Source organism: Algoriphagus pacificus (genome assembly GCF_017254845.1).
In the GTDB taxonomy this organism is placed as follows: domain Bacteria; phylum Bacteroidota; class Bacteroidia; order Cytophagales; family Cyclobacteriaceae; genus Algoriphagus; species Algoriphagus pacificus.
The window spans coordinates 1-115,343 of the sequence record NZ_JAFKCU010000009.1; the positions used below are offsets into that span (position 1 = coordinate 1).

96 protein-coding genes, 6 tRNA genes and 1 CRISPR repeat array (1 of these 103 running past the window's edge) are annotated in these 115,343 nt (G+C 38.9%); of the genes, 45 read left to right on the forward strand and 57 right to left on the reverse strand.

Annotated features, from left to right (window positions below; genetic code table 11):
- From J0A69_RS21710 to J0A69_RS21720, 3 genes are all read right to left on the reverse strand, one after another.
- A partial coding sequence (locus J0A69_RS21710; protein ID WP_206588739.1) for a carboxypeptidase-like regulatory domain-containing protein occupies positions 1 to 1,121 on the reverse strand: 1,121 nt, incomplete at its 3' end.
- On the reverse strand, positions 1,118 to 2,980 hold the full coding sequence (locus J0A69_RS21715) for a TlpA family protein disulfide reductase (protein WP_206588740.1): 1,863 nt from the start codon (positions 2,978 to 2,980) through the stop codon (positions 1,118 to 1,120). The genes J0A69_RS21710 and J0A69_RS21715, both read right to left, overlap by 4 nt.
- A 369-nt stretch (positions 2,981 to 3,349) precedes the next feature.
- A complete protein-coding gene (locus J0A69_RS21720) occupies positions 3,350 to 3,529 on the reverse strand; it encodes a hypothetical protein (protein ID WP_206588741.1) in 180 nt (59 codons plus the stop codon).
- A 358-nt stretch (positions 3,530 to 3,887) separates the two neighbouring features.
- Between J0A69_RS21720 and J0A69_RS21725 the strand changes: the two genes are divergently transcribed.
- Entirely contained in the window at positions 3,888 to 4,454 is a 567-nt protein-coding gene (locus J0A69_RS21725) for a hypothetical protein (RefSeq protein WP_206588742.1), read from the forward strand.
- 121 nt (positions 4,455 to 4,575) lie between these two features.
- On the opposite strand, the gene J0A69_RS21730 is transcribed toward J0A69_RS21725, so the two are convergent.
- From J0A69_RS21730 to J0A69_RS21755, 6 genes are all read right to left on the reverse strand, one after another.
- Positions 4,576 to 6,750, reverse strand: a complete 2,175-nt coding sequence (locus tag J0A69_RS21730) for a hypothetical protein (protein WP_206588743.1) — start codon at positions 6,748 to 6,750, stop codon at positions 4,576 to 4,578.
- 235 nt (positions 6,751 to 6,985) lie between these two features.
- Positions 6,986 to 9,964 carry a TrlF family AAA-like ATPase gene (locus J0A69_RS21735; RefSeq protein ID WP_206588744.1) on the reverse strand — a complete coding sequence of 993 codons (2,979 nt, stop codon included), beginning with the start codon at positions 9,962 to 9,964 and terminating at the stop codon, positions 6,986 to 6,988.
- Between the two features lie 550 nt (positions 9,965 to 10,514).
- A complete protein-coding gene (locus tag J0A69_RS21740) occupies positions 10,515 to 11,702 on the reverse strand; it encodes a DUF2971 domain-containing protein (protein ID WP_206588745.1) in 1,188 nt (395 codons plus the stop codon).
- Between the two features lie 77 nt (positions 11,703 to 11,779).
- Positions 11,780 to 12,550: a hypothetical protein gene (locus J0A69_RS21745; protein WP_206588746.1), complete on the reverse strand. Its 771-nt coding sequence runs from the start codon at positions 12,548 to 12,550 to the stop codon at positions 11,780 to 11,782.
- On the reverse strand, positions 12,544 to 13,566 hold the full coding sequence (locus J0A69_RS21750) for a hypothetical protein (protein WP_206588747.1): 1,023 nt from the start codon (positions 13,564 to 13,566) through the stop codon (positions 12,544 to 12,546). The genes J0A69_RS21745 and J0A69_RS21750 overlap by 7 nt, the downstream gene beginning before the upstream one ends.
- 70 nt (positions 13,567 to 13,636) lie before the next feature.
- Positions 13,637 to 14,401 carry a metallophosphoesterase gene (locus J0A69_RS21755; RefSeq protein WP_206588748.1) on the reverse strand — a complete coding sequence of 255 codons (765 nt, stop codon included), beginning with the start codon at positions 14,399 to 14,401 and terminating at the stop codon, positions 13,637 to 13,639.
- A 766-nt stretch (positions 14,402 to 15,167) separates the two neighbouring features.
- On the opposite strand from J0A69_RS21755, the gene J0A69_RS21760 reads away from it, so the two are divergent.
- Genes J0A69_RS21760 through cas4 form a run of 8 tightly spaced genes read left to right on the forward strand, consistent with a single transcriptional unit; the run spans position 15,168 to position 23,179 of the window.
- Entirely contained in the window at positions 15,168 to 16,733 is a 1,566-nt protein-coding gene (locus J0A69_RS21760) for a hypothetical protein (RefSeq protein ID WP_206588749.1), read from the forward strand.
- 2 nt (positions 16,734 to 16,735) lie between these two features.
- The gene (cas7i, locus tag J0A69_RS21765; RefSeq protein ID WP_206588750.1) at positions 16,736 to 17,653 is read left to right on the forward strand and encodes a type I-B CRISPR-associated protein Cas7/Cst2/DevR; all 918 of its coding nucleotides are present in this window, start codon (positions 16,736 to 16,738) and stop codon (positions 17,651 to 17,653) included.
- Positions 17,654 to 17,655: 2 nt separating this feature from the next.
- Entirely contained in the window at positions 17,656 to 18,366 is a 711-nt protein-coding gene (gene cas5, locus J0A69_RS21770; RefSeq protein WP_206588751.1) for a CRISPR-associated protein Cas5, read from the forward strand.
- A 2-nt stretch (positions 18,367 to 18,368) separates the two neighbouring features.
- Positions 18,369 to 20,609 carry a CRISPR-associated helicase Cas3' gene (cas3, locus tag J0A69_RS21775; RefSeq protein WP_206588752.1) on the forward strand — a complete coding sequence of 747 codons (2,241 nt, stop codon included), beginning with the start codon at positions 18,369 to 18,371 and terminating at the stop codon, positions 20,607 to 20,609.
- Between the two features lie 5 nt (positions 20,610 to 20,614).
- Positions 20,615 to 21,298, forward strand: coding sequence for a CRISPR-associated endonuclease Cas6 (locus J0A69_RS21780; protein WP_206588753.1), 684 nt, complete (start codon positions 20,615 to 20,617; stop codon positions 21,296 to 21,298).
- A 3-nt stretch (positions 21,299 to 21,301) separates the two neighbouring features.
- The gene (cas1, locus tag J0A69_RS21785) at positions 21,302 to 22,300 is read left to right on the forward strand and encodes a CRISPR-associated endonuclease Cas1 (protein ID WP_206588754.1); all 999 of its coding nucleotides are present in this window, start codon (positions 21,302 to 21,304) and stop codon (positions 22,298 to 22,300) included.
- Between the two features lie 13 nt (positions 22,301 to 22,313).
- Positions 22,314 to 22,604 carry a CRISPR-associated endonuclease Cas2 gene (gene cas2 / locus J0A69_RS21790; RefSeq protein ID WP_206588755.1) on the forward strand — a complete coding sequence of 97 codons (291 nt, stop codon included), beginning with the start codon at positions 22,314 to 22,316 and terminating at the stop codon, positions 22,602 to 22,604.
- On the forward strand, positions 22,604 to 23,179 hold the full coding sequence (cas4, locus tag J0A69_RS21795; RefSeq protein WP_206588756.1) for a CRISPR-associated protein Cas4: 576 nt from the start codon (positions 22,604 to 22,606) through the stop codon (positions 23,177 to 23,179). Before cas2 ends, cas4 begins: the two co-directional genes overlap by 1 nt.
- 189 nt (positions 23,180 to 23,368) lie before the next feature.
- Positions 23,369 to 25,887: direct repeats of the CRISPR family, unit length 37 nt; unit sequence CCTCGAATACCGAATCCACACCAAATAGGATTGAAAC.
- A 1,175-nt stretch (positions 25,888 to 27,062) separates the two neighbouring features.
- On the opposite strand, the gene J0A69_RS21800 is transcribed toward cas4, so the two are convergent.
- The 9 genes from J0A69_RS21800 to J0A69_RS21840 form a co-directional block, all read right to left on the reverse strand.
- Complete coding sequence (locus J0A69_RS21800; protein WP_206588757.1) at positions 27,063 to 27,470, reverse strand: hypothetical protein; 408 nt, start codon at positions 27,468 to 27,470, stop codon at positions 27,063 to 27,065.
- Positions 27,433 to 28,548, reverse strand: coding sequence for a hypothetical protein (locus tag J0A69_RS21805; RefSeq protein WP_206588758.1), 1,116 nt, complete (start codon positions 28,546 to 28,548; stop codon positions 27,433 to 27,435). The genes J0A69_RS21800 and J0A69_RS21805 overlap by 38 nt, the downstream gene beginning before the upstream one ends.
- Before the next feature lie 309 nt (positions 28,549 to 28,857).
- Positions 28,858 to 29,061 carry a hypothetical protein gene (locus J0A69_RS21810; protein ID WP_206588759.1) on the reverse strand — a complete coding sequence of 68 codons (204 nt, stop codon included), beginning with the start codon at positions 29,059 to 29,061 and terminating at the stop codon, positions 28,858 to 28,860.
- A gap of 867 nt (positions 29,062 to 29,928) precedes the next feature.
- The gene (locus J0A69_RS21815) at positions 29,929 to 31,191 is read right to left on the reverse strand and encodes a prolyl oligopeptidase family serine peptidase (protein ID WP_206588760.1); all 1,263 of its coding nucleotides are present in this window, start codon (positions 31,189 to 31,191) and stop codon (positions 29,929 to 29,931) included.
- A gap of 34 nt (positions 31,192 to 31,225) precedes the next feature.
- Positions 31,226 to 31,615, reverse strand: coding sequence for a response regulator (locus J0A69_RS21820; protein WP_206588761.1), 390 nt, complete (start codon positions 31,613 to 31,615; stop codon positions 31,226 to 31,228).
- 4 nt (positions 31,616 to 31,619) lie between these two features.
- Positions 31,620 to 32,636, reverse strand: coding sequence for a response regulator (locus J0A69_RS21825; protein WP_206588762.1), 1,017 nt, complete (start codon positions 32,634 to 32,636; stop codon positions 31,620 to 31,622).
- Positions 32,623 to 33,072: a response regulator gene (locus J0A69_RS21830; protein WP_206588763.1), complete on the reverse strand. Its 450-nt coding sequence runs from the start codon at positions 33,070 to 33,072 to the stop codon at positions 32,623 to 32,625. The genes J0A69_RS21825 and J0A69_RS21830 overlap by 14 nt, the downstream gene beginning before the upstream one ends.
- Positions 33,056 to 35,428 (reverse strand): PAS domain-containing protein, encoded by a 2,373-nt coding sequence (locus J0A69_RS21835; protein WP_206588764.1) that lies wholly within the window; start codon positions 35,426 to 35,428, stop codon positions 33,056 to 33,058. The genes J0A69_RS21830 and J0A69_RS21835 overlap by 17 nt, the downstream gene beginning before the upstream one ends.
- 5 nt (positions 35,429 to 35,433) lie before the next feature.
- Positions 35,434 to 39,207 (reverse strand): PAS domain-containing sensor histidine kinase, encoded by a 3,774-nt coding sequence (locus tag J0A69_RS21840; protein WP_206588765.1) that lies wholly within the window; start codon positions 39,205 to 39,207, stop codon positions 35,434 to 35,436.
- Positions 39,208 to 39,583: 376 nt separating this feature from the next.
- Between J0A69_RS21840 and J0A69_RS21845 the strand changes: the two genes are divergently transcribed.
- The 5 genes from J0A69_RS21845 (at position 39,584) to J0A69_RS21865 (ending at position 47,483) form a co-directional block, all read left to right on the forward strand.
- A complete protein-coding gene (locus tag J0A69_RS21845; RefSeq protein WP_236033082.1) occupies positions 39,584 to 40,864 on the forward strand; it encodes a GAF domain-containing sensor histidine kinase in 1,281 nt (426 codons plus the stop codon).
- 339 nt (positions 40,865 to 41,203) lie between these two features.
- Positions 41,204 to 41,617, forward strand: coding sequence for a hypothetical protein (locus J0A69_RS21850; RefSeq protein ID WP_206588766.1), 414 nt, complete (start codon positions 41,204 to 41,206; stop codon positions 41,615 to 41,617).
- A gap of 159 nt (positions 41,618 to 41,776) precedes the next feature.
- Positions 41,777 to 42,865 carry an efflux RND transporter periplasmic adaptor subunit gene (locus tag J0A69_RS21855; protein ID WP_206588767.1) on the forward strand — a complete coding sequence of 363 codons (1,089 nt, stop codon included), beginning with the start codon at positions 41,777 to 41,779 and terminating at the stop codon, positions 42,863 to 42,865.
- Between the two features lie 24 nt (positions 42,866 to 42,889).
- Positions 42,890 to 46,057 carry an efflux RND transporter permease subunit gene (locus tag J0A69_RS21860; protein WP_206588768.1) on the forward strand — a complete coding sequence of 1,056 codons (3,168 nt, stop codon included), beginning with the start codon at positions 42,890 to 42,892 and terminating at the stop codon, positions 46,055 to 46,057.
- On the forward strand, positions 46,050 to 47,483 hold the full coding sequence (locus J0A69_RS21865; RefSeq protein WP_206588769.1) for a TolC family protein: 1,434 nt from the start codon (positions 46,050 to 46,052) through the stop codon (positions 47,481 to 47,483). Before J0A69_RS21860 ends, J0A69_RS21865 begins: the two co-directional genes overlap by 8 nt.
- An 88-nt stretch (positions 47,484 to 47,571) precedes the next feature.
- Here J0A69_RS21865 and J0A69_RS21870 read toward each other — a convergent pair whose 3' ends face one another.
- Together J0A69_RS21870 and J0A69_RS21875 are read right to left on the reverse strand one after the other, a co-directional pair.
- A complete protein-coding gene (locus J0A69_RS21870; RefSeq protein ID WP_206588770.1) occupies positions 47,572 to 48,267 on the reverse strand; it encodes an ABC transporter ATP-binding protein in 696 nt (231 codons plus the stop codon).
- Positions 48,264 to 49,754, reverse strand: coding sequence for a DUF5687 family protein (locus J0A69_RS21875; RefSeq protein WP_206588771.1), 1,491 nt, complete (start codon positions 49,752 to 49,754; stop codon positions 48,264 to 48,266). Before J0A69_RS21875 ends, J0A69_RS21870 begins: the two co-directional genes overlap by 4 nt.
- A gap of 91 nt (positions 49,755 to 49,845) precedes the next feature.
- Between J0A69_RS21875 and J0A69_RS21880 the strand changes: the two genes are divergently transcribed.
- A complete protein-coding gene (locus J0A69_RS21880) occupies positions 49,846 to 50,577 on the forward strand; it encodes a nitroreductase family protein (RefSeq protein ID WP_206588772.1) in 732 nt (243 codons plus the stop codon).
- A gap of 46 nt (positions 50,578 to 50,623) precedes the next feature.
- Here the strand turns inward: J0A69_RS21880 and J0A69_RS21885 are convergent, their stop codons facing one another.
- The 8 genes from J0A69_RS21885 to lpdA all read right to left on the reverse strand — a co-directional run bounded on the left by J0A69_RS21885 (position 50,624) and on the right by lpdA (position 57,770).
- Entirely contained in the window at positions 50,624 to 50,983 is a 360-nt protein-coding gene (locus J0A69_RS21885) for a four helix bundle protein (protein WP_206588773.1), read from the reverse strand.
- A 69-nt stretch (positions 50,984 to 51,052) separates the two neighbouring features.
- A complete protein-coding gene (locus J0A69_RS21890) occupies positions 51,053 to 52,315 on the reverse strand; it encodes a replication-associated recombination protein A (RefSeq protein WP_206588774.1) in 1,263 nt (420 codons plus the stop codon).
- A gap of 90 nt (positions 52,316 to 52,405) precedes the next feature.
- The gene (locus J0A69_RS21895) at positions 52,406 to 53,419 is read right to left on the reverse strand and encodes a threonine aldolase family protein (protein WP_206588775.1); all 1,014 of its coding nucleotides are present in this window, start codon (positions 53,417 to 53,419) and stop codon (positions 52,406 to 52,408) included.
- The gene (locus J0A69_RS21900; RefSeq protein WP_206588776.1) at positions 53,416 to 54,378 is read right to left on the reverse strand and encodes a glycerophosphodiester phosphodiesterase family protein; all 963 of its coding nucleotides are present in this window, start codon (positions 54,376 to 54,378) and stop codon (positions 53,416 to 53,418) included. The genes J0A69_RS21895 and J0A69_RS21900 overlap by 4 nt, the downstream gene beginning before the upstream one ends.
- Positions 54,368 to 54,826: a DUF2721 domain-containing protein gene (locus J0A69_RS21905; protein ID WP_206588777.1), complete on the reverse strand. Its 459-nt coding sequence runs from the start codon at positions 54,824 to 54,826 to the stop codon at positions 54,368 to 54,370. Before J0A69_RS21905 ends, J0A69_RS21900 begins: the two co-directional genes overlap by 11 nt.
- Positions 54,827 to 54,925: 99 nt before the next feature.
- Positions 54,926 to 55,747, reverse strand: coding sequence for an anti-sigma factor (locus tag J0A69_RS21910; RefSeq protein ID WP_206588778.1), 822 nt, complete (start codon positions 55,745 to 55,747; stop codon positions 54,926 to 54,928).
- Positions 55,747 to 56,280, reverse strand: coding sequence for an RNA polymerase sigma factor (locus tag J0A69_RS21915; protein ID WP_206588779.1), 534 nt, complete (start codon positions 56,278 to 56,280; stop codon positions 55,747 to 55,749). The genes J0A69_RS21910 and J0A69_RS21915 overlap by 1 nt, the downstream gene beginning before the upstream one ends.
- A 92-nt stretch (positions 56,281 to 56,372) precedes the next feature.
- Positions 56,373 to 57,770: a dihydrolipoyl dehydrogenase gene (gene lpdA, locus J0A69_RS21920; protein WP_206588780.1), complete on the reverse strand. Its 1,398-nt coding sequence runs from the start codon at positions 57,768 to 57,770 to the stop codon at positions 56,373 to 56,375.
- 291 nt (positions 57,771 to 58,061) lie between these two features.
- Here lpdA and fabG point away from each other — a divergent pair, with 291 nt between their 5' ends.
- The 3 genes from fabG to J0A69_RS21935 all read left to right on the forward strand — a co-directional run bounded on the left by fabG (position 58,062) and on the right by J0A69_RS21935 (position 61,354).
- Positions 58,062 to 58,808 carry a 3-oxoacyl-[acyl-carrier-protein] reductase gene (gene fabG / locus J0A69_RS21925; RefSeq protein ID WP_206588781.1) on the forward strand — a complete coding sequence of 249 codons (747 nt, stop codon included), beginning with the start codon at positions 58,062 to 58,064 and terminating at the stop codon, positions 58,806 to 58,808.
- Positions 58,809 to 59,066: 258 nt separating this feature from the next.
- Positions 59,067 to 60,029: a CHRD domain-containing protein gene (locus tag J0A69_RS21930; RefSeq protein ID WP_206588782.1), complete on the forward strand. Its 963-nt coding sequence runs from the start codon at positions 59,067 to 59,069 to the stop codon at positions 60,027 to 60,029.
- Positions 60,030 to 60,181: 152 nt separating this feature from the next.
- Positions 60,182 to 61,354: a hypothetical protein gene (locus J0A69_RS21935; RefSeq protein WP_206588783.1), complete on the forward strand. Its 1,173-nt coding sequence runs from the start codon at positions 60,182 to 60,184 to the stop codon at positions 61,352 to 61,354.
- 15 nt (positions 61,355 to 61,369) lie between these two features.
- On the opposite strand, the gene J0A69_RS21940 is transcribed toward J0A69_RS21935, so the two are convergent.
- From J0A69_RS21940 to J0A69_RS21955, 4 genes are all read right to left on the reverse strand, one after another.
- The gene (locus J0A69_RS21940) at positions 61,370 to 62,521 is read right to left on the reverse strand and encodes a hypothetical protein (protein WP_206588784.1); all 1,152 of its coding nucleotides are present in this window, start codon (positions 62,519 to 62,521) and stop codon (positions 61,370 to 61,372) included.
- Positions 62,522 to 62,687: 166 nt separating this feature from the next.
- Complete coding sequence (gene pruA / locus J0A69_RS21945) at positions 62,688 to 64,322, reverse strand: L-glutamate gamma-semialdehyde dehydrogenase (protein WP_206588785.1); 1,635 nt, start codon at positions 64,320 to 64,322, stop codon at positions 62,688 to 62,690.
- 81 nt (positions 64,323 to 64,403) lie between these two features.
- On the reverse strand, positions 64,404 to 65,099 hold the full coding sequence (locus J0A69_RS21950) for a YjjG family noncanonical pyrimidine nucleotidase (protein ID WP_206588786.1): 696 nt from the start codon (positions 65,097 to 65,099) through the stop codon (positions 64,404 to 64,406).
- An 8-nt stretch (positions 65,100 to 65,107) separates the two neighbouring features.
- Positions 65,108 to 65,491, reverse strand: a complete 384-nt coding sequence (locus J0A69_RS21955) for an ArsR/SmtB family transcription factor (RefSeq protein WP_206588787.1) — start codon at positions 65,489 to 65,491, stop codon at positions 65,108 to 65,110.
- A 110-nt stretch (positions 65,492 to 65,601) separates the two neighbouring features.
- Between J0A69_RS21955 and J0A69_RS21960 the strand changes: the two genes are divergently transcribed.
- Both J0A69_RS21960 and J0A69_RS21965 read left to right on the forward strand, forming a co-directional pair.
- Positions 65,602 to 66,249 (forward strand): carboxypeptidase-like regulatory domain-containing protein, encoded by a 648-nt coding sequence (locus tag J0A69_RS21960; protein ID WP_206588788.1) that lies wholly within the window; start codon positions 65,602 to 65,604, stop codon positions 66,247 to 66,249.
- 87 nt (positions 66,250 to 66,336) lie between these two features.
- The gene (locus tag J0A69_RS21965; protein ID WP_206588789.1) at positions 66,337 to 66,711 is read left to right on the forward strand and encodes a GxxExxY protein; all 375 of its coding nucleotides are present in this window, start codon (positions 66,337 to 66,339) and stop codon (positions 66,709 to 66,711) included.
- 50 nt (positions 66,712 to 66,761) lie between these two features.
- Here the strand turns inward: J0A69_RS21965 and J0A69_RS21970 are convergent, their stop codons facing one another.
- Entirely contained in the window at positions 66,762 to 68,360 is a 1,599-nt protein-coding gene (locus tag J0A69_RS21970) for an aminopeptidase P family protein (protein ID WP_206588790.1), read from the reverse strand.
- 107 nt (positions 68,361 to 68,467) lie between these two features.
- Here J0A69_RS21970 and pafA point away from each other — a divergent pair, with 107 nt between their 5' ends.
- Positions 68,468 to 70,099: an alkaline phosphatase PafA gene (pafA, locus tag J0A69_RS21975; RefSeq protein ID WP_206588791.1), complete on the forward strand. Its 1,632-nt coding sequence runs from the start codon at positions 68,468 to 68,470 to the stop codon at positions 70,097 to 70,099.
- A 67-nt stretch (positions 70,100 to 70,166) separates the two neighbouring features.
- Here the strand turns inward: pafA and J0A69_RS21980 are convergent, their stop codons facing one another.
- Positions 70,167 to 71,330: a homogentisate 1,2-dioxygenase gene (locus J0A69_RS21980; RefSeq protein ID WP_206588792.1), complete on the reverse strand. Its 1,164-nt coding sequence runs from the start codon at positions 71,328 to 71,330 to the stop codon at positions 70,167 to 70,169.
- A 133-nt stretch (positions 71,331 to 71,463) separates the two neighbouring features.
- On the opposite strand from J0A69_RS21980, the gene J0A69_RS21985 reads away from it, so the two are divergent.
- Both J0A69_RS21985 and J0A69_RS21990 read left to right on the forward strand, forming a co-directional pair.
- On the forward strand, positions 71,464 to 72,252 hold the full coding sequence (locus J0A69_RS21985) for a glycoside hydrolase family 16 protein (RefSeq protein WP_206588793.1): 789 nt from the start codon (positions 71,464 to 71,466) through the stop codon (positions 72,250 to 72,252).
- Between the two features lie 40 nt (positions 72,253 to 72,292).
- Complete coding sequence (locus tag J0A69_RS21990; protein WP_206588794.1) at positions 72,293 to 72,931, forward strand: MCP four helix bundle domain-containing protein; 639 nt, start codon at positions 72,293 to 72,295, stop codon at positions 72,929 to 72,931.
- Here the strand turns inward: J0A69_RS21990 and J0A69_RS21995 are convergent, their stop codons facing one another.
- The 5 genes from J0A69_RS21995 to J0A69_RS22015 are packed head-to-tail and all read right to left on the reverse strand — an operon-like array spanning position 72,932 to position 78,288.
- On the reverse strand, positions 72,932 to 73,837 hold the full coding sequence (locus J0A69_RS21995) for a sugar phosphate isomerase/epimerase family protein (RefSeq protein ID WP_206588795.1): 906 nt from the start codon (positions 73,835 to 73,837) through the stop codon (positions 72,932 to 72,934).
- 57 nt (positions 73,838 to 73,894) lie between these two features.
- Positions 73,895 to 74,452: a gluconate 2-dehydrogenase subunit 3 family protein gene (locus J0A69_RS22000; RefSeq protein ID WP_206588796.1), complete on the reverse strand. Its 558-nt coding sequence runs from the start codon at positions 74,450 to 74,452 to the stop codon at positions 73,895 to 73,897.
- Positions 74,453 to 74,468: 16 nt separating this feature from the next.
- Positions 74,469 to 76,148: a GMC oxidoreductase gene (locus tag J0A69_RS22005; RefSeq protein ID WP_206588797.1), complete on the reverse strand. Its 1,680-nt coding sequence runs from the start codon at positions 76,146 to 76,148 to the stop codon at positions 74,469 to 74,471.
- A 28-nt stretch (positions 76,149 to 76,176) separates the two neighbouring features.
- Entirely contained in the window at positions 76,177 to 77,049 is an 873-nt protein-coding gene (locus J0A69_RS22010; protein ID WP_206588798.1) for a hydroxypyruvate isomerase family protein, read from the reverse strand.
- A 12-nt stretch (positions 77,050 to 77,061) separates the two neighbouring features.
- Positions 77,062 to 78,288, reverse strand: a complete 1,227-nt coding sequence (locus tag J0A69_RS22015; RefSeq protein ID WP_206588799.1) for a nucleoside permease — start codon at positions 78,286 to 78,288, stop codon at positions 77,062 to 77,064.
- Between the two features lie 255 nt (positions 78,289 to 78,543).
- Between J0A69_RS22015 and J0A69_RS22020 the strand changes: the two genes are divergently transcribed.
- The 4 genes from J0A69_RS22020 to J0A69_RS22035 all read left to right on the forward strand — a co-directional run bounded on the left by J0A69_RS22020 (position 78,544) and on the right by J0A69_RS22035 (position 82,074).
- Positions 78,544 to 79,713 carry a Gfo/Idh/MocA family protein gene (locus J0A69_RS22020; RefSeq protein ID WP_206588800.1) on the forward strand — a complete coding sequence of 390 codons (1,170 nt, stop codon included), beginning with the start codon at positions 78,544 to 78,546 and terminating at the stop codon, positions 79,711 to 79,713.
- A gap of 99 nt (positions 79,714 to 79,812) precedes the next feature.
- Positions 79,813 to 80,865, forward strand: a complete 1,053-nt coding sequence (locus J0A69_RS22025) for a sugar phosphate isomerase/epimerase family protein (protein WP_206588801.1) — start codon at positions 79,813 to 79,815, stop codon at positions 80,863 to 80,865.
- 23 nt (positions 80,866 to 80,888) lie between these two features.
- Positions 80,889 to 81,320, forward strand: coding sequence for a c-type cytochrome (locus J0A69_RS22030; RefSeq protein ID WP_206588802.1), 432 nt, complete (start codon positions 80,889 to 80,891; stop codon positions 81,318 to 81,320).
- A 4-nt stretch (positions 81,321 to 81,324) separates the two neighbouring features.
- The gene (locus J0A69_RS22035; protein ID WP_206588803.1) at positions 81,325 to 82,074 is read left to right on the forward strand and encodes a 3-keto-disaccharide hydrolase; all 750 of its coding nucleotides are present in this window, start codon (positions 81,325 to 81,327) and stop codon (positions 82,072 to 82,074) included.
- 34 nt (positions 82,075 to 82,108) lie between these two features.
- Here the strand turns inward: J0A69_RS22035 and J0A69_RS22040 are convergent, their stop codons facing one another.
- Complete coding sequence (locus tag J0A69_RS22040) at positions 82,109 to 82,750, reverse strand: SH3 domain-containing protein (RefSeq protein WP_317194895.1); 642 nt, start codon at positions 82,748 to 82,750, stop codon at positions 82,109 to 82,111.
- A gap of 262 nt (positions 82,751 to 83,012) precedes the next feature.
- Here J0A69_RS22040 and J0A69_RS22045 point away from each other — a divergent pair.
- From J0A69_RS22045 to J0A69_RS22070, 6 genes are all read left to right on the forward strand, one after another.
- Positions 83,013 to 83,085: transfer RNA gene (locus J0A69_RS22045), tRNA-Lys, on the forward strand.
- An 82-nt stretch (positions 83,086 to 83,167) separates the two neighbouring features.
- Positions 83,168 to 83,241 (forward strand) — tRNA-Pro (locus J0A69_RS22050).
- Positions 83,242 to 83,287: 46 nt separating this feature from the next.
- Positions 83,288 to 83,361 (forward strand) — tRNA-Arg (locus J0A69_RS22055).
- A 168-nt stretch (positions 83,362 to 83,529) separates the two neighbouring features.
- Positions 83,530 to 83,602 (forward strand) — tRNA-Lys (locus tag J0A69_RS22060).
- Between the two features lie 55 nt (positions 83,603 to 83,657).
- Positions 83,658 to 83,855 carry a GIY-YIG nuclease family protein gene (locus tag J0A69_RS22065; RefSeq protein ID WP_206588805.1) on the forward strand — a complete coding sequence of 66 codons (198 nt, stop codon included), beginning with the start codon at positions 83,658 to 83,660 and terminating at the stop codon, positions 83,853 to 83,855.
- A gap of 240 nt (positions 83,856 to 84,095) precedes the next feature.
- A complete protein-coding gene (locus J0A69_RS22070; protein ID WP_206588806.1) occupies positions 84,096 to 86,666 on the forward strand; it encodes a M1 family metallopeptidase in 2,571 nt (856 codons plus the stop codon).
- Here J0A69_RS22070 and J0A69_RS22075 read toward each other — a convergent pair.
- Together J0A69_RS22075 and gap are read right to left on the reverse strand one after the other, a co-directional pair.
- The gene (locus tag J0A69_RS22075; protein ID WP_206588807.1) at positions 86,663 to 87,283 is read right to left on the reverse strand and encodes an LON peptidase substrate-binding domain-containing protein; all 621 of its coding nucleotides are present in this window, start codon (positions 87,281 to 87,283) and stop codon (positions 86,663 to 86,665) included. The two genes, J0A69_RS22070 and J0A69_RS22075, sit on opposite strands and share 4 nt — an antisense overlap.
- A 101-nt stretch (positions 87,284 to 87,384) precedes the next feature.
- Entirely contained in the window at positions 87,385 to 88,389 is a 1,005-nt protein-coding gene (gene gap, locus J0A69_RS22080; protein ID WP_206588808.1) for a type I glyceraldehyde-3-phosphate dehydrogenase, read from the reverse strand.
- A 255-nt stretch (positions 88,390 to 88,644) separates the two neighbouring features.
- Here gap and J0A69_RS22085 point away from each other — a divergent pair, with 255 nt between their 5' ends.
- Positions 88,645 to 89,511: a S1 family peptidase gene (locus J0A69_RS22085; protein WP_206588809.1), complete on the forward strand. Its 867-nt coding sequence runs from the start codon at positions 88,645 to 88,647 to the stop codon at positions 89,509 to 89,511.
- Positions 89,512 to 89,565: 54 nt separating this feature from the next.
- Here J0A69_RS22085 and J0A69_RS22090 read toward each other — a convergent pair whose 3' ends face one another.
- The 5 genes from J0A69_RS22090 to J0A69_RS22110 all read right to left on the reverse strand — a co-directional run bounded on the left by J0A69_RS22090 (position 89,566) and on the right by J0A69_RS22110 (position 94,514).
- A complete protein-coding gene (locus J0A69_RS22090) occupies positions 89,566 to 91,794 on the reverse strand; it encodes an NADP-dependent isocitrate dehydrogenase (protein WP_206588810.1) in 2,229 nt (742 codons plus the stop codon).
- 200 nt (positions 91,795 to 91,994) lie between these two features.
- The gene (locus tag J0A69_RS22095) at positions 91,995 to 92,795 is read right to left on the reverse strand and encodes an amidohydrolase (RefSeq protein ID WP_206588811.1); all 801 of its coding nucleotides are present in this window, start codon (positions 92,793 to 92,795) and stop codon (positions 91,995 to 91,997) included.
- Entirely contained in the window at positions 92,792 to 93,346 is a 555-nt protein-coding gene (gene def / locus J0A69_RS22100; protein WP_206588812.1) for a peptide deformylase, read from the reverse strand. The genes J0A69_RS22095 and def overlap by 4 nt, the downstream gene beginning before the upstream one ends.
- The gene (ruvX, locus tag J0A69_RS22105) at positions 93,343 to 93,756 is read right to left on the reverse strand and encodes a Holliday junction resolvase RuvX (protein WP_206588813.1); all 414 of its coding nucleotides are present in this window, start codon (positions 93,754 to 93,756) and stop codon (positions 93,343 to 93,345) included. Before ruvX ends, def begins: the two co-directional genes overlap by 4 nt.
- Positions 93,756 to 94,514 carry a hemerythrin domain-containing protein gene (locus J0A69_RS22110; RefSeq protein ID WP_206588814.1) on the reverse strand — a complete coding sequence of 253 codons (759 nt, stop codon included), beginning with the start codon at positions 94,512 to 94,514 and terminating at the stop codon, positions 93,756 to 93,758. Before J0A69_RS22110 ends, ruvX begins: the two co-directional genes overlap by 1 nt.
- Positions 94,515 to 94,676: 162 nt before the next feature.
- Between J0A69_RS22110 and J0A69_RS22115 the strand changes: the two genes are divergently transcribed.
- On the forward strand, positions 94,677 to 96,332 hold the full coding sequence (locus J0A69_RS22115) for a S41 family peptidase (protein WP_206588815.1): 1,656 nt from the start codon (positions 94,677 to 94,679) through the stop codon (positions 96,330 to 96,332).
- Positions 96,333 to 96,474: 142 nt separating this feature from the next.
- Entirely contained in the window at positions 96,475 to 96,909 is a 435-nt protein-coding gene (locus J0A69_RS22120; protein WP_236033084.1) for a VOC family protein, read from the forward strand.
- A gap of 51 nt (positions 96,910 to 96,960) precedes the next feature.
- On the opposite strand, the gene J0A69_RS22125 is transcribed toward J0A69_RS22120, so the two are convergent.
- Positions 96,961 to 98,919: a M1 family metallopeptidase gene (locus J0A69_RS22125; protein WP_206588816.1), complete on the reverse strand. Its 1,959-nt coding sequence runs from the start codon at positions 98,917 to 98,919 to the stop codon at positions 96,961 to 96,963.
- Between the two features lie 159 nt (positions 98,920 to 99,078).
- On the opposite strand from J0A69_RS22125, the gene J0A69_RS22130 reads away from it, so the two are divergent.
- A complete protein-coding gene (locus J0A69_RS22130) occupies positions 99,079 to 100,905 on the forward strand; it encodes a TonB-dependent receptor plug domain-containing protein (protein WP_206588817.1) in 1,827 nt (608 codons plus the stop codon).
- A 506-nt stretch (positions 100,906 to 101,411) separates the two neighbouring features.
- Here J0A69_RS22130 and J0A69_RS22135 read toward each other — a convergent pair.
- From J0A69_RS22135 to J0A69_RS22150, 4 genes are all read right to left on the reverse strand, one after another.
- Positions 101,412 to 101,486, reverse strand: a tRNA-Val gene (locus J0A69_RS22135).
- Positions 101,487 to 101,531: 45 nt separating this feature from the next.
- Positions 101,532 to 101,606 (reverse strand) — tRNA-Val (locus J0A69_RS22140).
- Between the two features lie 156 nt (positions 101,607 to 101,762).
- The gene (amaB, locus tag J0A69_RS22145) at positions 101,763 to 103,307 is read right to left on the reverse strand and encodes an L-piperidine-6-carboxylate dehydrogenase (protein WP_206588818.1); all 1,545 of its coding nucleotides are present in this window, start codon (positions 103,305 to 103,307) and stop codon (positions 101,763 to 101,765) included.
- Between the two features lie 69 nt (positions 103,308 to 103,376).
- Positions 103,377 to 104,411, reverse strand: a complete 1,035-nt coding sequence (locus J0A69_RS22150; RefSeq protein ID WP_206588819.1) for a DUF4421 domain-containing protein — start codon at positions 104,409 to 104,411, stop codon at positions 103,377 to 103,379.
- A 305-nt stretch (positions 104,412 to 104,716) separates the two neighbouring features.
- On the opposite strand from J0A69_RS22150, the gene J0A69_RS22155 reads away from it, so the two are divergent.
- Complete coding sequence (locus J0A69_RS22155; protein WP_206588820.1) at positions 104,717 to 105,508, forward strand: glycosyltransferase family 2 protein; 792 nt, start codon at positions 104,717 to 104,719, stop codon at positions 105,506 to 105,508.
- Here J0A69_RS22155 and J0A69_RS22160 read toward each other — a convergent pair.
- Both J0A69_RS22160 and J0A69_RS22165 read right to left on the reverse strand, forming a co-directional pair.
- Positions 105,505 to 106,215, reverse strand: a complete 711-nt coding sequence (locus J0A69_RS22160) for a glycosyltransferase family 2 protein (RefSeq protein ID WP_206588821.1) — start codon at positions 106,213 to 106,215, stop codon at positions 105,505 to 105,507. The genes J0A69_RS22155 and J0A69_RS22160 overlap by 4 nt on opposite strands.
- A gap of 90 nt (positions 106,216 to 106,305) precedes the next feature.
- A complete protein-coding gene (locus tag J0A69_RS22165; protein WP_206588822.1) occupies positions 106,306 to 107,508 on the reverse strand; it encodes a pyridoxal phosphate-dependent aminotransferase in 1,203 nt (400 codons plus the stop codon).
- 135 nt (positions 107,509 to 107,643) lie between these two features.
- On the opposite strand from J0A69_RS22165, the gene J0A69_RS22170 reads away from it, so the two are divergent.
- Positions 107,644 to 108,489 (forward strand): toxin-antitoxin system YwqK family antitoxin, encoded by an 846-nt coding sequence (locus J0A69_RS22170; protein WP_206588823.1) that lies wholly within the window; start codon positions 107,644 to 107,646, stop codon positions 108,487 to 108,489.
- Positions 108,490 to 108,493: 4 nt separating this feature from the next.
- Here J0A69_RS22170 and J0A69_RS22175 read toward each other — a convergent pair whose 3' ends face one another.
- Positions 108,494 to 108,979, reverse strand: coding sequence for a YSC84-related protein (locus J0A69_RS22175; protein WP_394369899.1), 486 nt, complete (start codon positions 108,977 to 108,979; stop codon positions 108,494 to 108,496).
- 72 nt (positions 108,980 to 109,051) lie between these two features.
- Complete coding sequence (locus J0A69_RS22180; RefSeq protein ID WP_206588825.1) at positions 109,052 to 109,408, reverse strand: YraN family protein; 357 nt, start codon at positions 109,406 to 109,408, stop codon at positions 109,052 to 109,054.
- An 81-nt stretch (positions 109,409 to 109,489) separates the two neighbouring features.
- Between J0A69_RS22180 and lipB the strand changes: the two genes are divergently transcribed.
- From lipB to J0A69_RS22210, 6 genes are read left to right on the forward strand one after another with little or no spacing between them, the layout of a single operon-like run.
- On the forward strand, positions 109,490 to 110,200 hold the full coding sequence (gene lipB / locus J0A69_RS22185; RefSeq protein ID WP_206588826.1) for a lipoyl(octanoyl) transferase LipB: 711 nt from the start codon (positions 109,490 to 109,492) through the stop codon (positions 110,198 to 110,200).
- An 11-nt stretch (positions 110,201 to 110,211) separates the two neighbouring features.
- Complete coding sequence (locus J0A69_RS22190; RefSeq protein WP_206588827.1) at positions 110,212 to 110,613, forward strand: hypothetical protein; 402 nt, start codon at positions 110,212 to 110,214, stop codon at positions 110,611 to 110,613.
- Positions 110,614 to 110,623: 10 nt separating this feature from the next.
- Complete coding sequence (locus J0A69_RS22195; protein WP_206588828.1) at positions 110,624 to 111,373, forward strand: 3'-5' exonuclease; 750 nt, start codon at positions 110,624 to 110,626, stop codon at positions 111,371 to 111,373.
- A gap of 54 nt (positions 111,374 to 111,427) precedes the next feature.
- A complete protein-coding gene (rnr, locus tag J0A69_RS22200) occupies positions 111,428 to 113,635 on the forward strand; it encodes a ribonuclease R (protein ID WP_206588829.1) in 2,208 nt (735 codons plus the stop codon).
- Positions 113,598 to 114,584 (forward strand): polyprenyl synthetase family protein, encoded by a 987-nt coding sequence (locus J0A69_RS22205; protein ID WP_206588830.1) that lies wholly within the window; start codon positions 113,598 to 113,600, stop codon positions 114,582 to 114,584. Before rnr ends, J0A69_RS22205 begins: the two co-directional genes overlap by 38 nt.
- 1 nt (position 114,585) lies before the next feature.
- On the forward strand, positions 114,586 to 115,215 hold the full coding sequence (locus tag J0A69_RS22210) for a rhomboid family intramembrane serine protease (protein ID WP_206588831.1): 630 nt from the start codon (positions 114,586 to 114,588) through the stop codon (positions 115,213 to 115,215).
- A gap of 36 nt (positions 115,216 to 115,251) precedes the next feature.
- Here J0A69_RS22210 and J0A69_RS22215 read toward each other — a convergent pair whose 3' ends face one another.
- Positions 115,252 to 115,343, reverse strand: the 3' portion of a protein-coding gene (locus J0A69_RS22215; protein WP_206588832.1) for a VPS10 domain-containing protein. 2,962 nt of this gene lie beyond the right edge of the window; 92 of the gene's 3,054 nt are visible here — the last part of the coding sequence; the start codon falls outside the window, past its right edge — the gene reads right to left on this strand; its stop codon occupies positions 115,252 to 115,254.

The window sequence follows — 115,343 nt, forward strand, 5'->3', positions numbered from 1 at the left end:
GTCAGTCGGGAATTGTCTGATTCCACATCTTCCCCAAAATTCCTGTCCCATCCGGCACTGAACAGATAGGAATGCTTTTGGGAACCACCGGAAACATTCAGGGCATATTGCTGCTGGCTTGACGCCCTCTTGAAATACCGCTCCTGATCCCTTCTGACATCAGCATTCCGAATAGTCTGGATGGCTGCATCCAGTTCACTCTGTGACAACTGTCCCTGCTCATGGGCATAGAGCGCTTCTGCCAAGGGATTGACCACTGCATTTCTTCTATCCCGGAGCTGGGAATTATAAAAGCCTGCATCATACAGTTCCATTTGCTTGTCCACCAAAGAGTTGATGGACATGAGTGGATAATAAAAAAGGTCAGGCTTCTGTACCCTGGTCAGGTTACTGGTCAACTGTACCTGAACAGGCCTGTCAAAACTCCCTTTTTTGGTGGTGATCACAATCACCCCGTTCCCGGCACGGGCTCCCCAGATAGAAGCTGCTGCGGCATCTTTCAATACAGTCATACTTGCCACATCATTGGGGTTGATACTGGACAGCGGACCATCATAGGCCAGGTTATCCACCACGATCAAGGGCTCACTGTTGGAAATCAATGTCGCTGTCCCCCTGATGGAAATACTTTCCCCCAAAGCAGCCCCTCGGATATCCCGATTAAAGATCAATCCCGGGGTGACATCCTCCAATCGGTCAATCAGGTTGGTCGATACCCTTCTGTCCACCAGTTCCTGATCTATCGCCACAAAAGACCCTGTGGTCCTTTCCAGCGGAAGTTCCTGAAAACCTGTGGAAAATACCGTAACACCTTCCAGATCAAGATCCGTCTCCGTCATCACCACATCCAATAGTGTCTGTTCCGCCCCCAATTCGATTTCCTGGGATTGGTAACCGATAAAACTGAACACCAGCACCTGTTTACTTGAAGGCAACCCCAGACTATAAACTCCGGCTTCGTCAGAGACGGTTCCCAGTGTAGTTCCTTTCAGCATCACCGTCACACCGGGAAGGGGCATCCCATCCTCACCAGCGGTGATGGTACCCCTCACCGATTTTTGGGCATAGGCCTGGATTCCCAGACCCAGACCGATCCATAACATCAATAAAATTCTTTTCATAATTCCTGTTGGGTTTTTGGTTCGTTCCCTACCACCTGCTCCCGGTAGAGGTCAATAAATTTGTTTTTGAAAGCTTCGTAAGTGGTGAATCCCGTCCTCAGGTTGAATGAAACCACCCTCCCCTGTCCATCGAGCAGCATGGTCTTGGGGAAGGCATGGATTTCATAATAATCCCTCCAGCGCTTCTTGCTTTCTGGAGTGGTAATCAGGTTCGTCAGGGACAGGTCAGAGTACTTACTAATCCTGGACTTCCAGAACTCCCGATCATCATCCATGGAAATAGCAACCAGGCGATAGCCCAGATTCTGGGTATCCTGATACAGCGGAAAAAGTATGTCCTGAAAGAAATCCGCACTATGTGCACAGGAGGAAAAATAGAAATACAGCAAAGTTGGCTGGCCCTTAAAGAAATCCTCGGTATAAACCTGCCCCTCCATATCCTCCAATCTGACCGGAATAATAGTCTCTCCGGGAATAAAAGCATGACCCAAGTTTACAAGCCTATCCTTCCAGGGACTGCTCTCAGTTGCTGCCAGATATGAATCCAAGGTAGTCGCAGCATCCGGTATTGCCCCCATGTATTGGGACAAATAACCGCTCAGCAACCTGTCTTCCATTTCCCCGGAATAATCCTCTGCCACCTGGCTCAGGTAACTTCTCTTTCCAAAAATTGCCTTCAGCATGGATTTCTCCATCGCCAGATTCAGGTAAGGAGCAGAAACCAACTGGGACTGGGTATGAACCGAAGCATCCAAATCACTCTCCCAGTCCTCCAATTCAGAAAACAAGACTAAAATCCTGTCCAGATACTTTTCCCGCTCCTCAACAGAAAAACGGCTGAGAACCTCAGGGTAGTGGAATTTGCGAAAGGATGAAAGCCTTTTTCCATAAAAGCCACTGACTACCTCAGTCAAGAGCAGGTCATAGCGATCCTTATCCAACTTATCTTTATAGAATTCAAGCAATTCCAATTGGGGAGCAAGCAACTCCTTTCCCCGATCCAGCTCAGTAAAAAAGTAGTCCACGGCCTCCTTTCCTACCTCCACCAACTGAAAATGGCTTCCAAAAGCAGTTTTGTATTTCTCCATCAAGGCCTGATTTTCGGCTTTCTGGAACCGAGGCCTGGATCTACTGCTGAACATGACCATGGGGGCATCAAAGTCCATTCTCGCGACCAAGCGTTTTAGGGCATATTGCACCTCATAGAATACAGCATCAGGACCACCAAAAACAATAGACGAATGGAACAGATCCAAATCGATCTTGACGCTATCCCCCGGATATACCAGGTAATCCTCCAAAAGAGGTCTATCCCCCAAGGTCAAAGTGAAATAGCCTGCCCTGTCAGCCAAACTAAGTTCAAAACTAAACTTCCGAACCCTAGGGCTGGAAACACCATCGTAAAACTCCCCCTTCTCCAATTCAACCAAGGCCTCCTCCTTCATAAATGGAGCGTCCCTAGAAAAGAAATAAGGAGTCCAGCTAAACGCCAATGGACTAAGTGAATCAGGATTGATCAGCTCTCCATAAAAGAGCGCCACCCCAAAATTGTCTTCCCCAGCAGGAGAGCCAAAGCCCCCCTGCTTAAGAGAAATAGCATCATCAACTAAACTAAATTCCTCTTTAGATGGAAGTCCGGAGACCCGCCACGGCGGGCAGGCAGGAGATAGAAGACTAGGTCCACCATCAATATCCTGGGCAGTAAATGAGAAGAATGGTTCGGAGCGGGAATCCCCGCCCCGAGGGGGCATAGACCTATGAAGGGGATCTGCCCCGGGTGGATCAGCAACTTGTGCCGTGGATATGCTTATGGGAAGGCATAGGTATCCCAGTAAGCATGTGAATAGAATTTTTTTCATGCTTTTGAATTTTAAGCTGGAGGACGGAAGACAGAAGACAGAAGTGCGAACCGTCATTGTGAGGACGAAGGACGAAGCAATCTCGAAATAGGAAGTCTGAAAGCTAAAGTCAGAAGTCTGAAAGTACCCTCACAGACGCTTCCTTCCAGGCTCTTGACTCTAGCTTCTTGATACTTGATACTAGCTACTTGCTACTCAAAACAAGACATACCTCTCTCACCTTGCCCAATCGAGCAACCAGCAATAAATAAATACTAAGAAATTTGTCAGCACTACCGGCTACTGTGAGCTTGCTGACCTGAGTGTGTGGTAACCGATCTGCTCAGGGCTGTGCACCTCCCCTTTCACGGCCAAAAAAAGAACGAATCCTCAAATAGGATTCTTGGGCTTCAGAGGATACAGGCGATCTACCGCGGCGATGCCGAGTTCCTCTGGTAATGAATAATAGGAAATAGAACTAACTGACCCGCTTACCAGCTGAGCATACCCTTCCAGCCTGTGGATCCTACAGGCTACTGTCTGCAACAGAAAAGGAAGTAAATCATTCATGCTCGTTTTCATTAAAAATGAAAAATGGTAAAACGAGTCTTTATGACGATAAAAATGGAGCACCATAGCCTGGGCGCCAATCTACCGCACTGCAGGTTCCGACGCCTTTAGGAACGGAATTACGATAGGGCCCAAGAGCTATAGTGCATACGAAAGTACGCATAATAATCCCTTGAGCATTAACCTACCGTCTCGTCCTATTACAAATTGTCGGAATTGCAGTCGAGACTCATTTGATTAATGCCAAGTAGAAGGATAAGTCCTTCACTTTTTCTTAAGTGTCTAAATATAAGTAAAGAATGTAAGATCAAAAACATTCTGACCACTTTTTAGACTAAATAATTTAATCCATTTGGTCATGGATGAAGATATTAACAAAGTTCTTGACCAGATTTCCGCCCAAAGATTTAAAGAGTTCATAAAATTCTTAGAGCTAACTCCAATTGGAATGGCAGCATTTCTTAAAATTTCCACTGATCATATGTATTCTTTAAGAAAAGGGAGAAGGTCAATTAGTGATTCAATAGCCGAGTCTCTTGCCATTAAACTAGGAATTACTGAGGCCGATGTTTACAATTCAAATTTTAAGCTTCGAAAGACCGAAGAGGGTATTGAATACATGAAAGACTTTATAAATTCCAATAGTCATAATCCCAACTATTTTGTAAATCTAAAAAATGAGAAAAGCCTCACATTCAAAATTCGCACAATACTGGTTGAAAATGGATTCTTCAATTCTGAGAAACGAGTAAAACAAGTTGTTGAAGAACTTGCCAAACTTCATATAAAAGCCACTAGCGAGAAAGCAACAAAAAGCCTTCTTTACCTTGACGAAACCGGATATTTAACTTACCAAAAAAAGCCATTTATTAAAAAAGATGGTACTGAAAGCAAACTTTCCGTAAACCATTATTTGGAGCCATAAAAAAACAGTTGTGAACTTTCCTGGTTTTTGGAAAAGCCCCTGAGAGGCATAGGTAATATTATTCTCGAGGAAAGAGGGAAATATCAACAGGAATCAAGACTACCTATTGTCTGAAAATTGTTTAGTTCCTATTAACTATAGTATCATATTTCATTTTTATCAAATCCGGTCTTCCATAATGTGTATACATAAGAAATTCTGATTCAGTGTCAAAGATATTAATTGTTAAATTGGGAGAAATCTTGATTCCCCCATTAAGAAGAGATTTAAAAACTTTTCTTCTTATTGAAAAATCCCTGATATCGTCAATAACTCGTGCAATTTTTTCAATCTCTGATTCAGAATAATCGTGATTGATCCTGTTTCCAATTTTTATTATTAGATCATGAATAACGGAGGTCCTAATGGACTGAGAAATAAAATTCAGCCAATTGGTAAACATTTTCTTCTCTATTGATTCCTTTAAGGAATAAATAATTCTAAGATAGCAAGCTGTACCTCTATAAATACTTATTGGCAAAAATGTACCGGTGACTGTCAAAGCTCCTACCTCAAAAAAAGCATCATGAATTTTATTATTATATCCAAAATTTCGATTTGTGTTACAACATGACAAAAAAACAATAGGTGCACCCAATTTATGTTCAACAATGTCAGAATTGTAAACCTTTTCACTACCAACCAACAAATAACTTGTTTCTAAATCTTTATCAATTTCACCATGGCAGTCAAAAATTAAAATCTCAGGAGAATGCCTATCAATTGACATCTTTATTTCCTTAATATTATTACAAAAGGAATATTTGAACCCATAAGTTTTACTGTGGCTAATAACCAATTCATATGTTTTTGAAAATTCATGAGAACTCTGATGTTCTGCATCTCCACTCAGAATAACAAGGATATTTGATATAGTATTTTCAGAAACAAAATACTCTAACTTATTATGTGCAGAATAATTATTCAAAAAGCCTTGGTAGTTCGACTCTTGGATTCTACATACATCATGAGAATACCCAAGAGGTATACCATCAAGTGTCAAAAACTCGATAGGAAGATCTGAAATTGCCAAGATCTGCCCCTCCCTATTTTTTAAATATTTTGCAATCTCTTTTGAGATCGTATTCTCCGATAGCTTTCTTCCAAATTTTAGAATAGTATTAATTTTCTGTTTACTCGATTTCTTTCTTTTAAAATTCCCAGACGAAGGGTTGAAAAAACTAAGCTCTTTATATAAAGACTTGCCTTTTAGTGGAAATCTTATTGTAGGACTAAATGTAAAAGAAGAATGCAAATGGCAAATTGCATCAATTGCCAACATTTTTGGAGCTAAAAATCTTTTCAGTATTTCAGCTCCAATCATTTGCTCATTATTACCTATAGAATTGTCATAGTCTATAAGTATATGATTGTAATTTGAGTCCTGTTCTAGTGAATAAAATTGTTCAATATATTTTTGATCGCTCAATTGAGTTATTTTCTTTAAGTATTTTTTCAGTAGTGGATTGTAAAAAGGAAAAGCAGTTATTAAAATTGGAAGCGCATTAGAATCTTTAAAATGCAATTCATCTAATACAACCATTGACTTTAATAAAACCCCATCCCGTTCTGAATGTGTCTCTAGTGCCACCAACTTAGGTGGAGAGTTTTTCCAAAAATTTGATTTTACTTGTTGAAAAGTTAATTGATTATTGATTGCAGGGTTAAAATCAAAAAATAAATTATCATTAGACGTCTCATCTAAATTCATTTCTAAATCTTTTCCGTTAGTCAGCATTGATTTAAATCCATCGAAATCTCTTTTAAAAAGTCTTACTAAATCAAAAGTATCTTTAAAACCATTTCCCGCCAAGTAACTTGGTACTATGCCAACCCCTCTACCATTAAAAAAACTGAAATAAAAATACTTATGCCTAACGTTCATTATAAAAGAAAAAACATCTTTTAACCTCTTTGATTCCGCATCGATAAAATAAACTGTTGGACGGTCCTTAAGATTTAATAAATTGATATAGCTATTATTTTTTCCTAGAGCTTGATTCAAACTATTCTCATCGAGAAAAAGAATGTTTAGTGCCGCATTTAGCTCACTCACTGAATTAGATAAATTAAAAAAAAGAGCTGGGTTTTCTAATTGAAAAAAATCTCTCGGGTATTTTGCAAGATGTCTTAAAATATTATAAGTTCTCGGAACTCCCAACAAATGTTCGGCAGTATTTTTCTCACTAGAATGAATTATTATATATTGGATTGTAGACTTATTGTATTTCTTCAGTTTAACATGCTTATTCATCATCCAAATCCTAGATCTAGTTTATAATATTGTTTATTTTAATATTTAATTAAATTAACACTAAAAGAACAAGCCGCACAGGGTTTGTCAAGCCATCAATGTTCCCGAAAAGGATATGAAATTCCTCCCTCGTATCCTATGCAATCTTAAATTGACCCCGCTGGACTAATCAAGCAATTAAAAAGACCCTTACTTGGTTGTATCCAAATTATCAACGGGACTAGGGGAAGTTTGCCTACTACCTATCCAGGCGAACACGAAGTCGTCGGGCGCGTTCACGAAATGCGGCTTCACCTCCTTCAAGGATGTCACAAACTGCTTTACGAATCGCAGCGTTTTCCAATCCGCCTGCTACATAGCTTATTGGAGGAAGACCTCCCGATGGATGTGGGCCAGCTTCGGCAACTATGATCTGATCTGCATCAGTATTGATCACTAAGTTGGCATTGTGTGTCACCATAATCACTTGTCGTCTTTTCTTCGCTGAAATAAACAATGAAACCAGTTCATCAAAAACTGATTTCGGATCTAAATTCTCCTCTGGTTGGTCAATGATAAGCGGTCTGTCATCTGAATCATCGAGAGCGAGATAGAGCAACAGCAACACAACGCCCCGGGTACCTGGCGAAAGCTTGCGTATGTCGACACCGTCGTAGGAAATCTCGTACCGGATCGTGATGTGATCCGTTCTAAACAACCAATGCGCAAACTGCTTGGTCCAATCACGATACTCAGTCTGTTGAGTCGGATTGAAAGGAGCATGCGAAAGAAGATCTTTCAAGTACTTGGCTGTGAAAGCTGTCATCGCTGCCTGTACTTCAGCCGCCGTGCCTATTTCCCAAACAGATTTGAGTGCTTCCGTCGCGGCAGAAATAAGTGAACCACGGCCATAAAATGGTCCGGCTTTGCGTCTATCGAGTAGCTCTTCTTCGGCAAACGAGCCCCAACTTTGCACATCCGCTATCCTTCGGACAGAAAAACTTAGTTTTTTTAGCGTACCAGAAGACGCAGTGAGGCGTGCCATTAATGGTGCGTATAGATCAGCCAGTGCATTCTGTTCGTTGTTTATCGCCTCAAAAATTCGAGCATACGAGCTATCCCGCTCTGACTGAAGTTCCCTCCGTCGTCCCGCGGCACCAATTGCGTCTTTGAGTCTAACTTCGAAAGTCTGAAGCGCCGAATTTTCCTGCGCTATACGGCTAGTTAGTGCTGTGTACTGATCACGGAGGATCTTATCTGCACTGATCAGCGCTTCAAGGCGGGTCATTTCTGCGACGATAAGCGTAAGCGGTAATGTCGAAAGATCAATATTATCTGGTATCAAGGAGATGTTTGGATCGCCAACTGGTACCGCTACGCCATTAATTTTGAGGATTTCATTATCGGCCCAATCAATATAAGAAGAAAGGCTTTTATCCACATCTCCCTTATAAATCAGAAGGAATTCTTCCCACTGCTTTTGGTTAAGGCCGCTATTTGTATGTCGTGTCTGAGCTTGGCGTAGCATTTCTGGCGCCCCAGTGGCGCGCATACTCCGAACTTCGTCCTGAAGGGCGATGAACGATCTGCGTTGATTTCCTAAGGACTGAATCTTGTTGCGAAGCCTCTGCGCAGCCTCGCTAAGTTGGGTATGTCGTACGACCTGTGTTTCGGCACCTTTGATGAGAAGTTTCTTACGATCAGCTGAATAATCAGTAATCAACTTTTTCTTTTGTTCTACCAGTTTTGTCAAGGTGGCGACAAGGCTTTCTTTCTCAAACTCGGTCGCAATCCTATCTGATATGTCAGTAATTGACTCGGCCTCGCGTTCCTGAGCTTGCTTGAACCGCGAAGTCCGCTGATCCCTCAGCTCAGAGAAATCGAGGGCCCATTCACAATCGTCCTTCGAATGTGATTCAAAAATAACTCGCTCAATTTCATTAACCAGCCCATCGGAGATACCTTTTGCTGAGCAAAGCTCTTCGACAAATTGTTGTGAAAGATACCGAGCGCGAGGAAAGGACATAGGTCCATTCGCATCTCTACCGTCCAGCAAACGAGTAACTGTCACACCCCCTCCCCAAGTAAGTGTAGTGGTCGCGCCCACGATATGACTGCTTGCACGTGCTAAGAAGGAAGCGCTAATATTCTCGTTAACTCCACCCCAACCTGTAGGGGCTATTGCGTCACATCCGGCGGAAATCATATCGGCCAGAGCAGTCTTTCCAGAGCCTCGTGCACCAATTATGGCTACAAGTCCAGGATTGAGAGGTATTTCAGGAGTAGTGACCCAATCCGCATTATCGATCTTGACATGCGAAATAACCTGAGAAGGCATTGCAGTTGTCGGGGGCTTCTCCCCTACATAGGCTCTGCTTCCTGGGTCGATGCATGCCTGTCTCAATGAATCAAATTCCAACGCTCCTTTGATCCACGAAAAGCGATTGTCAACAGGCTTACCCACGGACTTCAACTCGTGAGAATCACTCCCATGGAGGCACGGCTTGCAACCGTCGTAGCGTGACCTTAGCTCATCAATGCTGACACTTTTCTGACCGATCCAAAATTCACGTTGAGCAATGCTACTTGAAAAAATGATGTGAGCAAACTTCTCAATTTCCTGACGGACGGTCACGTCAGCAGCCTGACGAACGCCGGATGTACCATCTCCAGTACCGCCAGCAACGGCGATCAAAATATTCTTTTTCGCCCATTCACTTTCCCCTATAACCTTTCTAAGTTGATCGAAGTTTACCTTGAACTGAGTAGCCCCAAGCCTGAGCGCAGCTCCATCATCTATTATGGAAGAGTCTGCCCGCTTGCCAAGCTTAATCAGTTCCTCGGGGGTGCAGTCAAATCGATCATTAAAAGCGTTGAATTGTAACCTCTTCAAAATTCGATTTACCTCAGAAAGGTGTTTTGGATCTTCAGGACTAACCAAAAGATGTAAATTTACAAAACCCGTTTTCGCAGCTACATCAAGTCGCAGCTCGATATTCGGAAAGATCAGCGAAACACCAGGCAATCGTCCTGCTGCTTTGTGCTTGAGAAATTCCTCGTAGGTGCCGGTGACATAATAGTCGGTGACAGCGATTACTTCGATTTTCGGCACCGATTCTTCTATGGTCGTGAGATAGGAATTCCAAGGATCTGCAGAACCAAACTGATTATTTAGGATTGTGCCAGGTGCATGGATGTGCGGCTCCCATCTATGCCATTCAGAACCTCGACTGATCATGTGTTTATAAACTTTTTTGGATTACATTTAAAACAAAGCGACTACTATAATTTTTCCATAATCAAAGTTATCCCTATCTAGGACAGTTCAAATATTTGTTTGAACATATTCGTTTGTGAAATCCCCTCCCTCGCCGTAGTCACATCGTTCCTGGAACTGGGTGAAGTTCGCCTGACCTACAAGCTGGTCCAAGGCTAAAATCTTCCGCTGGAAGATTTCTTCAAGCCCTGTCCTACCGAACATTTTTGACAATTTTTAATTGGTTTTACTACCTCCTCCCACCCTCCTCCTTAAAGAGGAGGCGCTTGGCTCTGCTCCAGATGGGGTTAAGGATAAGAAGTGAGTTGGTCGGGTGTTTTCAATAACTAAAAGACATCTGCAAGAAAAGGAAAAAAAATATACGAGAACATACCTTGTACAGGGTATTTTGGAGAAACCGGATAAAATCACAGGTGATTTCAAGATTTTAACGTGAAAATAGTTGGGAATATCCGAGAATTAGAGACTGAGGGGAGGCTTTTTTACTTATTCATTCAGATCGATTTAGCTATCAAAAAAAGAATTCAAGCATTCTTTTTTTTCCAAGTTCAGAGTTAGTTATGTTAGATATGTTTTGATAGATAATATTGTTTTCTTCGTTATTCACAGAATCAACATTGGCATTCCTGGCCTGTAGTTTGAAGCTACTGTCACTTTTTGTAGTTGCAATGACCTCAATATTCATCTTATCCGAAATATTAACTATGCTTTTCTTTATTCCATGATCAATTCTACATCCTAGATATATTTTCTTTATTTTTAAAAAAGGAATTGTTCTATTGATTTGAAAATATGATTCGTTTAAATCAAGAATTATTCTCCATTCTTTTTCATAGCTCCAGAATGCTGACTTAGTTGTGTAAGTTCTGAGAATAGCTTTGCGTATCTTCTTACTGATTTTCACGTCTTGTTGGAAATGATTTAATCTTAAAAGCTCGGCTGCAGGTATGGTAGGATTTTTTGCAGTGTAAGTTATAGGGTAAATAGCACATTTCATTTCATTTTCATATTTTAATACGCTAAAGTCCAAATTATATTCAATACAAAAGCCTCTATGGTGGTCTGCATAATGTGACCACATTGTGGTGTTTTTCAATAGTTCATCTTCACTTTTAAATGAAGAAAAACTAGATACACCAATTTCTATTGAGCTTAAATATTCTAGTGCAGATTTGTACTTGCGAACTGCATCAGCCTGAATGCTATTTAATACCCTAGCTAGCTTACGTTGTTTAGACTGTTTTATGGAAAAAAAAATTGATTCAAAACTCAATGATCGACTAGAAGTAGCCAAAACCAAAGATTGATATTCGTCTAATGATATTCTGTCTTCACCCCCCTCCACATCTACTAAATCATCTTCCTTAAGTCTTTTTAATACATATGTTTCTTTAAATAACTCATAGTTACTATTCAATGTGCAGTCAAATGGATCGTTAAAACTCTTTGGGTCAGACAAATAAATTGTAGAGTTGTATAGGTTGGATAAATTGAATGAACTTGGCGAACAGAACTTAAATAGAGATTTTGGCAGATGCTCTTCTTTATAATTATGAAGTTTACCTAATGTTTCAACTATACCTATTTCATCCAAACTATCATAATATTCATTGATAAAATGTCTTGACCAATTTCCCGAATAATTTATACTTCTATAGTCTGTGTTTTTATATTTGGATGGTTTGTCGAATAATCCCATAATTAAATTCTTTTGATAGAAACTTTAATGTTCTTCTCTCATTCTTATTCTTGTTTTTTTCTCGCATTTGCTAACCTTCAATCACTTATTCTGAATGATTTTTTGAATTGCTCAAATACATCTTTCGGGACAATATTGCTTAACCCCATTTCCTTAAAAATGGCTTTGTCCGGTAATTCGACAGCTATCAATTCAGCAAACTCATTCACGTGAGCCTGAATTGTTTCTGGTAACTCAAATAGGGATTCAGATGTAAGCATTACTGTTAAACGAAATACATCTGCTTTATGCTTTCTCAACTGCTTGGCATCTTCTTTACTACCGTTTTCAATCCTTTCCTTGATTTCCAAAAATGCCTTTGCTTTCAAACAAATTAATGCTTCAATACTGGCATGATGCAAGCCATCTTCCAGCTGACTATGATCAATCATGTAATTGTAATAGTCATCATTTAAAAGAATGGCAGATAGACTCGAAAGGTCATCACCAACAGGAATTGGGGTAAGGTGTGCGTCACCCTCTAAAACAATCATATCGGGAGTTCTTGAAAACAGTTCTATCTGGTGTGGAAAATCTTTATTCTCTGGATTTAAAAATCGGTAATACTCTCTTTCGTCATTACTTTTTTCCCTTTGCTTATACTTACCATCATTAATAAACTGCCAAAACTGCTTAACAAATTCTGAGTTTAGGGCTTCTACCACCAAAATGATGTCTATATCCTTGGTTGCTCTGGGAACAAAGCCCGCTTCGTCAATTATAATATCACAAGCCGTACCGCCAATTATCACATAATTTTTGGTGTACTGCTCAAAGTACTTTTTAAATATATCTAATCCTCTTACCATATATATTTCTCTAAAATTTGATCTAGTGCTATTTCAATTCGTTCATCTCTGCTGTCCTTCACACTCAGGTATAAAGAAAGCGGATCTACCACAGCTCTGTCATTTGGTAATTCGTCAACCAAAGTCAATGGGTTATATTTCCATACCTCTAAAGCATACCTACCTTCATAATCATTCGGATTCAACAATACATTGCTCTTTTGCAAACCATAAAAAACGGTTTTTTCAATAGCGAAATATTCCTGCCTGATTGGGTTCAAATCGGTATATTCAGGCATAGCAGATGCATTGCTTTGCAACAAAAAAAGGTCTTTGGGCATTTCATCTACAAATACTGTTTTAAGGACAGGATTTACAAGTAGGTTTTGCTCATGAGCTGTATACCATAGCTCATTTCTATCGCCTGTAAAACGAATAAACTTTTCCTTTTCACCCTCGACTTCTACCAAATCGTGATATTTTAAATTTTCAATGGCATTGGTAATTGCCATTGGTGTATAGCCTAGTTTCTGTGCAATTTCTTTAAAGGGATGCTCTTCCAGTTTCCATTTTTGGAATCTATGGATGATATGGTAAATCAGTAAAAATTGCGCAGATGGAAGTAATGTATCATTTTTTTGCCGTGTCTTTGGATTTACAAAGCTTTCCCGCAAGTCAATCAGCAAATCAGGCATGTAAAGTTGCTTTCCAGGTACTACAAAGTTGATACCTTTTTCAATCAAGCGTTTCCGGTTGTATGCTTGAATTTTTTCCAAAACTATCACCACTTTTTGGTTAAGCAGTTGTTTTATTTGTTGAACCTGTTTCTCAGTTTGCTGAATGCTTAGTTCATCATTGTTTTTCAGTTCAGCCAAAATGATTTCTTTATTGAACAAGTCTGTGCGGTACAGCTTGTAAGTCTCGTTGATATACATAGGAAGCCTATCCAAATAGCTCTTGTCTAAGGAATATGCCGTTGGCTGTATTCCCAGCGTTTCCTGTATGTATCGAAGTGTTGATTTCATTCCACCTTCCATAATAAAGCAAATTATGCCTGATAAATCTTATTGATATATTGTGCAAATTAAGCTTTATTATTTTAAATTTTCATATTTCAATAACTTTACCCATTTCAAAAAGCTGATGCTCGTTTCGTTGTACATAACCCATCTGATTGGTTATGAGCCTGGTATTGCCAATCATGAACTCAGGGGTATTGGTATGATGATGTCCATACACCCAACAGGCAATTTCGGACGTTTCTATAAGGTCATGGAGTTCCACCGCAAAAGCTTCATTGAGTACATCGCCTTTATAGTGCTCAGGATAGTTGAAAAAAGTAGGGCAGTGATGGGTAAAAACGGCTTTTTGTCCTTTCTGATTTGTGCTTAGCTCATTTTGAATAAATGCCAAGCTCTCTGCATGCAACTGGTTGTATTGCTCAGCCGAAAAGCGAAAACCTTTGTTTTTAATTAGATAAAAATCATTTAGGCTACGTTCAATCTGCCATTGGTAGGCAGGACTGATGTGACTCCAAAGGGTAGAAAAAATCAAGTTTACATTTTCATAAATAATAGAAGTATTGTTCACCAAAAATACATTGCTGCGAATAGCTTCATGCAGCACGCCGCTTTTTTCAGCTATATCATAATGGTAGTATTCATGATTACCGGGCAACCAATAAGTGGTTTTAAAATTATCTGACACATAGCTGAAAAAATCCGTGTATTTATCAATTACGGCAAAAGGAACAATGTCCCCTGCCAAAACCAATACATCACCCACCGGTGGCAAAGGATGTTGCTTTAAGAATTCGTTATTAAAAGGAAATTCTAAATGAAGGTCGGAGAAGTATTGGAGTTTAATTGGCATTAATTTTTTTATTAGCCCCTCTCGGTGTAGTCACATAGTCCTTGGTACTGGGTGGACAGGCTCTCACAATACTGAGGGACTGACTCTTTAGGAGAAGGTGATCGATCCTTCTGGGAATTGATATCAATGATTAAAGAAATAAGTTGGTTGTTACTCTTTCAAAAAAGAGGTTACACCTTTTAAAAGTATCAGAGAACCCTCTCATTTTATCAAAAATTTCAGGCAATTTTTAAATCTAACTTTCTTCATTTCGCAGTTTGCGATTTGCAAACAAAGAACAAATTCTCAAAATGCAAAGTACAGCTTTATAAAAAAACAAACGGTAGTTACCCCCGAACTACTGGGCCATAGTCTTACTTTTTAGTACGAAACTTGAAAGACCTCCAAAGATAGATTGCCAACTACTGACAAACAGCAAAAATACCCTATATAGGGTATTTTTTTTTGATTCGAAATGTTTAGGTTGACTGGTGAATTAAAACAAGGGACTATAATGCTGGGAACATTAAGCAAAATCGGTGAACAACTATTGGAAGGGAAGGGGATTTGGGCAGAACCGTATCATTTTACCATTTGACCTCTCAAATCAACCAATATGAATCAAATTACATTCAATCGAACTGGGCACACGCTTCTAAATAATGGAATATTAGGAATTTATCATTATCTCCTAAAAGCGAAGGAAGAGCAGAGGTTTTCCTACCATTTTGGGTTTGAACTAAAAGAGCATCAGTTAGATATCGAATCCGGGAATATTTCTGAGCTCTTGGAAGATATTTATTATTGGATGGGAAAGGAGATATATGATACCTATACAATCAAGCAACAAGAGGATGCAGAAAAATTAAAAGATTGTAATGTTTATTATGATAGGGAAAAAGAGTCTTTTATTCCTTTTCCTAGAATGAACACCTATGGTTTGACGCATTTATTAACAAATAATGCACAGGGGGTTACTCCATCAGAAGAGGGATGGACTAATTCAATGAAGTTGGAGAAAAGCAATCCGGAAGAACTCAAAATGTTTAACTCCTTCTTTGAGACTTCAGGTTTGAAAAAATTAAGTAAACTATACTATGAGCCATATACCAAATTAACAAGAATACCAAAGTTAAAAAGCGGATACTTAGATCCTGGAAATAAGCAATGTTATCTAACGGGTGAATCACATAAAGAACTTGTGGACATCACAAACATCTCACCATTTTTCTCTGGACTAATTAATTTTAATTCACACTTATCTGCTGGGGATAAGAAGATAAGTTGGAAAGCTCGCTACATGAGTATGTTCTCTCCTGTTTTTGCCTTTTACCATTATTCCAACAAATTGAGGGAGACAATTTATATATATCTGGTCTCATCAAACAACTTAAAAAACCAGTTTGAACTGAGTAAGAAGATAGGTGCCTTTCAAACAATTCTGGAAACGAAACATCAAGAGTATATATCAAATATTAAATTCACAGAGCAGATCGGGAAAGACACTTACTCAGAACAATATGAGGTTGGATTGGCATTAACTTTTTCATTATACAAAAAAGTGATCTTTCAATATGGCAGTGTTGCTGAAAATCAAACTCCTGATGAAGACCTTTTTGAAAATATTATAAGCTTTCTGCCTCCATTGTCCCTAGAGACATTTAAGGCAGATGCTTTCGCCTCTACTATGAGGCCAAATTCCTATGAAAATCTAAATCGATTTACTCCATTAATGAAGTTATTCTATAGTTTGGAGAAAAATGGAATTCAGTTTAACCGCATATTTCCATGCCTTAAGCTCATAAAACCAAATGAGAAAAATGCACAGAATAAATTCAGGCTTGAACGAATTACTCGGGATCGGATTGCGAGAGAAATTTTAGAGTGCAAAAGTGTCTTGACACATATGGAAGACTTACTTTTCCGGTGCTTTAATTATTTATGCTCTGGGGAATATGTGGGCTTTAAAGATTATAAACAGCTATTTCTTTTTACTGAATTATATGAATCAAAAATCAATACTATGGACGAAAAAATTCAAGCTGCAGCAATAAGCCTTGGAAAGCAGATAGGCATAAAAATGCGTTATCTGGACACCTTTCAAAGCGAGGTTTCAAATGCAAAAAAAGGGCGTGGTGATTTAATCACGTTGAGAAAGGCTAGAACCCAAAAACAATTTCTGGATGAATTGATCAGAATCGATTTTAAATATGGCTTATCTATTAATGAAGAACTTGCCAATCAAATAAATGAGCAAAACTATTACACTGTCAAACAATTCCTGATAATAGGCGCACTAAACATTCTTAATCCAGCAATTCATCCAAATAATAAATCCGAAAAAACCAAATAAAAATGGAATTAAAACCTAATAGCATAACAATTACTTACTTAAGTAAAGTGTCATTTGCCTCTCTAAATGGAGCAGATAAGGAAGTTGATAATATCAACCCGATCAAAAAAGTAACCTTAGCCAATGAGGAACAACTCCCCTATGTATCATCGCAGGCCATTAGAAGAGCATTGCGTGATCAGCTTAGCTCCTTAGGATGGACAATTTCCAACATTCAAGAAGCTAGTGCTAAAAAAGGAGCACCTAAAACTATGATGAATCCTGTTGAATTTATTGATGATGACCTATTCGGTTATATGGATGCTTCTCCTGGTAAAGATGGTGAAAAGGGTAAATCAAACATACGCATATCCCCAATTCGAGTTGAAAGTTTATTAGGCATGAGTGCATATAAAGGAGATTTGGATTATGCCACCAACTTTATGGGGAAAGGTCATAAAACTTCCTCTGGAGAAGACATTCAGCCAAATATATTCGAAACTGAAATCCACTCTGGATTTTATAAAGGAACCATATTGGTAGAATTGGATCGGGTCGGTGCTGGCCAAGGTTTTGAGGAAGATGGTGAACTGAAAGGAGAAGAAAAAGCAAAACGAGTTTTGGGATTATTGGATGCTTTTCAAAATCTATGGTCAAGTGGTAGGCAAAGTCGATTTTTGGCAGACATATCCCCTAAATTCATAGCAGCAGCTTATATGAAAGCAAAAAATCCGATTTTTCTAGAATCTGTTCAGGTGGAGGAAGGAAATAAAGTGAATATTAAGCAATTGAATCAAGTAGCTAAAGATTATGGCCGGTTTGTTGAAGATTATACTTTAGCAGGCCAATCAGCTATTTTCTCTAATGGTGAAGAGATGAGTTCGCTTAGCGAAGGCTTTTCTAAAATCAGGGATTGGGTATCGAATCATTATAATTCTTGATCATGCAATGCATAATTGTAGAATTAGCATGTCAAAGTTGTTCATTTCGAATTCCGGAATTTCAAAATTTCCATAGAAGCTATGAATTACCACCTCCAACTACGATAATTGGGTTTGCGGGGGCAGCTCTTGGTTTGGGTCCCAAAGAAAGTCAGGAATTCTTCGATGCTGATTTCGAATTTGGTGTTAATGGCAGCTACAAAGGGAAGTCAAACGATTTGTGGAAATATCAAAAGCTTAAAGGGAAAGAATATATTTCTGATATCCTCACTCGTGAAGTTCTTTATGAAGGACATTTCAATATCGTCTTTGCTTCCGAAAGCACCGATAAAATCGAACGCTTACAATATGCACTTGAAAATCCAATCTATGCTTTAACCTTAGGCAATTCAGATGGACTTTGCAAAGTCATTAATGTATCCTTCACCTCGGACCTTTTTAATTGCGATGAGTTAAAAAATTGCTTAGTAGAAGGGAATTTGATGGAGGAAGTCTTAAATAACCCAACAGAACTGGAGTTTTCCTTACGGGATGGTGTAGATCCTATGAGTTATGAAATACCAGTCGCTTTCGAATATGACTCCAATTTCGGAATCAGAAGGGTAGTTAAGCGAAAAGAGTTTTCCTTTGTTGGTGCTGGAGCACATGTAAAAGGCCTGATAAGGAAGGGTGTAAAGTACAAGGATTGCCAAATACCATTATTTAAACTTTAACCATGCTCGATCAAATTCTTGCCAAGTATCAAAAAAATCTACTGACCGGGGAGATTAAAACTGAGACATTGGTAGAACATACCGAATGTGTTTTGGAATCACTCGTTGTGTTAAAGAAGAGAACTCTCGGGTTGTCTAATGATTTTTGGAGGGCAGCATACATTACTTGCTTATTTCATGACTCAGGCAAAATATCTGATAATTTTCAAAGTGCATTAAGCGGGCAAAAAGATGAGAATATTAGACATGAGTTACTCTCAGGAGTGTTCTGCCTTTACTTTGATCGTTCTTTTTTGAATGACAACAGCTTTTTCGCTCTGGCTATTTTCTCACACCATAAACCTCTTAACAATAGCCTTTTTGACGAACATCTTTTTAGATCCTTGCAACTGAAAGGGGAATATTTAAAAGAGTGGTTTTCCTTTGCAAGTCAAAAACTTGATGAGGCAAATATTTCATATCAAAATTTAAATGAAAATGTAATCAACAAGCTTCTATCATATTCCACAGAATCATATAAGGCCAAAGTTTTCCTGCCATTTTTCGACAATCTTAAAAGTACTTGGAAACAAAAAGATCGCTTTGAATACATTCATGCCAAAGCTGTTTTGAATATATCAGATTGGTCCGCTTCGGGTCATTTTGAATTATCCAAACCTTTGGTATATAGTGAAGAAACATTGCTGGGATCATTGTATAAAAAGTTAATAAATGAGGGTAAGTCCACGGAAAATCTCTCCTTTAGAAAATTTCAGACTGATAGTAATATCAACTCCAATGTGCTTGCAATTGCTCCTACAGGAAGTGGAAAAACAGAAGCAAGTTTAATTTGGGCATCCCAAAAAAATGAGTATGAAAAAACTATTTATTGTTTGCCGACCAGAGTAACCTCCAACGCTATTTATGAGAGACTGATAGAGTATTTTGAAAATGATAATTGCTCAGTAGTTCATTCTTCCGCCTTATTATACAAAAAAGAAGTCGACCCTGATTATGAATCAAGGAGGTACCTAAGGGACAAGACTTTCTTCAGCAATATAACAGTGTGTACTATTGATCAATTACTGACTCAGGGTTTTAATCTTGGATTTTGGGAGGTGAAGACATTTCACTGTAAAAATGCTAGAATCATAATTGATGAAATACACCTATATTCACCTTACACACTTGCTTTAATCTTAGAGACTATAAAGTATTTGAGAGAATATTTTGGCACTCGATTTTTTATAATGTCTGCAACAATGCCTGTTAAACTACAGGATCTTCTATCAGACGCTTTGGGTGGAAAGGAAAATTTCAAGTTTATCCAAGATTCCGAATTACTTGAAAAAAGCAGAAATACTTTTGAGACTACAGACTTGACTATCCAAGAAAACCTGCCTGAAATTAAAAAGGCAATTTATAATAGGGACAAGGTTTTAATCGTAGTCAATACCGTAGACCAAGCAATTGCTTTATACCAAGAGTTAAAGCATTCGGCAGAGGAAATTGGTAAAAGATGCATTTGCTTTCATTCTCGTTTCATTCAAAAGGACCGACAAAAAATAGAAACTGACATCCTAAATATGGAAAAAGAAGGCAAACCAATTTTATTGATTGCCACGCAAGTAGTTGAAGTTTCATTGGATATTGATTTTGATGTTCTTTATACAGAAAATGCTCCTATTGATGCGATTATTCAAAGGGCGGGCAGAATAAACCGAAAACGTAACCCGGACAAAGAATCAAAGGTTATTGTCCATTCACATTCGGAAGCCTCTCAAAAATTCATTTATACCGAAGCTGATATTTTGGATAAAACTTTTCAGGTATTGAGCCAGTATAATGGTCGACAGATTACTGAGAATGAATTTTTAGAACTGGTAGATCAAGTTTATCAGAATGTTGATGTAACTCAAAAACTTAGCTTCAAAGAAGGCGAAAAAGCTTTTTATCAAGTACAATCCACATATCATTTTTTGGGAGATTGTCCACCCGATAGCGAGAGCGCTATGACTAGAGACGGTCTAGACACAGTAAGCGTTATTCCAAGTCGATTTTATGAAGAGTTAAACATCTTAAAGTCGGATAAGTATAAAAAAGTTAAGTATGAATTGTCAATCAGTAGAAATAGATTTTCATCAGTAAAAAAGACTTTTGATAATGAAGGATTTAAGTATGTAGAGTATGATTATATAGAAGATATTGGATTGATTTATCCTCCACATTCAAAAGCCTCTTCCAACAAAGCCATTTCTTTTTAAATAATATGACTGTTACAGCCCAAAACACAATCCCCATTACCCGCATCCAGTTCCCAGAGATCAAATTGATGACCCGGGATGCCCATAAGCTTCGTGGGTATTTTGGCAATCTGTTTAAGGAGCACTCCCCTATTCTGCATAATCACTATGAGGATGGAAGCCTACGCTACAGGTATCCTTCCGTCCAATATAAAGTCCTGAATGGAGTACCCACACTTATTGGAATAGGTGAAGGAGGCAGTCTGTTACCCCAACTGTTCCTCAAGATCAGGGAAATCACCCTAGACGGGAACACCTACCCTGTTTCAAGCAAGAACATCCAGCACAACCAGCAAGAAATAGGATTCTCAGAGGAGCTGCAATCTTATAGCTTTGAGACACTCTGGATGGCACTAAACCAGGAAAATCACAGAAACTACCTCAAGCTTACTTGTTTAACTGAGAAAAAGAAAATGCTGAACACCATTATAGTAGGCCATGTTTTGAGTTTATTTTCCAATATGGACATTATCTTGGATGCGGATCAGCGCCTCATGGCGATGACCCAGCTTCATGAAAAAACCACTAAGTTTAAAGATAATACCATGATCGCATTTGCTGGTGATTTTGTGATCAATGCCCACATTCCAGAGGGACTGGGACTGGGCAAGTCAGTATCCAGAGGTTTCGGAACTGTAAAAAAGATCTAAGCGATGCAAATCTTTATCAACACCTATGGTACCTATTTACATGTCAAAGATGATATGTTTGAGATCAAAGTAAAGGAGGATAAAGAAAAACCCGCCAAGATCAATCATATCGCTGCGCATAAGATCACCTCCTTCGTAGTTTCTAAAGGAGCAGCTATTACCACCGATGCCATTGCGCTGGCACTACGGCATAATATTGATATCGTAGTGGTAGAGAAGGATGGTCATCCTATGGGAAGATTCTGGCACAGTAAACTGGGAAGCACCACCAAGATCAGGAAGAGACAGTTGGAAGCTTCTTTGAATGAAGAGGGGCTTCTGCATATTAAATCCTGGCTGGCAAAAAAACTTGAAAACCAGACTGACTTTCTAAATGATCTGAAGAAGCACCGTCCCAATTTTTATGAAAAACTGGAGCACCGAATAATTTCAATTTTGGAACTGAGGACCAAAATAGTAGAGGTAGAAGGTTCAACTATTCAGGAAGTGGCAGAGAGTATTCGTGGGTTGGAGGGATCAGCTGGTAGACATTATTTTGAAGCACTGGCTCTTTGCATGCCTGATGCTTTTGCATTTAAGGGACGGAGTTTCCGACCGGCCAAAGATGCCTTCAATGCCATGCTCAACTATGCCTATGGCATTCTTTACAGCAGAGTGGAGCGAGGACTGATGTTGGCAGGATTGGATCCTTATGTGGGTTTTATGCACCGTGATGATTACAACATGAAAAGCCTGGTTTTTGATTTTATAGAACCTTATAGGATCCATGCAGAGCGTTTTGTTTTCAGGCAGTTTTCGGGCAAAAAAATCAATAAGGCATTCTTTGATGAGTTCAAGGGCTCTGTTTCATTGAATGCTGAAGGAAAGGCCTTCTTTGTGGCTCCCTACCTGGAATACCTGGACAGTGAGAAAATCAGATATGCCGGTCGTAACCAGACCCGGATGAATGCGCTACAGATGGACGCCCACAAATTTGCAAATACATTGATAGAGAAATCGTGAAATTCAAAAGCCAATGATAGTTTGGGTACTATATGATATCAAAAATGACAAAGCCAGGACGAAAGTATCAAAGGCTTGTAAGCATACAGGACTCTATAGGGTGCAATACTCCTGCTTTTTGGGGACACTGAATAAGAACGAAAAAGACAGCCTTCAACTCGAAATTGAATCACTAATTGATGAAGAGATTGACAAAGTGTATATTTTCAATATGAGCAAGGATGAGCTGAAAAGCTGTGCCTTGCTAGGCCAGGCTTTTGATGAGAAACTTATCAGTGACGAAGTAAGATCATTGTTTTTCTGATGTACAGCTTTTATCCCTCCCAGATTATTGAGTACCTATATTGTGCAAGGTTTACATATTTTGAGTATGTGCTCCGAATACCGCAATTTGAAGACAAGTTTCATAAAGTACAGAGAGGAAGAGATATTCATCAGGAAAAATTGGAGAGAAACAAGAGTTACTTAAGAAAGAAAATCGGGGCTGTGGATAAGTGGCAGGATCAGTACTTGACGATGGAAGGCTTACGTGGAAAGGTGGACGAGGTTCTTTTGCTGGCAGATGGAAGCTATGCACCATTGGATTATAAGTTTGCTGAATGGAAAGAAAAGTTGTATGATACTTATCGTCAACAACTAATCTGTTACGCTGTACTGATCGAGCAAAATTATAAGAGAACAGTGAATAAAGGATATTTGATATATACCCGATCATCCAATAAACTGGTAGAGGTTCCCATTGATCAGCAGTCTAAAAGGGAGATTTTGAAAAGTATGGATTTTATGGCAGAGATAATTTCTAAAAATCAGTTCCCAAAGGGGACGAAGTTTAAGCAGCGTTGCTTAAATTGTACTTATAAAAACATCTGTATCCAGTGATCCGGAAGTGGATTTATTTGAGACCAGCAGAAAACAGTGATTAAAACACAGTAAAACAGCGTGTTATATTTACGGAAAGTTTGTAAAAATGTATAAAAATGAGTTCTTTGACATATTGAAAAATAGAAAAAAGGGAAAAATAATTAATACATATAACATTGGTAAAGAGAGGGTTGAGAAGTCAATCGCCCTCGAATACCGAATCCACACCAAATAGGATTGAAACTCTCCAAGCGAAAGGTTTTTCATCCGAAGAAAACACCTCGAATACCGAATCCACACCAAATAGGATTGAAACTCATCGGACTGGATGAGGGATTCCTCGACGTGGATAAGCCTCGAATACCGAATCCACACCAAATAGGATTGAAACTACGGATGGAAGTATCAATTCCTTAAGGGTGGAAAGGCCTCGAATACCGAATCCACACCAAATAGGATTGAAACATTATAGAGGTAATTGCACTAGGTTTTTTACCTCACCTCGAATACCGAATCCACACCAAATAGGATTGAAACTGGTGACAAGGGAGGCAAGCGAAGGGATGAACGATCCCTCGAATACCGAATCCACACCAAATAGGATTGAAACTGATACAGCGCAGCCTTATTGCCTGAGATCTGGTACCTCGAATACCGAATCCACACCAAATAGGATTGAAACGAGCTGTTTAGGGTTTCAAAAAATCAAATAATATGGCCTCGAATACCGAATCCACACCAAATAGGATTGAAACTAACCTAATGAGAATGCTCCTCCTTGATTTTTGGTGCCCCTCGAATACCGAATCCACACCAAATAGGATTGAAACATAATAGCACCAGATCCTGCTGATGGTTCTAGAACTCCTCGAATACCGAATCCACACCAAATAGGATTGAAACACGATACCAGTCGTGAAGGATATCAGGAATTAGCAAACCTCGAATACCGAATCCACACCAAATAGGATTGAAACCCCTGAGTATTACCTCCTGTCAGCTCGGCAAAACACCTCGAATACCGAATCCACACCAAATAGGATTGAAACACATTAAGGATTCTATCGGCGCGTCTGGGAATACCACCTCGAATACCGAATCCACACCAAATAGGATTGAAACATTATAGAGGTAATTGCACTAGGTTTTTTACCTCACCTCGAATACCGAATCCACACCAAATAGGATTGAAACTGGTGACAAGGGAGGCAAGCGAAGGGATGAACGATCCCTCGAATACCGAATCCACACCAAATAGGATTGAAACTGATACAGCGCAGCCTTATTGCCTGAGATCTGGTACCTCGAATACCGAATCCACACCAAATAGGATTGAAACGAGCTGTTTAGGGTTTCAAAAAATCAAATAATATGGCCTCGAATACCGAATCCACACCAAATAGGATTGAAACACACCCCTCTCGCAAGAGCAAACCTAAAACACGCATCCTCGAATACCGAATCCACACCAAATAGGATTGAAACTTCGAATACAAGAGGGTTACATTTTGTAGACCTTTGCCTCGAATACCGAATCCACACCAAATAGGATTGAAACGACTTATACGCACCTTTCCCTATTTACGTATCTTACCTCGAATACCGAATCCACACCAAATAGGATTGAAACTGAAACATTTATAGGGGATGCTGAAACAAATCTAAGCCTCGAATACCGAATCCACACCAAATAGGATTGAAACTTGACCCAGTTGGATATGGTGTTCTCGGGAGTTTCCCTCGAATACCGAATCCACACCAAATAGGATTGAAACAAGCCACCCTCAAAGTAGGCCACCAAGTACTGCATCCTCGAATACCGAATCCACACCAAATAGGATTGAAACTAGTGCCTATTACCTGACTAATAGCTTCATCAATAGCCTCGAATACCGAATCCACACCAAATAGGATTGAAACAAGGCCAATGTATTTGCAACACCTTGTGCCACCTGACCTCGAATACCGAATCCACACCAAATAGGATTGAAACGAATATTGATGTTGATTTGCTGGAAAATCGTTGTCTTTCCTCGAATACCGAATCCATACCAAATAGGATTGAAACACATTCAATTTCTTCCATGGCTTTTTCAAACCATTCCCTCGAATACCGAATCCACACCAAATAGGATTGAAACGAGAAGTAGTAGAAAACATTAGCGAAGAAACAGAACCTCGAATACCGAATCCACACCAAATAGGATTGAAACATCGCAGGATTGTAATGGGTAAGATTCCAGAGTCAACCTCGAATACCGAATCCACACCAAATAGGATTGAAACTAGGTGCTACTGGGTTGGAAGCTGATATCGCCAACCTCGAATACCGAATCCACACCAAATAGGATTGAAACCCAAACGCGCGGCAGGTCTTGCTCCAGCTGCTAAAACCTCGAATACCGAATCCACACCAAATAGGATTGAAACTAGGTGCTACTGGGTTGGAAGCTGATATCGCCAATGCCTCGAATACCGAATCCACACCAAATAGGATTGAAACATAGCTTTCGCCCTTATCTTTTTTGGGTTTAATGCAAATCCTCGAATACCGAATCCACACCAAATAGGATTGAAACATTTTAGGGCTGTCGATATCATTTTCATGGTAGATACCTCGAATACCGAATCCACACCAAATAGGATTGAAACGGTTCCCGATCGATGTCTCCAAAGTGGGTCCGGATGACCTCGAATACCGAATCCACACCAAATAGGATTGAAACAAAAAGTCCCTTGCTTCCTTGGCTCCGGCAATATAATGTCTTACTAATCTAAAAACACGAATTGAAATAAACCCTTTAAAATGAATTAACTCTTTAGTGTTTACCTTTTCTTTGGACATAAAAGAAATTTCCAAATCTGAGTATATATTGAGAGATAAGGTTAAATAGAATACTTAATCAGATAACCAATTCACTTTCTATTTTATCCCAACATTTTTAGGTACCCAAATATATATAAGCTAAATCAAGAGAAGTTAATAGAGTGAATTGAATCCACTTTTGACTCCAACGCTAGTTGTTAATTTTTCAAAGTTCAGAGGACTATAAAATTCGACTTCGGAGAAATTTTATCCCAACCACAACTCCGGAAGTGGTGGGAAAGAACGGATTGGCGTCAGACAATCCTACATCTTGCTCATTGCAAACACGCAATGCAATACCTGCCATCAGAAGCGTGTTTTGTTGTTTAAAAGGAGTATTATTTGCGATTTGAGAAACCTCAGTTTTCAAGGCCCCAGCCCCATTCATCTGCTGCCATTATAAAATCCTAAATTGCAGAACCTATTTCATTTCTCCAATCTATTGCTTGGTAGTAGAATTAAAACACCTCTTCCTCTGCTATGTGAACATGTAGAAAATCAAAGTAGGTATTCACCTTCTGGATTACAGGAAGAAAAATTCTGAAAAATTCAGACCTTGGACCAAAAGCATAATAGCTGTTTTCGTTTAGAAGTAGCTTAAAGGTGTTGACCATTAAACTCGAAAGAATACATTAAACCCAGAAGTGAAAATTAAATTCTTATAAAAAACTACAAAAGAGATAAACACTAAATATAAATTAATATAAAATGAGGCTCTTTTTCGAATATCAAATGAATTAGACATCTCATTTTTTTATAAAAAAAGAGAAATTTTAGAATTAGTGTTCTAATATTAAATATAACCAAAAAAAATAATTAAAAACTTTATGTTTTCTGATCTTAAATTTTTTAAAGAGAATAAAAAATAATTCTAATCCAAACTTAACGGATTAATCCTAGGAAACACAAAGCTCAGAATAATCTGAAAGCTAAAATAAGTATAAATCAGAAAAACATTATGTCAAAAAAACCAAAGATACTATGTCACTTACAATAGAAGAAAATAACGTCTACATCCCTAAATAAAACAATCTATTAGGATTTTCCTTCAAAGGAAACAAATTCTCCCGAATTAATATCATAAATAATAGGAGTACTAAAATTTTGCAAAAACTTAATTCTATCATTTACATAAATTACTCTTTCTTTATCTTTAATATTAAATCCCAACCTTATATTTAATGCTTTTTCAGATTGAACCTTTTCTAATACAAACAAATATTCAGAATTATCGACATTCTCTTGCAAAAATTTTTCTGCATCTGAAATACACCCTACACATCCAAGAGAAGGGATAAAGAATATATATTTATAATCAGTCGGGCAATATTTGCAACTTTCTAATACATCTGTTATCTCAGATGAATCAATAGATTTTTGCGAACAATTTAAACAAAAAAAGAAACTAGTTATTAATATTGAATATTTCGAAAACAATTTCATCCTCATTATCTTGAATTTTATTTATATAAATATTATCTTCATGAGAAAACATAAGCCCCTCATTTAACTTTTCACTTAATTTAAATTGCCCCAAATGTTGGCCAGAAATTAAATCTGAAATAATAATTGATTTTGGTTTTAAATCATCAAATTTAATAGGAGTACTCTTTTCTAAATTTGGCATTGGAGAATAAAAAATTCTAAAAATTATGTTTTTAGAATTATTAACCAATAAATAACCATAATTATAATTATTATAATAATAATACTGCCTTGTATTCACATTTTCAAGATCTCTATTGGTAGAATTCTTAATCTCAAAATCGTATTGCGGAGAAATCTTCAAAGAATCAATTTTCTCACCTTCCAAATTAAAAGTATATAACCAATTATAAGCAGAAAAACCATGAAAAATCATACCGCTATTTATATCAAAAGTTGTATAATAAAGACCTAATTCAGGAGAAAATGAATCCTCATAAACCTCAGGATAATTTAAATATTGATATTCAGGTTGATTAGAACTGTTTTCAAGATCAAACACAAAAATTAGAGGCTCCTCCTCAACACCTTTAGAATCAAAAATAGCCAATTGTGTTGAAATTATTAATTTACCCTTTAAATAAATAACATTCTCATTTCCAATAGGAAGAGATGTCCCAACAGCTTCCGCTAAATCAAAACTTCTTAATATTTCTAATTTTTCGTTAACTAACCATGCCCTTTTTTTTGAAATTGAAGACACGAAAATTGAATCGTTATTATGAACATAAAAGTCTGATAAAATTCCAAAAAAATTCTCATCAAATACTTTCTTTTGGACAATCTGAGTTGAATTAAAGTTATAAAATTGAATCTCATTTTTAGGAGAATTCAAAGTGACAAAAAGAGTATCAATACCATATAATAATTGAATATCCTGAGGTAAGGGAGTTGTTACTGAATCAATTTTAAAACTTTTCTCTCCAACCTTTATTAATTCAAATCCTGAATTTTGGATTTCTTCTCTTTCACCACAACTAATAAATATTATTGTAAAAAATACAACGAGAAATAAATTAAGTAATATTTTAACCATTGAAATATAAAAACAAGAAATTTTAATTTATTTTAACGCAATAAGGATTTTTTCAAATCCTTATTGCGTTGTGAAATACTTCTAAAAAAGTATTACCCTAGACTATCGTCATCACTATCTAAAACACAATCGGTTGGCCCAGTATATCCAGGAGGAGGAGAGGAGCATAGTCTAGGGGCCCCTTGCACATACATACATAATCCTCCCGTCCCTGATGAACAACTAGCTTTTACGTCTTGAAAAAGGAATATAAAATTTAGTAATCCCAACCCAATAAGTAATACTTTTATTTTTTTCATTAGACCTTTATTATTCGCCTATTTCTTCTGATGAATTTTTGCAATCAGCCTTATTATTAATAGAATTTCCACATGATTTTGGTGAACCATTAACATAGATGCACAAACCAGATTTTCCATCAGGACAAACTTCAGCTTGTAAATTAATGGAAGTAGCCAACGATACGCCTGATAAAAATACTAGCGCAAGAAATAAACTTTTTAACTTTTTCATAGAATTAAGTTTTTTGGTTAATTAAAATATTATTTACAATCCTTAAAACTAATAATCTTTTTGTACTAAGAATATATGTCCAAATAAAAAAAAATGTTAAGATTTGTTAAAAATTGTTAAGTATCATTTTTTATTTTTTTATGAAAAATCACGGAATGCTAAACACCTCTTTATAAGTATCCCGGAATTTTTTTAGTTCATGGATAACTTTCTGTTTTGAAATGAAGTTTCAAAAATTAATCTAATTAACAATTTGAAAAAATTTAAAATGAAGACGGAAAGTTCATATTAACGAACCTTGGAAGGGTGATTTCCCTAGAATTTACATTTGAAATTGCAAAAAATGAATTGTTTATATCCCCACTTGAAAGGACTCAATTAGAGTTTAAAATTGCTAAAATCTGGTTTTTTACAAGAACACGTCAATAATATAGCAGCCCTACTAATAACAAATCATTTATACCTCTTAAAAATAACTTTGCAATATTCGCTAAGCTAGATAAAAACCAAATAGTTAATAAGCTGTATTACAGCAGCTTATTAACAAGTGTTTAAATCCTAAAATACTTGCTTATTAATGGTTTGAAAAATTCACTTTGAAATCTACTATTTGAAGATATCAAAAGTTCTAAAACTTATTTTTGAGAAGGACACTTAGTACAACATATTAAATAAGACCAGTTTAGATTTAAAACAACCTCGTCAAAAGCTCCAAATCCTCCTCAAATGAGTTCGATTTCTGTATCGCCAGCTCCACAAATCCTCTGATAAAACTATCAGAGGATTTTTTTTGGAGAATTTTTGAGAAGGAATTCAAGGAATGAAATCATATGCAAACCTATTCTCAAAACTTGTTTTTCTTGGGCTTTACTTTTTCTGTAAAGACAACCACTGCATGATCGTCACAGGAACACCATTTACTTTTACAGGCTTTCCATCAAAATCATTCTGGCTCAAATTAGCATGAGAATAGATCCATGACCAGTGTCCAGGATAGTAATAATCTTCTCCACCCAACAAACCTGTGATATCTACCACATGATCATAAAAGGTCAAATGAACATCTTTTGCTCCAGCCTTGATCAATTTATCATAAACTGGTAAAACTGTCTGATCAGCAACTGTAGTCGAGTCATCCTTGGAATGCACAAACCAGATCGGTACATTTTTGATGCTTTTGGCTTGTTCATCAGATAGATAAGCAGCACGATATGCCAACGCACTGATATAGCCTCCTGCAAAATAATCAGGGTATTCTAAGATCAATTTTAAACTCATATAGCCTCCATTACTGCAGCCTCCGACATATATTCTGTCCATATCTACATTAGGATGCTTTGCAACGAAGTCATCAAATAACCCTTTCAGGGCTTTAAAATAAATATCATCTACTTGACCACTTGTGGAGCCTTCTCCACTATCCATCCAGCGTGTAGGAGTCTGTGGCGCTAAGACATAGGCTCCTCCAAAATAATCCTGAATTTCTGGCGAGGCATAATTTGCAGCTCTATTCCCTAAAAGTGGGATTGTCGTATCTGTTCCGCCTTCTCCTCCCCCATGCAACCAGATGATCAAAGGGACTTTTTCTTGGTCTGTATCAGGGGTAAAAGAAGCATAGGTAAGTGTCACATTATCCTGAGAGAATTTACCATCCAGATCGTATTCGTCAATCAATGGCATAATTCTTTCATCTTCCTTATTCCAAACTTCTAAAGTCTCTTTATTGGTAATATTCAATTTATAATCCACCCAGACATTGCCATATGATCTCATATATTGAAAAGGAGAGCCTAAAGGAATGTTTGGTGCAACAGAAAGATTAAGGGTTACATATTGACCATTTTCAATTCTATTGCCTTTGGCATCCGATTTATAGGTGGACAGCACGGTTCTTTCTCCACTTGAGGGATTAATTGGCGTTTCTGACAAATCAGAACTTCGGGTTGCATAAACCTGATAAGCCGAAGGGTTGGTACTTAAGTCAGCATTACTTTTAGAAAGCACGACTTTGTTTACAGCTGGTCCCCAGTCGAATCCCTCGACAATTAAATTATAGGAGTTTTGTGCCAAAGCCGGCAATGAAGCAAGTAGGATAAAAAAACTTAGGAGTAATAGGGTTTTATTTTTCATGGGTTATTGTTTGTTTACGGTACTTGAATAGGTTTTAATTTCGATTACCTATTATCATTTGATCAATAATTCTAATTTTTTCTAAGGTGATTGGCTTTTCGTAATAGCCTGAAACACATTTGAATCGGGATGATTGTGCAGAGTTTCCTGATTCAACAGAAGAAGTTATCAAAACAACTTTTGATTCAAACCTCCCATCTTCATCCAGCTTTTCCAGAATCTCCCAACCAGAAATATCCTGTAGAAACAAGTCCACCATCAGAAATGGTGGCTTCGGGAAATTACTTTCAAGGATATACATGAGTGCTTCCTCTCCTTTCAAAAAAGTCCCAATCTTTAATTCTGGGTTTACTTTTTCAAACATCTTTTGAAGAATCACCAAAAGAATCCCATCATCATCAACTATAATTAAGTCCTGGTCCATAGGATTAAGAGTTCTTGGATATTCCTTCAGATTTTTGGCTGATGTCTCTAATGATTCCATCTAGTTCTCTTGCTGAGATTTTTATGTACTCTACTAATTCTTTTAATTCTTCGTTCAACTCTTCCTCTTGACTTTCTATTAAATTCACAAGTCCCATCATCCTTGCCAGTGGGGCTCTGACAACATGAGATTGGATCCATGCTATTTCTCTGAAAGTCTCATTTTGCTCTTCGATTTTTCGGACGTACCGTAGTTTCTCAGTAATATCATTGATCAATACCAGACCAGCATCTTTGTTGTTAATTTTTACTTTGGCTGGACTTATTTCTACATCCAGGATTTCTCCGTTTTTCTTCAAATGCTTGGTTACCCGTTGGTAATTATTACTATTCATTACCCAAAAATCCTTTACTGAATCCAATAAAACTCTTTCTTCACTTTTAGGTCGAATATCCAATAAATCCATCTCTAAAAATTCCTCGCGAGAATAGCCATATTTGCTACTGGCAGCCTCATTCACATCAATGATTTTTAAAGACTTTTGATCATAGACAATAATCGGAGATGGGTTTAATTGGAAGAGATCTGAGTATTTTCTTTTGGACTCTTTCAATTCAGCGATAAAGTTGAGTCGCTGGATGTTGTAGATAAGACTTTTGTATAGGACTGCAGGTGACAGATCATCTTTTACCAAATAATCCGAGGCTCCTAAAGCGAGCGATCGGCTTCCAAATTCCAAATCTGAGAAACCGGTCAAGACCACGATAGGTACGCCAATAGCTATTTTTGTGATGTCTACTACCAGCTCTTCCCCTGATTTGTCAGGGAGGGAAAGATCCAGAAATACCAAGTCAATTGCCTGTTCCTTTTCTGCTAATATTTTGCTTGCTGTTTGGTAATTTTCAGCATGAATGATATCAAGATTCAACAAATACTCTGAGAGGTATTCCTCCAGCAATACATAATCCCCCAGATTATCTTCAACTACTAAAATATGGTAGGGATTCTCATCCTTCTTCATAATGCATTTGTTTAGGCAATTTTACTGTTGCTAACCAAAAAGTCTTGAAACTTTCCACCATTTGCAAAAAACTATTTACTTCCAGTGGTTTAACAATATAGCAATTGGCATGTAAATCATAGGCTTTTTCGATATCTGAATCATATGAAGAGGTCGATAATACTATCACTGGAATTCTTTTTAAGGAAGGATTTTTTTTGATTTTAGCGAGAACTTCATGTCCGTTCTGTTTTGGTAGATTGATATCCAACAGGATCAAGTCCGGTAAGTTGATCTTATTATTTTGAGCACGCTCAGTCAATAACTTTATTGCTTCAGAACCATCTTTAGCAATTTCCATCACACATTCAATTCTCGCTTCCTGAAGTGCTTCCTTGATCAGCAACACATCCCCATCATTATCTTCAATCAACAAAATCTTAGCTTGCTGTCCCATATTTTTTCAATGTAAAATGAAATTTACTTCCTATACCCAGTTCGGATTCTACCCAGATATCTCCACCATGTTGTCGAATTATTTTTTTAGAGACTGAAAGCCCAAGCCCAGTACCTCCAAATTCTTTTTTTGAATGTAACCTACCGAATAATGCAAAGATCTGATCAAAGTATTCTTTTTCTATCCCAATCCCATTATCCTCTACAGTTATTTTGACAAGATCTTTTATGTTTTCTGCGCTAATCTTTACCAAAGGAGTATTTCCCTGTTTCTGGTATTTGATTGCATTTGAAATAAGATTTATAAAGACAGTTTTGATAGGAGTTTTAATTCCTAAAACACTTGGAAGCTTCTGGGTTTCGATCTTTACTTTCCCTTCTTCCAATTCATTTTGTTTGATAGCTAAAACTTCTTGGATGATCTCATTGAGGTCAAGTTTTTTTAAGTCTTTTGGATCAAAACCTATTGTGGCATATTCCATCATGTCCCCTGTCAAGCGACTTAATCTTTTAGCCCCATCCACTGCAAATCTGATGTATTGAATCCCCTTTTCATCCAGTACGGAATGGTATTTCATTTCCAAAAGCTCCAAAAAAGAACTGATCATCCGAAGAGGTTCTTTCATGTCATGAGACGCTACAGAAGCAAAGGATCTCAACTCCTCATTGGCAGATTGCAATTTTTGATTTGCAGTCTTGATTTCCTCCTCTCTTTTTTTCTTTAGGGTGATATCCACGTGTGTTCCAAACATCATCAAAGGTTTACCGTCTGCTGTCCATGAAAGCACTTTACCTCGATCCAAAACCCAGACCCAATGTCCGTCTTTATGTAGCATTCGACATTCGGCTTCGTATCTATCAGCTTTGCCTAAAAAATGGAGTTCCAATTGTTTTCCAGACTCAATGAAATCTTCAGGGTGAGCAAATTTCTGCCAAGTCTGAATGCTTATCGGCTCTAATTCTTTCAATGAATATCCGATTATTTCTGCCCAAGTTTCATTGAATATAGTTTCGCCAGTTTGCACATTCCATTCCCAAGTTCCTGCATTAGTCCCTTCAATCACATTGGAAAAACGCTGCTTCTGGCTGACAATCTCATCTTCTATCTTTTTCCTTTCAGAAATATCCTGTGTGGAACCTATCAATCGAATCGCTTTGCCCTCATTATTTCTAATGACCAGGCCTCTATCCAAAATATAAATTGTTTGACCGTTAGACTTCCGCACTCTGAATTCCTGTGACCATTTGTTTTTTTTGCCAGAAAGGGTTTTTTGAAGGTTCTTTTCCACCTTTTCTAAGTCATCTGGATGGATAAGTGATTTCCAAAATTCATTATGAGAGGATTCATTGGTCTGTTTATACCCAAGAAGTTTTTCAAAGTTTTCACTTCGGATTGTTGTATTGGTGACCAAATCCCAGTCCCAGATGATTTGAGAATTTGCTTTGGTAGCCAATTGAAAACGTTGATTACTAAGTTGTAATTCTTCCGTAGTTTCGGTGATTTTCTTCTTAAGTGTGTAGGGTTGTTGAGCGAATTTATAAAGCAAAAAACTGAATAAGAAAGATGTAAATAGTCTTCCAATAGAAAGGAAAATAATCGAGTCAAAAGCTTTGCTTTGATTTAGTTGTAGCTTAATGATCCAATTTCCTTCCTCAATTAAAAATCTTTCAACTGGACCGTTGGCATCAGAAAAATCACTATTTAGAAGAGAGATTTCGTCGTTTGAATTGGGGTAAATTTTTAGGAAATCAATTGTAAACTCAGGGTTTAAATTATTAAAGTCTTCAAAAATTTCCCTCTTGAATTTTTCCCAATAAATTAATGCTGCTGCAAAACCGATGAATTCTCCTTCTTCATAAATCGGTAATCTGGCCACGATAGCTTCTCCTCCTTGACGCAAGGCGAAAGGACCTGCAAAAAACAGCCTTTTTGACTCGATCGCTAAAATTGCCTCTTGATTACGTGTGGAGTCAGCAAGGATATCATATCCAATAACTATCTCATTTCCAGCCAAAGGATAATTAGCAATAATTACCCCGCTGTCCAAAAACTGAATCTGATCAATGATCGGGATATTGTCGATAATACTTTTCCCGATTTCCTCAAAATTGTCCTCTACCTTATCGGTACTGACTAAATAAGCTAAAATATTAACTGCTGAATTGGCTGTGTTTAACACATCCTGGACCTTATCCTCAACTATTTCACCAACTTGGATCACCCGGTTATCTTCCTCCAATCGAACGATTTGGTATTCTTTGATGGATAAAAAAATACCAAAGCCCAAAAACAACAAGAATGCTATAATCCCGGTAACTGCAGGTGATTTGAAAAACAAATCTCTGATCCAAATCATAAATATTATGGCTTTTTAATGGTGAACAGAAATGTTGAACCTTCTCCAACTTCGGATTCTACCCAAATTTTTCCTTCATGTAAATCAACGATCTTTTTACTGATTGCCAAACCGATACCAGTACCGGAAAACTGATCAGGAGAATGTAATCGCTGGAATATCACAAAAATCTTTTCCAAGTATTCTTCTTCCAGGCCGATTCCATTATCCTTGATTGCAAATTCCCAGTATTCATCGTTTTCCTGGCAAGTAATCCAGATTTCTGGAGTCTGACCACTTGGCTGATATTTGATAGCATTCGATAGAATATTTTGGAATAGCTGAATCAAAGTGCTTTTATGACCGAATACTTCCGGGAGCTTCCCCGTGTGGATAATTGGAGTGTGCTTTCTACGGAGATTCCAATCAATAAAAAGCTTAGCTTTTTCAACCAGCTCATGGGAGTTTATCCAAGTTTTAGATTCCTGAAAATTATCCAACTTTGAAAATTCCAGAAGATCCAAAATGATCTCTTTCATCCTTTTGGCTCCATCCACAGCAAAATGAATGTACTTCCTACCTTTCTCATCTAAGACTTGATTATATCGTCTTTCTATCAAGCCTAAAAAGCTACTGATCATTCGCAGAGGCTCTTGCAAATCATGAGAGGCTACGTAAGCAAACTGCTCCAATTCTCTATTTGAATGTTCTAATTGCCTATTTGAATTTTCTAAATCTTTATTCAGTGCTTCCAATGAACTTTCGTATTCTTTACGCTTATTTATGTCCTGTATTGCACCTATCATTCGTAATGCCTTTCCATTCTTATCCCGAATAATATTCCCAGAATCCAAAACATAGATATAGTTTTTGGCAGCATCTTTTACTCTATATTCAAAGCTGTAATTTGAAACCTGATTTTTACCGAATAAGAGTTCATTAATCGCTTTCTTTAATCTAAAAAAATCATCAGGGTAAATTCGTTTCGCCCATTCTTTTAAAAAAACTTTATCAGTTTTAAGATTCAGACCAAAAAGCTTAGAAAATCCTTCACCCCAAAACTGCTCTCCTTTTTCCAGATCCCAATCATAGATTGCATCACTGGTTGCTTCAGAAATCAATCGAAAGCGCTCATTCATCAGTTCAAGCTCTTGCTCCTTCAGTTTTCTCTCCGTCACATCCCTTTCTATTGCAATCCAATGGGTATACCAACCAGACGGATCTGCCACAGGTTCTAAGGACATATTTACCCAAAATGGAGTCCCATCTTTTTTATAATTGATTACTTCTGCTCGGGTGCTTTTCCATTCCTTTAAATCTCCTCCGAGTTTTCTGAGCGCATTTAGATCTGTTTCTTTACCCTGAAGGATTTTTGGAGACTTTCCGATTACTTCATCGTAATCATACCCGCTCATTTTTACAAAGGCCTTATTGCAGTAAATAATTTCATAGCCAGAATCTCCAGGATCTGCTTTTGTAATCAGGATAGAATCATTTGTATTTGTTACTACTGATTCTAATAGTTTAAGATGGTTTTCTTTCTCTTTTTCTTTGGTAGTGTCTTGAAGTGCCCCTACCATTCTTACAGGAACACCTTTTTTGTCACGGATGATGATCGTCTTTTCTATTACAAATGCATAGGATCCATCCTGTTTTTTGAATCGGTATTCACCCGTCCAAAATTTTTCTTTCTTGTCTTTTTTAACCTCTTGAAGACTTTCCATCACAAAGGAATTATCTTCAGGATGGATATGCTGCCTCCAGTTTTCCCCATTTATTTCATTCTGGTCCAAAGAATAACCAAATAAACGTTGAAATCCACTCCCTAAATAGGTCGAGTCCTTGGTAATATCCCAATCCCAAATTGCATCTGAAACAGCCTCTGAAACCAGTTTGAATCTATCATTGCTGATTCTCAAAGCCTGTTCGGTTCGATACCTTTCTGTATCATCGCTTACAGTAGATATCATTAAGTTTAAATCAGGCGCAGGAATATTCTTAGCATTGACTATTTTCTCATTTTGCTCCTTTGTTGTGACCAAAATACTATTCCAGCTCATCCGTTCTGGTTCACCACTTTTTATATCCTGCAAAATTTGATTTTTGATCCAGGATCTATATTCAGGGTTGGGATATACTTTATCAAAAAATGATTCCAGGTTTATAAGATCTTCCTTTGGCCATCCATAAATCTCCTCAAAGGCCTTGTTTATGTAGGTAACTTCCCCGTCAGAAATCTTATTTACTGCCACTCCCAAAGGAATATTTTCAAGGACCGACTCAATAAAGGTATTTCTCTCCTTTAGTTTTAATTCATATTCCTTCTCTTTGGTGATCTCCTGCGCAGTACCTTTAAAAGTAAATTCCCCATCTTTTTCACCCAGCTCATGGATATATTTTAGGTTTCCTTTTTGAGTCTTGATTCTATAAATAACATCAAGATTTTTTTCCCCAATTAAGGCTCGATTTCTATGGTATAAAAAATCCTTTCTATCTTCTGGATGAATGGAATCAAAGAAAAAATCAAAGTTCATGTTTTGATTCCTCTCCTCAATATCCCAGATTTTATACATTTCATCAGACCAAAAGACCTGATTGGTCTCCAGATTACTCTCCCAATATCCAATTTTTGATAATTGCTGACCTTTTAGAAGTTTCTGATTGAGATCAATAATCCGCTCTTTGTCTTTTTTATTTTCTGTAATATCTCTTGAAAAACAAGCTAGTCCACTGATTTCTCCTTTCGTCCGGATAGGGGTGATTTTGGTTTCAAAATACTTTGTGGGAAACTGTTTAGTGGATTCGACTTGTGTCTCGAAAACCACAATCGTACCTGAAAGGGCTTTTTTATAGTGATTCTGCCAGAAATCCAAGGTTTTGGGATCATACAATCTGTCCGAAAGCAAAAAATCTCCCGGCTTAATAGTCCATCCAACTGAATTCTTTATTAAATCAATAAAAGCCTTATTGGCAGTCACTATTTTAAATTCTGAATCAAGACTCCAGATCAAATCACTGGTTGAATTGAGGACAGATTGAACATTACTTTGATCAATTTTACTCTTGTTTTTTGCCTCAACCAACTCAGAAATGTCGCGGGCAATTCCCAGTATTTTGCCGGAATCCTTCTTTAAAGTACCCGTCCAATTCAGGTAAACAAGGTTACCTTTTGAATCCAGGCATCGATTTTTGAAGTTTTTAATTTTTTTACCGGATCTGATTTCTGTAAGAATCGACTGGGTTTTAGCTAAATCTAAAGGATACAGTAAATCTATAAGCCTCTTCCCTATCAATTCATCTTTTGAAAATCCCAAAGTATCTATAACACTTTTTGAGACTTTTGTGATTTTCCCTTCTAAATCAAAAACAAAGATTAAATCAAGACTGCATTCCAATAGGTTATTGAAATCCAGGTCTGTATTATCTTGGTTCTGTTCCTTTTTGAATGATGTTATATCGTTTCCAGTAATTATCCAACTACTTAGAACCTGATTAGCCAAGCCATCGATTCTTCCATTCAGAAGAACATTTCTTACTTCACCAGATGTTCTGATTATCCTAACCTCAAGCTGGAAAGGAACTAAACTTCCAATAGCCTCATTAAAATCCTTCCTATCCTCTGGGTGAATAAATTTTGAAATAAAATCAAAGCCAGAGTCAGTTTCAGTAAAATCAAAATCACAAATAACACCGAAGTTCTTAGACCAATAATTTTCTTTGGTGGCAAGATCTATTGTCCAGAAACCAAGTCCGCTCACAGCTTCTATCTTCTCAATGGATTCTAAATATGGTTCACTCATTGCAATTTGATTTCAAGATTTTCAAATACTTTATTCTAAAAAATCAGTAGCTATTAAGTATAATTTACATTATTAAAATTAAATTTTCATATATCCAAATATTACAATTCAAAAGCTAAAATATACAAATATAATGAAATAAGGGTTCTTCTCTTTCGTTTCGAAATATTCAACTTTCCTTGTTAAAATAATGTATTTCATACAATTGAGAATTTACAATATGTTTGTTTAAAAATTTTAAATTTCGTTGCAAAATGCTAATAACGAAGTGATTAAGTTCAATTTTATATTTTTTTTAACCTCAATATAAACATCTATAAATCAGATATTTTGTATTTCTTATAACATAAAATGGATTTGATTTTTATTTCAGACAATGAAAACTGAAAAGTTGGAATTGAGGTATTTATACTGTTTACTTTGCTGCATGAGTCGACCTATTTCCGGAGCTTTACAACTCCTTCCTGAGAATGAAATGGAGCGTTTGATCGCTTTGAACAATCTTGATCTAGATTATAACAATTTAGAGGAATCCTTATCAGACCTGACCAAGCTTGCAGCAAAAATTGCCGGAACTAAAATCTCACTGGTTAACCTAATTGACCATTACACGCAATGGAGTGTAGCCGGGATTGGTATGGAACTAGGGCAAACCCCTAGGGAAGATACAGTTTGTCAATATTTGGTATATGACTCCTCCCTTAAGGATCTGGAAATTGAGAATATGGAGAAGGATTCCAGATTCTTTGATAAGACTTATGTAAAAGAAGAACCTAATCTGAGGTATTATTACGGTATTCCTTTAAAACTAAACGAGGAAATCAATATCGGTGCACTATGTGTTTTGGATACCGATTACAAACAAATCTCTCCTGAAAAAAAAGAGATGCTATCGATCATCGCCAAAGAGGTTGTCAATAAATTGAAGATCTATAAGGCCATCGAAGGTTTACAGCATAAAATCCATGAGACTAAAAAAGTAAAGGATAAAGTGGCTCATGACATTCGAGGGCCACTTGGAGGGATCATCGGTTTGGCAGAAATCATCCAGCTTCAAGGAAATAAAAATAAACTGGAAGAAGTTTTGGAATTCATCAGTTTGATTCAAAAAAGCGGCAAGTCATTATTGGAGCTGGCAGATGAGATATTGGCGCTAGACTATGAGGGCAAAATTGAAGGACATACAAAGCAGGAAGAATTCACTTTGAATACTGTAAAGTCTAAAATTCAAAGTATGTATGCTCCTCAGGCTTTAACTAAAAGCATCCAATTTGATGTAGAAGTAAATTTTCCAAATGCAGAAATTCCTATCCCCAAAAACAAAGTTCTTCAAATCTTAGGCAACCTAATTTCCAATTCCATAAAATTCACTCCAATTGGAGGGAATATTCTGGTAAAACTTGATCTCGAGGTGATTGGAAGTGAAAAACTAATGATTTTCGAAGTTGAGGATTCCGGAGAAGGGATCGAAGAGGAAAAAATCCAAAATATTTTAAATGGAGAAGTAGCTTCCACTAGCGGATCCATGGGAGAAAAAGGGTATGGATTTGGGTTGAATCTTGTTTTGCACTTAGTGAATTCACTTCATGGAAAATTGGCAATCACTTCCAAAGTCGGCAGAGGCACTATTTTTAAAGTAAAAATACCTGTCAATTAAATAGATTTATCAATAAATTTAAGGTCTTATATATCAAGCAAAAGTCGGAAAAATAGGCTAAAAACATAGATTTTGGCACTTTTGGCAGTTTTCAAAATTGTAAGTAATACTAACTTTCACTGAATTCTTTAAAATAATTTGCAGTTATTTTTTAATTATTATTAAAATACTGAACTTTACGCTGTTAAAACTGATTTAGCCAAATGATTCAATAATTTTCTATAGGAAGCTACTTAGTCATCCATTATTTGTACCAATTATAGTTAGCTAGTACCATTAACAGGAATTAACGGCTAAATATTTGCCAGAATGTAGAACATTATTTTATTTCGCACCCTGATGATAAAGTTGATTACCAGATTTGTACTCTCGCTGAGCATTCTACTCTCCAGTGGATACAGTCAACTTTATGCCCATGCGATAGAAGAGGCACCTCATTACACTCCTTCAAATTCTTTGTTGAGTCATCAGAATTCTACAGTTGATTCAGATTTTGCAGAACATCTTCAAGTCCTTCATAACCATGCATCCGGTACTGTCAAAGTAGATGCTACTGATATTGAAGAAAAAGATGATGTACTCGTTTCATTCAAAAAATTCGTCCAAAGCAGTAATTACTTCACTGCTATTTTTTGCACCTTAATTCTAGGGTTTTTATTCAGGTTTATTCAAAAAAGCTTATTCTTCAGTAAGCACTTTTACTATAAATTATCTCATCGGAAACATCTGCTCATCCAGGTGTTTACTATATGATACTTTTTCAATAGAGATAATCCAATTAGCTCTTACCCTTTGATGCTGTGATTCAATTTGCCTAAGCGATTCGCGCTTAGCCTGACTCACGCCGTGCATTAGTTTTTGATGCACTAGAAAAACCAAGAAAAAATCCAGTTTAATAACACCTATTTAATTATGAAGACGAGAATTCTCATGCTCGCAGGTTTGTGCGCATTGCTATTCCACACGGGTTGCAACTCTCATGGAGAGGAGCACCATGAAGCTGAGACTACCTTTCAGGTAACCAGCCCATTACAAAAAGATACGTTGATCACCAAACAGTACGTATCACAGGTCCATTCCATTCAACACATTGAAATCAGAGCCTTGGAAAGAGGTTATCTCCAAAAGATTTATGTGGATGAAGGTCAGTTTGTCAAAAAAGGCACTTTGCTTTTCAAAATCATGCCTAACATCTATCAGGCGGAACTAGAAAGTGCGAAGGCTGAGGCAGAGTTTGCCAGAATAGAATACGAAAACACCAAGTCATTGGCAGATAGAAACATCGTAGCTCCTAACGAGCTGGCCATGGCAAAAGCAAAAGTAGACAAAGCAAATGCAGAGCTTGCCTTAGCGCAAGTGCATTTACAATTTACAGAAATCAGAGCTCCTTTTGACGGGATCATCGATAGATTCCTGGTAAGAGAGGGTTCTTTGCTAGATGAGGGTGAATTGCTTACCAACTTCTCTGACAACAGCAAAATGTGGATTTATTACAATGTCCCTGAAGCTGAATATTTGGATTACAAAGCCCAAGTAAAAACAGATGAAAAAGTTCAAGTTGAATTCCAAATGGCTAACCAGAAGAAGTTTGAATTTCCTGGCGTAGTGGAAACTATCGAAGCTGACTTCAATAATGAAACAGGTAACATTGCCTTCAGAGCCACTTTCCCTAATCCAAACAGTCTTTTGAGACATGGAGAAACAGGAAATATCCAGATGACTATCCCACTTTCAAACGTTTTGTTGATTCCTCAAAAGGCAACCTTCGAAGTATTAGACAAGAAGTATGTTTTTGTCATCGATAATGACAATGTGGTACACTCAAGAGAAATCACCATTTCTGCAGAACTACCTCATATCTATGCGATATCAGCAGGTCTTGAGCCAACTGATAAAATCCTTCTTGAAGGTCTTCGTCTTGTAAGAGAAAATGATGAAATCCATTTTGACTTTATAAAGCCGGAAGTCGCGCTATCCAGTCTGGACTTGTATGCCGAATAACTCAAATCCTAAAAAACAGAATTGATGTTTAGCAAATTCATAAAAAGACCAGTTTTAGCGATTGTAATTTCCATCATAATTGTGTTTGTAGGCTCTCTTGCAATGAAGCAAATGCCTATTTCACAATTTCCGGAAATTGCGCCGACAACGGTAAGTATTTTCATTGCATACCCAGGCTCTAGTGCCGATGTGCTTGTGAAATCTACTTTGATTACCCTGGAAAACTCCATCAACGGGGTGCAGGGAATGAGATACATGGCAACTGATGCTACAAGTGCGGGTGAGGCAACCATTAACATCATCTTTGAGCCCGGGACGGACCCCAATCAAGCGGTCATACGGGTCAAGACTAGGGTGGATCAGGTTATGCCCCTTTTGCCTGAACTTGTTCAGAGAGAGGGAGTAATTATCACTCCGATCCAACCTAGTATGTTGATGTATGTCAACCTCTACTCTACCAGCGAAAGCATGGATGAAAAGTTCCTTTACAACTATGCCAACGTGAATATGATCCCTGAGATCAACAGAATCAAAGGTGTAGCAAGATCCCAAATATTGGGAAGTAGGACTTATGCGATGCGTGTGTGGTTGAATCCAGATCGTATGCGAGCCTATAACATCTCAGTAGAGGATGTAATGGAAGCCATGCAAGAGCAAAGTATTGTGGGTAGACCTGGTCGAATTGGCCAAAGTTCCGGTATCGCTGCTCAATCTCTTGAATATGTATTGACCTACAAAGGTCGATTCAGTACCTCAGAAGAATATGACAATATTATCATCCGAGCCAATGCTGATGGTGAAAGTATCAAGTTAAAAGATATCGCTAGGACGGAACTGGGAAGTGAATTCTTTGATATTTACTCCAATCTGGATGGTCATCCATCCGCTGCGATTGTATTAAAACAAAACTATGGTAGTAATGCCAGTGATGTAATTGCCGAGGTAAAATCAACCTTGGAAGAGATGAAGAAATCATTCCCTCCAGGTATTGATTACCAAATCAGTTATGACGTTTCCCAGTTCTTGGATGCGTCAATTGAGCAGGTTGTTCATACGCTACGAGATGCCTTTATCTTGGTGGCATTGGTAGTATTTATCTTCTTGGGAGATTGGAGATCTACTTTGATCCCGATTTTAGCTGTACCGGTTTCTTTGGTCGGGGCCTTCTTCGTCATCCAGTTCTTTGGGCTCTCGATTAACTTAGTCACGCTCTTCGCTCTGGTGCTCGCGATTGGTATTGTGGTCGATGATGCCATTGTGGTGGTGGAAGCTGTCCATGCAAAAATGGAGGACTTCCCACATCTTACACCATACCAAGCTGTGAAAAGAGTATTAGGTGAAATCAGTGGTGCTATCATCGCAATTACTGCGGTTATGGTTTCTGTATTCTTGCCGATTTCCTTCATGTCAGGACCGGTGGGTACTTTCTACCGTCAGTTCTCAATTACCATGGCAAGCTCCATCGTGATTTCTGCCGTCATCGCCTTGACTTTGACGCCGGTACTTTGTGCGATGTTGCTTAAAAACCATCATGGGCATGAGAGAAAGCAAAATATCCTAACGAGATCTTTAGACAGCTTCAACAGAGTATTTGATAAGCTGACTGGAAAATATGTGGGATTGCTAAAATCCATGGTAAGCAGAAGATGGCTGACATTCGGCATCCTTCTTTTATTTGGAGCGGGTATTTTCTTCGAAAGTGAAATTCTTCCTTCAGGTTTCATCCCAAGTGAAGATCAGGGAACAATCTATGCGATCATTCAAACACCTCCAGGAGCGACTTTGGAGAGAACCAATCAGGTTTCTCAAAAGCTTCAGAAAATATGCGAGGAAATCGATGGTGTAGAATCAGTTTCTTCTTTGGCAGGATATGAAATCATGACTGAAGGCCGGGGATCCAATGCCGGTACTTGTTTGATCAACTTGAAACCATGGGGTGAAAGAAAGCACTCTGTAAAAGAGATCATGGAAGAACTGGAAGAGGAGTCAAAAGGCCTTGGTGCCATTGTGGAATTCTTCGAACCACCGGCAATTCCTGGTTTTGGTTCTTCTGGTGGTTTCTCTATGAGATTGCTGGATAAAACTACCACTACGGATTATCAGGAATTTGATAAGATCAACAAAGACTTTATGGATAACCTCAGCAAGCGTAAGGAGATCACTGGTCTGTTTACATTCTTTGCTGCCAACTATCCACAATATGAATTGGAGATTGACAACAACAAAGCCATGCAAAAAGGTGTGTCTATTGGTGATGCCATGGAAAACTTGAACATCTTGATCGGTAGTACTTACGAGCAGGGCTTTATCCGATTCGGTAGATTCTTCAAGGTATATGTACAGTCTGACCCTTCATTTAGAAGGCTTCCTTCGGATGTGCTGAATCTATTTGTGAAAAACGAGGCAGGTGAAATGGTTCCTTACTCAGCTTTCATGACCATGAAGAAAACTCAAGGTCCTAATGAGGTTACCCGTTTCAACATGTACAATTCCGCTGCGATCAGAGGTCTTCCGGCACCTGGGTTTACCACTGCAGATGCGATTCAGGCTATCCGTGAGGTAGCTGCCGAAACCTTACCTAGAGGTTATGACATTGCTTGGGAAGGTCTTTCTTATGATGAGGCAAGCAGAGGTAACGAAGCACTTTACGTTTTCATCATCGTATTGGTATTCGTTTACTTCGTGTTGGCAGCACAATATGAAAGCTTTATCATTCCGCTGGCGGTTGTATTCTCACTTCCAGTTGGGGTATTTGGTTCCTTCTTCTTGCTGAAGTTGATGGGATTGGATAATGATATCTATGCGCAAATCGGTTTGATCATGCTTGTTGGTCTATTGGGTAAAAACGCGGTATTGATTGTGGAATTTGCTGTTCAGAAACGACAGGAAGGAGCCACTATTCTTGCTGCGGCGATCGAAGGAGCAAAAGTTCGTTTCAGACCAATTTTGATGACATCCTTTGCCTTCATTGCCGGTCTGGTTCCATTGATTATTGCTACAGGAGCTGGTGCAATCGGAAACAGAACTATCGGTGCTTCTGCAATGGGTGGTATGCTCTTCGGAACCATCTTTGGCGTGATCATCGTCCCAGGTCTGTACTACATATTCGGTAGTCTGGCGGATGGTCGTCACTTGATCAAGAATGAAGATGAAAGTCCATTATCCGAACAAACTCAGCACAAACATGCTTAAAAGAATCATTTATATAAGTCTTGGAGTAGCAGGTCTGTCCTTTGCTGTTTCTTCGTGTAAGACTCCAGAATTGACAGAAAAAGCGATCAATAATACGGTGCCTGAGAGCTATAATGGCTCTCAGGACACTACAAATACCGCAGATATGGATTGGCAGGAATACTTTTCTGATCCTTATCTCAGGTCTCTAATTGACACTGCTTTGAGTAATAACCAGGAACTGAACATTACACTTCAGGAGATCCAGATCGCACAAAATGAGGTAAGAGCCCGTAAAGGTGAAATTTTACCTTCCGTGAATATCGGGGCTGCAGCTGGCGTGGATAAAGTTGGTCGATACACCAGCCAAGGAGCCAATGATGCAAATACTGAGATTAAGCCAGGAGAAGAAATGCCTGATCCTTTGCAAGATTACATGGTAGGTGCATTTGCTACTTGGGAAGTGGATATCTGGAAGAAGCTGAGAAATGCAAAAAAATCAGCTTTGACAAGGTATTTAGGAAGTGTAGAAGGCAAAAATTTCATGGTCACCAATTTGATCGCTGAGATTGCCAACTCTTACTATGAACTGCTTGCTCTTGACAATGAATTGGAAATCGTCAAGCAGAATATCGAAATCCAGACCAATGCACTTGAAATTGTGAAATACCAAAAGCAAGCTGCACGCGTAACTGAATTAGCTGTGAGAAGATTTGAAGCTCAAGTACTCAGCACTAAAAGTCTTCAATATGGTATCCAACAGGAAATCATAGAAACTGAAAATAGAATCAATTTCTTGGTAGGTAGATTCCCGCAGAAAGTCGAAAGAGATCATACAGTATTTACTGATTTGGTGCCTGAGATGATTCATGCGGGGATCCCTTCCCAGCTTTTAGCCAATAGACCGGATATCCGCCAGGCGGAAATGGAGCTCATGGCATCCAAAATTGATGTTCAGGTAGCAAAAGCAGACTTCTATCCTAAATTGGAAATCTCTGCTGGCTTAGGTTTTAATGCCTTCAATACCGCTTATTTGTTTACGACTCCCCAGTCTCTGATTTATTCTTTGGCAGGCGAGCTTACTGCTCCATTGATCAACAGAAATGCGATCAAAGCAAGGTATCTGACAGCCAATTCAATGCAGATTCAGGCGATTTACAACTATGAGCAGACCATTTTGAATGCTTATATAGAGGTGGCCAATCAGCTTTCAAACATCGATAACTTGGAAAAAACCTATAGTCTTAAAGCTGAACAAGTCAATGCTCTAACTGAATCCATCGATATTTCCAATGAACTCTTCAAATCTGCCAGAGCAGATTACATGGAAGTGTTGTTGACTCAAAGAGATGCGCTAGAATCTAAGTTTGAGTTGATCGAAACCAAAATGAAACAGATGCACGCCAAAGTGAATATTTACCAAGCACTGGGTGGCGGCTGGAATTAAAGGTTAAACTGGATCATAGACTTTACTAATCAAAAAGCCTTTCAGATGTTCTGAAAGGCTTTTTTCTTGAAATTATATCTGGTTTTTTTCAACCTGTAAAATAAGCTTCCAATTCTGCCATCATGGCTGATTTATCCCGTAGGTCATTGATGATTTTACCTTTTTCCAAAAGCACAATCCGATCACAGATTTCAGTGACATGATTCAGATCATGACTTGAAATCAAAAAGGTAATATTTGAATTTTCCTTTTCGGAAAGGATCAGCTTCTTCAGTCTGATTTGAGAACTTGGATCCAAGTTTTCGAATGGTTCATCTAAGTAAACTACATTGGGATTACCCATTAATGCTGCTGCGATCCCGACTTTTTTCAGGTTGCCTTTCGATAAATCCCGAATGTATTTTTTCTTTCCAACAATCTCATCATTGAAAAGCTCTGTGAACTTATCCAGGTGATTTTTTAGATCCGCTTCAGACATTCCATAGATTTTCATCAAGGTTTTGAAGTATTCATCTGCAGTCAGGTAAGCGAGGAGCATATGTTCATCTAGGTAAGCTCCCGTTCTCTTTTTCCATTCTTCACTTTTACTGACATCTTCCCCTTCGATCGTCACTGTACCAGTTGTAGCTCTTACTAAATCCAGCATGATTCTAAACAGTGTGGTTTTTCCGGCACCGTTATTCCCTACTAGTCCAAAGCATTCAGAAGAAGGGATATCCAGACTTTGCACATCCAGCACCACAGCCTCTTTGTATTGTTTTTTAAGATCTTTTACTTGAATCATAACTCTTGACGGAATGAAGATGAAATTTCGTATCTATTTGAAAGTACTCGATTGATATTGATTTGGGAAAGTTTTTTAAACCCTAAAATCCCTATTACCCCTAGCGTTGCCAAAGCTGCGAGACCTGCATATTCATTTATTAGCAGAGCAAAAGGAAGGTAAACCGCATATGGGGCAACCATCATTGGAATAATCATCAGGAACTGGGCGGCTCCTACTCCTTCATAGTTGAACATGGCTCCTTTATTCAGATCCATGGGTTTAGGTTTCCAGAGCGCCAGATAAATTATCAGATGGATCATAACTCCTGCATTGAAAAGCCATGTGGCTAAATGGATCAAGAGAAATTTCCAACCAAAATAGACGTAGGGAACAGACAGAAGGAAGCAAAGCAAGGAAATAGAAATCAGCAACAAGTACTTTCCTCTAACCAAAGCTTCAATCCCTGCTCTCCTATTGATGAAGAAATCAAAATTACTGGAGTTCCAGCTTAGAAAAAGCTGTCCATATTGAATCATAAAGATTCCGGTAATGAAAACACCAACAAAAATGAAGATGAAATTAAAGCCCCCGCCTTCTGAATGATATTGTGGATTATCATAAAAAATCATCCCATACAACAAGAAAAAGGCACTTAGCATTAAAAAGGATCTGCTTTTCTTATGGCGGATAATGAGCTTCCACTCCAGGTTTGCCATTTCTCCAGCCAATCCAAATCTTGAGAAGAACCCAAAATCCTGATTGACAAATTTGGCCTCCTCTTCTTTGGAAAGGTCCTCTAGATAAGCATTTTTATAGTAATAATTGAAAGCCAAGAAATACCCTGTCAAGCAAACAATTAGCGCTACTGCCAAAGGAATGAAGCTTTCCTGGGCTAAAGTAAACAATGGCGAAACGATTTCTCCTAAATTAAACCAACCCAAATAAGTGGATCCTCCTCCCAAAAGAAGCAAGGCAAAAACAATCAAAACACCAATCAAACTATCTTCAAATCGCTGCTTAAACCAAAGCATAAACCAATGTAAAGACCAGCTTATCATCACGATCGTTCCAATCCAAAAAACCAATGCAGAAATTCCTTGAAGCGGTAGAATCACTTGTATCCCAAAAGGAAGGAAAAGCAGAAGAGCAATGATACTTAATGGGGAAATAAAGGATCGAATCAATAACATGTGAATGATTCGCTTCTTACCTATTGGAAGGTGCAAAAGGCTCTCCAGTTCAATAACAGGTAGATTCTGGAGAAAATACCGGTACATAAACTCCAATAAAAAGAAAAATACCAATCCTGAGCAAACAACTTCTACAGGATCTTTTCCCGGAGCAATTTGTTCGATGATCTTCCCTAAAAATAGGCCCGCAAGAAAGACATAACTTAAAAGCAATAAGGCCAGAAAACCCAAAAACACAGCGATTAACACACTTTTTGCAAAGGAGGTGGATCGAATGCTTTTGAGAAACTGCAATCGGATTAATTCAAAAACCATAGGATAGCTAGTTGGTAATTCTTTCTAATTTTGCCTCAAAATATAACTAAACAAGCAAAAATCTTTGCAGTTTAAATATAAAATTAAGCTAATGATGGTATCGGAAAAGGAGATAGGATTTTTTGAGGCAGTGAAAGAACGTAGATCAGTCCGGATTTTTGACCAAGAAACTCCCTTTGATCATGAGGTTGTTTCCAAATGTCTGGAAGCTGCCATTCTTTCCCCAAACAGCTCAAATCTGCAACTTTATCAGTTTATCAGGGTACCAGAATCTTCTCCATTTAAAGATCAAATTTCCCAACTCTGTATGCGCCAAAAGGCAGCTGTTACGGCTAGAGAGCTGGTTGTGGTAGTAACTCGCAGGGATCTTTGGAAATCCCGTGCAGAAGCAAATTACAACTACATCAAAACAACAGTTCAGAACCAATCAGAAAAGAAGCAAAAGCAGGCCTTGAGCTATTACGGCAATCTGATTCCTAAGCTTTATTCCAGATATCCCGGCTGGACCTTAATCAAGAAAATCATTGCTTGGTTTGTTGGATTAAAAAGACCGATGGTTCGGGAAGTAAGTGAAACGGATGTTCGGATTTCTGTTCATAAATCTGCAGCCTTAGCTTCCATGACTTTTATGCTAGGGATGAAAGCCTCCGGCTATGACACCTGTCCTATGGAAGGTTACGATTCCAAGCGTATTTCAAAACTTCTAAACCTCCCCAAAGGAGCTGAAATCTGCATGATTATCGGTTGTGGAAATGGACTGCCTGAGGGGATTTATGGGGAAAGATTTAGATTGGAATCAAAAAAACTTATTTATGATGTCTGATATAAGACATAAGATTTAATGAAACTGAACTTAAAATTTAAAATCCTTACATTTTATCACGGTTAGACTTTGCTGTTTTAAGCATTTTTACAAAAATAGAAGTGAGTTCATTTCCTTCTTTCCAAAGTGGAGCGATTTGATCTTTATTTGCCAACTCAGATTCAACAATAATTTCCAACCAATAAAGAGTTTCATCAGATTCTTCCACTACAATACCGAGTTTTGCTATAAAATCAGCTTTTGACCTTCCTCTTAAAGCTGCACGATAATTAGCACCAACAGATGTAGAAGATCGAATGATTTGATTAGAAACTGGAGTCGTTGAATTCCTTCTAGGCAAGGTTTCAGTCATTTTAATGATAGCAACAGCAAAAGTTTTAGTCCTTTTCTTTAATTCATCTTTCATAAAAAATCATATTTACTACACTTTAAGTTAGTCAGAAAAATCTTATATCTAATATCTTAAATCATAAATTTAGTAACCATATTTCCCCTTCCACTTACTTCCCAAATACCTCCTTAGTTCATTCTCACGGGCATTTTCTCCTGGTTCGTATAACTTTGTTCCTTTGATTTCATCAGGCATAAACTCCTGCTCGACAAAGTTGCCGGGAAAGTCATGGGAGTATTTGTAGGCCTTCCCATAATTCAGATCCTTCATCAACTTGGTCGGAGCATTTCGAAGGTGAAGTGGCACAGATAAGTCGCCTTTCTCACGGACCAAAGCCTGAGCCTGATTGATCGCCATGTAGGAAGCATTGCTCTTGGGCGAACTCGCCAGATAAGTCACACACTGCGAAAGAATAATCCTGCTTTCTGGATAGCCAATCAATTTCACCGCATCAAAACAATTAGTTGCCAACAACAAGGCATTTGGATTGGCATTGCCAATATCTTCGGAAGCTAAAATCACTAATCTCCTTGCAATAAACTTCACATCCTCTCCTCCTTCGATCATCCTAGCCAACCAATACACAGCGGCATTCGGGTCAGAACCTCGAATAGATTTTATAAAGGCGGAAATAATATCGTAATGCTGCTCGCCAGATTTGTCATAAAGGGCTACTTTCTGCTGGGCAATCTGCATCACTTTTTCATCAGTGATCACACAGGGATCTTCATTAATCCCATCGATTACTATTTCCAGCAGATTCAAAAGCTTTCTTCCATCTCCTCCCGAAATACGTAGCAATGCGTCTGTTTCCTCCAACTTCACATCCAGCTTCTTGAGATCGACATCCTTCTCCAAAGCCTGGTGAATCATTGCTTCCAATTCAGGTTTCCCAAGGGAATTCAAGGTAAAAACCTGGCATCTTGACAATAAAGCCGCATTCACTTCAAAAGAAGGGTTTTCAGTAGTCGCGCCAATCAATCGGATTACACCTTTTTCGACAGCGCCGAGTAAGGCATCTTGTTGGGATTTATTAAAGCGGTGAATCTCATCGATAAAAAGTACCACCCCCATCTGAAATTTAGCTTTATCGATCACCTCTCGAATATCTTTCACCCCTGAACTGATCGCTGAAAGCGTATAAAAAGGAGCTTTGATTTCGTTGGCAATGATATTGGCAATAGTTGTTTTCCCTACCCCTGGAGGACCCCATAGAATCAGTGAAGGCACATTTCCTGATTTGATAGCCTTATATAAAAATGAATTAGGAGAGGATAAATGCTTCTGCCCGATTAGATCTTCCAATCGAGTCGGACGCATTCTTTCTGCCAATGGGGTATTGTTCATGCTATGGGATCTAAATACAAATGGCAAGATACAGAGAAAAGGAAAAAGGGCTCAATGGCCCTTTCATAAATGACAAAAACTGTCTCAAGCTTACATTTCAGAAATCCTTTTCCCAAACTCTTCCAACTGATCATCTCCGAAATCATGGTGAGTTACAAACCTTACCAAGTCAGGACCGAACTTGACAGCTTTGATTTCTTTCTCTCTTAGTTTCTCCAAAAAGAACTCTGGTGTAATTCCATCTAGTCTAGCAATGGCAATATTGGTTGCAACGGGAAGCACTTCCGGTACAAAAGATTTTTTCAAAAGCATCTCTCCCAAAGCTCTTGCTCTGGCATGATCCTCTTTTAGCCTCTCAACTTGATGATCCAAGGCATATATACCAGCTGCTGCAAGGAATCCAGCCTGACGCATTCCTCCACCCATTACTTTTCGAACCTTTCTAGCTCTTTTGATATCAGCTTTAGATCCCAGCAAAACAGATCCAACTGGACAACCTAAGCCCTTGCTCAGACAAATGGAAATCGTATCAAATTGCGCTCCCCAGTCTTTTGGACTTTCTCCGGAAGCTACCAAAGCATTGAAAAGTCTTGCTCCGTCCAGATGGAGTTTCAGGCCATGTTCTTGGCAAACTTTCTGAATTGGAATTACTTCTTCCAAAGTGTAAATACTTCCCCCACCTTTATTCATCGTGTTTTCCAAAGAAACCATAGTCGTCTCCGGCGCATGAATATCATCTGGATTGATAGAAGCAGCCACTTGAGAAGCAGTTATTTTCCCAAGATCTCCATCCAAAAGCTTAACCGAAGCCAAAGAATTTGCCATAATCCCACCCCCTTCATAAAGGTAGATATGAGAATATTTATGGCATATCACTTCAGTTTGGATCCGTGTATGAAGCCGGATGGCAATCTGGTTGGTCATGGTACCAGAAGGGCAAAAAAGCCCCGCTTCCATTCCAAACATACCAGCCAGTTTCTCCTCCAAGGCAGAAATTGTTGGATCCTCACCAAAAACATCATCTCCAACAGGTGCAGAAAACATGGCTTCTTTCATCCCAGGAGTGGGCTTGGTTACGGTATCGCTACGAAGGTCAATGATCATTTTATGAAATACTTAGATTTAGAACTTGTTGATGGTTGTAAGGTTTTTATGGCTTTGGCAGCTTCTATGGGGCGATCTGTGGCTAAAATATCTGCTCCATGCTGCACAAAACTCGCATAGATCTGGTCTCCCCTCTTCTCGGCACTTTGGTCCAAATTGCCTAAAACACCTAAAATGGTGAAAACACCTCGCTGGTGAAGTGCTTGGTTAAATTCTTGAGGACGCTCCGCAACACCCGTGAATGCAATGACTCTGGTCCATGGAATTCCGGTTTCTTCCAACCTTTTAATTTCCTCTTCATTCCGGATCGTTACCGAAAGCATCAATTCTGGAGCCATTGAATGAAGTTTTTTAGCAGCAGGAAAAGTGTAAGTTATCAATGCTGCATGTTCTTGGGAATCAGTTTCTCGGACTTCTTCAATTATTTTTTCAAAAGGAACGGATCGCTTGATATCTACGGTCAACAAAGCTTTGCCTTTAGACCAGATCAAGGCTTCCTTCAAGGTAGGGACTTTAAATGTGGTTACTTCTCCCGCTTCGTCTTCCAGAAAAAGTGTCTGGATGTATTCAAATGACACATCTTCGACTTTCCCGGTTCCATTCGTGGTTCGATCCAACTCATCGTCATGCATCAAAACCAGAACCGAATCTTTGGTCATGGCAACATCTAATTCTATGATTGCCGGCGTGTATTTCAGGACATTTTCAAAGGTCTCAATCGCATTTTCAGGAAATCCAGGATAAGGTCCTCCACGATGCGCTGATACCATGGGAATCCTATCAGAGGTCCAAGTGTAGAAATCCACTGCATTTCCAACCCCAGACAGGTCTATGAAATACCCTCCACTTTCGGTAACAGTACTAGTTTCTTCCTGAACTGTTTCCTGAACTCCGTTTTTACTTTCGCAGGAAAAACCAATAAATACCAGCAGCCAGATCCAGCCAAGCTTATTTCTCATCCTTCTTTTCCTCTTTTTTGAAAATAAAATCCAAACTACTGCTGCGTTTATTAAAAATCTCCTCCATATCCTGAAGCTCTAAATTCAAAGCCTGGGTAGAAATCTGAATTTCCACCAAAGACAATCCCAATGCAATTAATAAGGAGCCCATACTTCCCACAAAAACCCAATTGGCAGCCTCGATAAATCCATGGAAAAGCAAGTACATGCAGACAATGCATAATAAAAAGCTAAATACTCCGAAGAGCTGCATATTTTTGATCAATGTCAGTCTTTTGCGAAGATTTTTGATCTGATCGACAATCATTTCCTGATCTGGTGCTTCTCTATAATTTTTATGAAGCCCTCTGATCAAGCTGGCTATTGCCAAAAAACGGTTGGTAAATGCCAGCATCAGTAGCGTAATGGCCGAAAAAAGTAAAGCAGGTGTTGAAAGTTGGAGTTCCATAGGTTTGATTAAGCTCCTTAAAGATCACTCAAAAATCCTAAAATGAAAAAAGCCTGCTCCATTCAGAGCAGGCCAATATCAATTTCAAATTTTAAATCCTTATGCTACTTCTCCCAATACCACCAACTTTTCCAAGGTCGGAGATTCCGAACCTCCTTTAGGCTCGATGGTGATGGCAAATGCTCCAGCTTGCGCTACGGCATCCATTTGTTGTAGAGTTAGTTTTTCGCCGGGATTTACGAGGCCGATACCGATTGGTCCATCGTCGCCGATCGCCCAAAGCTGATAATCATACTCATCAGCCAGTGAATTCAAATTATTCACCGCCACGAATACCTCTTTAGCACTTTGATCCCAGAAGACATCCACTTTAGCGTCTTTCTGCATCTCAAAGCCCTCACCTTTCATTTCCACGCGTTTGAAGTCACCTGCGACAAATCTGTCCAGCTGCGTATCCTTTTGTTCGTATTCCAGCTTTACCTGATTAAGATTATCTGCCATCACGCTCTGCTCTTGAAGTAAAGCTGTGAATTGCTGATCTCTTTCGTAAAACTTATTTGCGTAGAAAATAGCCACTGCTGATGCTATTACTGCCACTAATGAGGCAGCCACTGCAAATGGCTTCCATGGAGAAAGTTTAACCACTTTTGTCTCCACAGGAGCTGCAGTAGGTTTCACAGTCTCAGCTTTCTTAAAATCCTGTTCCAGGCTGGCAAAGATCTTATCTTTTACCTTGGGAGATGGTTTCGTTCCTGTTAGCTCATCCAGAGCAAACATGGCCTCTTCCAGTTCATTGAGCTCTTGCTGAATCTCAGGATACTGCTTAGACAAGGCCAGAACCTCCTCACGCTCCCGCTCATTCAGCTCTCCCAGAAGGAAAAGCTCCAATTTGCCTGATGCTATGTATGATTGAATATCCACTAGATTCTGTCTAAATTCTTTTTCAAAACTTGTAACGAAGCTCTAACCCGAGACTTGACGGTGCCAAGAGGAATATCAAATTCCTCCGAAACTTCCGAATGAGTATAACCTTTGAAATAGATATACTCAATAATGAAGCGTTGATCCTCATTGAGTTGGTCCATCAACTCTCTCACTCCAATTGCGTCTGTTTCTTCTACAGTCCCGGATTTGCTCTCCAAACCATATACGAAGTCATCAATTGTGTTGGTCTTACCAGACTGAGAAATTTCTTTGGACCTTAATTTATCAATGGCAGAATTTCTACAAATATTAGCCATCCAGGTGTATAGGCGGCCTTTTGACTCATCATAGCTGTCGATTTTTCGAGTGATTTTCACAAAAGCATCATGAAAAACCTCTTCAGCTATATCTGAATCGTGGACTATTCGGGAGATGACAGCAAACAAGGCTCGGGAATATTTCTCATAGAGATAATCCGTTGTTTTTCTGTCTTTTGCCCTGAGTCCGGCGATTAATTGTTCTTCCTCCAAAAGTTGGTAGTTTACATGGGGTTACCCCTAAAAATAAAACACAAGACCGAAACATTTCAGTCTTGTGCTGTTTATTTTTGAATTACTTTTTATTACAGGTGAATAACCTCATCGTATGCAGCTGCCGCCGCTTCCATGATGGCTTCAGACATTGTAGGGTGTGGATGAACTGTCTTGATCAATTCATGTCCAGTTGTTTCCAGCTTTCTGATTGCTACGATCTCAGCAATCATTTCGGTAACATTTGCTCCGATCATGTGTGCGCCTAGCAACTCACCGTATTTCTTGTCGAATACCAATTTCACAAAACCGTCTTTTGCTCCAGCTGCAGAAGCTTTTCCAGATGCCGAGAATGGGAATTTACCGATTCTCAAGTCGTATCCTGCTTCTTTCGCTTTTGCTTCAGTCATTCCCACGGAAGCAATTTCAGGAGAACAATAAGTACAACCAGGAATATTGCCGTAATCCAAAGGCTCAGGCGAGTGTCCTGCGATTTTCTCCACACAGATGATTCCCTCTGCAGATGCCACGTGCGCCAAAGCCGGACCTGGAATTACATCCCCGATTGCATAGTAACCCGGCATGTTGGTTTTATAGTATTCGTCAACTTTGATTTTGCCTTTGTCAACCAAAATACCAACATCTTCCAAACCGATATTTTCCAAGTTGGAAACTACACCAGCTGCAGAAAGCACGATATCACATTCTAAAGTCTCTTCTCCTTTTGCAGTTTTCACTGTCACCTTGCAACCAGTTCCTTTGGTATCAACCGCGGTAACTTCTGATGAAGTCATGATCGTCATACCTGCTTTTTTGTAGATCTTCTCCAAAGCTTTGGAAACCTCCACATCTTCTACAGGCACGATTCTATCCATGTATTCCACGATAGTCACTTCAGTACCGATGGATGCATAGAAATAGGCAAACTCCACTCCGATGGCACCGGATCCCACAACCACCATTTTCTTAGGTTGCTTCTCCAATGTCATTGCTTTTCTATAACCGATGATTTTTTTGTCATCGATCTTCATAGATGGAAGCTCTCTGGATCTTGCTCCAGTAGCGATAATAATGTTATCTGCTGAATAGACTGTCTTCTTTCCGTCTTTGTCAGCAACCTCTACTTTTTTGCCAGGCTGGATTTTACCCCAACCGGAAATCACTTCAATCTTATTTTTCTTCATCAAAAAAGTCACGCCTTTGCTCATGCCATCGGCCACTCCCCTGCTTCGCTTCACCATTCCTTCGAAATCTGCTTTGGCATCTTTTACGGTGATTCCATAATCGGCAGAATGATTGATGTATTCAAAAACCTGCGCGCTTTTCAACAATGCTTTGGTAGGAATACAGCCCCAGTTAAGGCAAATACCACCTAGCTCTGCTGCTTCAATGACAGCAGTTTTCAAACCGAGTTGGGAAGCACGAATGGCAGCTACATAACCACCTGGACCACTACCCAGCACGATCAAGTCAAATTTGGTCGAAGACATATCTAAAATTTGTTTTATAACGAATTGAAACTATGCAAAAATAGACCTTTTGACTTCAGAAAAAAATTTGACCCCTCCCCCAAAAGCGCAAATGATTTCGGAGAATTGGATTCTATTGGAAGTCAAAAAAATAGAATTTTACCAAACCTAGGTTTCATCCAATATTATTCTTTGAAATCATTTTTTGATAGAAAATACAACCGAAGATCCGCCAAATCCAAAACCCTTTCAATTTCAAATCGGAAACTTTGGGTTTTTTTCTAATTTTGGCAAAACAAAATTTTAGAATCAATGGGATTACTTTCCGGAAAAACAGCTTTGATCACCGGTGCCTCAAAAGGGATCGGAAGAGCCATTGCGATCAAATATGCTCAGGAAGGCGCCAATGTGGCCTTCACTTTTTTGTCCAGTGTAGAAAAAGGCCAAGCTCTTGTCAGTGAGTTGGAAGCTTTTGGTGTAAAAGCCAAAGGATATAGATCTGATGCTTCAGACTTCAAAGCCGCCGAGGAATTAGTAAATAATGTTGTAGCAGATTTTGGAGCTTTAGACATTTTGATCAACAATGCCGGGATCACCCGTGACAACTTGTTGATGAGAATGACCGAGGAATCTTGGGATGAGATCATGAATGTGAATCTGAAATCCTGCTTCAATACTGTGAAAGCAGCTACTCGTACCATGATGAAGGCAAAGTCTGGATCCATTATTAATATGACCTCTGTAGTTGGTGCCAAAGGAAATGCCGGTCAGGCTAATTACGCAGCTTCCAAAGCAGGAATCATTGGATTTACTAAATCTGTTGCCTTAGAATTAGGCTCAAGAAATATCCGTTGTAATGCCATTGCCCCGGGCTTTATCGAAACCGAAATGACTGAGGTGCTAGATGAAAAAACAGTGCAAGGCTGGAGAGATGGAATCGCCATGAAGCGAGGTGGTAAGCCTGAAGAAGTAGCGGATGCTTGTGTATTCCTAGGTTCGGATATGAGTACATATATTTCAGGTCAGGTACTTCATGTTAATGGAGCGATGTATACCTGATGAATATACGATTTAGATAATTGATATACGATTTAGAAGCGGCTGGGGAAAACAGTCGCTTTTTTTTATGCATTTTCTCCTTCAAAGCCTTCTAAAATAATGCTCCCTAATGATGAGCAAAACACTTTTTAAACTGGCTAAGGCATAATGATTTTTTAGTTGATAAAAAATTATAATTAATTGAAAATCAAAACAATCCAAAGCCGCAAGGGGTTACGTAAATGCTTTTATCAGTTAACAAACCAAAATAATTTTCTTATGAAAACATCTTTTCAAAATCTAATGATGCTATGTAGTATAGCATTTTTAGCCTTTTCCTGTCAGAATCTTCAGGAAGAAACCCCTGCCATGAATCAGCTTTTGGATGACAACTCAACTGCCTCTGCTTCTGATGATCCCAACGCGAGAAAAGGACAACTTATGGAATTTGGAGCTTTCCTTACTGGCTCTGAAGAAGTTCCTGCAGTAAATTCTCCAGGTTCAGGCGCTGCTAGAATTACCCAAGTTGATGCAACTACTCTAAAGTTTGAACTGAGAGTAGCTAACACTTCTGATATAGTGGGAGCTCATTTGCATATGGCTTCTGCTGGCTCAAATGGACCTGTTGTAGTCAGTTTACTTCCTGCTGCGAGTCCAGGTTTGAATAATGGCGTGATCGCAGAAGGTATGATCGACGATTCGAAATTAACCGGACCCCTGTCTGGCATGTCAATTTCTGATTTATCTGCTGAACTGGCCTCTGGAAACATTTATGTGAATGTGCACACCACAGATAACAGAAGTGGTGAAATCCGTGGTCAAGTAAGTATGATTGAAGCCAGTGATAACAAAAATTATGGCACTAAATTAAGTGGAGCCAATGAAGTTCCTGCAGCAATGACAGATGCCACAGGAGTAGCGAAATTCAATTTTTCTAATGATGGAAGTGGATTATCCTTTCAAGTTAATGTAGATGAAATCGAGGATGTTCGATTCGCTCATATCCATTTTGCGAAAGCCGGTTCAAACGGAGGAGTGGTGTATACTCTAAAAATGGATAAAATAGAAGGACCAGTTTCTGGAGTCTATGCAAAAGGTGAAATCATGCCTGCAAGCTTCTCTGGTCAAATGATGGGAGGAGATCTTGAGATCCTAAGAGAAGCTTTCAGAACCGGAAATGCTTATGTCAATGTGCATTCAGACGAATTTCCAAGTGGAGAATTAAGAGGACAAATTCATTAAGTTAAGTTTCAATCCCCTAGTTTAGTTGACAAAAAAGGCCAGTAATTACTGGCCTTTTTTTATTTATGAAGTTAAATCCTCTTAAACAGAATTTTCCTTCTTTGTTTTTGGTCTAAGAATTATTTTTTTTAACTAAAGATTTTTTTACCACTATGAAAAAACTATTGCTACTTTTCCTAATATCAGGTATCCTCCTCTTTTCTTGCTCTGATAAACAAACGGTGCAAAATATTGAAGTCTCAGCCAAACAATATGAAATCATCTTTACTGACTCCATTAAAATTCCATACTTAGGAAACCCTATTTTACAAGACGTATCTCCCTCCAATCAAAAGATCCTTTTTACGGAAATCGGGGAATTTGATGTGGAAATTTTCACTGCCAATTTCAACGGAGAAATAATTCACTCTTTTATCGCCAACGGAAATACAATTGTAGGAAACCTTAAACAAATTGCTCCTTTACGTTTCGAAGATGATGGAAACGCGGTCCTTTCTTTCGGGGTACCCCATGTTAAAATCGTTTCACTAGACGGGACTGAGGTAGAAACAATTTTCACGGGAATTCCTTCTTATTACTCTGCTCATCCTTCGCCGAGCAATGAAATAGTCAAAAGGAATAATAAAATTTTTTATAGTAATCGAACAGATGACGGAACCTATAACCGTTATCAAAAAGAGTATCTTCCAAACCTCAAATTGATAGGCTACCTTGATTTGGAAAGTTCGAAAACAACAAATTTCCTTTCTTTTCCAGAAGAAAGTATTTACCAAAATGGCTTGATTTTCCCGCACTCCAATTGGGTTTCACATTTTATTTTTTCAGAAAACGAATTGATCGTTGTATTCGAAGGAGAACCAGCAATTTTTGTATTTGACGATGAAGAACCATTTTCCTTTAAACAAAAAATAGAATTAAACTTACCAGATTTCAAAGCCTATAAAGGACATCCTGAGGGAGAAGAAGGGATAGATATTTTGGATGCTTTTTCAACTTTGGGAAAAATAGAAAGTATTAAAAAGGTGGGTGAATATGTAGTAATTGGATATAAACAGGGATTTACTGACCAACAGATTAGAAATTTAGGCAATGTCATTTCTCCTCAAGAAAAGGGAAAGATGATTCGTGAATATGAAAAAGAGAATTCAAGTAGAATTCAACTCCTAGATGAAAAGTTTCAAGTACTTGACGATTTCCAGAAACCAAAACATCTGAAAATTTCAAGCTTGATGGTAAGAGATGGCCATTTGTGGGGTTCCAAATTTGATCCTGATACTGAGGAAGATTTTTTCACCATCTATAAATTGGAAATTCAGGAAAAATAAATCTTTTAAAAACATCTAATCTGCAAACCTACTTAAATCAATTTTATAAAATTCGTATTCATCTTCTGAAGCTTGCTCGGGTTTTGAAACCAAAATTCCTCCTTCCGGTGAAATTATTTGACTTGAATTTTGCCCAGCATCGTAAAAAATCGACAATTCAGCTTTTATCTTCCACTCCAAGTCATAAATCAAAAACAAAAAATACTTCTTATTCAAACCTTGTCTTTTCCTGATATCAGTAATTTCCGGTTGTGTTTCCTCCGTTTTCAATAACACTTTGCGGACGTATAATTTATTGACAGAATCAAAAAGCAATGCTACGTTAGAAGAAGATTCTGGATTATTCCGCCAATTTTTATTTTTCCCGTTTTGCTCATAGATACCAGGTAGATATTTTAATTCTGATTTACTCTCCAAGGCTATTTTCTTTAAAACTTTACAATTTTTAATCTGATACAATGAATCTGATGGTGCAAACATGAAATAAAACTCGTCCTTTTGATCATTGAAAACAGATATAATTGAGGAGGCAGAAGTGCTATTAGAAAATTCATTTCCTAAAGGGGCTTTAAAATCTGAATTACAAATCCATCCATTGTTGAGATCAAATTCAACCAACCATTTTCTATAGTTCAGGTCAACACTCTTTTCTTCATCAAATAGGTCAAATGGATTATTGACTAGCTGGTACCTACCCTCACCCACTTCTAAAAAATTATCCCTCAAATCAGACATCTGAATTATCATCCGCTCTTGGTACTCAGTCCAATCTAAATCAATTTCTTGGATTTGGAGGCCATGTTTATACTTTTTTACATTCCCTTGAGAGCTTAGGGCTATAAATTCATTTTCATCAAATGTTTGCGAGGCAATACCATGACCTTTAAGCGAAAGAGGTCCTTCTTTTGGAATCCTAAAGGAAAACTCCTTCTTACCAGAATCTACACTAAAAAGACTATAACCTTGATCTTCGCGAGAAACAAAAAATTTCTTCCCATTCCAAGAAATGACCTTTTCCAAATTGATTTTTACTGTAGATGAATCTTTTTCAAAAAGGAACTCTCCATCAATAAATTCATCTAAATTACCCTGATAGATTTCCACTGGGCTTTTTTTTGCACAGGAGAAGATCATCATCACAAAAAAAACAATGAACAGGTTTTTCATTTAAATTGTACTATGAGTTTAACTAAAACTAAAAAAATCAACTAAACTAAAAAAGCCTCAGAAATAAATCCGAGGCTTCTCAAACCTTTGAGGTCTTCAAGACTTCTTATGTTTATAATAGTTGAAAAGATCTTCGAGGTTTTTAAAACCTCAAAGGTCAAAAGAATCAATCCTCTCCCAAGAATGGATATCTGTAATCCTCTGGAGAAACAAAGGTTTCTTTGATGGTACGTGGAGAAACCCAACGAAGTAGGTTGATCATAGATCCTGCTTTGTCATTAGTTCCAGAAGCTCGGCTTCCTCCAAATGGCTGCTGACCTACCACTGCTCCGGTAGGTTTGTCATTGATGTAGAAATTACCTGCTGCATTTTTCAGCTTAGTAGTTGCCAATTCAATAGCATAACGATCCTGAGAGAACACCGCACCTGTCAAGGCATAAGGACCAGTTTGATCTACCAATTCCAAGGTTTCTTCGAAATTCTCAGCATTGTAAACATAAATAGTCAATACTGGACCGAAAATCTCTTCACACATCGTGGTGTACATCGGATCTTGCGTCACAATCACAGTTGGCTCGATGAAATAACCTTTTGACTTGTCGAAGTTACCACCAGCAATAATTTCTACTCCTGGAGCCTCTTTTGCTTTCGTGATGTATCCGGAGATCTTATCAAAAGCTTTCTCGTCAATCACTGCATTGATGAAATTGGTGAAGTCTTCCGTTCCTCCCATTTTCATAGAAGCCAAATCTTCCAAAATATATCCTTTTACCTCATCCCAAATATTGGATGGGATATAAGCTCTGGAAGCGGCAGAACACTTTTGTCCTTGGTATTCGAAAGCACCTCTCACCAAACCAACAGCCACCGCTTTAGGAATTGCTGATTTATGTGCAATCACAAAGTCTTTCCCTCCAGTCTCACCAACAATTCTTGGGTAAGATTTGAATTTATTGATATTGGCTCCGATCTCTTTCCAGATATGCTGGAAAACTCCAGTAGATCCAGTAAAGTGAATCCCTGCGAAATCAGGATGCTTGAAAATAATATCACCAGCCACTGGACCGTCCACATAGATCAAATTGATCACGCCGTCAGGAACTCCCGCTTCTTTGAAGACTTCCATTAAAACATTTGCAGAGTAAATCTGTGTGTAAGCTGGTTTCCAAACGATGGTATTTCCCATCATAGCTGCAGATGCAGGTAGGTTACCCGCAATCGCCGTAAAATTGAAAGGAGTCAATGCAAAAATAAACCCTTCCAAAGGTCTTTGTTCCAATCTATTCCAAACGCCATTTCCAGAAACTGGTGGTTGTTGGGCATAAATCTCAGTCATGTATTTCACGTTGAAACGCAAGAAGTCAATAAACTCACAAGCTGCATCAATCTCAGCCTGCATGGCATTTTTGGATTGACCCAACATGGTCGCAGCATTGATTTTAGCTCTATAGGGACCAGCGATCAAATCGGCCGCTTTCAAGAAGATAGCAGCTCTTTGCTCCCAAGCCATATTTTCCCAGGCATATTTTGCTCCTAAAGCAGCATTGATCGCCTGCTCTACATGAGAAGCATCTCCTTCGTGAAAATGTCCAAGAATATGTTGATGGTCATGAGGAGGCGACATTGAGACTGTTTTGCCTGTTCTAACTTCCTCTGAACCAATATACATCGGCACATCAACTTGCATAGATCTCGCTTTGTCCAGCGCAGCTTGCAATTCTTTTCTTTCCGGGCTTCCGGGTGCATATGCTTTTACCGGCTCGTTAACCGGAGTGGGTACATTGAAAAAACCTTTGAGCATGATATCTGGGGTTATGATTTTCTGATGTTGGCAAAGATAACCAACAGGATTTTATTGGCTAGTGATTTTAGAACAAAAGCATTACAAGATACTTTCCAGTTCCTGAAGATGGGCAATGGTAAAAGTCGGTTTCAAATCGATTTCCATTCCTTTTGGATTGAAATACACCTGATCAATTGAAGCATTTTGAGCTCCCAAAATATCTGATTTGGGGTTATCTCCGATCATGATGCAATGTTCCGCACTGGTGCAAAGCTTTTCCATGGCATGATAAAAGATCCTCGGATCAGGCTTTTTATGCCCCGTGGTTTCAGAAGTCACTACTAGATCAAAATACTTGTCCAAACCTGAAGATGTTATTTTTTTCGCTTGGGACTCATTAAATCCATTGGTAATCACATGCAAGGGATATTTAGCTTTCAAGTAATCAAGAATCTCAATACTGTAAGGAAAAAGATGCGGTTTGGAAGAAGTCCTATCCATAAAATCTTCTTCGAAAGGAGTTGGAACAGAATCCTCAAGTGCACCAGCATGGGCAAAAATCATCCGAAAACGTTGTTTCCTCAAATTGACTTTGTCGATTTTTCCCACATTATACCAGTCCCACAACTGGAAGTTGACATGATGGAACGAATCAAATAATTGCTGGAAAGTAGGGATTCCCAGTTCCTTTAAATTGTAATGTTCATACAATTCAGATAGGGATTCGGTGACATTTCGATCATAGTCCCAAAGTGTATGGTCTAAATCGAAAAAGATGTGTTGGTAAGTTTTCAAAAGATTTTTTAGCGTCTGTACTGATTATTCTGAATTTTATTAAAGGCCAGTTCTCGATTCGATTTCAGGATTTCGAAGGTTTCCTGATCCTTAATTAAACTGGGGTCCTTTTGAATAAACTTAAAAACCGTCTGAAAGATTTCTAAATATTCCTCAAGGATGTAATAAAACATCCATTGGTCTACTCTTCGGCTTCCTAGTAGTCCTGCATTTTTTAGAGAAATCAGATGTCGACTGGTTTTGGTTTGTGTAAAATCCAGAATATGCTCTAAATCAGAAATGGATAATTCCTTATTCAGCATCAATAAATGAATAATTCGAACTCTAGGCTCCTCAGAAAGTGCCTTAAATATTCGGAGTCCGTAGTTTAAACTGATATTTTTGAGTCTCATTTAGTAAGTTTTAACTCAGTTTGTGCTGGTAAAATAAAAAATCAAACGAAATTAGGGTATAATCGCATTCAAATTGCCAACCTTTCGTTTTTCAATTAGTTAAATAAAAAGTGAATAATTCCATACTTCTTCGATCCGCATTTCTTTTTCTACTGGGAATATTTTTTTCGGTGCAGCTAGCTTCTGCCCAAGATCAACAGGAAAAGAAAGTAATCCAACTCTCTGGTATCATATTAAATGCTGACAGCACAGATGCAGTGGCGGGAGTTAACGTATATGTTCCTAAGAAAGGAAGAGGTACCAGTTCAGGTAGGTTTGGTTATTTCTCCATGCCAGTTTTAGAAGGCGATAGTGTTGTTTTCAGTTTCATTGGTCTAAAAAGACAGACTTTCAAAGTTCCTGAAAATGTAGACAAAGACAGAATCAGTTTGATTTTAACCATGGAGATTGATGAAATCGCTTTGGCAGAAATTGAAGTAATGCCTTATCCTACTGAAGAAGAATTTAAACAGGCTGTGATTGCCTTGAATGTGGTGGACCCAATGTCCATCAGTAGAGCTAACATGAGTCCCGAAATGCTCTTACGTTGGGCAGAAAGCATGCCTGCCTCGGGAGAGGAAAACTTCCGCTATTTCCAACAGGGACAAACACTCCAAAACCAGGATCTCTATGGTCCTAGACCGCTACGTTTGCTAGATCCATTTGCTTGGGGTCAGTTCATCCGCTCGATTAAACGGGGTGATTTGAAGAGTAAGTAACAATTCTCTCTCGTAAAGTCACAGAGACGCAAAGATTTTGATAAGGTGTATTAAGATATCAGCTTTCAACTTTTTCTAATATTTTTTATGCATGAAAACGAAATCTCTAAAATAATTGTAGATACGGCTTTTAAAATCTATAAAGGGCTTGGTCCAGGACTATTAGAATCAGTTTATCAAAGAATCTTTGAACATGAATTAAAGAGCTTTGGACTTAAAATTGATTCAGAAGTAATTATTCCGGTTCATTGGTCCGGGCTAAAGTTTGATCAAGGGTTTAGAGCTGACATCATTGTCGAAAATAAGGTGATTATCGAACTAAAATCAGTAGAAAAACTTCTACCAGTTCACCCAAAACAACTCAGAACATACCTTATCCTTTCAGGATTAAAACTTGGACTATTGATTAATTTCAATGAAGACAAATTCACAAACGGTATTAAAAGAGTTGTAATGGTTTAGATAAAAATTAAGCCATTCTCTCGCGCCTTTGCTCCTTTGCGGGAGTCTTATTAATTAATCTCAGGCAGCACCCAGTTTTCCAAAACACTTGGTATCCGCATCATTTGCTCAATGGCAGTAACAGTTCTAGGAGCATCTCCAGATAAATTAACTGGGCCATCGGCTGTCACCAAAATATCATCCTCAACTCTCACTGCAATCCCCCACCATTTAGAATCACATTCTGATCCTTCGGGAATGTATATCCCAGGTTCAACTGTGATGATTGCACCTTCTTTGAGTGGACCCCTGCTACCTCTATCATGTACATCCAAACCTAAGTGATGACTGGTTCCATGAGGAAAATAATTATGACTTTGTCCTGCTTTAATAATTCCCAGTTCCACCAAACCTTCATCGATGATCCTTCTGGTAGCATCTCCGATAGTTGCAAAATCAGTTCCCACCTTGGTCAATGCAATACCTGCATCCTGAGCCTTCAAAACCAATTCATAAATTGCCTTTTCTTCTTGATTGAATGTTCCGCTTACCGGAATCGTCCTAGTTACATCTGCTGTATAGCCTTTCCATTCTGCACCCAAATCCATCAACAAGAGTCTATCACTGATAGATTCAAGGTCATTTTCGATATAATGGAGAATACATCCATTATTTCCTGCTCCCACGATAGATGGATAGCCTAAATCCTCGGCGCCATATCGTTTATAAATGAACTCATGGATTCCTTGGATTTCTCTTTCGGACATTCCCGCTTTTGCAGCCTTCATTACTTCAATCTGGCCAATTGCTGAAATCTGTGCGGCCTTTTTAATCAACTTTTGCTCTTCAATAGTCTTAACTTCACGCAGTCCTTCCATGATTTCTGTCAAAGCAAATAGATCCACTTTCTGCTGTGGGAGTTTCTCTTTTACTGCCATTCTTTTCTCTGGGGAATCCGCATTTAAAAAATCCTTCAAAACAGGATCATCTTCAACTTCTGGATAGCGCTGCTTAGCTCTTCCAATCATTTGGGCGATGTCTCCAGAGTTATTCAAGTCAGCTGCTCGGATCATTTCATACATCTGAAGATTGATCTGAGGAACATTTGCTGGATATCCTGTTGCCTGTTTGAAGGCATAAACCATATTTTTCAATCCTGCATTTGCACTGCTTCCTTCAATTTCTTCTGAAAGGTCAAAGGACAAAACCTTGTCAAAAGCCGCAAAATCAATTTTTTGCTGTCCTGTGAATTCCTCATATAGATACACTTGCCCAAATCCCAAAGTCTCTTTGGCTCCCTCTACTCCCAATCTCTTCCCATTCCACATTTCAGCACGTGGATCTCTCGGCTGCACATAAATGATTTCATCTGTCAGACTACCATTTATTTCTTTTGCTTCGCTAAAAACTACTAGAACTGCATTGGGCTCACGAAACCCCGTCAGGTAATAAAAATCCGTGTTGGGATGGTAGACATAATCCACATCATTGGATCTATTTTTGACTGGGCTATTAAAAATTACTGCTACAGAATTCGCGGGCATTTCGCTTCTCAAAGCAGCTCTTCTTTCTTTATGCCAATCAGAAGATAAGGCATCCTGAAAAAATGACTGAGAGAAAGCACTTTGACCAAGTGTGATCACCACAAAAAGAAGGAGTAGTTTTTTCATTATTTCCTAAATTAAAGATTCGTAATCTCATATGTTTTCCCCATTTAACAAAGTCTTAATCATCTAAATGGTACATATGCTTATCTTTGCGCACAAATATTACGACCATGAAAAAAATTGGAATCCTATTTTTCCTGACCCTGCTTTCACTTGGGACAGCATTTGCTCAAAATAAACCTGAAAACCCAAAACTGATTGTTGGGATAATTGTAGATCAAATGAGACAAGAATATCTCTATCGATTTGCTGATCGCTACAAAGAAGGTGGGTTCAAAAGGCTTATGAATGACGGCTTTATGATGAAAAATGGTCATTACAATTACATTCCAACTTATACTGGTCCAGGGCACGCTTCGGTGTATACCGGAACAACTCCAGCTACTCATGGGATTATCGGCAACAGCTGGTATGTCAGAAGTTTGAATGGATCTCTTTATTGCGCGGGTGATTCTACAGTGACCAATGTAGGTGGAACAGTTAGCAGCGGACAGATCAGTCCAAGAAACCTTCTGACAACAACTATCACGGACGAATTGAAATATGCCACAAACAAAAGATCCAAAGTAGTGGGAGTGGCAATAAAAGACAGAGGAGCGAGTTTGCCAGCTGGACACTTGGGTGACGCGTACTGGTTTGACAGCGCCAATGGTGAATTTATGACTTCCACTTACTACACTGATAGCTTACCACAATGGGTGCAGGATTTCAACATGAAAAAAGTTGCCGAGACATATTTAAATCAAACTTGGAATACTCTTTATCCTATTGAAACTTATGTTCAAAGCATTGAAGACGACAACGAATTCGAGGCTCCTTTTGCAGGAAAAGACACACCTACATTTCCATATGATCTTAAAACCCTTCGTGAAGGAAATGGAGATTTGGGATTGATTGCCTCCACTCCATTTGGTAATTCTATGACTTTAGATTTTGCAATTGCAGCGATCGAAGGAGAAAATCTGGGAAACAGAGGTGAAACAGACTTTTTAGCATTGAGCTTCTCATCTCCCGATTACATTGGTCATAGATTTGGACCAAAGTCTAAAGAAATCGAAGACAATTACCTTCGTTTAGATCTGGAGTTTGAAAGACTTTTGAATTACCTAGACGAAAAAATCGGTGAAGGCGAATACCTTATTTTCTTATCAGCAGATCATGCCGTGGCAGACGTAGCAACGCACATGCTCAGTGAAAATATCCCTGCAGGAAATCTAAATACCAGTTATATCAATGCGCAATTGAAAGGATATACTCAATTGACATACGGTGAAGGAAACTGGATTTTGAATATGTCCAATGAGCAGGTTTTCTTAAACCATGAACTAATTCGAGAAAAAGATCTTGATCTAGATGATGTGCAGGAAGACTTAGCTAATTTCTTGTTAAGATTCAGAGGTATAAAAGAAGTGTACACTGCCCATGCCATGAAAAACACTGAATTTACAGAAGGTAGAGCAGCAAAACTTCAAATGGGATACAATCATAAAGCTTCCGGAGATCTGCTTTTGATCTTAGAACCAGGCTGGTTGACAGGAGGAGCAAGAGGCACTTCCCATGGCACCGGTTATACTTATGACACCAATGTTCCGATTGTATTTTATGGATGGAATGTACCTGCAGGTCAAAGCTCCAGATATGCCACGATCACTGACATTGCTCCTACACTTTCGATGATGCTAAACATCAAATTCCCAAATGGAGCTACTGGTCAACCGATCACGGAAATAACTGACAAATAATACCTCTTTAAAAAAGTGAAGCCCCGAATTACTTCGGGGCTTTTTTTATGAGTCAGAAAAACGAGCTCTATTCTGTCCAACTCATTGGGTAATTTTTATCGACAAACTCTAAAGCATCAGTAGTGATTTCAAGAGATTTGAACGTATCCAGCATCACTGCATATTCTTCAGTTGCTTTGGCTCCGATTGATTTTTCCACAGTTCCGGGATGAGGCCCATGAGGCAATCCTCCCATATGAATAGTAAATGAACCTCTATCAATTCCTTTTCGGCTCATAAACTCTCCCTCTGCATAATAAAGAACTTCATCAGAGTCAATATTGGAGTGATTATATGGTGCGGGAATCGCCAAAGGATGATAATCAAACAACCTTGGCACAAAAGAGCAGATTACGAATCCCCAAGCCTGAAAGGTCTGATGGACTGGTGGTGGCTGATGAATTCGTCCGGTTATTGGCTCAAAATCGAAAATCGACAAGGCGTATGGATACAAATAACCATCCCAACCTACAATGTCCAAAGGACTGTGTCCATAAGAATAAGGATGTAACATCCCTTGCTTTTTGATCTGAACAAGGAAGTCACCTTTTTCTTTTTGAACTTCCAAAGATTCTGGAGTCCTGATGTCGCGCTCACAATAGGGTGAATGTTCCAATAACTGCCCAACTTCATTTCTATAGCGCTTAACAGTTTCAATTGGCCCATGTGATTCTATGATCAACAAACGAAGTGGACCTTCTTCCTTAAATTCAAACTTATAAATGGTGGTTCTCGGGATGACAATATAATCTCCTTTTCGAACGGTTAATTTTCCAAATTGGGAGTACAAAACCCCTTCCCCATCGTGAATATAAATCAGCTCATCTCCGTCTGCATTTTTGAAAAAATAATCCATTTTTCGCTTCTTCGGCGTACAGATACCCATCATGACATCTGAGTTCATCATCAAAATCCTTCTCGCTGTCAGGTAATCCTCTCCTGTGATTTCCACTCCAGAAGTTTTGAGATGCGTTTGCTGCAAACCATGGTCCTTGGCTGGTTTCCAAGAATAAGGAGTTGGTTTGCCGATGGATTTTACCTCATTCGGATTATGGATATGGTAAAGCGTAGAATAGATCCCTGAAAAGCCTTTGGAGCTAACCAGTTCTTCTTTGTAAAGGCTTCCATCTGGCTGACGGAATTGTGTATGTCTTTTGGGTGGAATCTCGCCCAATCGATGATAATATGCCATAAATTTTGGGTTTATATAGGTACTAAATTACAAATAATGTCTGGACTACTAGCAATTTTGCCTTTTGATAGACCTCTTATTAAAACTCTTCTTAATTACTTTAGTTTTTGTATTTTCCCCTATCTTAAAAATGATGCGAAAACTACTCATACTTATTTCACTTTTCATTTCCACTGAGACAATTGCTCAAAAGGCCAAATTGATCTGGGCAGATGAATTTAAAAAATCAGGCTTACCTGATCCTGCAAAATGGGACTATGATGTTGGAGATCACGGTTGGGGCAATCAGGAATTACAATACTATTCTCGGGCTGACAAAGAAAATGCTAGGGTTGAAAAAGGTGTATTGATCATAGAAGCCAAAGCTGACTCCTCACATCCCAAAGGCTATACTTCTGCCAGATTGGTGACCCGAGGAAAAGCTTCCTGGAAATACGGCTACATTGAAGTCAAAGCCAAATTACCAACCGGAACTGGTACTTGGCCAGCTATCTGGATGCTAGCCGAAAACAATGTTCATGGAGGCTGGCCGGCAAATGGGGAAATTGATATCATGGAGCATGTAGGTTTCGATCCAGGCAAAGTTCATGGAACTGTTCACACCAAGGCTTTTAACCATACAATCGGCACACAAAAAGGAGGATTCCAAATGGTTCCTAATTTCGACACAGAGTTTCATACCTATGCCATTGATTGGACCTCCGAAAAAATAGATTTCTACATCGATGACTCTCTTTATTTTACATTTGTCAATTCGGGAGGTGATTATTCGGAATGGCCATTTGATGCGCCTTTCCATTTAATTTTAAATATCGCTGTCGGTGGTGGCTGGGGAGGCCAAAAGGGTGTAGACCCCACAATCTGGCCTCAAAAAATGGAGATTGATTACGTCAGAGTTTATGACAAAAAACCGTTGAAATAGACTTAAAAATATTCATCAGTAACAATTAAATATCCCTGTTTTGAAAAAGAAAAAGCTTCAGGCAATTGCCGTAATTTCTGTTTTATTACTTCTGATTTATGGAAAAAACCTAACGGAAAGACAGGCTTTCAAAAGCATCAGTAAGACATTTACAGATGTTTACAATGACAGACTTGTTGTAGAAGGTTATATTTTCCAGATTTCAGATCGCTTATTTTCTATCCAGAAACTCATTGATCACTGCAATATGGATTATGATTATTCGAGAGTCATCAATGAAATAGATGGTCATGAAAAAGGGATCATGGACCTGATTGTGGATTTTGAAAAAACAAACCTAACTATCGAAGAATCGGACTATTTGACTGACTTCAAGAAAATCATTGAAAACGACCTGAGCATCAAAAATTATGATTTGCTGTATTCAGATTCGTCTGGAGTCAATACGCAGCAAGTGAAGCTTTATGATCAAAAAATTGCTTTGGCAAAAAAAGATCTGGAGAATCTAAGCAAAATCCAGATGGATGAAGGTCAAAAACTAATCAGCAAAGCCAAAGTCCAAATTAACAGATCCCAGATCTGGGCTCAATTTGAAGTGGCTTTGCTGATCATTTTGATTATCGTGATCTATATTTTCCTGTTCAAAAGTTCAGGGAAAAAGCAAGATGTTTTTTCCTGATTAATACTCGAATGAATTCATTAGATAGGCTGCGTTCTTTTCGGCAGCTTCCATCGGATTGGTTCCGACAAATCTTTCTTGCTCCACGATAAAATACTCCATTCCTAAATCAATTGATTCTTTTACTATGTCAGTGAATGGAATCTCTCCAGAACCAAATAAAACGCCTCTTTCCTCACCATCACCTTTGTCAGCTTCGGCATCTTTCAAGTGACAAAGTTTGAATCTTCCTGGATATTTTGCCAGATAGGCAGCAGGATCTACTCCGGCCACATGCACCCAATAAATATCCATTTCAAAATCAACAAGAGCAGGATCCGTATTTTCCATCAATACATCTTGAGGCATGGTTCCATCCATTGACACAAAAGTGTAATCATGGTTATGATAAGCGAATTTCAATCCGTGGCTTTTCAAAGTTTCCCCCGCTTCATTGAATTTATCAGCAAAGGATTTATAATCATCAATAGTCTTTTGAGAACCTATCCAAGGACAAATCAGGTATGTTAATCCTGCTTCTGCCGCCGCTTCTGCTTGGGCATCGAGATTTTCGAACACGTTCGCATGGGAAGCAACCATTTCCACACCTAAATCTGTGGTCAGACTCTTGAATTCTTTGGGATCCATTCCCCAAAGCACTCCTTTTCCTCCATCAAACCCTTCAAATTGTTTGTAGCCAAAGCCTGCCAAAGCTGTCATGGTTGCCTTTGCGTCGGCAGCCATTTCATCCTTTACGGAATACAATTGGATACCAAATGATTGAAGCTTGGACTTTACTTCCTCGGGTGAAACAATAAGATCTTCATTTTCTTTTTTTGCAGGCGAGCAAAATTGCAAAGGCATAAAAGCAGAGCTTACACCGAGCAAGGCTCCCATTTTAATAAATTTTCTTCTTGGATTGTTCATGATGTAAAAAGCCTGCCCCTTTTCGGGAGCAGGCGGTTTTTTATGTACTGGTTTAATTTAGAGTGCGTAAGCTTTATCTCCAGGATTGTAAGGGATACAAGGATCGTATCTTCCTGGCACCTCCACAAAATTCAAGGCTTGAGTAGCACCGATCTCAGAAGTGAAATATCCTAAAACCGTAAGGTCTTTCAGCATGTAAATCACTTCTGGCTTTCTTTCTCCACTGGCTTTTGCAGTTTCATACATCTTATTGAGGTAAGCAGTTCTTTCTTCAGCAGAAGCTTCTACGAAGGCTTTGCCTGTTTCAGCTTTAAACTCCTTGTTGATCATATTCAATCCGTCAACAAAGGTTTTTTGCTGCTCTGCATCATAGCAATCCTTCACCATCATTACGATGAATGAACCAATTCCTGTTGCTTTTGCACCTGGAGTATCTGTAGCTGGAATAATCGTATCTCCAATTTCATCCAGGAAAGCAATATCCTCAGGTTTGAAATCCAACCCTTCGATTTGATGTTCTGGAGTACAACCGGTCAAGATCGCTGTGGCGCCTACCATGGTTCCTCCCATCATTAGAACTACGCTTTTCAGTGCGTCTCTTCTATTCATAGTCATAGTTTCCGTCGTTTAATTAGAGATTTCCTTTTTTCAATTCGTCCACAGCAAATGCTGCGGCTCTTGCTGTCAAAGCCATGTAAGTCAACGATGGGTTTACGGCTGCTGCTGAAGTCATACAAGCACCATCAGTCACAAACACATTTTTCGCTTCCCAAACTTGGTTATTGCCATTCAAGACAGATGTTTTAGGGTCACGTCCCATTCTGGCTGTACCCATTTCATGAATACCTTGACCGAATGTATAGCCGGCATCGTATTGATTTATATTTTTAAAACCTGCTACTTCCAACATTTCGGCTGCATCAGCCATCATGTCTTTACGCATTTTGATTTCATTATCCTTGATTTCAGCATTCATCACCAAAGCTTCCATTCCCCATTTATCCTTAACAGTATCGCTTAGCTTAATGGTATTGTCATGGTAAGGAAGAATTTCTCCAAATGCTGTAATTCCCATTGACCAAGGTCCTGGTTGAGAAAGAGCTTCTTTCAAAGGCGCTCCGAAATTAATTTCTGCCACATCTCTGCTCCAACCACTTCTACTTGCTCCACCTTGATAGCCAAATCCTCTTAGATAATCACGTTTATCTCCATTGACATTACGGAATCTTGGGATGTAAAGTCCGGTAGGTCTTCTTCCGAAATAATACTTATCATCGTATCCTTCCATCGTTCCGCTTGCCCCAAGTCTGAAATGGTGATCCATTACGTTATGGCCCAATTCTCCAGAGCTACTTCCCAAGCCGCCTGGCCAGATATCAGTAGCAGTTCTCATCAAAATGGCAGTCGAGTTAAATGCAGAGGCACATAAGAAAACCACTTTCGCATCATACTCTACCGTTTGATTTGTTTCAGCATCCAGTACCTCAACTCCGGTTGCCTTCTGAGTATCTTTATCATAAATCAATCTTCTCACGATTGACCAAGGTCTCAAAGTCAGATTTCCTGTAGCGTCTGCCGCAGGTAAGGTTGAAGCTTGTGTACTGAAATAACCTCCAAATGGACAGCCTAAAGAACACTTATTTCTGTATTGACAGCCTGGTCTTCCCGGAAGTGGCTGAGTAATATTTGCAGGACGACCAATCGTCCAGGTTCTTGCACCTTTATAATGCTCCTTGATTCTTGCAGCGGCATCTTTTTCCACACAGTTCATAGGCATTGGAGGCATGAATTCTCCATCAGGAAGAACGTCCAAACCATCTTTTGAACCGGAAACCCCAGCGAATTTCTCCACATAGGAATACCATGGCGCAATGTCTTTGTATCGAATCGGCCAGTCAACGGCAATTCCCTCTTTCACATTTCCTTCAAAATCAAGGTCTGACCAACGATACGATTGTCTTCCCCAAAGCAAGGATCTACCTCCTACTTGATAGCCTCTGAACCAAGTAAATGGCTTTTCTTCCACATAAGGCGATTCGTCTTCGTGCGCCCACCAATCGAGGTTCAATTCATTCAACACATAATCTCTTCTCAGGTTTGGATGGTTCTCCAACTGTTCCTGAGTCCTTCTACCTCTATGAGGCACTTCCCAAGGAGCAAGAGTAGCAGATTTATAATCCTTCACATGCTCCACCATTGGTCCTCGCTCCAAGAGCAAAACCTTCAGACCTTTTTCGGTCAATTCTTTCGCAGCCCAACCTCCACTTATTCCGGACCCAACTACGATTGCATCATACGCTTGATTTGCCATAAAATATGGTTTTTGTTAGTTATTTGGTTTAAACATCACAGATCTGAACACCTTGTGCCAAAGATGCCATCTTATCTTCATTTTTAGGGATAAACTCATGAGACACATATCCCTTGAATCCTGTCGCTACAATAGCTCTCATGACAGCTGGGTAATTAATTTCTTGGTCATCTCCCAATTCATTTCTGCCAGGGTTTCCGGCAGTATGGTAATGCCCAAAGTATTGATGGTAATCAGTAATATTTCGAATCAGATCTCCTTCATCAATTTGCATGTGATAGATATCAAACAGCAACTTGAAATTCGGACTATCTAATCTCTTACATAATTCCACGCCAAAGGCTGATTTATCACATAGGTAATCTTTATGATTAATCTTACTGTTCAAAAGCTCCATTTGAATCATGACTCCATGCTTTTCAGCAATAGGCATGATTCTTTTTAATCCTGTAAGACAATTCTGCAAGCCAGTTTCATCATCCATTCCCCTTCTGTTTCCAGAAAAACAAATCAGATTCTTATAACCTGCTTCGGCAACTAGCGGAATCATTTTGGTGTAATTCTCTACCAATTGATCATGGTATTTCACTTCTCCAAATCCTTCGGTCAAACTGATTTCTGCTCCATTGCACATGGAGGAGTCCAATCCATGTTTTTTCAGTGTTTCCCAACCACTAGGACCTATTAGATCCACTCCTTTGATTCCGATTTTTTTTACTTCGACGCAAAAATCTTCCAAACTATAGCCTCGAAAACACCAATGGCAAACACCATGATTGATGTTTCCTTTTAAATCTGCAGGCATAAACTCTTTAGGGTTATAACTGGAGAGGGTACCCAGAGTGGCGCCTCCAACCAGCATTTTCTTGAAGGAAGAACGTCTTCCAGAATCAAATGACATATTTTTTTCAGGTTAATTGGGAGAGATATTTTTTTCCTCTTTAAAAAGAGAGATGAAAAATAGCAAAACCAAAACGGAAATACCAGAAGGAATCAACCAAATTGACTTCCAATCATGATTCCCAGCCATATCGGCATAATTTTCAGAAATCAAACCTGCAATCCAAAACCCGATCAACATCCCTACTCCATAGGTTGCCAAAGTTATCATTCCCTGTGCTGAAGATTTGTATTTTTCACCAGCATGGGAATCGGTATAGATTTGACCACTTACAAAGAAGAAATCATAGCATATCCCGTGAAGTGCAATCCCCAATAAAAGCATCCAGACTCCGGAATCCACATCTCCAAAAGCAAATAGGAAATAGCGGATAGCCCAAGCCAACATGGCTACTATCAAGGTTTTTTTGACCCCGAATTTGGAAAAAAATACAGGTAATAAAAGCATGAAAAGAACTTCAGAAACCTGACCAAAAGCCATCTTTCCTGTGGAATTGCTCAGGCCTATTTCAGTCAGGAATGGGCTGGTATTTTGATAATAAAATGCCAGAGGAATGCAGATCAGAATAGATGAGATAAAGAAAATCGCAAAATTTCTGTGCTTTAATAGCGATAAAGCATCCAGGCCCAATGCTTTAGAAACCTCAAATTCTCCTGAAAGTTTACCCTTTGGAGGAGTTTTGGGAAGAGAAAAGCTAAAAAAACCAAGTACAATCGAAGTGATGGAAGCCATCAATAACGTGTTTTTCAACAGTCCCTGACTCAATCCCTCCTGACTATCCCAACCAAGAAAACTGATAAGAATCCCAGCTGCAATCCAGCCAACTGTTCCCCAAACCCGGATCACAGAAAACTCCTTTTCGGGATTGGACATTTGGTTGAAAGAAATCGAGTTGACAAGCGCAAGAGTAGGCATAAACAGAATCATGTATGCCAATAGAATTGGGAAAAACATCGAGAAATCCGATGTTTGGTATAGCCAAAACATGAGAACTCCGCCTATTACATGGATGATACCTAGAATTTTTTCGGCATTGAAATACCGGTCAGCGATGATCCCTATAATAAAGGGGGCAATTATAGCTCCAAAGGATTGGGTGGAAAAAGCAAGAGAAATCTCTGAGTCTTTGGCCTGAAGATTAGTACCTAGGAAAGTACCCAGCGTGACAAACCAGGCACCCCAAATAAAAAACTCCAAAAACATCATGAAAGAGAGCTGAATCTTACTATTGAATTTCATTTGAAACAGAGTGGATTAGAATCAGTTTTAGTGTTATTAAGGTGGAATGTTTAAAATTTTGGCATTTTGCTGTATTTTAAGCATTTCTAAGGCTACTCTAAACTTCGGATTTGAAATGGATTTTACTAAGCCATTCATAACCCGATGTAGCTATTAATCAATTATTCATTCGGCTCGATTAAAGTACGGAGGATTTTTGATTTAGAATCAATTATTTCAACCTGTTAATACCAGAATAATCTATTCTCTTAACCCATGTCTACAACAAAAAAACTTAAAATCGGACTGATCGGCGGTGGTCCAGGATCTTTTATTGGCGCGATTCACCTCAACGGTGCTTTGATGGATGGAATGTTTGAGCTGGCTGCTGGAGCGTTCAGTTCTAATCCTGAAAAATCCAAAATCAGAGGTGAAGAACTCATGCTTCCTTCCGATCGGGTATATGCCAGCTATGACGAAATGTTTGAAAAAGAGCTGCAACTCCCTGAATCAGAAAGAATCGATGTAGTCTGTATCGTCACTCCAAACAATGTCCATTTTGACCCAACAGTTAAAGCTTTAAAACATGGCTTCCATGTGGCCCTGGACAAACCACTGACTTTAAATTATGCTGAAGCAAAGGAGCTTTACCATGTGGTAAAGAACTCTGACAAAATGTTCTTGCTGACGCATACTTATTCGGGGTATCCGATGATCAAGCAGGCGAAGCAAATGATTGCCAATGGAGAAATAGGGAAAGTCCGAAAAGTATATGTAGAATATCCTCAAGGCTGGCTTTGGAAACTTCTGGAAACAGAAAACAACAAACAAGCTGCTTGGAGAACAGATCCAAAAAGAAATGGATTGGCAGGATGTATGGGAGATATCGGCACGCATGCTTTCCATATGGCTGAATACATAACTGGCGAAAAAGTAAGTCATCTCTGTGCAGATTTGTACATCAAAGTTGAAGGTAGACCAATCGATGATGATGGTGTTGTTTTGATGCGTTTCGAAAATGGCGCTTCCGGCGTGTTGATGGCATCACAGACGGATACAGGAGCAGAAAACAATCTGAAAGTTCGTGTTTATGGAGAAAAAGGAGGATTGGAATGGGAACAGGAACTCAATAACACCCTTTTGGTACGCTGGCCAGATAAACCAGATCAAATTTACAGAGCAGGTACAGGCTATCTAGGTTCTTTGGCACAGGAAAACACAAGAACTCCAGCAGGTCATCCTGAGGGATATGTGGAAGCCTTTGCTAACTTGTACAGAAATTTTGCGAGATGCATTTACGCTCAAAGAAACGGAGAAACTCCAAAACAGGAGTGGGAAGATTATCCTGGCGTAGAGGACGGAATCAGAGGAATGGCATTTATTGATCATGTATTGAAAAGCAATGAATCTGATCAAAAATGGACTCCATTCATCGTTGAAAAATAAATCAATTAATAGACTCAAAAATTCAAACCGAAAACCCTCTTCAATTTCAAAGGGACGAAGATTTCAAAAGAATTGAGAGGAGTAAAACCAAAATAAAAGATGAAAACAATTAAAGGACCCGCCATTTTTCTTGCACAGTTTGCAGACGATAAGGCTCCATTCAACAACCTGAAAAACATCTGTGAGTGGGTTTCAGGTCTTGGCTATAAAGGAGTACAAATCCCGACTTGGGACAGTAGATTGATCGATCTTCAGAAAGCAGCGGAAAGCAAAACCTATGCGGATGAAGTGAAAGGGATCGTGGAAGCTACTGGCATGCAGATTACAGAACTGTCTACTCACCTTCAAGGTCAATTGGTAGCGGTTCATCCAGCTTACAATGAGCTATTTGATGGATTTGCTCCAGCTAATCTTGCGGGAAATCTGAAAGGAAAATCAGAATGGGCAACCCAACAGTTGAAATACGCTGCAAAAGCCTCTCAAAACATGGGCTTAAACGCACATGCTACCTTCAGTGGAGCTTTGATGTGGCATACTGTTTATCCTTGGCCGCAAAGACCAGCGGGTTTGGTCGAGACCGGGTTTACTGAACTTGCAAAAAGATGGACTCCAATTTTGGATGAATTTGATGCTAATGGAGTGGATGTTTGTTACGAGCTTCATCCAGGAGAAGACCTTCACGATGGAATCACTTTTGAAATGTTCTTGGACAAGGTAAATGGGCACAAAAGAGCAAATATCCTATACGACCCAAGCCATTTCGTACTTCAATGTTTGGATTATCTTCAATTCATTGATTTCTATCATGAAAGAATCAAAATGTTCCACGTAAAGGATGCTGAATTCAACCCTACCGGAAAGCAGGGAGTTTATGGTGGATTCCAAGGCTGGGTAGAAAGAGCAGGTCGCTTCAGATCTTTAGGAGATGGCCAAGTTGATTTTGCAGGAATTTTTAGCAAACTTTCGCAGTACAATTACGATGGATGGGCTGTTCTCGAGTGGGAATGCGCAATCAAACATCCAGAGCAAGGTGCAGCAGAAGGGGCTCCATTTATCGATTCTCATATCATCAGAGTGACTGAAAAAGCATTTGATGATTTTGCAGGAGTTGGTGCAGACGAAGCTTTCAACAAGAAAATATTAGGAATTTAAATACCCATATTAATTACACACAAATGAAAATCACAAAACCGTTAAACCTAGGTCTTGCTGCATTGGCAGGATTGGCTTTCGCTTGCGGAGGAGGAGAAAAATCTGCTGAGACCACTACTCCAGAGGTATCAGAAACTACTCCAGCAGCTCCTGCTGAGGAAATCAGCTTAGAAGAAAAGTATAAAGACGATCCAATCTATATAAAAGGACTGGAAAAACTTAAGACTTCTGACTGTATGTCTTGCCATATGGTTGAAAGAAAAATCGTAGGACCTTCTTACGCTGACGTAGCAGCTAAATATGAAAGCACAGATGAAAACATCACAATGCTTGCAGAAAAGGTAATTGCAGGTGGAGTTGGTGTCTGGGGAGAAGTTCCGATGCCTCCACATCCTAATGTTACACTAGAAGATGCAAAAGACATGGTTGCATATGTTTTGCTTCTGAAGAAATAAAAAAATGAAAAAAAGATATTTAGCAATTGCCCTCTTGGCAGGGTTTATGGCTTCTTGCTCTGGTGAGAAAGCTACAGAATCAGAAGAAAGTACAGAAGTTATGGAGGAAACTCCAGTGGCAGAATCCGAATGGATCCCATTGTCTGATGGATCTACGTTTGCTGGATGGCATAAGTATGGCGGCGGAGAAGTAGGAAAAGCTTGGAAAATCGACGAGGAAGGAACTATTTATCTGGACGCTGCCAATAAAGATGGATGGCAAACAGGTGACGGTGGAGACATCGTGACGGATGAGGAGTTCGAGAATTTCCACTTCAAATACGATTGGAAAATTGCCCAAAACGGAAACAGTGGAGTAATCTTCTTTGTCCATGAGGCTCCAGAATATCAGTATCCTTGGAATACCGGTATGGAAATGCAGGTATTGGATAACGAAGGGCATCCAGACGCTAAAATCATTAGCCACAGAGCAGGTGATCTATATGACCTTATCGTCAGCAGTGAGGAAACAGTAAAGCCTTGGGGCGAATGGAATCAAGCTGAAATCATAGCTGACAATGGGAAACTTGAGATGATCCTAAATGGAACTACCGTGGTAAGCACTACTATGTGGACTCCAGAATGGGAAGCTCTAATTGCGGACAGTAAGTTTAAGGATATGCCAGGATTTGGCACCTTCAAAAAAGGTAAAATAGCACTCCAGGATCATGGAGATGTAGTTTACTTCAAAAACTTAATGATCAAAAAACTATAAAAAAATGGCTCTCAAATTTGAGAGCCATTTTCTTTTAAAGTCTGGTTACATTATCCTTTTTGATGTACGCCGTTTGATTTTTCCACTCCACCTCGTACCAAATATCTTTACTGGACTTAATTTTTACACGATGCCCTGGTTCGACTCTGTCCAGCAATTCTCCTCCTGCCGAAGGCTTAGTAACAATCATAGTTGGACTCTGGGTAACCAAGGCCGTCCTTGGAGCTTTTAAGAAGTTATTGGCTGCAAAGATCAAAATGATCAGTAAAATCGATGGCCAGTAATATCTGGCTTCAGGAATTTTCCTTCCATTGACCCAAAGCATGATCAGGGATATCAAAAGGAAAAAAGACAGGGCTCCTACAATGAACTCTTGATATTCCACTAGAAAAAGCATGAACCGAGCTCCGTCAGACACCTCATATCCCACTAAATTGGACTGTCCGGTCAGGCTTTTGATCTTGGTAATTGTCTGAGGATTAGGGTTCAAATCGTAGTATTTACTGAGGTAAAGGGTCGCATGTTCCTTATCTCCAATTCCCTCAGAAATGAAGGACATTTTCAGCAACATGGCAGGAGAATAAATCCCCATTTGATAGTTTTGCTGATAAATTTCCATTGCTTCCTTATAACTTCTTTGCTGAAACAAAGAATCTGCTCTTTTTATATCAAGCACATCTGCCTGACAATTAATGCTTTGCAAAAGGAAGATAAAAAATATGAAAAGTTTTGTAAGAAAGATTGAATTAGCGTTTGGCATTTATAAATCGGTAGCTTAAATTTGCAGTCCAATTACGACAATGATCTGGCAAAAAGCAAGGCTAGAGAGTCAATTTGAAAGACTATTTACCGCATTTATGTGGTTAAAATTTCTGAAAATTCAGATCCAAGCATTCGGAAAAATTTCGATTCTTTTGGAGTGATTTTCAAAACAACATGATTCCGTAGCTCAGCTGGTAGAGCAATACACTTTTAATGTATGGGTCCTGGGTTCGAGCCCCAGCGGGATCACTTGAAATGTGTCAAAGATTTGACACAGATTAGAATTTAACTTGCAAGGAGTTAAAAAGTATTTGAGTTTATTAAAAAGTTTCGGGGTGTAGCGTAGCCCGGTATCGCGCCACATTTGGGATGTGGAGGTCGTAGGTTCGAATCCTGCCACCCCGACTTTATTTACCTTCATCTTCTCTTAGAGTCGATGAAATTTTATCCAGGTCCTGTAGCTCAACTGGATAGAGCAACTGCCTTCTAAGCAGTAGGTTTCAGGTTCGAGTCCTGACAGGATCACTTTCAAGAAGCGGAATTACGTTCCGCTTTTTATTTATATAAAGAGCAAATTTAATTGCCAACTATTAGATTCCGTAGCTCAGCTGGTAGAGCATCCCGATTTATCGGGAGGGTCCAGATTTGAGCCATCTAATTAAATTCACGAGTGGTAAAGTCCACTTAAAATATGATTCCGTAGCTCAGCTGGTAGAGCAATACACTTTTAATGTATGGGTCCTGGGTTCGAGCCCCAGCGGGATCACAAAAGCAGACTAGAAATGGTCTGCTTTTTTGTTTTTAATACCTAAATTAATCTAATGGCATCTGTGTATATTCTTTACTCCGAAAGGTTAGACAAGTACTATGTTGGAGCCTGTACTGATTTAGAAAGAAGGCTTTATGAACACAGTATCGATCATTCCAAATTCACCGCAATCGGTATCCCTTGGAAGTTGGTTTACCAAGAAACTTTTGAAGACTTAAAATCTGCTAAAGCCAGGGAATTAAAAAAATGAAATCACGGAAATATATTGAAGGACTTATCTCCTCAGCTGGTTGAGCATCCCGTCCCGATAGCTATCGGGATTATCGGCAGGGTCCTGGTTCCGTACAGCTGTCGGAACGAGCCCCAGCGGGATCACTAAAGCAGACTTTAAATGGTCTGCTTTTCTTTTTGGTGCTTAGCTCATTATTTTTTCAGATTCATGCATGGATTTTTTCTTGCTAAATCCTCGAATTATGCGGATTCTTGAAAAATGAAACAGCTTCTCACCCTCCTAAGCTTCCTTTTTATTCTTGCACTCTCTTCTTGCAAAGAGCCCATATCTGACGAACATTTTTACGATCCTGGGATTTCAATTGAACTGGCAGAATTCCGAAAGCAGCAAATTTCAGAAATACATTACAAGCTTGATTTTTCAATACCAAAAGAGAAGACTGATCCAATACCAGCCAAACTAGATCTTGAGCTATCGATTCAAAATGTGAACCAACCATTGATTTTAGATTTCAATGAACAAAAGGAAAAAATCATTTCAGTAGCTGTCAATGGTGAGCAAATTGTATTGGATTTTAGGCAGGAACACATCATCATCGCTAGCAATTACCTTCAAAAAGGGAAAAACAGGGTTATAATCGAATTTATCGCAGGAGATCTTTCTCTCAATAGAAATGATGATTTCCTTTATACACTTTTGGTACCGGATAGGGCTAGCACTTTATTTCCATGCTTTGACCAGCCAAATTTAAAAGCAACTTATTCTTTAACCATCACTGCTCCATCTTCTTGGGAAGTTTTAGCAGGAGCCCCAAAGCTAAATTCTGCTACTGAGGGCGATTTTACAACTCACCAATTTGGAGAATCTGACTTGATGAGCACTTATCTATTTTCTTTTGTAGCAGGCAATTTCCAAACGGCTCAGTCAACAGATGAATTTCCTCAATTACTTCTTTATCGGGAAACCAATGAAGACAAAATAGCAGCAAGTATTCCGGAAGTTTTTACACTACATCAGCAGGCAAAAGCATATCTGGAGGAATATACTGGCTACCCCTTCCCTTTTCAAAAGCTGGATTTCGCTACCATTCCTATTTTTCAATATGGCGGAATGGAGCATGTGGGTGCCATCCAATACAGGGAGTCTTCTTTGTTTTTGGATCAAAATGCTACTGATTCTGAAAAATTAAGTAGAGCAAAATTAATTGGTCATGAAACGGCCCATATGTGGTTTGGAGACTTGGTATCCATTGAGTGGTTTAATGATGTCTGGATGAAAGAGGTTTTTGCAGGATTTATGGCCAGTAAAATCGTAAATCCTAATTATCCAGAGATTAACCATGAACTGGCATTTTTAACCTCAAACTATCCTGCAGCTTATGGAGAAGACAGAACTCCAGGCACGAACCCCATTCGTCAAAACCTTCCAAACCTTAAAGATGCGGGTTCTTTGTATGGTAGCATCATTTATAATAAAGCACCCATTATGATGCGGCAATTGGAAACGACCATTGGGGAGGAAGCATTTCAAAAGGGGATTCAGAAATACATCAAACAATTCGCAAATGGAAGTGCAAACTGGAATGATCTAGTAGGAATTCTAGATAAAGAAAGCCCAATTGATCTGCAAAAATGGAGTGCTGTCTGGGTTAATCAAACTGGTCGACCAATCATAACAGATAGTATAATTACAGACGAAAACGGGAAAATCAATCAGTTTATAATATCTCAAAAAGCTGAAGACAGTACTGATAAAGTCTGGCCTCAATTGTTTGACATCACTTTTTTCTATGAGGATCATCAAGAAACTTTTGCAGTAAACCTGAATGAACCGGCCATAGAACTAGATCAGGTAATTGGCAAAGAAGCACCTCAAACTATTCTTTTCAACAGTAACGGACTTGGCTATGGTGTATTCCCAATTCAAATTGAATCTTTGGATCAAATACCATCCCTTGAGGACGAAGTAATGCGAGGCCAAAGCTATATCAACCTCTATGAGAATACGCTTCTTGGTAATATTCCCGCGATAACTGCCATCCGAACTTATCAGCTTGGTTTGGCAACTGAATCAAATGAAATTCTAGTAAGGTTACTTTCCTCAGAAACCAGTAATCTCTTTTGGACATATTTGGATGAAAATGAAAGGGCCATGATTTTACCGGAATTGGAGAATCAACTTTGGACTCAACTCAACAGTGAATTACCTACGCCGATTAAGAAAAGTCTATTTTCACTCTACAGCGGGATTGCTTATTCAAAAACAGGACAGGAAAACCTGTATAAAATCTGGTCAAAGAGCTATGAGGTAAAGGATCTGAAACTAAATCCAGACAATTTCACCAACCTTGCTATGACCTTGGCCTTATTCGGGCATAATGATTCTGATGTAATTCTCGATATAGAAAGAAGCAGAATTACTAACCCTGACAAATTAAATCGCTTTGATTTTTTAAGGCCTGCTCTTTCTCAAAATCCAGCTGATAGAGATGCGTTATTTGAATCTTTTGCAGAGGCTAAAAACAGAGAGAAAGAATCCTGGGTTCTAGCAGCAAATGGATACATTCATCACCCCTTAAGGCAAAGCTCAAGCGAGAAGCATATTCCGCTTGCTCTAAGCCTTCTAGAAGATATTCAGAAAACAGGCGACATCTTCTTCCCAAAAGGCTGGATAAACTCCACAGTAGGTCAGTATAGGTCTCAGGAAGCAGCTAATGAAGTAGCGAAGTTCTTGAGAGAAAATCCAAACTTTAACCCTATCCTAAAAAATAAAATTCTGCAAGGAACAGATGACCTGATGCGGGTGCAAAGAATCAAAAATGGGAGTTAAAAATTCAAGGGATCAAGATGCTTGAAATGTCCATTTTGACGAATCTTCTCTTTGGCTTTTTCAATAGCCTTGATTGCAGGGATCATCCGCTTAAAGTGGTCGGTTAAAAAATCCACTCTTTCTTTTTCAGAGCCTAATTGGAGAAGCTGAAGTTCTTCCTCTAGTTTTAATCCGATTTTATGTGCAAAAGTGTAAGAGTTCACATTTTCTGGATCAACCTCAACCTCATATTTAAGAAGGTAAAGCATCTCTTTGAGGTAAAATAAAAATTCAAATTGCTGGACATTGGTGATTGTCAAATCATCCTCCAGAAATTCCACTTCGCCACCGGGATACATTTTGCCTTCAAAGGGATTTTTGAAATCTACTATTCGAAATGGACGAAGCCCAATAGTTTTGATATCCAACCTTCCATCCTCGTATCGATGGTGTATTTTATCAAGTTTTACTTCGGTTCCGAAGCCCATCAATTTGTCGTTGTATACACAAACCCCAAAGGTCCCTTCTGTGGCTACTATATCTGCGATCAACTCTTTATAACGGGGCTCAAAAATATGCAAGTTGAGTTCCTCTCCGGGAAAAGCCACTAGTTTTAATGGGAAGAATGGCATTTTCATAATTCTAATCTTTTACCGGATTAACGAAGAAAAAACAGCTTCTGGTTTGAATGAGAGATTTTTTAACAAAAAAAAGGCCGGTAAAAAACCGACCTCATTTCTTATTTTTTAGCGATATAGCTCAATAAGTCAACGACTTTATTGGAATATCCCCACTCGTTGTCATACCAAGAAACAACTTTCACAAAGGTATCAGAAAGCTGAATTCCTGCTTCCGCATCGAAAATAGAAGTTCTTGGATCACCAATAAAATCATTGGATACCACAGCATCTTCAGTATATCCTAAAACACCTTTCATGGTAGTTTCAGAAGCTTCTTTCATTTTAGCACAGATCTCTGCGTAAGAAGCTGGTTTTTTCAATCTAACAGTTAAATCCACTACAGAAACGTCAGGAGTAGGAACTCTAAACGCCATACCAGTCAATTTACCATTCAATTCAGGAATTACTTTCCCAACAGCTTTAGCAGCTCCAGTTGAAGATGGGATAATGTTCTGGCCAGCACCACGTCCACCTCTCCAGTCTTTTGCAGATGGTCCATCTACAGTTTTCTGAGTTGCAGTAGTTGCGTGAACAGTAGTCATCAAACCCTCTTCGATACCGAAGTTATCATTCAAAACTTTTGCAATTGGAGCAAGACAGTTAGTAGTACAAGATGCATTGGAAACAAACACCATGTCAGAAGTGTAAGCACTTTCGTTTACGCCCATTACAAACATCGGCGTGTCATCCTTAGAAGGAGCAGACATGATTACTTTTTTTGCACCAGCATCAATGTGACCTTGCGCAGTTTCTTTGGTCAAGAATAAACCAGTAGATTCTACTACATATTCAGCACCTACTTCATTCCATTTCAAGTTTGCAGGGCTTCTTTCTGCTGTAACTCGGATGGCATTACCATTCACTACCAATTGACCGTCTTTAACTTCTACAGTGCCTTTGAATTGGCCATGAGTAGAATCATACTTTAGCATGTAAGCCATGTAATCTACATCGATCAGGTCATTGATACCCACTACCTGAATATCATCTCTCTCCTGGGCCACTCTGAAAACAAGTCGACCGATTCTTCCGAATCCATTAATTCCAACTTTAATTTTGCTCATAATTATTATTGATTTGCGTATAGGTTTGATTTTTCAAACTCTTCCATCAGGCATGCCGCTTTTGGCTAAAAATGGCTGAGGGATGGCTAAGTTATTATAAATATTTGGCTAGCCCAAACGGATTCCCATTCCATAAAATCATAAAGGCCAGTTTTTGAAAATCAATCGATTTCGAAAGCGAAAAAAATAATTAGATTTTTTCCTGAAACCCTCATTTTCCAAGAATTAGCTAATTTGTGGGAAAGAAGAAATTTTATGTTTGCTCAGGCTATTCAGGAAGTTGCAGGTTTTACTCGCGCGATTCACTCCATTTCTAGGAATTTTGAAGCGAAACAAGTCCAAAGAGGTTCAGCTACTTTATTTTTTGTAAATCAAGAAGGCTATGCTTTGACATGTAAGCATGTGGCTCAGTGGTTGACTCAGGCCGATCAAATCAATAAAGTTTATAGCCAATACTTAAAAGGAAATCTTGAGGGAAACCAAACCAAGCAGCTGGCCTACCAATTGGGTCTTAAATCAGATAAGACCGCAGAGATGCGAGTCACTTTTGTGGATTGTGTGGATCAGATCAAAAACCTAAAATTCCATATTCATCCTGAGTATGATCTTGCTTTGATCAAATTTGAGGGTTTTCAAAAAGCCCTTTTTTCCAACACACCAAAATTCCTTAAAGATGAAAGCAGCATCCAGCCTGGCAATATGCTATGCCGGTTGGGTTTTCCGTTTCCAGAGTTTTCAAATTTCCAGTTAAATCTGGAAAAGAACATTTTAGAATGGATTGCTACAGGAAATGCAAGATCCCCAAGGTTTCCAATTGAGGGAATGGTCACAAGATTCTTGGGTGATAAAAACGGAAAGATCTATGGCATTGAAATGAGCACCCCAGGACTAAGAGGTCAAAGCGGAGGTCCACTTTTTGATACTGAGGGAAGAATTATCGGGATGCAAAGCCGGACTAAACACCTCCACCTCGGCTTTGATATTGAAGAGAAATCCATTATTGCGCATGGCAAGGAAAAAAAAGTAAATGATTACTCTTTTATTCACTTAGGGGAATGTATTCACGTATCCGTCATCAAGGATTTTTTAAAGCAGCATCAAGTTGAGTTCAAGGAGGGATAAAAAAAGCCCTGATCCAAAATCTGAATCAGGGCCTTCCGTAGAAATAAAATTTCTTTATAAGCTTGCCAAAGTTGCATTCAAAGTAGCACTTGGTCTCATTGCTGCAGAAACCAAAGCTTCATCCAACTTGTAGTATCCTCCGATATTTAATGGAGTTCCTTGGCTGCCATTCAATTCAGCCACAATTTGCTCTTCTTTCTCAGTCAAGGCTTTTGCAAGTGGTGTGAACTTAGCTTTCAAATCAGCATCTTTATTTTGATCTGCCAAAGCCTGAGCCCAGTAAAGTGCCAGATAGAAATGGCTTCCTCTGTTATCCAACTTACCTACTACCCTTGCTGGAGATTTATCATTTTCCAAAAACTTGCCAGTTGCAGCATCTAAAGTTTCACCAAGCAACAGTGCTTTCTCATTATGGAAAGTCTGGCCTAAATGCTCCAAAGAAACAGCTAATGCCAAGAACTCACCCAATGAATCCCAACGCAAATGACCTTCTTCTACAAATTGCTCCACATGCTTAGGAGCCGAACCTCCAGCACCAGTTTCAAATAATCCTCCTCCATTCATCAAAGGCACGATGGAAAGCATTTTAGCACTTGTCCCCACTTCCAAAATCGGGAACAAATCAGTCAGATAATCTCTCAACACATTTCCTGTTACAGAAATAGTGTCCATACCTTCTTTAATTCTTGCGAGAGTAAAGTTTGTAGCTTCTACAGGAGACATGATATGAATCTCAAGTCCATGGGTATCATGGTCGAGTAAGTAAGTATTTACTTTCTTGATCAATTCCTGATCATGTCCTCTTTTTGGATCCAACCAGAATACTGCTGGAGTATTTGAAAGTCTTGCTCTTGTAACCGCTAGCTTAACCCAATCTTGAATCGGAGCATCCTTAGTCTGGCACATTCTCCAGATATCCCCAACTTCCACTGGATGAGAAAGGATCACAACTCCATTTTCATCAATAACTTCTACTACACCAGCGGAAGAAATTTCAAAAGTTTTATCATGAGAACCGTATTCCTCAGCTTTTTGGGCCATCAAACCTACGTTTGGAACGCTACCCATAGTAGATGGATTGAAAGCGCCATGCTTCTTACAGAAATCAATAGTAGCTTGATAAACGCCAGCATAACTTCTGTCTGGAATCACAGCTTTGGTATCTTGAGATTTTCCGGCTTTATTCCACATCTGACCAGAAGTACGAATCATTGCTGGCATAGACGCATCGATGATCACATCACTTGGCACGTGTAGGTTGGTAATTCCACGGTCAGAATTTACCATCGCCAAATCCGGGCTCTCGGCATAACATGCATCAATATCTGCCAAAATCTCAGCTTTCTTCTCAGCTGGTAGCTTTTCGATATTGGATAACAAATCGCCAAAACCATTATTTACATCCACTCCCAAAGCTTCAAGCGTTGCAGCATGTTTTGTAAATACCGGCTCAAAGAAAACTTTCACAGCATGTCCAAAAATAATTGGATCAGACACCTTCATCATGGTTGCTTTCATGTGAATAGAAAACAATACACCTTGAGCCTTCGCATCAGCTTTAGCTTTCTTCAAGAATGCCTTCAAAGCTGCAACACTTAAAGTTGAAGCGTCGATCACTTCACCTTCCTGAAGTTTCAACCCCGTCTTCAAAATCTCTTTGCTTCCATCTTCTTTAGTAAGCTGGATGGTCACAGTTGTAGCATGAGTCATGGTATGTGATTTCTCACTTCCATAAAAGTCGCCTTCAGTCATGCTATCCACATGGGATTTAGAGTCTGCAGTCCATTTTCCCATAGAGTGCGGGTGTTTTTTAGCATATGCTTTAACAGCCTGTGGAGCTCTTCTGTCAGAGTTTCCTTCTCTTAGGACTGGGTTCACTGCAGAACCTTTAATCTTATCATATTTTGATTTGACAGCTTTTTCCTCATCGGTCTTTGGCTCCTCTGGGTAATCAGGTAGCGCATAACCTTTCGCTTGCAATTCTTTGATCGCTGCTTTCAATTGAGGAACAGAAGCAGAAATATTTGGAAGCTTCACAATGTTTGCTTCAGGAGTTTTAGCAATATCTCCTAGCTCTGCCAAAGCATCACCGATTTGTTGCTCTGGTTGTAGATATTCTGGAAAATTAGCAATGATTCTACCTGATAGAGAAATGTCTCTTGTTTCAACTTGAACCCCAGCAGAACTTGTGAAAGCCTGCACAATAGGAAGAAGTGAATACGTGGCTAAAGCTGGCGCCTCATCGGTCAGCGTATAGAGGATTTTTGGAGTTTGGTTACTCATGGTTTGATCAAGATACTTAAAAAGAGTGGTAAGACCCGGTGTCAGAAACATGTTGGCTTTGCCTCCACCTAACTGGCTAAAATCTCTTTCAAACAGAAATTCCAGAAAACAGGGTCAGAAAATTTTGCGGCTAAATTACAGAAAATATCCTTGTTTCAAATCCAGTTCATACAATGAGTTGAACCCTTTGTCACTGGAATTTACCGGATTGTAAAAGTATCACTGTCCATCCAAGCAGGAAACTTCTGCCTGTAAGAATCTAATGCTTCTGCATTTAAGTGAAAAATCTCAATGAATTCCGATTCTTGATCAGGCTTGGAAAATGGAGCTCCTTTGAAATCAAAAACTCCTGAATGCCCCACATAATCTATCCCGTTCCCATCTTTCCCTACCCGGTTTACTCCTGCCACATAGCATAAATTCTCGATAGCTCTTGCCGGCAATAAAGCATCCCAAGCTGAAGTTCTCGCAGCAGGCCATGAAGCCACATAAAACAAAAAGTCATAAGCAGGTTCACCATCCATCCAGAGATTTCTAGACCAAACAGGAAAGCGCAGATCATAACAAACCTGTGGACAGATTTTCCATCCTTTCCATTCAAAAATCGGGAGTTTTTGTCCGGGGGAAAACGTATTGTCTTCTGAGGCCATTCGAAAGAGATGTCTCTTATCATAATGGCTCATTTTGCCGTTTGGCTCTACCCAAATCAATCGATTATAAAAATTACCATTTTCCGAAATGATCACGCTTCCGGTAATGACCGATCCTGTCTGGGCTGACATTTGCTTCATCCACTTGCTGACGCCAAGATTCATGGGTTCAGCCAGTTCTTGGGCATCCATACTGAATCCAGTTGGAAACATTTCAGGCAGGATAATCAAATCCACCGGTTCTTTTAAACCCCAGATTTTTTCCTCGAGCATAGCCAGATTAGCCGTTTTATTTTTCCAATAAAGATCGGTCTGGACTAGGGCGATTTTTAGCTGGGGAGATTTGCTCATCTGAGCGGATAGATCATTCTGTAATCTGTAGAAACTTTCCCCTTGCTCACATCAATCAATTTGGATTGAACCAATCGCTTTTTAAGGCCTTTCAGGTAATCCACAAACAAGATTCCCTCTAAGTGGTCGTATTCGTGTTGGATCACTCTTGCAGTCATGCCAGAAAACTCTTCCTCTTTAAGATTCCAGTTTTCATCAAAATATTCAATGGTCAAAGTTTCAGGTCGGGTAATTTCCGCTCTGACCTCAGGAATACTTAGACAACCCTCTTCAAAGCTGTAATCATCTCCATATTCATCGAGAATAATAGGATTGATAAAAGCTCTTCGAATTCCTTTTTCTTCATCTTCCTCATCCAGCATCAAGGTACTGTCAATCACAAAAAGTCTAATTCCTTGATTAATCTGAGGTGCTGCCAAGCCGACACCATTGGCATGATCCATGGTGGCAAACATGTTTTTGATAAGTTCATCAATTTCAGTTCCCTCATTGATCTCTTCTGCCTCTTTCTTCAATATTGGATTCCCGTATGCTACGATGGGGTAAATCATTGTCTCTCTAAATACGATTGTAAAATTATTGCGGCGCTGACTTTGTCTAAGTTGCCGGCTTTTTCTCTGCGATCCTTCTTTTTACTTCCCATGGCGATCATACTTTGCATGGCCATTTTGGAGGTAAATCGCTCATCTATTAATTCTATTTTTTGATTGGGAAAGGTCTCTTCTAGCTTGGCTTTCATGGCCATAACTTTCGGAGTCATTTCATTATCCTTACCATTTAGGCGAATCGGCAAACCCAAAACCAACGTATCCACTTCTTCTTTTGCCAGATAGGCTTTGATGTAATCAAGCAAAGTCGAAGTTTCGATGGTCTCCAGGGGATTTGCCAGCATTTTCAGCGGATCGGTAACAGCCAAACCGGTTCGTTTGGTTCCTAAATCAATTGCTAAAACTCTTGGCATCAGTTTGTCCTGATTTTATTGCGGATTTTTCGAAGGGCTTCACGCTCTAATTGAATCGCTTTTGGGAAAAGCAATTCATCCTCAATCTGCGCATGAATAGTGAGTTCTCTTTCGAAGTTTTGTAGCTCGTGATATAGCACCTTCATTGTCAAAGGCGCATCATCTGCCAAAGTATAGTCTGAAGTCAATTTGCGAATGCCTTCCATTTCATCATCATGAACTTCGTGAGCATCTGCCAAGGAATCAATCGGATCTCTTTCTAAAATTGTCAATGCATCAACCAAACTGTAATTACCTGCTTCTACATCTTGCAAAAGCTCAATCCTCTTGAATAATCGGCTTTCCTCCTCATGGATGTGATGAATAAAATCCTCCACGAAAAGCGGAAACATGATCCGAAGATCTGCCATGAGAGAAGCATAATTGGATTCTGGTACAATACCGGAAATGATATTTGCCAGAAATGGAAGCTCCTGTCTGACAAAGTAGTAGTGTTTTCTCTTCAAGTAAGCAACCAACACCTCAATAGGATTGAGATATAATTCTTCGTTGGTCGGTTCTTTTCTGAGAGCCCAAGCTTCAAGTTCGGCAATCAGTTGATTCGGGTGAACTTTATGTCGTTTGCAGACAACTTCCAGCGATTGGGTAGGATATTGATAAAAGCTGATTCCAAAATAATGCAACACCGCTGCGAAAACATAGTTTTCGGACACCAAATCACCGACTAAAGCTTTATTGAAATCATTTTCAGCTCTCATGTCACAAAAATAATTTTTTTTAACAGAAAAAAGGGGAATAATTTGGATCATTATCGTACCCCCTCGTATAAACATTCGTTAACTTTATAAAAAGTGACTTTAAAACACTGGCGAATTGTGCTAGTTTACATGATTAGAATAAAATTTTAGAAAGGCAAAGACGTGAGCGATACAAAAAACACGAAGGCACAAATACGACTACCTATCATTTTGGCACTGGCTATTTCAGCTGGTATCTGGATAGGAGCCACATTTGCAGAGCCCAAAAGTAACCAAAACGACCTGCGAGCTGCACTTTACAAGCTTCAGGAAATTATGACCTATATCAACAGAGACTACGTTGACAGTGTCAATACAAACGAACTTGTAGAATACGGCATCACCAAGATGCTTGAAAACTTAGATCCACACTCGAGTTACATTCCAGCGAGAGATGCTTCTTTGGCACAATCCCAATTGGACGGTGAGTTTGACGGAATCGGAGTTGAATTTGGCATCATCAGAGATACCATCTATGTGGTAGCTCCATTGACCGGAGGCCCTTCAGAAGCACTTGGCATTCAATCTGGTGATCAAATCATTGCCGTTGACGGTAAAACTGTAGCTGGAATCGGCGTAACAAACAGAGATGTTTTTGATTTACTGAGAGGTCCAAAAGGATCTAAAGTGATGGTGGATATCAAAAGAAAAAATCAAAGTGATTTGATCACTTACGAAATTACCAGAGATAAAATCCCGCAATACAGTATCAATGCTTCCTACATGGTTAATAATGAAATCGGTTATATCAAAGTAACCCGATTTGCTGCGACCACTTATGATGAGTTCAGAACTTCTATTGAGGATCTGAAGTCCAAGGGCATGAAAAAACTAATTGTTGACCTTCAGGGAAATCCGGGAGGATATATGGGAGCTGCTATCAATATGGCGGATGAACTCCTAGGTCAAAGAGCTTTGATCGTATCTCAAGAAGGTAAAGTAGATCAATACAGCCAAAAAGCATTCGCATTTAAGCCAGGATTGTTTGAAGAAGGTCCTGTTATCGTTTTGATCAATGAAGGAAGTGCTTCTGCTTCAGAAATTTTAGCTGGAGCAATCCAAGATAACGACAGAGGATTGATCGTGGGTAGAAGATCTTTCGGTAAAGGTTTGGTACAGTTGCCAATCGACCTTTCCGATGGTGGCGAACTTAGATTGACCATTGCGAGATATTACACTCCAAGCGGCAGATCTATTCAAAAGCCTTATGGCACCGACTATGAGGATTATGAAAGAGATTTCAGTAAGCGATTTGAGCATGGAGAATTTTTCTCTGCTGATAGCATCAAATTCAATGACAGTCTAAAATATGAAACCTCAAAAGGAAGAACTGTTTATGGAGGTGGTGGAATCATGCCAGATTACTTTGTGCCGCTTGACACCACGATGAGCAGTGCTTATGTGAACAGACTATTCAATTCTGATTCCAACAGAGAATTTGTTTTGGAATATGCTAATGCAAATAAGGACAAATTTGCCGACATGCCTGTGGAGGAATACCGAGACAAATTTGAAGTGAGCGACGCGATGCTTCAGGATTTGGTAGCTGTAGGTGAGAAAAACAATGTCAAATTTGACAAAGCTGATTTTGACCAGTCAAAGGATTATTTGAAAATCCTTGTAAAGGCGCATCTAGGACGTCAGCTCTATGATGACAGCGCTTTCTACATGGTAGTCAATGACATCAATGAGGTTTATGTTCAGGCTTTAAAGCTATTCGATCAAGCGGAGCAAATTGCAGCAGCAAAAGATCTAAGTGAAGTAGCTATGAAGGAATAATCGAATAAATAATCATATTCATGAGCAACTCTAACGGGTTGCTCTTTTTTTATATCAAAAAATCCTTTCAAACATTTCTTAAAAACCTGACATTGGAAATCCTAAAGAGAAATTTACCCTAAAGCACTAAATCCAAAATAGAATGAAATACCTACTTAGCTTCCTATTATTCGCAGGAGTCATGATACAATCAAAAGCACAGATTAAAGTCAATCATATAGCAGTCCATGTATCGGATCTGGAAACGAGTAAAAAGTTTTATGAATCCATCGTGGGATTAAAAGAGATTGATGAACCATTTAAAGATGGTCTCCACGCTTGGTATGATATCGGTGGAGGTGCAGCACTTCATATCATTGAGGCCCCGAATGTCCCCACACAAATATCAAAAGTAAACCATCTCTGCTTTAGCATGAAAGACATGGATTCTTTCATCAAAACGCTTCAGGATACAAATTACCCATTTGAAAGTTGGCCAGGAGAAAAAGGAAAGGTAACCATTCGAGTAGATGGGATCCGACAGATTTATATTCAGGATCCTGATGGAATGTGGCTTGAGATCAATGATGACTATTAATCGAAATAGCAAAAGAAAAGCCCGGAATTGAATTTTCCGGGCTTTTCGTTTTTAGTTATCGTAGATCACTTGTGGCCAGCTGTCATTCCCAACATTGATATCAGGAAGAATTTTATCCGGATCCAAAACAAGTCCTTTGATCTTCTTTTCAGTTTTGATCACGTGGTTCCAAACATCTCCTCGCTGCCAAATTTCCACCGGAAGCGTGAATCTTTCTTTGGTATCATCCTCATAAGTCACTTCATAAACTACAGGCATTGGCATATCTCCTTTATTGGCTACGCTTAACAAATAATTCCCAGCATATGGAAAAACTCCATTGACCGCCAAGTCAATATTTCCATTGCCATAGAACCATCCCTGCCAGAACCAAGAAAGGTTTTCACCTCCGACATTTTCCATGTGGTTGAAGAAATCTGAAGGTTGTGGATGCTTGTAAGCCCAGGTTTTGATATAGGATTTGAAAGCATTATCAAATCTCTCGGGGCCTAGGATGTATTCACGAAGCAAAATCAAACCAATTGCGGGTTTGTTATATGCCACCATTCCCAGGTTTGAGGTATTAACTACATCTGGATAATTATCGATTCCTTCCCTTCCTTCATTGGTAAAATAACTCACAGACCTTCTTGTCTGCTGTAACCTGGAAGGATATTCACCCTCATTAAATGCCAACGTGCTGTAATGGTTAATGAATGTATTAAAGCCTTCATCCATCCAAGCATATCTTCTTTCGTTCGTTCCTACAATCATTGGAAACCAGTTGTGTCCAAATTCATGATCGGTTACCCCCCAAAGACCCGCGCCTTTTGAGTTGTAATGGCAGAAGTTCAATCCAGGATATTCCATCCCACCGATTTCAGCAGCCACATTTGTAGCTGTAGAGTAAGGGAATTCAAACCAAGTTTTGGAATAGTATTCAATAGAAGCTTTGGAATATTCTGTTGATCTCGACCAAGCTTCTTGGCCATCAGATTCTCTCGGATAAACTGATTGAGCCAAAATTTTCTTTCCGCTAGGAAGGTTGATTCTGGCAGCATCCCAAATAAATGATTTGGAAGAAGCAAACGCAATGTCTCTGCTATTCTCAATGCTGAAATGCCAAGTCACAGTACCTTCTTGCTTTGGTCGAGTCAATTCAGTTTTACCAACTTCTTCAGGAGAGATCAAATAAACAGTTTCGTCACTTTCTTTTGCTTTCGCGTAGCGATCCTGAAGCTCCTTGCTCAATACCTCTTTAGGGTTCATCAATTCGCCTGAACCCACTACGATGTGATTATAAGGAACTGTGATTTTGTAGTCAAAATTTCCATACTCCAAGTAAAACTCACCTGCTCCCAAATAGGGCTCCACATTCCATCCTTCAATCTGGTCAAAAACGGCAGCTTTTGGATACCATTGTGCCAAAGCATAGATAGTCCCATCTTCTACTTCTAGTCTTCCCATTCTATCCATCCCTTTTTGAGGGATTTTGAAAGAGAAATTCATGGAAATAGTCGCTTTTCCACCTTTGGCAGGAATTGGTTCTGCGAACCAAACTTGCATACGTGTATCAGAAATGATGTGCTTTCCTGAAACAGCACCCTTTGAACCAACTTTCGCTTCCAGATTGCTAATTTCAAATCCACCGTCAACATCTCCATTGTAGCGATTGCCTTGAATCGGAGTGGTTAAAGTTCCTCTGGAATCTTCCGTAAAACGGTTTTGCTCCAATTGCATCCAGATAAAATCAAGCTGCTCCGGACTGTTATTGGTATAAGTCATGGTCACCTTACCGGTCAAAGTATGCGCCTGATCATCTAAAGTGGCTTCAATCTGATAGTCGGCGGCATTTTGCCAATAGCCAACTCCAGGCTTGCCTGAGGCAGTTCTCGAGTAGGTACCTTTTCGGTCCATAAATTCCCCGAATTCCTTTTGATTGTTTTCTTTTACTTCTTGGGCGATTGATTTGGTCACTTCTGCAAAACCAAGTCCTGCCAGCAGAAGCGATAGTATAATTTTTCTTTTCATGCTAGTGTTAAATAATAGGCGTCTAAATTAATGATATCATTCGGTACTTCCAGTTTGTTTTATGGCTGAGTTTCTTCATTAACTAATTTTCACAGAAAATTCAAAGTTGGAATTCGACTTTTTTCGCCTGTTCTTTGGGTTGGTTTTTCAAAAATTCATATGAAAAAAGTACTCTTATGCATGGTGGGTTTTGGACTAATTTCCAGTCTTAAAGCTCAAAATGACACCACAACCCAAAAACTTGACGAGGTAATTATTCAAGAAAACAGGATTCAAATCCCATTTTCCAAACAAAGTAGAAACATCACCTTGGTGGACAAACAAGACATTGAAACTACCCCAGCCAGGAGTTTACAGGAGATCTTGTCCTTCGTCCCTGGAGTAGATGTGAGACAAAGAGGTGTAACCGGTGTACAGGCGGATATTGGCATCCGAGGAGGTTCTTTTGCCCAAACCTTGATGCTTTTGAACGGCATTAAATTAACTGATCCGCAGACAGGACATCATATGATGAATATCCCTGTTCCACTGGTCAATGTGGATAGAGTTGAAGTACTGAAAGGTCCTGGCTCGAGAATTTTCGGTCAAAATGCATACGCTGGTGCTATCAATGTCATTACTTCTTTGAATGATGAAAAGTACCTGAGATTCCAAGGCTATGCAGGTGATTTTGGAATGAAAGGGGTCAATTTCGCAGGTTCCTTGCCGGCGGGGAAATACAGGCAAAATCTAGCTTTGTCATATGATGATTCCAATGGCTATCAATACAACTCAGATTACAAAGTCAGCAATGTTTTCTACGAAGGTGGAATAGATCTTAATGACCAAAACTCACTCAGAGGAATGATCGCCTATACTGACCGTACTTTTGGTGCAAATGGTTTTTACACCAGTGCCTTCCCAGACCAGTGGGAAAGTATCCAGACAACTTTGGCATCATTAAGTCATAAATTAAGCTTATCTAATTTCTACCTCAACACCAGAACTTACTACAGGCATAATGCTGATGAATATCGCTTAAGACGAAATGAACCTGAGTTCTACCAAAACAACCATACCTCTGAAGTTTTTGCTTTGGAAGCAAATGGGAACTTTAAAAGCTCACTAGGGACTACTGGATTTGGTTTGGAAACCAGAAAGGAATCACTGGAAAGCAATAACCTTGGAAATCGAGAAAGAAATCTCAGTGGTATTTTTCTGGAGCATTTTATAAACCTAGGATCAAAAGTTGACCTAAGAGGCGGGATTTATTCCAATTTCAATTCTGATTATGGATGGAAGCATTTCCCAGGAGCGGAAGTTGGTTTCCAGGCAAGTGAAGCTTTGCGTTTTTACTCTGGGTACGGGGTAAGTTATCGAATCCCAAGCTTTACAGATTTATACTATGTAGGTCCAACTAACATCGGAAATGATCAGTTAGAGCCGGAAGAAGCTCAAAACTTTGAAATCGGAGCCAAATGGGCAAAAGCAGGATTTAGGGGTGAATTGGTTTATTTCCTGAGAAATACCGACAACCTGATTGAATGGACAAGGCCAGATGAAAACACGCCTTGGCAACCTCAAAACTTCAATGAAGTAAAGTTCAATGGAATTGAGGCCTCGTTATTTTACAGAGTAAATCCAAGCGGAAATACTGTTCAGGTAAAGGAATTTAGTTTCTCCTACAATTACATCAATGCTGATTTAGTCCAGCAACCTGGAGTAGAAACACGCTATGCTTTGACAGCTTTAAAGAATCAAGTGATTGGAGGAGTTTTGGTTGGTGTAGGTAAAAAGATCGAGTGGAATACTAAAATGCGATATGTAGAGCGAATGAACCAAGATCCCTATTTTGTATTGGATATGAGGGCGGACTACAATCGTCTTGGAAAGATCGGCTTCTTTGCTGAGGCTTCCAATCTAACGAATGAGGAGTATATAGAAGCAGCAACGATCCAAATGCCTGGGAGATGGTTCCGAGCTGGATTTATGTTGAATATTCAATAATAAAAAAGAGGAGCTGAAAATTCAGCTCCTCTTTTTTTCTTCTTTTTATAAATATCAAAAAGTCTTCTGAACAGGTCATAAAACAAAAAATCCCGAGAGTATCGGGATTAAATGTGGGAGTTGAGGGTCCCGATAGCTATCGAGGACGAACCCCTATTCAAATGATCGAGGAATAATTATGACTTGATAAAGTACTTTTAAACCTTAATCTATCCTCTTAAACTTCATAATGAATGTGATTCCCAGAAAATGGAGCCCAGCATATTCTAAGCTTTAAAACAAAAAATCCCGACAGGATCGGGATTAAATGTGGGAGTTGAGGGTCCCGATAGCTATCGAGGACGAACCCCTATTCAAATGATCGAGGAATAATTATGACTTTATAAAGTACTTTTAAACCTTAATCTATCATCTTAAACTTCATAATGAATGTGATTTCCAGAAAATGGAGCCTAGTATTCTTTAAGCTTGAAAATAAAAAATCCCGACAGGATCGGGATTAAATGTGGGAGTTGAGGGATTCGAACCCCCGACCCTCTGCTTGTAAGGCAGATGCTCTGAACCAACTGAGCTAAACTCCCAAAATGTTAGGAAAAAGATCTTCGCTTTTGAAGATGAAATAAACGTGGGAGTTGAGGGATTCGAACCCCCGACCCTCTGCTTGTAAGGCAGATGCTCTGAACCAACTGAGCTAAACTCCCAATCTTTAATTCCTTTCCTTCCGAAAGGGAATGCAAAGGTAATTTCTATTTTGAATTACCCAAACATTTTCTCTTTCAAAAAATATAATCAACTGAAAATGAGAAGGAATATTTTAAAAAAATCTCATCTCATTTTCAGTAAATAAGCCAACCTAATTATATATCAAATTTAATCCCTTGAGCCAAAGGCAAATTCGAGCTGTAGTTGATCGTATTTGTTTGTCTTCGCATATAGGCTTTCCAAGCATCGGAGCCTGATTCTCTTCCTCCACCGGTTTCTTTTTCACCTCCAAAAGCTCCACCAATCTCTGCTCCTGAAGTCCCTATATTTACATTGGCAATTCCGCAATCAGAACCAGCTACCGAGAGGAATGCCTCTGCTTCACGCATATTCAAAGTCATAATTGCAGAAGACAAGCCTTGAGGCACTCCATTCTGAATCGCGATTGCTTCTTCGATCGTATTATATTTCAATAAATATAAGATCGGAGCAAATGTCTCATGCTGGACAATTTCAAAGTGATTTTCCGCTTCATAGATCGCAGGCTTTACATAGCATCCAGACTCAAACCCTTCTCCTTCCAAAACTCCTCCTTCCACTACAGCCTTTCCTCCTGAAGACTTGACTTTGGAAATAGCTTCCAAATACATTATAACAGCATCTTGATCGATGACTGGGCCGACATGATTTTTTTCATCAAGCGGATTTCCAATTACCAATTTGGAGTAAGCATTTGCTAATCGAGTTTTCACTTCTTCATAAACCTTAGAATGAATTATCAATCTTCGTGTTGAAGTACATCTTTGACCGGCCGTACCGACAGCTCCAAACAAAGCTCCACGGATTGCCATGTCCATATCAGCATTTTCGGTAATGATGATGGCATTATTCCCTCCTAATTCCAATAAGGATCTTCCAAGCCTTCCTCCCACTGCTTGCCCAACAAGTTTACCCATGCGAGTTGAACCAGTAGCTGAAACCAATGGGATCCTACTATCATGAGACATCAACTCTCCTACCTTGTAATCTCCAATTATCAAGGAACAAATACCTTCTGGCATCCCATGTTTTTCAAATACTTTTGCTGCAATTTTTTGGCAAGCAATACCTGACAAAGGAGCTTTCTCAGAAGGTTTCCAAAGACACACGTCTCCACAAACCCATGCTAATGCTGCATTCCATGACCAAACTGCCACTGGAAAATTAAATGCGGAGATTATTCCCACAATTCCAAGCGGGTGCCACTGCTCATACATCCTGTGTCCTGGGCGTTCGGAATGCATGGTCAATCCATAAAGCTGCCGAGAAAGTCCAACTGCAAAATCACAGATATCAATCATTTCCTGAACCTCTCCTAAACCTTCCTGATAGGATTTTCCCATTTCGTAAGAAACTAATTTTCCTAAATCAGATTTTACTTCTCTTAGGGCATTGCCGATTTCTCTGACAATTTCACCTCGCTGAGGTGCAGGAACAGACCTCCACTTCTCAAATGCAATAGAAGCTTGACTTATTATTGCTTCATAGCTCTCTTGATTTCCAACTTGGACTTTTGCGATTAAACTTCCATCAGCTGGAGAATAAGAGGCAATGGATTCCTCCTTGGTTTCGATCCAAGTATTTCCTGTTGAGGATCCTAAATTTTCGGCTTTGATACCTAAAATTTCAAGTGATTTCTTGATTCCGAATTGATCAGTCATGATTTGGGTTGTTTTCTTTTAGCTTTTCAAAGCTAAAAATATTTGAAAGATTGCTTTTGCAATCAAATTTTAATTCTTTTTGAACAAACGAGTCGGATTGATTTTGGCAAAAAAGCGTTCAAATTTTGGCCCTACGCTGATTTTATAAACCAAATTGACTCTGTAGTTACCCGTATTAACCGAATGAAGATAATTTTCATTCCTTACAAGGTTAGAGTTTTTGTACACGTAATTCACATTGACTGAGAAATGTCTGCTATTGAATCCAGCAAAGCCTCTCAAAAAGTAAGTGGGAATGACTCCCCATTTGGTAATCATATCCTGATTTTGCCATTCTGTAAAGCCTCCGCTTAAATTTACAGAAGCCACACCTGTAAGAAAAAAGCCTCCTCCAAAAACCAATGTGCCTGCTAATCCCGCATTTGGTCCAGCCAAGAAATAACGAGATTTATCAAAATTCATTCCTTGGTTCATGAGTTCAAAAGACGGAATCAGGAGCGAATCACCTTTGACCGAACCACCGTAGGCCTCAAAACCAATAAAAGGAGAAAAAGCTGACTTTTTTTGGATACTTGCCTGATTAAATGATGAGGCGAGCGATAGTCGCTCCCCATTGAAAAGGTAATTGGCATTAAGTCCAATGGTCACCAATTTCATGTCCTCTCTAAGGTATTTCTCATCCGAATTTGCCAGGTATTCAGGATCGATGGTATATCCTGTATAAAATTGCCCAAGAAAATCTATGATCCATTTTTGGGGATAAGCATGAACCTGAAGGTCCCAATATTTTGGCCAATCCTTTTGTCTATCCGGATTTAAAAAACCAATTGGGCCTGCAATGTTTAAAGTAAAATTCTGATAGGTAAAACCAAGCCCAATATTGAGTCCTGAATTTGGTTCATATCGGAATTGATTTCCACCATTAGGCAGGTTTATTTTCAAATCGGTGAATTTATGAGAAAGGTACATTCTCATTCCCATCACTTCAGGATGAACCTCTATGTAACTAGTGTCAAATTTTGATTTTTCGCCTTGAGCATTTGCTTGAAATAGAAAAAACAAAACAAAAAAAACAGAAACTGAATATTTAATCAATTGGGGCATGCTGGTGAATTATCTCTAAAAGTTCTATTAAAATTTGGTCAAAAAAAAATCCGGACTTTCATCCGGATTTTTGAAAACTGATAGAGTTCGAAAAATGAATCCTATTCGAATTCAAAGTCTTAAAAAATCAAATAATAGAGAAAAGTTGTTTAATCACCGTTATAAATTTATCACATCCATTTAATTAAACAAATTATTGTTTGGATTTTTTCAGTTTATTCGGATTAAAAAAGGCTTAATTGCTGAATTATAGAACAAATTAAAAAACAACATTTTTTAAAAAGAGAAGCTCGTAAATTGCAGCCATGAATCAAGCTACTCCTTTGGTCACCATTATTATTCCTTGTTACAACCAAGCTCAATATCTAGAGGAAACAGTTTTATCTGCCTTAGACTCGGATTATTCACCTTTAGAGGTGATCATAATTAATGATGGTTCGACTGATGAAAGTCCTGAAATAGCCCAGAGACTAGCTGAAAATCACGATAAGGTTTCCTATATCAGCCAGAAAAATCAAGGAGTTGGCATCGCCAGAAATACAGGAATAAAAGCGTCTTCAGGAAAATATATTTTGCCTTTAGACGGAGATGATCTAATCTCTAAAGATTATATAAAAAAGGCTGTTGAGGTACTGGAAAAGGATGAAAATGTAAAAGTAGTTTATTGCCAAGGTGTCAAATTTGATGAAAATGGAGAGAAGTTCTGGAAGCTAAAACCTTTCAGCAGAAATGCTTTGGCGAGAGACAATATGATTTTTGTCTCAGGGATTTACAGAAGGGCTGATTGGGAAAGAATAGGTGGATATGCAGAGGATTATAATTTAGGTAGAGCCGACTGGGAATTTTGGATCAACATGCTGAAAGATGGAGGTGATGTGGTGCAATTGCCTTTCATTGGGTTCTATTATCGTCTTACGGGAAATACTAATAGTTTGAGAAAAAGAACTGGAGGTGACGAAGCCAAAAGAAAAAGAATCGCCTACCTCAATAAAAAGTATCCTGACTTTTTTGAAAGAGAATTAAACGGACCATTGAGATTTCAACGCACCTGGTCTAAACCCTACAACACACTTTTGAAATTTTTTGGAAAACTTTAGATTTTGTCTAAACCCTTCCAGAACTTCAGGAAATAGTATTTAAGCGGATTGGTGTATTTTAATTGTTTCCAAGGACGGCTTGCATGAGGTCTATGCCAAACCGGCGCATTCATTAAGACAAAATTCTCAAAACCCAATTCTATCGCCTTCTTAGAAATAAAGGTGTCATACCAGTCTTTGGCCTCATCCAACTCAATAAAATCAAAAGCCTGAAGAAAGGGTAAAGAAAATAAGGTGCAGCAAAAACTTAAGCTTCTTTGGGTGGAAATAATCTGTTCCTTGACTCCTTTGAACTTCAAATAAGGAAAGTTCACCACGCCTCTTTCATCAACTGTCACCGAACCAACCAGCCCGGAATTTAAATGAGCCTTTTGATAATTTAAAAGAGTCGAAATAGTATCCTTCTTCACTACAACATCAGATTCCACCACCAAAACCGGGATACCTTTTTCCAATCCCATTTTTTGGGACATCTGCAAAACCAGTTTGTAATTAGGAGAAGGATGATCAGTCAAATCCTCGATATGGATTAAATCATACCCAATACTTGCTCGATTCTCTTCTAATTTTTGCTTGGTTTCTTCCGAACTAAAATCATTAAAAATCACATGATGAACTTTTACATCTGAATCAGCGATTGCACGGGCTGTGTCCAAGGTGGTTTCAATGGAATTCTTGACGGGTGTGATTACAATTACTTCGGCCATAAAAAAGATTTGCCCAAAATTAAGCCTTTCCGACAAGGCAAAAAAATAACCCTGAATTTCTCCAGGGTTATTCCATTTATTTTTGATTCCTTAGGCAAGTTCGCCCAAAGCCTTTTTCAATCTAGCTAATGCTTCTTTCAATTCTTCCTCAGAAGCTGCGTAAGATAAACGTACGCAAGATGGGGCTCCAAAAGCTGCTCCTGTAACCAAAGAAACATTGGCCACTTCCAATAAATATAGACAAAGGTCATCTGCATTATTGATGGTATGTCCATGCGCTGACTTGCCAAAGAATGCTGTTACGTCTGGAAAGAAGTAAAATGCACCTTCAGGTACGTGAGTTTTGATTCCTGGGATTTCTTTCAACAAGCCCATAACCAATTCTCTTCTTTTAAAATACGCCTCAGCCATTTCTTTGGAAGGTGTTTGATCACCAGAAATACCTGCCAAAGCTGCTCTCTGGGCGATTCCTGTACCTCCTGAGGTAAACTGACCTTGGATTTTCTCCACAGCTTTTGCCATAAATAAAGGAGCACAGATATATCCAACTCTCCATCCTGTCATAGCATATCCTTTAGAGAAACCATTGACAGTAATTGTTCTTTCGAACATACCTGGGAATGAGGCAATGCTATAATTTCTTCCGACAAAATTGATCAATTCATAAATCTCATCGGCAATCACCATGATATTTTCATGCTTCAATACCACTGCAGCAATTGCTTCCAATTCTTCTTTGCTGAAAACTGATCCGGTAGGATTACATGGGGAAGAATAGATAACTCCTTTTGTTTTTGGGGTAATAGCTGCCTCTAATTGAGCTGCAGTTGCTTTAAAATTATTTTCTAATGTGCCTTCGATCAAAACAGGTACACCACCAGCCAACTTGATGATTTCTGCATAGCTTACCCAGTAAGGAGAAAAAATCACAACTTCATCTCCTTCATTGATCATACACATGAAGATATTTGCAATAGAATGCTTCGCTCCGGTGGAAACAACGATGTTTTCAGCCTTAGCCTGAGTGATTTCATTTTCCTCTCTTAGCTTCTTGGCGATAGCCTCTCTTAAGTCTTGATATCCAGCCACAGGAGGATACGAAAAGTATTTACCCTCATCGATCGCGTCTTTGGCAGCTTCTTGAATATGCTTAGGTGTTTTAAAGTCAGGCTCACCGAGGCTCAATCCAATGATGTCAATGCCTTGTGTTTTCAGCTCTCTGGCTTTTTTTGCCATTGCCAGCGTCGCTGATTCTTCCATACTGATAATCCGATCTGATAGAATAGAATTCATTATTTTCTGTGGTTTATTCAAAATCCCCCAAAAATAGAGAGAAGATTATAAAATCTAAACAATTGTCTGGTTTTGATATTGAAATGTTATTTTTGAAATAAAATACACGGGAGGAAATTCCGTTTTTAGCATACAATGAACAAGTTTTCTTTTTTTCTCTTATTCATCCTTTTCATCAGCAAAGTTGCGATTGCTCAAAAATCCGAATCCAAATCAAACGTGGACCCGGATTCATCTGGAGTAGTGAATACTTCATTGCTACCGACTACTGTCCCATTGTTGCTTTTTGATGACTCAAAAGAAAAAGAAGAGAAAAAGGAAAAGAAGAAGAAAGCCCGTAAAAACATCTGGTTTGGAATCAAAACCAGAAGAGGCTATGCCAAGCGTAGCATCCGAGGCCAGGAGATTTATGAGTATTTCAATTATACCGAAGAAAGCAAAAAGCCGGATCCTTACATCCGCGATGTTTATTGGTTTGATACGCAAGACAGAAGTATCAAAACCAGTGGCTACGAAGAAGGAAAGGGGTATTTGTTACATGGCCCTTACGAAAGAGTAATAAATGAGACAGTGGTAGAAAGTGGAATGTTCTTCTACGGCACTAAGCATAAAACCTGGATGCTTTTTGATGCTCAAAATATACTTCAGGATAAAAACCATTTTACGGAAGGATGGCCCAGAGAATCACGGATTTCCTATTACGACACAAAATCAATTGAAGAAATCGTACCTGTTCAGTATGGCCTGGAGGAAGGAAATTATTTTTATTTCTACGATGACAAGCAGGTTGCTGTAACTGGAGAATATCAATATGGAGAAAAAGTAGGTTTATGGACGGAATACTGGGATACCGGAAATACCAAAGCTGTCCGAAAAAGAGAAATCCAGTATCAAGAAGAGGCATATACAAAAAATTTCCGTCCTTACATTCGTGCTGAATGGGATAAGGACGGAAACTTAGTGTACAGAAAAGAAATGTAAATCCTTATTTCGCTCGGTATTTAAACTGCTGTCCTCCTACAGAAGCTTCATACATCAAGCCTCCTTTGGTGCGCGTAAAAACAGCAACTCCATCGACATATTCTGCATTCAAAGAAGCTCCAGAGGCTGCTGCAACCGCTGACACCTGAGCTGCCATTTCAATTTTGTTTTCTTTGAATCGATCAAATTCTTCTTCTGATTCAAAAAACACCACTTCGCTGTAAGCTTGTCCACCAGCTTGAAAACCGATTGTGACCTGAGTCATTCGAGCAAATCCAATAAATTCACCTTTTTCATAAGCAACTCCATTCCCTGCTGCTCCTCCTACTCCAAGACCACCTTTACCTACATTTGGCAATATGATATAGGCATAAGAATTATCGAAAAAGCTTTGCATGTCAGGATCATCCTCTAAAAATGCTGCTTTTGCATCTTCACTGTCCTCAATAATTCTTTGGTCTTTTTTGGCATCTTGGGCATAAGTCAGTATCGCGACTAAAGCGAACATCCAAGTGAAAATAATTTTTTTCATAGTTTTAAAATAGGGTGGTAAATAATAGTATTAATAAAAGGCGTCTTCAAAATGCTTGAAATTGATAGCGCCGGTTTTGTTCCTGTAAACGCCTACAATGTCAAAACGGATATCAGAATTCCAGTTTTTTTCATAAATATATTGATCTGCAGCTTTAATGATGAGCTTCCTTTTGGTATAGTCCACAAATTCCTCAGCGAAGCCGAAACCTGTTCCGGATCGGAACTTAACTTCTACAAAAACGAGTAACTTTTTATGGGTGAGAATTAAATCAATTTCGGCATAGCCATGCCTATAGTTCTTTTCCAAAAGTTCGTAGCCTTTTTCTATCAACCATTGTGCTGCGAGTTCTTCAGCTAGTCGACCTTGATCATTATGCTCAGCCATCTTGAATAATTGCTTAATTTTGAAAAATAGTAGAACGGAACGCCCAAAAAAAGGGTTGATGAAAAACCCTACAGGCATCAGATGAACGAAATTATTAATAAAAAAGTAGAATTCCGAGATCTAGGAAAAATGGACTACCAAGAGGCTTGGGATTTTCAGGAGTCGGTATTTTCCAAAATTGTTTCCAAGAAGATAAAAAACAGAAATCTTCCTGTCGAAGCACGGGAACCTACTGAAAACTACGTCTTCTTTGTAGAGCACCCACATGTATATACCTTGGGAAAAAGCGGAAAAGAAGATCATCTTTTGCTTGACGAACATGGTCTTGAATCCAATCAGGCTACTTTTTATAAAATCAACAGAGGCGGGGATATTACTTATCATGGTCCCGGCCAATTGGTAGGATATCCAATATTAGACCTGGACAATTTTTTTACGGATATTCACAAATACCTGCGTTTGCTTGAAGAGGCGATTATCCGAACGCTTGCAGACTACGATGTAGAAGCAGGAAGAATTGAAGGTTTAACAGGGGTCTGGATTGATCATATCGAACAGAAAAACCCTCGGAAAATATGTGCCATGGGTGTGAAATCCAGTCGATGGGTGACCATGCATGGATTTGCTTTCAATATCAACCCAGACCTGAGTTATTTTGGCCATATCATCCCCTGCGGGATAGATGATAAAGCTGTTACTTCCTTAAAGCAGGAATTAGGCAAAGAAATCGACCTAAACGAAGTCAAAGAAAAATTAAAAAATCATCTCGTGACACTTTTCGAGATGGAATAGATCTGTTATTCATGAAGAAAGACATTGAATTTCACCCTGTCACAGGAGTAAAATTAGCCATTGCCAAAGAGGAAAAACCCACCGGAATAGAGTGGGGAGTCTATATCATCAACCTCAATTTAATTGAGTTGAATACGGTCATGATCACCTCTAAGGGTTATGGCCTTTTGAATGGAGAAAAAAGGCAAACTTCTACCCTTCGTCACATGATCAAAGAATTAGGAGCGCAAGCCATGGCGAAAATCGAACCTATTGACCCGGCGGTATTTTCCTTGACCAATGAATTCTGGGTAAGTTATTACATCCTCGACCAGATTTTTGATAAAAAGTTTATCTTTACTCCAGGCAGTTTTGATCCTGCCCTCTTCCAAATGATTCCTGAATTGGGTTTGGAGGGGATACTTCACGGATAAATCAGATTAAATGGCCAATTTTTTAGATCAATTAGGAGACATTCTTTTTTTGGACATTGAAACAGCTTCACTGACCGAAAAATTTGAGGACCTTGCCCCAAGGTTGCAGGATGAGTGGACCAAAAAAGAAAAAATTATTCAAAGTGATCATGGAAAAATTGAGCCTGGTGCATTGTACTTTGACAAAGCAGGTATTTATGCTGAGTTTGGGCAGGTGATCTGTGTGGGAGTAGGATATTTCCAGTGGAAAAAGAAGGATAAAAAACTTGTATTTAGATCTAAAGTTTTTGCTGATCCAGATGAAAGGGAACTTCTTTTATCATTAAATACTTTACTAGGAAAGAAAAAATGGATTCTTTGTGCACACAATGGAAAAGAATTTGATTTTCCTTTTTTATGCAGAAGAATGCTGGTACAAGGTGTGGAGCTTCCCGAACCTTTGCAAATCGCAGGCAAAAAACCATGGGAACTCCGGCATTTAGACACCTTGGAACTTTGGAAGTTCGGAGATTACAAACATTACACCCGATTAGAACTTTTAGCCGCAGTTTTCGGAATCCCCACTTCCAAAGATGACCTTGATGGCAGTCAGGTCAACACCACTTTTCACTTAGAAAAAGATATTAACCGAATCAAAAAGTATTGTCAGAAAGACGTTGAAGTAACTGCCCGCGTTTATCTGGCCATGCACCCTCAACTCGACGAAATGGAGATTGAGCTGGTGCACTTAGAAGATTCACCAAAAGATCATAAAGATTAATGCAAAAAGACATGCAAATCTTTATACATTGGATTAACACAACAACCCCGACAAATGGGAAGAAAATCAGACAGAAAAAATTCAAATAAGAATAAAAACAAAAAAGGTCACAGCAACGATGCTGCTAATTTGACCAGAAGAATACTTCAATTTTTAGACTCAAATTACGGCGAGGAATTCAACTCCAAACAAATCATAAAGAAGCTGGAAATTCGTGACTCCCTCAGTAAGGGAGGAGTGGAACCGATTCTTTCCAAACTTTTGGCAAGCGGCCATGTATCCAAAAATCCTCGGAACTACTATTCATCCACGAAAGATCCAAGCTTTATCATCGGAACCGTTGACTTTGTCAATCCGAGATTTGCTTTTGTGATCCCAGACGATCCTACAGAAAATGACGGGGATATTTTAGTCAAAGAAGCTGACTTGAAACAAGCTTTGGATGGGGATAAAGTGAGAGTAATGGTCAATCCTCTGAAAGGGAAATTTGGAAAATCAGAAGGTAGAGTACTGGAGGTAATTGAAAGAGACCGCGATGAATTCGTGGGACGAGTAGAAATATCACCTCGTTTTGCTTTTGTGGTTCCGGATTTCAAAAAAATGCACAAAGACATTTTTGTGCATCGAGGAGATTTATTGGGAGCTGAGCATAACCAAAAGGTTATCATCAAGCTGACCGAATGGAGAGAGGGAGATAAAAACCCTACAGGTAAGGTAATTCGAGTTTTAGGTCAGGCAGGCTTACATGAGGTAGAAATTCACTCAATCATGGCTGAATTCGGTCTACCATTTGAATATCCTGAAGCTCCTGATGCAGAAGCAAATGCCATTTCAGACAAGATTACAGCGAAAGAAATCAAAGCAAGGAAGGATTTCAGAGGAATTCCAACTTTTACGATTGACCCTGCCGATGCCAAAGATTTTGATGATGCCATTTCCTATCAGGTCTTGCCAAATGGCAATCTGGAAGTTGGGGTACATATTGCTGATGTCACTCACTACGTACAGCCTAAAACAGCTTTAGAAAAAGAAGCTTACAACAGAGCAACTTCGGTTTATCTTGTAGATCGTACGATCCCCATGTTGCCGGAAAGGCTCAGCAATGGCTTGTGTTCACTCAGACCAAATGAAGATAAATTAACGTTTTCCTGCGTTTTTGAATTAGACATAGAAGCAAATGTCATCAAACATTGGATCGGCAGAACTGCCATCCATTCAGACAGGAGATTTGCCTACGAAGAAGCACAGGAAAATATCGATAATCAATCCGGTGATTTTTTTGAAGAGCTAACCATCCTGAATAACCTTGCTAAGAAAATACGGAAAAAGAGATTTGACCATGGCGCTGTAAATTTTGAAACAGTAGAGGTGAAATTCAAGTTGGATGAAAAAGGCACTCCACTTGGCCTTATGGTCAAGGAGAGGAAAGACATCCATAAGCTCATTGAGGAATTTATGCTACTTGCCAACAAATATGTGGCAGAATTTATTTTCAAAAAGAATAAAGGAAATGACACCTTTGTGTACAGAACGCACGACTCTCCAGACATGGATCGATTAGATACCTTTTCTGGTTTTGCAAAGCGATTTGGACATGAGTTTGATATCGAAAATGAACGAAAGATATCTGAAGCCCTGAACAAGCTTATGGATGAAATCCAAGGCAAGCCAGAACAGAATGTATTGGAGCAATTAGCCATCAGAAGTATGGCTAAGGCAAAATATACCACCGAGCCAAAAGGGCATTTCGGTTTGGCTTTTGCACATTACACCCATTTCACTTCTCCGATCAGAAGATATCCGGATATGATGGTTCATCGGCTTTTGGACCATTACCTACAAGGAGGCAAATCTCCAGATGCTGAAGAATGGGAACAAAAATGCGTTCATTCTTCCGAAAGGGAAAAAAGAGCTGCCGATGCTGAAAGAGCTTCTATTAAGTACAAGCAGGTGGAATTCATGTCTTTGGCAGAGGTCAAAGATTACGATGGAATCGTGAGTGGAGTGACCGAATGGGGCGTATTTGTAGAAATCACTGAAACCAAGTGTGAGGGGATGATTCGAGTGCAGGATATGGAGGATGATTACTACGAGTTTGACCAGAAAAATATGCGATTGGTGGGATCGAAAACAAAAAAAATGATCACTTTGGGCGACAAAGTGAAGGTCAGAGTAGTTAATACCGATATTGACCGACGAACGATAGATTTGGAATTTGCAGACAATGACAATAAAAAGCCACGCGCCCGCGCTTTTAGATAAATTAGAAGATTACATTCAATCTCAAAATTTCGGGGAATCACCCCGTGAACTTTACGAACCTTTACATTACATCCTTAGCTTGGGGGGAAAGAGAATCCGACCTCTCTTGAGTTTGCTGGCTTATGGGATGTATGCTGAAAATCCCGAAAAGATTATAAGTCAAGCGGCTGCTGTTGAGGTATTTCACAATTTCACCCTTATGCATGATGACATCATGGACCAAGCTCCTCTCAGGAGAGGAAAAGCAACGGTTCATGAAAAATGGAATGCAAACATTGCCATTCTTTCAGGAGATGTGATGCTGGTTCAGGCATATGAGATGCTTTTGGAGACGGATGCTAAATCACTACATGAAGTATTGAGATTGTTTAATAAAACTGCAGCTGAAGTCTGTGAAGGACAGCAATTCGATATGAATTTCGAAAGTCTTCCCAGCGTCACAGAATCTGAGTACATCAACATGATCCGTCTGAAAACTGCGGTTTTGTTGGGCTGTGCTCTCAAACTGGGAGCGATACTAGGAGGGGCTTCAACTTCAGAAGCACAAAAGTTGTATGATTTCGGAGTGAATGTGGGAATTGGATTCCAGTTGAAAGATGATCTACTGGATGTCTATGCAGATCAAGCAAAATTTGGCAAGCAAGTCGGCGGAGATATCATCTCAAACAAAAAAACATTTCTGTTGATCAAAGCAATTGAACTGGCCAAAGGAGAATCTCAAGAAGAGTTGAAAAAATGGCTGGTGGCTGAAAGCTTTGAAAAAGAAGAAAAAGTCAATGCAGTTAAGGCTATTTATGAAAAACTTGGAATCAAGAAATTGGCAGAAGAAAAAATGAATAGCTATTTCAAAGCGGGCTTTGACCAATTAGAAGGAATTGCTTTTCAGCATGAATCTTATTTCCAGGAACTCAAACAAATCACCCAGGACTTAATCCACCGGGAAAAATAAGATGACCCTATCCATTACCACAGTCCTGATCGGAATCACAGCAATCCTAAGTATCCTTGGATTTAATAAACCTGATTTCTTAAACCGCTGGATGTTTATTCCATACCTGATTAAAAATCGGGGCCAATGGGATAGATTCATTACCTCAGGATTTATCCACAAGGATTATGTTCATTTACTGTTCAACATGTTTACCTTCTATTTCTTTGGAGGTTTTGTAGAGCAGTTTTTGGCATACAAGTTTGGGACACTGATCGGTGGAGTAATCTTTGTGATTTTCTACCTTCTAGGAATTGTTCTTTCTGACATTCCTACTTATTTAAAAAATCAGGATAATAGTTACTATCGAGCTCTTGGTGCGTCAGGAGGAACCTCTGCTACTGTCTTTGCCAGTATCATCATCATGCCGCTTTCAGACATTTGTCTTTTCGGGATTCTTTGCCTCCCTGGATTTATTCTAGGTGTGCTGTTTTTGATTTATTCCTATGTAAAAGGAAAAAATGGGGACGACGCAATCAATCACGATGCGCATCTATATGGAGCCATATTTGGAATTATTTTCATCTTGGTTATTTCCCCGGATAGTGCGGTCACCTTTTTTGATCAAATCAAATCCTACAAACCATTTTAATAAAAAAAAGCTCCCGATTACTCGGGAGCTTTTTTGTTACTTTTTCTTATCCAGTTTCGTTCGCATTTCTTCAATATTGAAAATCTGGGAAATCTGGGTTTGTTCCAGCTTTTTAAATCTTGCCAGCT

Excerpts from the sequence above, each read along its gene's own strand:
- J0A69_RS21715 (WP_206588740.1), bottom strand. The coding sequence starts at position 2,980 with ATGAAAAAAATTCTATTCACATGCTTACTGGGATACCTATGCCTTCCC.
- J0A69_RS21720 (WP_206588741.1), bottom strand. The coding sequence starts at position 3,529 with ATGAATGATTTACTTCCTTTTCTGTTGCAGACAGTAGCCTGTAGGATC.
- J0A69_RS21725 (WP_206588742.1), top strand. The coding sequence starts at position 3,888 with ATGGATGAAGATATTAACAAAGTTCTTGACCAGATTTCCGCCCAAAGA.
- J0A69_RS21730 (WP_206588743.1), bottom strand. The coding sequence starts at position 6,750 with ATGATGAATAAGCATGTTAAACTGAAGAAATACAATAAGTCTACAATC.
- J0A69_RS21735 (WP_206588744.1), bottom strand. The coding sequence starts at position 9,964 with ATGATCAGTCGAGGTTCTGAATGGCATAGATGGGAGCCGCACATCCAT.
- J0A69_RS21740 (WP_206588745.1), bottom strand. The coding sequence starts at position 11,702 with ATGGGATTATTCGACAAACCATCCAAATATAAAAACACAGACTATAGA.
- J0A69_RS21745 (WP_206588746.1), bottom strand. The coding sequence starts at position 12,550 with ATGGTAAGAGGATTAGATATATTTAAAAAGTACTTTGAGCAGTACACC.
- J0A69_RS21750 (WP_206588747.1), bottom strand. The coding sequence starts at position 13,566 with ATGGAAGGTGGAATGAAATCAACACTTCGATACATACAGGAAACGCTG.
- J0A69_RS21755 (WP_206588748.1), bottom strand. The coding sequence starts at position 14,401 with ATGCCAATTAAACTCCAATACTTCTCCGACCTTCATTTAGAATTTCCT.
- cas7i (WP_206588750.1), top strand. The coding sequence starts at position 16,736 with ATGGAATTAAAACCTAATAGCATAACAATTACTTACTTAAGTAAAGTG.
- cas5 (WP_206588751.1), top strand. The coding sequence starts at position 17,656 with ATGCAATGCATAATTGTAGAATTAGCATGTCAAAGTTGTTCATTTCGA.
- cas3 (WP_206588752.1), top strand. The coding sequence starts at position 18,369 with ATGCTCGATCAAATTCTTGCCAAGTATCAAAAAAATCTACTGACCGGG.
- J0A69_RS21780 (WP_206588753.1), top strand. The coding sequence starts at position 20,615 with ATGACTGTTACAGCCCAAAACACAATCCCCATTACCCGCATCCAGTTC.
- cas1 (WP_206588754.1), top strand. The coding sequence starts at position 21,302 with ATGCAAATCTTTATCAACACCTATGGTACCTATTTACATGTCAAAGAT.
- cas2 (WP_206588755.1), top strand. The coding sequence starts at position 22,314 with ATGATAGTTTGGGTACTATATGATATCAAAAATGACAAAGCCAGGACG.
- cas4 (WP_206588756.1), top strand. The coding sequence starts at position 22,604 with ATGTACAGCTTTTATCCCTCCCAGATTATTGAGTACCTATATTGTGCA.
- J0A69_RS21800 (WP_206588757.1), bottom strand. The coding sequence starts at position 27,470 with ATGAAATTGTTTTCGAAATATTCAATATTAATAACTAGTTTCTTTTTT.
- J0A69_RS21805 (WP_206588758.1), bottom strand. The coding sequence starts at position 28,548 with ATGGTTAAAATATTACTTAATTTATTTCTCGTTGTATTTTTTACAATA.
- J0A69_RS21810 (WP_206588759.1), bottom strand. The coding sequence starts at position 29,061 with ATGAAAAAGTTAAAAAGTTTATTTCTTGCGCTAGTATTTTTATCAGGC.
- J0A69_RS21815 (WP_206588760.1), bottom strand. The coding sequence starts at position 31,191 with ATGAAAAATAAAACCCTATTACTCCTAAGTTTTTTTATCCTACTTGCT.
- J0A69_RS21820 (WP_206588761.1), bottom strand. The coding sequence starts at position 31,615 with ATGGACCAGGACTTAATTATAGTTGATGATGATGGGATTCTTTTGGTG.
- J0A69_RS21825 (WP_206588762.1), bottom strand. The coding sequence starts at position 32,636 with ATGAAGAAGGATGAGAATCCCTACCATATTTTAGTAGTTGAAGATAAT.
- J0A69_RS21830 (WP_206588763.1), bottom strand. The coding sequence starts at position 33,072 with ATGGGACAGCAAGCTAAGATTTTGTTGATTGAAGATAATGATGGGGAT.
- J0A69_RS21835 (WP_206588764.1), bottom strand. The coding sequence starts at position 35,428 with ATGATTTGGATCAGAGATTTGTTTTTCAAATCACCTGCAGTTACCGGG.
- J0A69_RS21840 (WP_206588765.1), bottom strand. The coding sequence starts at position 39,207 with ATGAGTGAACCATATTTAGAATCCATTGAGAAGATAGAAGCTGTGAGC.
- J0A69_RS21845 (WP_236033082.1), top strand. The coding sequence starts at position 39,584 with ATGAAAACTGAAAAGTTGGAATTGAGGTATTTATACTGTTTACTTTGC.
- J0A69_RS21850 (WP_206588766.1), top strand. The coding sequence starts at position 41,204 with ATGATAAAGTTGATTACCAGATTTGTACTCTCGCTGAGCATTCTACTC.
- J0A69_RS21855 (WP_206588767.1), top strand. The coding sequence starts at position 41,777 with ATGAAGACGAGAATTCTCATGCTCGCAGGTTTGTGCGCATTGCTATTC.
- J0A69_RS21860 (WP_206588768.1), top strand. The coding sequence starts at position 42,890 with ATGTTTAGCAAATTCATAAAAAGACCAGTTTTAGCGATTGTAATTTCC.
- J0A69_RS21865 (WP_206588769.1), top strand. The coding sequence starts at position 46,050 with ATGCTTAAAAGAATCATTTATATAAGTCTTGGAGTAGCAGGTCTGTCC.
- J0A69_RS21870 (WP_206588770.1), bottom strand. The coding sequence starts at position 48,267 with ATGATTCAAGTAAAAGATCTTAAAAAACAATACAAAGAGGCTGTGGTG.
- J0A69_RS21875 (WP_206588771.1), bottom strand. The coding sequence starts at position 49,754 with ATGGTTTTTGAATTAATCCGATTGCAGTTTCTCAAAAGCATTCGATCC.
- J0A69_RS21880 (WP_206588772.1), top strand. The coding sequence starts at position 49,846 with ATGATGGTATCGGAAAAGGAGATAGGATTTTTTGAGGCAGTGAAAGAA.
- J0A69_RS21885 (WP_206588773.1), bottom strand. The coding sequence starts at position 50,983 with ATGAAAGATGAATTAAAGAAAAGGACTAAAACTTTTGCTGTTGCTATC.
- J0A69_RS21890 (WP_206588774.1), bottom strand. The coding sequence starts at position 52,315 with ATGAACAATACCCCATTGGCAGAAAGAATGCGTCCGACTCGATTGGAA.
- J0A69_RS21895 (WP_206588775.1), bottom strand. The coding sequence starts at position 53,419 with ATGATCATTGACCTTCGTAGCGATACCGTAACCAAGCCCACTCCTGGG.
- J0A69_RS21900 (WP_206588776.1), bottom strand. The coding sequence starts at position 54,378 with ATGAGAAATAAGCTTGGCTGGATCTGGCTGCTGGTATTTATTGGTTTT.
- J0A69_RS21905 (WP_206588777.1), bottom strand. The coding sequence starts at position 54,826 with ATGGAACTCCAACTTTCAACACCTGCTTTACTTTTTTCGGCCATTACG.
- lpdA (WP_206588780.1), bottom strand. The coding sequence starts at position 57,770 with ATGTCTTCGACCAAATTTGACTTGATCGTGCTGGGTAGTGGTCCAGGT.
- fabG (WP_206588781.1), top strand. The coding sequence starts at position 58,062 with ATGGGATTACTTTCCGGAAAAACAGCTTTGATCACCGGTGCCTCAAAA.
- J0A69_RS21930 (WP_206588782.1), top strand. The coding sequence starts at position 59,067 with ATGAAAACATCTTTTCAAAATCTAATGATGCTATGTAGTATAGCATTT.
- J0A69_RS21935 (WP_206588783.1), top strand. The coding sequence starts at position 60,182 with ATGAAAAAACTATTGCTACTTTTCCTAATATCAGGTATCCTCCTCTTT.
- J0A69_RS21940 (WP_206588784.1), bottom strand. The coding sequence starts at position 62,521 with ATGAAAAACCTGTTCATTGTTTTTTTTGTGATGATGATCTTCTCCTGT.
- pruA (WP_206588785.1), bottom strand. The coding sequence starts at position 64,322 with ATGCTCAAAGGTTTTTTCAATGTACCCACTCCGGTTAACGAGCCGGTA.
- J0A69_RS21955 (WP_206588787.1), bottom strand. The coding sequence starts at position 65,491 with ATGAGACTCAAAAATATCAGTTTAAACTACGGACTCCGAATATTTAAG.
- J0A69_RS21965 (WP_206588789.1), top strand. The coding sequence starts at position 66,337 with ATGCATGAAAACGAAATCTCTAAAATAATTGTAGATACGGCTTTTAAA.
- J0A69_RS21970 (WP_206588790.1), bottom strand. The coding sequence starts at position 68,360 with ATGAAAAAACTACTCCTTCTTTTTGTGGTGATCACACTTGGTCAAAGT.
- pafA (WP_206588791.1), top strand. The coding sequence starts at position 68,468 with ATGAAAAAAATTGGAATCCTATTTTTCCTGACCCTGCTTTCACTTGGG.
- J0A69_RS21980 (WP_206588792.1), bottom strand. The coding sequence starts at position 71,330 with ATGGCATATTATCATCGATTGGGCGAGATTCCACCCAAAAGACATACA.
- J0A69_RS21985 (WP_206588793.1), top strand. The coding sequence starts at position 71,464 with ATGCGAAAACTACTCATACTTATTTCACTTTTCATTTCCACTGAGACA.
- J0A69_RS21995 (WP_206588795.1), bottom strand. The coding sequence starts at position 73,837 with ATGAACAATCCAAGAAGAAAATTTATTAAAATGGGAGCCTTGCTCGGT.
- J0A69_RS22000 (WP_206588796.1), bottom strand. The coding sequence starts at position 74,452 with ATGACTATGAATAGAAGAGACGCACTGAAAAGCGTAGTTCTAATGATG.
- J0A69_RS22005 (WP_206588797.1), bottom strand. The coding sequence starts at position 76,148 with ATGGCAAATCAAGCGTATGATGCAATCGTAGTTGGGTCCGGAATAAGT.
- J0A69_RS22010 (WP_206588798.1), bottom strand. The coding sequence starts at position 77,049 with ATGTCATTTGATTCTGGAAGACGTTCTTCCTTCAAGAAAATGCTGGTT.
- J0A69_RS22015 (WP_206588799.1), bottom strand. The coding sequence starts at position 78,288 with ATGAAATTCAATAGTAAGATTCAGCTCTCTTTCATGATGTTTTTGGAG.
- J0A69_RS22020 (WP_206588800.1), top strand. The coding sequence starts at position 78,544 with ATGTCTACAACAAAAAAACTTAAAATCGGACTGATCGGCGGTGGTCCA.
- J0A69_RS22025 (WP_206588801.1), top strand. The coding sequence starts at position 79,813 with ATGAAAACAATTAAAGGACCCGCCATTTTTCTTGCACAGTTTGCAGAC.
- J0A69_RS22030 (WP_206588802.1), top strand. The coding sequence starts at position 80,889 with ATGAAAATCACAAAACCGTTAAACCTAGGTCTTGCTGCATTGGCAGGA.
- J0A69_RS22035 (WP_206588803.1), top strand. The coding sequence starts at position 81,325 with ATGAAAAAAAGATATTTAGCAATTGCCCTCTTGGCAGGGTTTATGGCT.
- J0A69_RS22065 (WP_206588805.1), top strand. The coding sequence starts at position 83,658 with ATGGCATCTGTGTATATTCTTTACTCCGAAAGGTTAGACAAGTACTAT.
- J0A69_RS22070 (WP_206588806.1), top strand. The coding sequence starts at position 84,096 with ATGAAACAGCTTCTCACCCTCCTAAGCTTCCTTTTTATTCTTGCACTC.
- J0A69_RS22075 (WP_206588807.1), bottom strand. The coding sequence starts at position 87,283 with ATGAAAATGCCATTCTTCCCATTAAAACTAGTGGCTTTTCCCGGAGAG.
- gap (WP_206588808.1), bottom strand. The coding sequence starts at position 88,389 with ATGAGCAAAATTAAAGTTGGAATTAATGGATTCGGAAGAATCGGTCGA.
- J0A69_RS22085 (WP_206588809.1), top strand. The coding sequence starts at position 88,645 with ATGTTTGCTCAGGCTATTCAGGAAGTTGCAGGTTTTACTCGCGCGATT.
- J0A69_RS22090 (WP_206588810.1), bottom strand. The coding sequence starts at position 91,794 with ATGAGTAACCAAACTCCAAAAATCCTCTATACGCTGACCGATGAGGCG.
- J0A69_RS22095 (WP_206588811.1), bottom strand. The coding sequence starts at position 92,795 with ATGAGCAAATCTCCCCAGCTAAAAATCGCCCTAGTCCAGACCGATCTT.
- def (WP_206588812.1), bottom strand. The coding sequence starts at position 93,346 with ATGATTTACCCCATCGTAGCATACGGGAATCCAATATTGAAGAAAGAG.
- ruvX (WP_206588813.1), bottom strand. The coding sequence starts at position 93,756 with ATGCCAAGAGTTTTAGCAATTGATTTAGGAACCAAACGAACCGGTTTG.
- J0A69_RS22110 (WP_206588814.1), bottom strand. The coding sequence starts at position 94,514 with ATGAGAGCTGAAAATGATTTCAATAAAGCTTTAGTCGGTGATTTGGTG.
- J0A69_RS22120 (WP_236033084.1), top strand. The coding sequence starts at position 96,475 with ATGAAATACCTACTTAGCTTCCTATTATTCGCAGGAGTCATGATACAA.
- J0A69_RS22125 (WP_206588816.1), bottom strand. The coding sequence starts at position 98,919 with ATGAAAAGAAAAATTATACTATCGCTTCTGCTGGCAGGACTTGGTTTT.
- J0A69_RS22130 (WP_206588817.1), top strand. The coding sequence starts at position 99,079 with ATGAAAAAAGTACTCTTATGCATGGTGGGTTTTGGACTAATTTCCAGT.
- amaB (WP_206588818.1), bottom strand. The coding sequence starts at position 103,307 with ATGACTGATCAATTCGGAATCAAGAAATCACTTGAAATTTTAGGTATC.
- J0A69_RS22150 (WP_206588819.1), bottom strand. The coding sequence starts at position 104,411 with ATGCCCCAATTGATTAAATATTCAGTTTCTGTTTTTTTTGTTTTGTTT.
- J0A69_RS22155 (WP_206588820.1), top strand. The coding sequence starts at position 104,717 with ATGAATCAAGCTACTCCTTTGGTCACCATTATTATTCCTTGTTACAAC.
- J0A69_RS22160 (WP_206588821.1), bottom strand. The coding sequence starts at position 106,215 with ATGGCCGAAGTAATTGTAATCACACCCGTCAAGAATTCCATTGAAACC.
- J0A69_RS22165 (WP_206588822.1), bottom strand. The coding sequence starts at position 107,508 with ATGAATTCTATTCTATCAGATCGGATTATCAGTATGGAAGAATCAGCG.
- J0A69_RS22170 (WP_206588823.1), top strand. The coding sequence starts at position 107,644 with ATGAACAAGTTTTCTTTTTTTCTCTTATTCATCCTTTTCATCAGCAAA.
- J0A69_RS22180 (WP_206588825.1), bottom strand. The coding sequence starts at position 109,408 with ATGGCTGAGCATAATGATCAAGGTCGACTAGCTGAAGAACTCGCAGCA.
- lipB (WP_206588826.1), top strand. The coding sequence starts at position 109,490 with ATGAACGAAATTATTAATAAAAAAGTAGAATTCCGAGATCTAGGAAAA.
- J0A69_RS22190 (WP_206588827.1), top strand. The coding sequence starts at position 110,212 with ATGAAGAAAGACATTGAATTTCACCCTGTCACAGGAGTAAAATTAGCC.
- J0A69_RS22195 (WP_206588828.1), top strand. The coding sequence starts at position 110,624 with ATGGCCAATTTTTTAGATCAATTAGGAGACATTCTTTTTTTGGACATT.
- rnr (WP_206588829.1), top strand. The coding sequence starts at position 111,428 with ATGGGAAGAAAATCAGACAGAAAAAATTCAAATAAGAATAAAAACAAA.
- J0A69_RS22205 (WP_206588830.1), top strand. The coding sequence starts at position 113,598 with ATGACAATAAAAAGCCACGCGCCCGCGCTTTTAGATAAATTAGAAGAT.
- J0A69_RS22210 (WP_206588831.1), top strand. The coding sequence starts at position 114,586 with ATGACCCTATCCATTACCACAGTCCTGATCGGAATCACAGCAATCCTA.